We start from the raw sequence: 113875 nt of genomic DNA, 5'->3' as shown, positions 1-113875 counted from the left end.
AAAGTAGATCGACTAGAGGCAGGGGAGTAAGTAATGGCACGCGGTGATTTGATCCTAACCGTACTAGCGTCGGATTTAACCGCCGACATTCAAGCGCAGGTAGATGCTCTCATTACCCAGTTTAATCTGAACGTGGAGAGTACCCAGCGGCTTGCCGATGTCTCATTTCAGTCAGGTGAAGGCATCGACTGTATTGAATACTGCTTGTCTGGTGACGCAGATAGCAAAGCAGTGCGCGACGCCGCGCTTTTGCTGAGTGAAACGCTGGGTATTGATATCGTTGCCCAACCTGATACTCGCGATCACGTGCAGCCCCGTTTGGTCTGTTTCGATATGGACTCCACGTTGATTAAAGCTGAGGTGATTGATGAGCTGGCTCGCCGCCATGGCGTGGGTGAAGAAGTCGCCGAAGTCACCGAGCGTGCCATGCGTGGGGAGCTTGATTTCAAGGCGAGCTTTCGCGAGCGGATGAGCAAACTGGTCGGTTTGGATGAGTCGGTGCTGGCGGAAATCGCTGAGGAGCTGCCGCTGATGGAGGGCGTTGAACGCCTGATGGTCAATCTAAAGCGGTTAGGCTATCGCACCGCCATACTCTCCGGCGGCTTTACCTACTTTGCTCTCCACTTACAAAAGAAGCTTGGCTTTGACGAGATCCATGCCAATGAGCTGATCATCGAAAATGGCAAAGTGACCGGCGAAGTAAGCGAACCAATCGTGGATGCTGATCGCAAAGCTGAACTGCTCGAAGTCATCGCACTACGGCAGGGTTTTACCCTCGATCAGACGATAGCCGTGGGTGACGGTGCCAACGATCTTAAGATGCTTGCCAAAGCGGGGATGGGCATTGCGTTTCGGGCCAAGCCGTTGGTGCGTGCCCAAGCGTGTCAGGCGATCTCGACATCGGGTCTTGACGGTGTGCTCTACCTGCTCGGCTATCAGCAGCAGGATTTAACACCGTAGAGCAGTATAAAAGTAGGAAGTATAAGAGTGGGCAGTAAAAAAGCGGGTGGTGCTTTCCAGCACCACCCGCTTTTTATTTTATGCCGATTCAGCCATGGCCCTTATCGGGGTGCGGTACCGGTTTGTCGCCGACTTCTTCAGCCCTTAACTCGACCGGATGCCCCTGAGTCTTGACCGCATGCTTCAATCGCAGGTGTAAGCCAGATTTGGCCAGCAGGTGGGCGCTGACGGGGGCGGTAATAAACAGGAAAAGCGTAATCAGCAGTTCTTGGATATCCGGTTTGCCGTCCACGCTCCAGAAATACAGCATCGAAGCGATGAGCATGCAGCCGATGCCCAAGGTGGTGGCCTTGGTGGGGCCATGCAGGCGCATATAGAAATCGCGCAGGTGCGCCATCCCCAGCGAACCGATAAAGACAAAGATCCCGCCAGCGATCAGCAGCAGTGAAATAAGTGCTTCAACGATTACTGACATAGATCCCCCTGGCTGATATTCATCGTTCGATAGCTCCTGTTAATCATTCAATGATGTCTCCGCGCAGAATATATTTGCACACCGCTACGGTGCTGATAAAACCTAACATCGCGATCAACAGCGCTGACTCGAAATACGTTTTGCTGTTCAGCCACAGTCCCAGCAGTACGATAAGCGCAATGGAGTTAACGTACATGGTGTCTAACGCGAGTACGCGATCAGGCAAGCTGGGCCCAATGGTCAGGCGGTAAAGGTTCATCAACAGCGCCATCACGACCAGCGCTAAGGTGATATAGAGTGCAGTGCTTAACATTCGTAGATCTCCTTAAGTGGGCGTTCATAGCGCTCGCGAATCTGGTTAATCAGCGCTTCCTCATCGTCCACGTTCAAGGCGTGAATTAGCAGTGATTTACCATCCATGCGCAGATTGGCCGACACGGTGCCCGGTGTCAGGCTGATCGTGCTGGCGAGCAGCGTGATGGTGAACCGCTCCTCTAGCATTAGCGGGTATTCAATAAAATGGGGTTTAAGCTTGCGCCATGGGTTGGCAATTAGATAAGCCACTTCAAAGTTCGCGGTGATGATGTCGCCCAGCACACGGAAGATAAAACGCAGCAAGGCAAAGGGTTTGGCGATAAGAGGCCGTGCATCCCAAAACCGATGGGTCAGTAGGGGAATCAAAATAGCTAATGAGCCGCCTAACACGAACTGACCAAACGCGTAGCTGCGTACTAACAACAGCCACACAACGAGTAGCAGTATCGATAATACAGGCGTGGGTAGCCAGGAGCGCGGGGCGATCATTGGGCATCTCCAGCAGCATTGGGTAGTAGCGTGCGAATCAGCACCTGAGGGTTGGCTAATTGGTCAGCGGTCGCTTGAGTGTAGCTGCTCACCGGCCCAGCCAGTGCAACTAACAGCGGCGCTGCGCTAAGCAGCCAGATAACGCCAAACCACTGGCGACGTGGCAATGGTGAACCACTCACGTTGCCACGATGGCTACGCCAAAACAGCGTAGAGCCAGCACGGGAAAGCGCAACCAGCGAGGCTAGGCTGGTCAACAGCAGTAACGGCCAAAGCCAAAGACGCTGCGTGCCTTCGGCAGCATTAAGCATTAATGCCTTGCCGATAGCGCCTGAAAACGGCGGAACGCCAGCGACGGCGATGGCGCCTACAAAAAATAGCATGGCGAGCCCCGCGCCCTGAACCATCGGACGGCCCTTTACCAGGCGCGTCCCCGCTTTACCACGTTGCAGGCCGATCATTTCCGCCAACAGGAACAAACCACCGGTAACCAGCGTGGTGTGGATCAGGTAATAGAGCAGGGCCGAGACAGCCTGAGGTGAGCGCATGCCGATACCCGCCAGCAGCGTGCCAACGGATACCAACACCAAATAAGCCACCAGCAAGCGCAAATCTCGTGCGGCCATTACGCCGACACCAGCGGCCGCCAAAGTGGCAAGCGAGAGCCACCAAATCCAAGGTTGCTCCAGTGCTTCCAGCCCGCCAGCGGTGTCGCCAAACAGCAGTGAATAGACACGCAGAATAGCGTAGATACCTACCTTGGTCATGATGGCAAACAGCGCTGCTACCGGCGCAGGCGCGGATGCGTAGGCTTTGGGTAGCCAGAAATAGAGAGGCAGGATGGCGGCTTTTAACCCAAACACCACCAGTAGCATTAATGCGCCGGCGGTGACTAAGCCTTCACGCTCTGCGGGCAGTTCAGCCACGCGGATTGCCATATCGGCCATATTAAGTGTGCCCGTGGCACCATACAGAATCCCCACCGCGATGAGGAACAGCGACGAGCCTGCCAGGTTGAGAACCACGTAGTGGACGCTGGCTTGAATGCGCGCTTTTCCTCCGCCGTGCAAAAGCAGCGCGTAAGAGGCCAGTAGCAGTACTTCAAAAAAGACGAACAGGTTAAACAAATCACCGGTTAAAAAGGCGCCGTTGATGCCCAACAGCTGCCACTGAAAAAGGCCATGAAAGTTACTGCCTTTTTCATCATCCCCCGCGCAGGCAAACACAACGGCGCCAACCGCTAAAACAGCGGTGACCAGCAGCATCAGTGCTGACAGGCGATCCAGTACTAGCACAATGCCGAACGGTGCTTGCCAATCGCCCAGGGCATAATAAGTCACCTGATCACTGGCGGCTTGGCGCAAAAGGCCTATTGCAACCAGCAGTAATAACACGGTGGCGGCAACGCTGACGGCACGCTTATAGCGCACTAAGCCTTGCCGTTGATAGAGCAGTAATATACCCGCCACTAGCGGTAAAACGACAGGAAAAACAATCAGGTGCTGCATCATTCTCGGTCTTCCTTTTTACCGTCGACGTGGTCGTTACCCACTTCACTGCGCGCCCGCATGGCTAGAATCACCACGAATGCGGTCATCGCAAACCCGATAACAATGGCCGTGAGCACTAGCGCCTGGGGGAGTGGGTCGGCATAGCTCGTTCCTTCAGACACGATGGCGGGCCCATCAGTGGTGAGCCCCCCCATCGAAAACAGAAACAAATTCACTGCGTATGAGAGCAGCGTTAGGCCGACCACCACCGGAAAAGTGCGGCCTCGCAAGGTCAAGTAGAGACCGCAGGCGGTCAAGACGCCGGTGGTCATTGCATAGAGCAGTTCCATTAGCGAGGCTCCTTAGCAGAAGAGGTTGCAGCAGCGGCATCGGTGTCTTTTTCTGAGGCTTCGGTCACCGGTCGGTGCGCCGTAGTGACTTTGCCAAGGTTGGCCAAAATCATCAGCGTGGCGCCTACCACTGCTAAGTACACGCCCAGATCAAAGAGCAGTGCGGTGGCCAATTCAAAGGTACCGATCAGCGGTAGGCTGAAGTAGCCAAAGGCAGAGGTGAGGAACGGATGACCAAACAGCCAGCTACCCAGCCCCGTGAGCGTAGCAACGGCGACCCCGATAACGGCTACCGGTTGGAAAGGGAAATCCAGACGCTCTTGCGCCCACTCCACGCCACGCGCCATATACAACAGAATGAGGGCGACTGCGGTAATCAGGCCGGCAATAAACCCACCGCCCGGCTGATTGTGGCCACGCAGGAAGATAAATGCAGAGACCAGGAGCGCCAGCGGCAGCAGTGTCATTGAAATCGACGTTAGCACCGCCGGATAGCGGTCGGGTGACCATACCCGTCCCTCACCGTCACTGTGTGGCATAAACAGGCGTAAGCGGTTGAGCAGCTTAAAGATCGCTAGACCCGCGATAGCCAATACGGTGATCTCCCCTAAAGTATCGAAACCACGGAAGTCGACTAGAATGACGTTGACGACGTTGTAGCCCCCACCACCGGGCTTACTGTTTTCCACAAAGAAACTGGAAATCGACAGTGTATCGCGCGTCATAACGGCGTAGTTAAGGCTGGCAATCACTAAGCCAAGCGAGCCAGCCAGCAGCATGTCGCGAACGTTGCGTAGTGGGCTGGATTCACGCGGCGTTTTTTGTGGTAAGAAAAATAGCGCTAGCATCAGCAGAATCATGGTCACAACTTCCACAGAAAGCTGTGTCAGCGCTAGATCGGGTGCCGAGAAACGGGCAAAGGTCAGTGCAACGAATAGCCCCACTACCGACAGCATCAATAGCGAAATCAACCGGTAGCGATGGGTGGCGGCGGTCGCCACGCCACCAAACATCAGCATCACAGCACCTAGAATAAGAATGCCGTCCAGCGGCTGATTTCCTGCTGCGCCGGTCAAGTCGGTGATTTGAACAAGGCCAAGACCCCCCATTATCAGCGCTGCTAGCCATAGCCAGCCCACATAGCGTTGAAGCGAATTGCCTTCCAGAGCCGCAATCAGTTGCTCAGCGCGATAGCCGATCGAGATAAGAATGCGCTCAAAAACGCGTCGGGCGTCAATGCCTGCAAATTGTTGCGTAAATCGGCGCACATCACCATGGCGCCAATACAGCGCAATCCCGACGACAAAGGCCAGCAAGCTCATGATGAGCGGTAGATTAACGCCGTGCCAGATAGCCAGATGAAAATCGAGCGGACTTCCAATCACCGCTTCGCTGGCAAGGTCTAACAACCCTGTGGCCATAAATGCCGGGAAAAGGCCGACCACCACACAAAGCACCACTAATATTTCAACCGGCAGGCGCATCAAATGGGGCGGTTCATGGGGCGTTTTGGGCGGTTCTTCACGGGCAGGTTTGAAAAAGACGGCGTGTACTAAACGCAGCGAATAAGCGACCGAGAGAATGCCGCCAAGGGCCGCTAGCGCGGGTAATAGCCAGCTCACCCCACCCAAAACGGGCGTTGCTAGCGACTCGGTAAAGAACATCTCTTTGGATAAAAAGCCATTGAATAGCGGCACGCCCGCCATGGCGGCAGCCGCCAGCGTGGTCAAGAGCGCCGTGACAGGCATGGCTTTTTTCAGGCTACCCAGCTGCTTTAGCTCCCGGGTGCCGGTTTCATGATCGATAATGCCTGCACTCATAAACAGAGCGGCTTTGAAAGTAGCGTGATTGAGGATATGGAACAGTGCAGCCAGGATCGCCATGGGGCTGCCAATGCCTAACAGTACCGTGATCAAACCTAAATGACTGACCGTGGAGAACGCTAAAATGCCCTTCAGGTCGGTCTTCATCAAAGCAAACCAAGCGCCGTACAGCATGGTGACGATGCCGACGAGTGAAACGACCACGCTCCACAGTTCACTGCCAGCGATGGCAGGGTGCAGCCGCGCCATCAGGAAAATGCCCGCTTTAACCATCGTCGCCGAGTGGAGATATGCCGATACTGGCGTGGGCGCCGCCATCGCATGGGGTAACCAAAAATGGAAAGGAAACTGTGCGGATTTGGTAAAGGCCCCCAGCAGAACCAAACCGAGCATGAGCGGGTAGCGCGGATCGGCAAGAATGACGTCTCCGCTGGCTAACACATCGCCCATATTGAAGCTGCCCGCCATATCGCCTAGCAGCAGTAAACCAGCCAGTAGAGCAAGGCCGCCCGCGCCGGTTACCGTTAGCGCCATACGGGCACCTTTGCGCGCATCACTGCGGTAGGACCAGTAACCGATCAGTAAAAACGAGGAAAGGCTGGTTAACTCCCAGAATAGCCATAGCAGAATCAGGTTGTCCGACATTGAAATACCGACCATTGACGCCATAAAAAGCATCAGGAAGGCGTAGAATCGGCCAAAGGGTTCATCTTTTGCTAAGTAGTAGTGGGCATACAGAATAATCAGTAGGCCAATGCCCAGTATCAGCAAATTAAACAGTAGCGATAGCCCATCGAGGCGGAACGCTAAGTCCAGCGCCAACTCAGGCATCCAAGTAGCCGAAAAACGTAGTTGCTCACCGTCTAGCAGAGCTGGCACGTTGAGTAGCGTCATTACTAAAGCGGTCGCTGGCAGCACTGCCGTCGCAAGTGAACAGAAGCTGCGACCACGCTGTGCGGTAAGTACCGGTACCAGCACGCCTAGCAGAGGCAATAAGGCTATCCAAAGCAGTGTCATGGGCGTCCATCCAGCGCTAAAATAAAAGTCAAAAGAGTACCAGCAGGGCGCTTTAAAGGCGTTCTGATGGCTTAGGATACTTCAAGTGAAACAAGAGCATATCACTTGTGTAGCATGTGTGTAGTTTTAGTATAAAGTTTGCTGGTTAACCTATGAGAGATCTGTCGTTCCATGAGTGAGTCCTTTACTACCTGGCAAGTCCGTTTTGAAAAGCTGCGATCTAATAAAATTTTCGAGGCGGTCGTCATTTCCATCATCGTTATTTCCGCCCTGGTGATAGGGGCCAAGACTTATGAGGAAACGACTAAAATTGAACAGTGGCTGCTCTATCTTGATATCGCAGTAACGATTTTTTTCCTGGTGGAAATTTTAATCAGGATGGCGGCTGAACGCACGCTTCTTAGTTTTTTTAAAAAAGGTTGGAATGTTTTTGACTTCCTTATCGTGACGGCCAGCTTAATTCCCATGGATGATTCTGAAATGGTGCTGCTGGCTAGACTGCTGCGTATTTTCAGGGTGCTGCGTTTAGTGTCGATGATTCCCGAGTTGCAGATGCTGCTTGGGGCGTTGGTGAAGTCGGTTCCTCGTATGGGCTATGTCGTGCTGCTGATGTTCATCATTTTTTATATCTACGCCGCCCTAGGTAGCTTTCTCTTTCATAATGTCGATGACTTTTTATGGGGCAATATTTCTGTTTCGATGCTCACGCTGTTCCGTATTGCCACGTTTGAGGATTGGACCGATGTCATGTACGCCACGCAAGAGGTGTATGCGTGGAGCTGGATCTATTATTTAACGTTTATATTTCTGACCGCGTTTATTTTTCTCAATATGATGATTGGTATCGTGCTGGATGTGATGCAAAAAGAGAGCGCCTTACTCGATTTGAGTAACGACGAGGGCGATGCCGCTCAGGTGCAGGGGCTGCGCGCCGACGTGCGTGATTTGCGTGCCCAGCTTGACCGCATGGAGGCAGCACTCGCGCAGCCACACTCGTCCCGTGCGCCATCCCATCAAGCTATGGGCAGTAACCACATCGAAAAGCCCACAAACGATTAATGCTAGGAGAGCCGCCATGATGTTGTCTGACCCCGCCAAAAAGTACCGCCCCTTTGTGGCCGTTGATCTACCTGACCGCCAGTGGCCGAGCCAGCGCATTGAAGCGCCTGTCTGGTGTAGCGTGGATCTGCGTGACGGTAATCAATCGCTGATTGATCCGATGGATCAGGAGCGTAAGCAGCGCTTGTTCGACATGCTGTTGAATGTTGGCTTTAAGCAGATTGAAGTCGGCTTTCCCTCGGCCTCACAAACCGATTTTGATTTTGTACGTTCGTTGATTGAGCAGGATAAAATCCCTGAGGATGTAACCATTCAAGTGCTCACCCAGGCGCGCCCGCACTTGATTGAGCGCACCTTTGAGGCACTTCAAGGCGCTAAAAACGCTATCGTCCACGTTTATAACGCCACTGACCCGATGTTTCGCCGGGTGGTGTTTAACGTCGACAAGGCCGAGTGTGTGCAAATCGCCGTAGAGGCTACCCAACAGATTCGCGCGCAGATGGAAGCAGCACCGCAAACCAATTGGACGTTTCAGTACTCCCCAGAGCTCTTCACCACCACCGAGATGGATTTCGCCGTTGAGATCGTTGAAGCGGTCATGGAAGCCTATGGCACCAGTGGTGATAAGCCGATGATCGTGAACCTGCCTGCCACGGTAGAAGTCGCTACACCCAATAACTATGCCGACCAAATTGAGTGGTTCTGTCGCAACGTCAAAAATCGTGATCATCTGATTGTTAGCGTTCACCCGCATAACGACCGCGGCACCGGCGTGGCGGCAGCAGAATTGACGCTAATGGCGGGAGCTGACCGCGTCGAGGGCACCCTGTTTGGTAACGGCGAACGTACTGGCAACGTCGATATCGTCACGCTTGCCATGAACATGTATACCCAGGGTGTTCATCCGCAGCTCGATTTTTCCAATATCACCCCGATCATGCGTGAAGTGGAGTACTGCAACCAACTGCCCGTGCATCCGCGCCACCCTTATGTGGGCGATCTGGTGTTCACGGCTTTTTCTGGTTCGCATCAGGACGCTATTAAGAAAGGCATGGCCGATCGCCGTGCGAATCCTGACGCCGTGTGGGATGTGCCTTATCTGCCCATCGATCCGCTCGACGTGGGCCGTAGTTACGAAGCCGTTATCCGGGTGAACAGCCAATCGGGTAAAGGCGGTATTTCTTACCTGCTTGAGCAGGAGCATGGCATTGAGTTGCCGCGTCGCCTCTCTATTGAGTTCAGCCAGGTGGTGCAGGAAGTGGCTGAACGCACCGGGCGCGAGATCACTTCTCAGATGATCTACCAAGCGTTCGCCGATGAGTATCTGGAGCAGCGAGCCCCCTTTGGGTTGGTGAGTCATCGGCTCTCATCCGAACCTGACAGCCCCAAAGTGACGCTGGAGGCCATCGTTGAGACTGAGGGTAGTCGCCAGACGCTCAGCGGTGAAGGCAATGGCCCGCTAGCCGCCTTTGTTAAAGCGCTGGCTGCCGCCGGGCACGATGTGGAAATCATTGACTACCACGAGCACTCCCGCGGCCAAGGCGCCGATGCCGAGGCAATCGCTTACGTAGAAGTACGTATCGATGGTAAAGCAGTGTTCGGCGTGGGCACTGACGAAAGCATCACCAGTGCTTCCATGAAAGGGGTGCTTAGTGCGATCAATCGCCATCACTCCACCCAACCCGCGGCGGCCAACGTGACGGCTGAGACACTGGGGTAACGCCCGGGTTATCCCTTTAGTGAGGCAAAAGCGATGCGGCCCTGGCAGCTCATAGTGATGACGGCGATGGTAGTCGCAGGGCTTGCCACCGCGGTGGCTTCCCACGAACCCTTTGACGCCAAATTGGTGCGCTTAGAAGCACAGCGAGCGCTGCCTACGTTAAAGGACTCGCTTCAACAGGAAGCGCCAGCGATCAATGCGCTTTTTCTCAACTATGCCGACGATCAAGCGTTATGGATGAGTGCTTCGCTGGCAATGTTGCGTCATGGCGACGTGGCACGTGATGTATTGGTCGAGTACGGTTTACTGCCCCAGTTTCAGCAAGTGCTGGTGCGCTTCGGTGCAGATGCGGTGCTACCCATTAGCTACTTTCGTGATCACGATATCGCCACTCTGCGAGCGCAGCACTGGGTGGGGGAGCGCTATCAGCAGCTTAGCCGCTGGTGGAATGAGGAGGATGGCGCGGATTCAGCGTTCACCCCTTATCGCCGTGGCCAGATGGGTATTGCCTTGCTGGATGACAATGGTCATGCGCTGCTTAATCAGTTCGTGGTTAGCGAACAGGGCGAAGTGGCGTGGCTGCAGGGTGAGCGATTAGTGGCGGGCGTGGGCGATTTTTTTACCAGCGGCTTGCGTGATTTGGAAAGCCAGTGGCGGCGAGGCGATGACATTGGCGCCAGTGATGTAGGTTGGGCCGGAGTGGATCTGCTGGTGATGGCCAGTACCGTCAAGGTACTCCGGGCGGGCAGGGCTGCTCGTGCTGCGCGGGTGGGTAGTGTTGAAGCGCAGGGTGCTCGCGCTGGTTGGCGCCAAGGTATTGTGGCCACCAGCGGTCGCTTCGCAACCTTGCCCCGGATGGCCAAAGTAGCCGCCGTGGCAGGCACCGCTTATATCGTGGTTCGTCACCCCAGTTTAGTCAGTGCTCTGGGCGCCAATCTTTCCACATGGCTGGGTTGGCCAGCATGGGTGGGACAGTTTGTTATTTGGCTAGTGGTACTACTGCCGGTTCTGTTCATGGCAAGGTTCATCTATCGCTGGTTACTCACGCCCCTGCTGTGGCTGATGATGCCGTTAATGCGACGCTTGGCGAAGGCGGCGAGCAAAGCGATAGCCAGCCGCGCGACTAGGCCCGCTGCAAACCTCGAATGAGCGCTTCCCAAGCACCCATAATGCAAACGGGGCGGCCAATAAGGCCGCCCCGTTTGTTTACTATCGATCAAGCATGCCTTTACTCCGGCAATGCATAAACAGCGACTTGATCGCCTACCTGGTTTTTCAAAATGGTATTTCCGCCGGATACAAAGGCAACGTATTGCCGACCCTCATACTCATAAACGGCGGGGTTGGAGACGGACGGCGCCTCGCTCTGATCCGACCACAGCTCTTCACCGCTCTCAAGAGAGTAAGCACGTACTTTGGCATCCATGGAGGCACCGATAAAGATCACGTTACCCGCGGTGACCGCTGGGCCACCAATGGTAGGGGAGCCCCAGCTTTCCGGCATGTAGAAGCCATACTGCTGTGAAGCACCCAATGGGCGGCGCCATTTGATATCACCAGTGGTCATGTCGAGCGCCACGAGCTCCCCAAACGGCGGTTCCCAGCAAGGCATACCCAGTCGATTGAGAGCAACCTCCAAGCGCATGCCGTAGGGCGCCCCTTCCTGAGAGGCAAAGCCGCTCTCGTTGCCCGATGCCCTATTGGCTGACTCGTAAGCCTCGCGATCATAAAGCCTGATGTGCTGCACGATATGCGATGTATTGACTACCGCCGTCTGACTCTCTGGGTCGAAGGCTACGCCGCCCCACTGCACGCCACCTGCACTGATGGGGAAGCCCAGCGTTCCTTCCCCCTCGGTAGTGGGCGGGGTGTACATGCCTTCATAGCGAAGGTCTTCCCACAGGGCCGAACACTGCCCAAAGCTAACTGCGTCTGCCAGGGCCCACACCTTGGGCTTCTCTGACTGATCCATCAATGGAGCTGGCTTCGTCGGGAACGGCTGAGTGGGCGCGTAGATTTCCCCCTCTACGGCGCCATCACCGCCTGGCACTGGCCGCTCTTCAATCGGCCAAACGTCTTCACCGGTTTCGCGATTGACCACAAATAGGAAGCCCATCTTGGTCGCCTGGATCAGAGCCGGTATCTCTTCACCATCTACCGTAATGTCCATGAGCGTGGGCGCAGAGTTGATATCGTAATCCCAGATGTCGTGATGAACCCACTGACGGGACCAGACCACTTCGCCTGTTTCAATATCCAAGGCAGTGGTTGACGTACCGAGAGGGACTTCTTCCGTACGATTACCGCCCCAATAGTTGGGCGAGGGAGAAGACACTGGAAGGTAGACCAGGCCAAGCTCTTCGTCGGCAGACATGTGTGTCCACACATTGGCGGTGCCGCTCTGCTCGCGCATCTGATCGCTCAGTGCCTGGAAGGTCCATTCAAGTTCGCCGGTGCGAGCATTGATGGAAAAGACGGTGCCAGGGGGAGCCTCTTCATAGGCCCAATCCATGCCTGCCCAACCCAGAATCAGACGATCTCCCACCACGGTAGGCGGCTGCAGCAGCGACAATGGCCACTTATCGTTGGTGTCGTTCCACTGATTGGCATTGAGAACGCCGTTATCGGCAAACCCTTGGCACGGCTCGCCGCTGTCGGCATCGACCGCAAACAGTCGCGCATCCATGGTGCCCATGTAGATGATTTTCTGGCAGGACTCGCCAGCCACCGGATCATCGGCCTCCCAGTAAGCCACGCCACGATTCTTCAAAGCAGGCTGGGTGAGGGCTTCAAGAGAGGACTGGGTATCGAAGCTCCATTTCTCTTCGCCACTTGCTGGGTCTAGCGCGATAATCCGGTAGAACGGTGTGCCGATGTAGAGCGTGTCGTTGGCAAAGACGGGGGTCGCTGACCACACCGTCGCCGGTAAATCGCCCGAACCATCGGCGACATCGCCGGTATGGATTTCCCACACCTTCTCTAACTCGCCGACATTATCGGCGTTAATCTGATCCAGCGGGCTATACTTTTGCGCGTTGAGCTGGCCATGAAAGCTATCCCAGATGGGCTCGCCAGGCACCAGCGGAATAGGGGCAGTGTTGGTTGCCTCTGCCTCACTGTTTGCCGGACTACTTGCCGGTTCATCTGGCGAGTCTTGTGCCAATAACGGCATGGGAGACAAGCAAAGCACCAGCGCAGTGGCCGTGCGCCAACCCAATGTGGCAGGCGTAAAACGAGGGCGTTTAGTAACTGAAAAAGTGGGCATCGTCGGCTCCTCAGGCATGGGCAGGTTGGGCATGGTGCGAAGGACGAACCATATCAAGTATCAGGCCGATGAAACCGACCCCCATCGCCGCGCAGATCCACCACTGATGCAGCAGCATACCTGCGAAGAACGTACCCAAGAGCCCCAGTAGGATGAGAACGCGTAATAGGATGGCCGCTTTTTTATGTTTGACGGCTGCAAGAAGGAGCGCCAACACCCCCAGCGCGAGACAGGCCAAAATGGCTACCAGGGCGCCGAGTGTACCCGTCACGCCAGTGAGAGGTACAAAATAAGCATAGAGAGCGATGGCAAGCCCAGCGAGCGAGGCAATCAATAGCACTATTGCCCCCAGCCGGGTCGGACGTAATGTCGACATAGCGTTATTTCCTCCTTGAAAAGTTTCAGAATAGTAAGGCGAGCGCCTCACCACAAAGTAATTAGCACTATAACGTTAGCAGATAACGAAGTATTTTTGGTACGCAAACGGCAATCGAAAAAACAAAACCCACTTTGGGCGTCATTTAGCACCAGGACGCCCGGAGTGGGTTTTTTGAAATGTTGTCGCCCTCAAAAGCGGTATCAATGTTACGGCACGCTATGAGTGGTAATGCTTGTGGGTTTGGAAAAGTACAGTGTCTTAACGGATATTAGTTTGCCTGGCTGTTTAGCCACGCCTTCCAGCTTCCGTATTCGGTAATATCCTCGGCTTCGCCACTATCGTTGAGTGCACCGGCGGTACAAATAAAACCACACTTCCAACTACCATCGGCAAGCTCCACCTGGCCGAGGCCCAGCGGAGCAGGGATGCCTGCTAGGAAACTGCCCAGAGTCTCGATCGGCAGTCGCCATACTTCTACTTCAATAGCTTGGCCATTTGCGTCCGGTAGCATCGCGGGGCGTTTGGGCGGCCCGCCTGCCAGAGCAAACAGTTTATAGCGTGGTGCGCTTTGAGTAGCAGTGATCAGCACACCACCGCGATCAGTGAGCTGATGGTTGAGCGGCAAGCCTTCAAGGTGAGCGCCACACACCACTAGTTCTATGGTGCCGTCTTGTGCGGGTGTGGTGAGTGCGGAAAGTGGCGAATGCGGGATGCCTGTCGCGCCTAACGGCAGCATCAAGCGAGCTTCAAGCCCACGCGCTAGTGAGAGCAGCGATAAATCGGCAAATGCAGGCCCGAATAGCGTGACACCCACGGGAAGGGCTCGCTCACTAAAACCCACCGGTACGGCTAGCGCGCTGTAGTCCAACAGATTCATAAAGTTGGTCCAGGTGCCTAGGCGGGAATTGACGCCAATCGGGTCCGCGGCTACTTCGGCCTTGCTGGGGTGGGTGACCGTTGTAGGCGAGAGTACTACATCCACTTGGCTGATGAGCATATCGGCTTGGCGCTTATACTCTGCCAGTTTATAGCGCGCATCGAAGGCGTCTACCGCGAGCGGCGTGGCGCCCCCTTGGGTGATTTGAAAGGTCACTGGATGCACCGAATCCGGGTGGCTTTTCATCAAATCACGAATCACATGGTAGCGCTCGGCCACCCATGGGCCTTCATAAAGCAACCTTGCCGCGGCCAGCAGAGGCGTACAGTCCAGTTCGACTTTCTCGCCGCCCAGCGCCTCGAGTTCATTAATCGCTAGCTGCATCCCTTTAGTGTAGGCCGCATCGGTGTGCCATTGGGATTCCAAAGGCACGCCAAAGCTAAAGGCCGCGGGCGCCTTACCGTAGCGCTTTCCGTGTACGGCAAAATCATGCTGGCGTGACCAGGCGCACTGGTCGTCATACACGGCCGTGACTGCCAGCAGTTTAGCGGCATCGTCTGCGGTGAGGCTGAACAGGCTGATGGTATCCAGCGTGGCGCAAGCCGGTACCACTCCCCGCGTACTGAGCAGCCCAAGGCTTGGTTTCACGCCGTAAAGGTTATGGAAACAGGCCGGTACGCGCCCAGAGCCTGCGGTATCGGTGCCTAGCGCGAAGCTGACCATGCCCGTCGCCGTGACCACCGCCGATCCACTGCTAGAACCGCCCGGTATTAGCGTCGGATCAAAGGCGTTGGCCGGTGTGCCATACAATTCCAGTGCCCGCTCGCCAACTAGCCCTGTCGCAAACTGATCTAGATTGGTTTTCCCCATAGGAATCGCGCCTGCATCGATCAGTTGCTGCACTACAAAAGCATTTTCTGTGGGGGTATAAGCGTAGGCTGGGCTGCCAGCGGTAGTGGGTATTCCCGCGAGGTCGATATTGTCCTTTATCGCAAATGGAATACCGTAAAGTGGCAGCGTTTTTGGTGACTCTCCCTCCAAGCGCTGTAGATACGGGGTCAGCTGTTCACGGTTCAGGCGCGTTATCCAGGCAGAGTCTTTGCCGTGGCTATCGGCCTGCGCGAGTAGCTCGTCGATTAATGCAGTGGGCGTCAGATTACCCTGTTGGTAGGCGGCGTGAAGACTTGCAATATCCAGTGACATTGAGAGTGCCATGGTTGGCTCCTTTAAAATTGTATCATCGCAGCGTTGTCTGGAGAGTGGTTGGCTCCGTTTAGGAAGCGCCCCCGCCGCCAGGGCTGTGTAGAAAGCTCGATTCGCCAGCCTTCTTGATTGCGTTGGCAGTAGTCGAAACAGAGACTGACTTGCCAGCGAAGGTCGTCGATGGTGGCATGGCTTGGCAGGGTGAACGGGCGTTGGAGCGTGGCTGACGATTGGCGAGGGGTAATCGCAATGGCGTGATCCCCCAGCGCTAGCCAGCGCAGGCGACCAAGCTCATCGATGCGAGTCGTCTCTTTTGCATGTGGGGCAGTGAACCGCTGCCAGTGCTCGACGTAATGCCCAGCCGGGTGCTGCTCTTCAACCGTGTGGTCATTCAGCCAGCGCAGCAGACCAACATCTTTTTCCAGGCTGGGGCAGAGGTCCTGAAAGCGGTGCCAGGTGCATACACCGCCTTCAATCTGGGTCAAGCCCGCAAAGGCGGTAAGGCTTGCCAGCCACTCAAGCTGCGGTCGGCTGCACGCCTCAAGGGTTTGGATGCCGCTGAAGTCGGGTGCGTCAGCGGGGATGCGCAGGTCGGCATGCCACTGCTGGCCCTGCAGCCATACCACTTGGGTGGTGGTATCGGTTACGCGGTAGGGCGGTGTATTGGGCTCTGCATAGAGCGTACGTTGCCAACCCCCTTGGTACTGCTCTGGCACGCCAGGAAGCGGTATCGTCATCGATTTGCCTCCTCGTTGCCCGATCCTTTTTTCTTGCCGTGCTGACCCAGGCTGCCTACTTCACGGGCACCGTCAGGCAGCTCGATTTCTCCCCGCGCTAGTCGATCACGCAGGTAGCGAAAGGTTTGGATGGTTTGGGCGTAGAGGTGGTCGCCTGCTTTCAGCGCTGAGTAATGGGCTTGTCCGTGACGAGCGACCAGCTCGGGGAGTGGTTCGACCACGGTGTGGTAGTCACAGGCAAAGAACAGCGGAAACGAGTAGCGCTCCTCTTTCACTTTGCGTACTCGGTGAGAGGTGGCGACAAACTCGCCGTTGCTCCAGATCTCTAGCATATCGCCAATGTTGACGATCAAAGCGCCCTCCTTGAACGGCACATCGATCCACTCACCTTTGCCATTCATGACTTCAAGCCCAGGCGCGGTAGGCAGCAGCAGGGTAAAGCACTCGTAGTCAGTGTGGGCGCCGATGCCTTGAGCATCCTCGGCATCTGGGTTGAACGGATAGTGAATCAGGCGTAGTTGGCTGGGCGGCTTGTTGATGTGTTGAAGCAGTTGCTGGGGAGACAGACCCAGCGCCATGGCAAAGCCACTCAGTAGTGCGCGCCCAACGTGGTAGGCGGCGTCGTAGTAAGCGGCTACTGGCGCTTTGAAACCAGCCAGGTCAGGCCAAGGGTTAGGGCCGAGCAGCGGTGTTCCGGCCAGCACGTCCGGGTCATCGCTAGGTAGCTCGAAAGCGAGGTCGAAAGCCTCTTTCATGTCGGGCTTGGCTGGGTCTGGAGACTCTTCACCGGGCGGCACATAGCCGCGATGGTGGTGGTAGTGGCCGATGTAGCGCTCCATTTTGGTCGCTTCAGGCTGTGCAAAGAAACGCTTGGCCTGATTAATCAGCGCTTCGCGCAGGGAGCCATCAATGCCGTGGCCCACCATTTGGAAGAAACCGACTTCACGGGCAGCGCGGCCCAGCTCAGCGGCGACCTCGCGGCGTGCCTGGTCATCCCCGTGCAGCAGGGGATGAATGTCGATAACGGGGATCTCCTGAAAGTTTGCTAGGCGTTCGTCTGCCGCAGGCGTGTTCATGCGTCAGCCTCCTCTTCTTGGGTGAGTACTACCAGAGGCTGGCCGGGGCCAATGGCTGCCCCTTCGGCAAGCGGCAATCTGGCAACGCGCCCTGCGCAGTGAGCCGTGACCTCTACCTCCATTTTCATCGACTCCACCAGCGCCACGGGCTGACCTGCGGCGACCTGTTCGCCCTTTTTGACCAGCAGTTTCCATAGGCTGCCGGTCACCGGGCTTTCGATACCAAGTTCATCCTCTCCCAGCGTTTCGACCTCTGCGCTAGCCGGTGCCTGGTCTTCAAAGGTGAACTGGCCGTTGGCGCGCCAGGCGGCCATTTCAGCCTGGAAGGCTGCTTCTCGCTTGGTGCGAAACGCCTCAATCGCTTCGGCGTTCTTATCGATATCGGCTTGGTAGTCGGCCAGTTTGAAGCGTGCCGTTTCAATGGGCAGCTCGAAGCGCCCGTGGGGAAAGTCACGGCGAGTTTGCTGTAGTTCTTCGTGGCTGACTTCATAAAAGCTAAGTTGATCAAAAAAGCGCAGCAGCCAAGGGTTATTGAAGTGCTGGGTGGTGCGGTAACGGTTCCACATCTGCAGCGTGCGACCAACGAACTGGTAGCCGCCGGGGCCTTCCATGCCATAAACGCATAAATAGGCGCCGCCAATACCCACCGAGTTTTCCGCTGTCCAGGTACGGGCGGGGTTATATTTGGTGGTGACCAGGCGTTGGCGCGGGTCGAGGGGTGTCGCGACGGGCGCCCCCAGATACACATCCCCTAAGCCCATCACGAGATAACGAGCGTTGAAGACGATATCGCGCACTTGCTGTTCACTTTCGAGGGCGTTGATGCGGCGAATAAAATCCAGGTTGCTGGGGCACCAGGGGGCGTCGGGTCGTACGCTGCGCTGATACTTGTCGATGGCTTCCTGGCAGGCGGGGTCATCCCAGGAGAGCGGTAGATGCACGACACGCGACTCTACTTCCAACGACTCGACATCGATTAGCGCCTGCTCGGCTTTGTGAAGGTGCGAAAGCAACTCATCAAGGCTAAGTTCCAGCGGCTCATAGTGAACCTGCAGCGAGCGAATGCCGGGGGTTAGTTCCCGTAGGCCGGGCAGCGAATGTTCCTGTAACCACAGCATCCAGGCGTGTACGCGAAAGCGTAGCGCGATATCCAGCTCCATCGCACCGAACTCAATGAGCAGGAAATCATCCCCGGCGCGGCGGTATACGATTCGCTCCCCGGCCTGCTCGGCTGGGATGTTGCGCAGGATCGGGGTGTCTCGTTCTGGCTGAATATCTTCAACAGGGTTCGCTGTGAGGGTTTCCAGCTGGGCGAGCTGGCGCTCTTCGAGTGTGCGAGCGTTGGCGAGACTCACCGGTACAAAGCGGACCTTGTCACCAGCGGTAAGTTGACCCAGCTTCCAGCGTTCAGCGCGCACCACAGTTGCCGGGCAAACAAAGCCACCCAATGACGGGCCGTCCGGGCCAAGAATGACCGGCATATCGCCGGTAAAATCGATGGTGCCAAAGGCGTAGGCGTTATCGTGAATGTTGGAAGGGTGGAGTCCTGCTTCACCGCCATCCGCCCGTGCCCACTCTGGGCGTGGGCCAATCAGCCGTACACCGGTGCGGCTGGAGTTGTAGTGCACTTCCCACTCGTGGTCGAAGAAGCGTTCGATATCACTATCGGTGAAAAAGTCTGGCGCGCCGTGGGGGCCATAAAGCACGGCAATTTCCGTCACGCTTTCGGAATCGTTGCCAATGGCGGGGGCTAGCGCGCTATCCAGCGTGCGTGAGGGCGCAGGCATCAGCGTGGGCAGCTCCAGCATATCGCCGCTGCGCAGTGCCCGCCCGCCATGGCCGCCAAACTGGCCTAGCGTGAAGGTGCTGCGAGAGCCCAGATAGCGAGGGCATTCAATGCCGCCGCGCACTAGAAAATAAGCGCGTGCCCCAGCGGTGGCTTTGCCTAACGTAAGAGTGGCACCGACCGGAACATCAATGACTTCCCAGTGATTAATGGGGTTGCCATCCAGCGAGGCGGGCAACTTGGCGCCTGCTAGCACGACCTGTGTGGCCCGGTGAAAGCGCAGCGTGGGGCCCTGGAGGGTAATTTCTAGGCCAGCGGCATCCGTGGGATTGTCGAGCAGGCGATTGCCAAGGCGAAACGACCAGTCGTCAAACGGGCCGGAAGGCGGCACACCCACATCCCAGTGACCCTGGCGACCGGGAAAATCCTGAATTGTGGTGAGCGTGCCAGGGGCGATCACTTCCATGGCGGGAGGTGCCCACGCCAGGGTGGTAAGCCAGTGGGTGTCGATATCCGCCTGCTGAAAGCGTTCGGCACGCAGAACGTGGGCAAGCCAGCTACGGTTGGTGGCAATGCCATACACGCTAGCGCTGTCCAGCGTATCCGCCAGCTGTGCCGTCGCCTGCTTGCGGCTTTCGGCATGCACCATCACTTTGGCTAGCATGGGGTCAAATAGCGGTGACACTTCCAGGCCTGCCTCAATGGCGTGGTCGATGCGCAGGCCGCTGGCTTCAGGAAAGATGACTTCCGTTAGGAGCCCGGCGCTGGGGCGAAAATCGTGAGCGGGGTCTTCGGCGTACAGGCGTGCCTGGATGGCGTGACCAGTGGGGGAGAGTGTCTGGGCAAGTGTTTCCAGGTGGGGGAGTTCACCCGCGCCGAGTTTCACCATCCATTCGACGATATCGACGCCGTAGACCAGCTCGGTGACGCCGTGCTCCACCTGTAGGCGAGTATTAACCTCCAGAAAATAGAAAGCTTCACGCTCGGCGTCGTAAATGAACTCAACGGTTCCCGCGCTGCGGTAGTTGACCGCTTTGCCTAGTTGCACCGCCGTGGCGTGCAGTGATTGGCGCACGGCTTCGGGGAGGTTCGGGGCCGGGCACTCTTCCAGTACTTTTTGATGGCGGCGCTGTGTAGAGCAGTCGCGCTCACCGAGGGCGATGACACTGCCCTGGCCGTCGCCAAACAGCTGTACTTCCAGATGACGGGCACGTGCGATATAGGCTTCTAGGAAGACACCGCCATCACCAAAGTTGCGCTCGCCAAGGCCTTTCACCGACTCAAAGGCGCGTGCCAGCTCCGTCTGAGAGTGGCAGACCTGCATGCCGATACCACCGCCACCAGCAGTGGATTTCAGCATGACCGGGTAGCCGATTCGTTCGGCGGCCTGTTGGGCCTCTTCGAGAGTCTCCAGCAGCTGTGATCCTGGCACCAGCGGTACGCCTGCCTTTTCGGCGAGTGCGCGGGCTTCGTGCTTGAGGCCAAACTGCTGTATCTGCTCGGCGGTGGGGCCTAGAAAGACGAGCCCGGCGGCATCGCAGGCGGTAATAAAGCGAGTGTTTTCCGAGAGGAAACCGTAGCCAGGATGGATGGCCTGGGCGCCGCTTTGTTGGGCGATAGCGATCAGCTTGCCGATGTTCAGGTAGGTATCGCTGGCCGCCCCCTCACCGAGTGAGTAGGCCTCATCGGCTTGATGCACATAAGGGGCGTCGCGGTCGGCATCGGCGTACACCACCACGCTCCCCACGCCTAAAGCTTTAAGCGTGCGTAGAATACGGGCGGCAATCGCGCCGCGATTGGCAATCAGGACTTTGCTAAACGTTTTATGGATGGACATGGCACTGCCTGCAAACAAAGGCGGGTCGTCCCGCAGGTTGTTTGGCCTTCTAGGGTCGTCCCTAGGGCGAATTACTTAACCCCAAATCAGTAGCTCGATGGGTGTGGGGTTGTAGCCGTTGCAGGGGTTGTTGAGCTGAGGGCAGTTGGAGATCAGCACGATGACATCCATTTCTGCGACCATTTCCACATACTTGCCCGGTGCGGAGATACCGTCTTCAAACGTCAGCCCGCCGTCAGCGGTCACCGGTACGTTCATGAAGAAGTTGATGTTGTGGGTGATGTCCCGCTTGCTCAGGCCATACTCTGGGTGGTTGGCGATGGCCTGCATCCAGTTATCCCGGCAGGAGTGCATGTGGCGCTTTTCCAGGTCGTAGCGCACGGTGTTGCTTTCGCTGGCGCAGGCACCGCCTAGGGTGTCGTGGCGGCCGCAGGTGTCGGCGGTGAGGGTAAGCATCGTGCGGCCTTCGCTGGAGATCAGCTTGGAGCCCGCCGTGAGATAGACCGCTCCCTGTTCGCGAACGGTATCCATGGCGCTGTAGCGCTCGGCGGTGTCGTCGGCGCTGAAGAACAGCGTGTCAGCCGCTTGGTTGCCTTCCAGGTCTAAAATCCGCAAGGTTTGGCCCTGCTTCACGGTGCCAATATAGTGATCGCCCGCATTAACGGTAGTGCGGCTAAGTGCGTTTTCGGGGCGTAAGGTACTCTCGATAATCATGGTTTTCCCCTTAAAGGCCGAGGTGATAGAGACGGTTATTGGCAAAGCCACGGGCGTTTTCTGGCCGTGAGCGGTAGCAAGGATCGTCCTCTGTCGGTGGCTCAGCAGTACCTAACGCGATATCGACGCCACGGCGCGGGTAGTCAGTGGCAGGGTCCAGCGGGTGAGGGCAGGTATGCAACAACACGAGGGTATCCATCTCGAAGCGCAGCGTGACGCTGTTGCCCGGCTGGCAGTGGTTGCTGACATAGTGCAGCTTGCCTTCGTCATCGCTCTCGACGCGGGAGAAAAGGTTGAGATTGGCAGCCATGTCTCGGCGGCCAAGCCCATACTTGGCGAGTTCGACCAGGAAGGCGTCGAAGCCGGTGCGCGTCCAGTCATTGTGGGCCTGCTGGTAGCTCACTGGCTGCCAGCCTTTGGACAGCAGGTGCTGGGGCAGCAGGTTGCCGCCAACGCTGTCGTGCCAGCCAAGGTCATCATGAGTGATCGAGGCAAAGATGCGACCCATATCCGAGTAAAGGCAGTGGCCTTGAGTCAGCTTGAACGTGTGCTGGCACTTCAAGGTGTCCGGCAGGTTCAAGCGCTCCAACAGGTTTTCTGGATTGTAGCAGAGTAGTCCTACGTTGCTGTTGGCCTCCTGGGCGGTCAGGGTCAGTGTTGTGCCGCGACGTAGTCGAAGTGACCAGTGGTGCCCGCCGGGTAAATGAGTGGTGTAGGATGGTTCGCTTTTCATAGCAGCGTCTCCTGGGTGTGGGTTTTCAGACCGCCCTGATGAAGTGCTTCCGTTAAGGCTGGCGTTGGACGGTCTCTCGAAATGGGCAGGTCGTAGGTAATGGTGGCGCCATAGGCTTCCGGGGCTTGAGGGTCGTGGCGGGTTTTGTCAAACACCCATAGCCGTGTGCCCAGCTCAAAGGCCTCTTTTAGGTCGTGGGTGATCATGAAGATGGTGAGCTGCTGCTCTTGCCAAAGTCGTGTGATCAATTCGTGCATGTCCTGGCGAATGCCGGGGTCCAGGGCACCAAATGGCTCATCCAGCAACAGCATGCGTGGCCGCATCATGAGCGCCTGGGCGATGGCTAGACGTTGCTGCATGCCGCCGGACAGCTCATGGGGATACTTATTAAGCGCATGACTTAGGCCAACTTCTTCAATACGTGCTTGGGCTTTCTCAATCGCGTGCCGTTTGGCAGTGCCAAAACTTTTTCCAAGCAGCTTGGCACTATGCAGCTCATCGGCAATCATCACGTTGCCCAGCACAGTCAGGTGTGGAAAGACGGAATACTTCTGAAATACCACCCCTCGATCCGGGCCGGGTTCGTTAGGAATGGGCTTACCATCTAGCAGAAGGTTGCCTTTTGAAATGGCTTCAGTGCCCAGCAACATCTTTAAAAACGTAGTTTTGCCGCAACCAGAGGCACCGACCAGCGTGACAAATTCTCCCTGCTCGACGCTGAAATTAAGGTTCTCAAGCACGACGTGATGGCCGTAATGCTTTTCTAGGCGTTTGGCGGACAGTAGGCTCATGATTTGTCTCCTTCGCCCGAGTGGTACCAGGGAAAGGCAAGGCGCGATGTCCAGGCGAGAATCTGGTCAAGAAGGAACGCCAGCAGCGTAATCCACGCCACGTAGGGCAGAATCACGTCCATCGACAGGTAGCGGCGAACCAGAAAAATGCGGTAGCCAAGCCCTTCCTGAGCGGCAATGGCTTCGGCAGCAATCAGAAACAGCCACGCGGTGCCAAGCGCCAAGCGGGTGGCGTTTAATAGCCGTGGCGTTAACTGTGGCAGCAACACTCTTAACAACACCTGCCAGGAACTGGCGCCTAAAGTTTGCGCTTTGATTAATTGCTCATCGGGAAGCCGCAGTGCGTGGCCCTGCAGGTCACGAATCAGAAAGGGGGTGACGCCAATAACAATCAGCGCAATCTTGGCCGCCTCACCAGTGCCAAAGGCAATAAATAGAATTGGTAGGATCGCCATGGGCGGAATAAGCGAGGCTACCGTCACCAGCGGCGAAAGCTTGGCGCGAATAATCGGGATGCCGCCACTTACAATACCCACCACTAGGCCAATCAGAGCACTGATACCTACCCCAATTACGATGCGCTCCAGACTTGCGAAGGTGTCTGTCCACAGCACAACCTCGCCCGTACGCACGTTCTCGGCGGTGGCCAAGTGGTAAAACGAGTTTGCCATGGTCGAGGGTATGGGCAGCAGGCGGTCATTAGGGTTTTCCGCCAGTCGTGCATTAGAGAGGCTTAAATAGAGCATCGCCAGTAGCAAGAAAGGCAGCAAACCCAGGAGCCAACGGCCGCCCCGAGAGGGCGCTAAATTAATCAATCGCTTCATAGCGGTTGTCCATAGAAGATGAGAGCTGAGGGAGTGGCAGATGCCACTCCCATGGCGCTAGTTACTGAGCGTCGAGATAAGCTTGCGTAAAGCTTGGGTCGAAGCGCAGCTGTACATTGCTCTCATCGCCAAACACACCGTTGGGGGTTTCAATGCCTACCACGCCAGCATTAGGTGCCATATCGCCCAGTAGGCCGTGCTCAAAGCTGAACTCTGCTACTCGTTCCATGGTGGCGAGCAGGTCTGGGCTTTCCATCAACTCAATTGCTTCTGTTGGGTCGGTATATAGGTAGGTGGCGTCCAACTGGTTCTTGTAGCCTTCCAGATCCGTGCCTGCAGCATCGGCCATAATGGTCAGTGCGTTTTCGTCACCGGCTTCGACCAAACCCATCACTTCATACCAGGCACCCACCAGGGCATGGCCAAGTGCGGGGTTATCCGCCAGGGTCTGGGTATTGACGACCATCATGTCGAGAATTTCACCTGGGATTTCCGCTGAGGTGTACACCACGTTGCCAGCAGGCATGTCGGCAATGGCGCTTAGCTGCGGGTTCCAGGCGGCTACAGCTTCAGTGGTGTCACTGGTGAACAGGCCGACTATATCCGCATCGGAGGTGTTGACCGTTTCGATATCACGCTCTGTCAAACCGACGCTCTCGAGTGCGCGGGCCAGAAAGTAGTGGGAGACGCTGAATTGAACGAGATTGACCTGACGGCCCGCTATATCGGCCAAATCATCGCTGCCTTTTAGCACGATGCCGTCGTTGCCATTGGAATAATCATTGATAATCAGTGCGGTGGAATCGACGCCGCTTGCCGCCGGAATTGTGAGGGCATCCATATTGGTCATGGCACAGCCATCCACGTTGCCGGAAGTGAACTGGTTGATCGACTCCACGTAATCGTTCACCTGCACGACATCGATACTAATCCCGTACTCGTCGGCCCACTTATCGACCACGCCTTCTACGTCGGCATAAGCCCAAGGCATCCAGCCGGCATAAATCGACCAGCAGACACTAAAGTCGCTGCGTTCTTGCGCTTGGGTAGGTGTGATCGTCAATGATGATGCTAGTAGCGCCGCAGTCAACGGAGCGAGGGGCAGGCTTTTTAGAGCAGAGCGGTTGGAACGGGTCATGAGAGCCTCCAGCGGCTAAGAAAAAAACTCAGGGGCATCGGCGCATCACTGTGCCTTATCCTCCCGGGCTTTTATCCCGCCGTGTAACCCTGCGATTGCAAGGTCGATTGCTCTCGGACCAGCCACGACCATCAGGGGCATATCGTTGATGGCGTCGGAACCCTAGCGATCTATTGGAAACTCAATTGTGTGGCAGCGAAGGCAGCCAATACCCCATGTGTAACGTTTATCTACACAGCAAAATATTGGCCGCCATATATAAAATATATTATTTTTAATAAGTTAGATTGATTTTAGAGGTGTGCCTAAAGAGTCAATGCTTAGATGATGCATCGTCGTGGTGCGTAGTTTGGGCGCTACGCACCATGATGAAACAGAGAATTTGGGGAGGGTCGAAAGTCACAAAGGCGTTTTGCTCATTTTGCCAGGCACTTCGCGGACTAGCCGGGGCATAAGAAAGCCTGGTAGGTGTTCCAGTAACTCTTTTACCAGTGCTTGCGCCACTGCATCGGGTACATCAAAGTGGGCGGCACCCTGAACCGGGTCAAGCACGTGCAGGTAGTAAGGCAGCACGCCTGCTTCAAATAGCCGTTCAGAGAGAGTTGCCAGCGTAGGCACGCTGTCGTTGACACCTTTTAGAAGAACGCTCTGGTTCAGCAGCGTCACGCCTGCTTGCTTGAGGCGGGTACAGGCATCTACCACGGCCTGATCAATTTCATTGGCGTGGTTGATATGCAGCACCACCACTTTTTGCAGGCGGCTTTTGTTTAACCAGCCGAGCAGTGCGTCATCAATCCGGTCAGGAATCACCACGGGCAAGCGGGTATGTATGCGCAGCCGCTTGAGGTGAGGGATGCTTTCAAGCTGTTCGACCAGCCAGGCAAGCTGCCGGTCGCTTGCTGCTAGAGGGTCGCCGCCGGAAAGTATCGCCTCGTGAATGGAGGGGTCGGCACGCAAGTACTCTAGCGTTCCCTGCCACTGCGCCCGGGAAGGCGAGTTCTCGCTATACGGGAAGTGGCGGCGAAAACAGTAGCGGCAGTTGATTGCACAGGCTGGGCTTGCAATTAGTAGCACGCGGTTAGCGTATTTATGAATCAGTCCTTTAGCGGGCTGATGATCGGCTTCTTCCAGCGGGTCAGCGACGTAGCCTGGAGTCGTTGAGGCTTCCTTGCCCAAGGGCAGCACCTGAAGAAGCAGGGGGTCGCTCAAATCCGCATGGGCTATTTTAGCCAGATAGGCTTCAGGCACACATACCTCAAACAGCTCATGACCTAGCTGAGCGCCTGCCAGCAGGTCGCTGTCTAGCCCGAGCCGTTCGCACAATACCTGCGGGTCGCGGATGGCCTGTGAGAGTTGCTGTTGCCAATTGGAACGGACCATCGTGTGGCACTGTTGTTGCGTTTCAGAGGCTGAAATAATGATGTTCTCCTGCAAAAAAGCCCTCCTTCGGGTTATCATGCGCGCACTTATTGAATGACGCTATCAACGACGAAGCAGGGCTTCGTGCATCACGTTACTGACATAAAACATTGAGAGGCATTATGGCGAACTATTCTACCAATGAATTCAAAGGCGGTTTGAAAGTAATGCTCGACGGCGATCCTTGTTCGATTGTCGAAAACGAGCTGGTCAAGCCTGGCAAGGGGCAGGCGTTTAACCGCGTTAAGCTGCGTAACTTGATGACGGGCCGTGTGGGTGAGAAGACTTTCAAATCTGGTGATTCGCTGGAAGGCGCTGATGTCATGGATTTGGAGATGGAGTACCTCTACACCGATGGTGATATGTGGCATTTCATGAAGACCGATGGCTCCTTTGAGCAGTACGCCGTGGAAAAGAAAGCCTTGGGTGATACTGCTAAATGGCTGAAAGAGCAGGTGCCCTATATCATTACGCTTTGGAATGATAAGGCCATTTCTGTGACGCCGCCCAACTTCATTGAGCTGGAAGTGGTTGAAACTGATCCAGGTTTGAAAGGCGATACGGCGCAAGGTGGCTCTAAGCCTGCTACGCTATCATCTGGCGCTGTAGTGCGCGTGCCGTTGTTTATCAATCAGGGCGAAGTGTTGAAAATTGATACGCGCAGCGGGGAATACGTCTCTCGCGCTTAATCACTTTTCGCGATGTTTTTCGGTTTGGTAATGATGATGGCCACGCTTTTTGCGTGGCCATTTTTTGCTAAAAATAGCTTGTCTATAGCTTATCTAAGGAGAAGTGATGGCCATTGATTGGCAACCCTCGGCGTCGATTGAAACGCTCCGCGAGCGTGCACGGTTAATGGCCAAAGTGCGGGCATTTTTTGACCAGCGTGACGTGCTGGAAGTGGAAACGCCGGTCTTGGGGCAGGGGGGGAGCACGGATGTGCATCTGGTATCGCTTCATGCCCTGGCTCGCACCGATAGAGGGCAGCGCCGTTTATGGCTGCAAACTTCGCCTGAATTCCATATGAAGCGGTTATTGGCGGCCGGTAGCGGACCGATATTTCAGCTCGCCAAAAGTTTTCGCGATGGTGAAGTCGGGGCTCGCCACAATATCGAGTTCACCATGCTGGAGTGGTATCGGCCGCAGTTTACGCTGGATAAACTAATTGATGAGACGGCTACCCTGGTCATGTCACTGCTACCCAGTTTCCCCGGTCCGGTCGTGCATTATCGCTATCGGGAGCTTTTCCATACCCACCTAGAGGTGGACCCCTTTACCACGTCGCTGGAAAAGTTGCGTTTGGTTGCCGCGGAGCGGGCGCAAATGTCTGCGCAATCCTTGGCCGGTGAAGATCGCGAGACCTGCCTTGACCTGCTTATGAGCGTAGTGATCGAGCCACAGTTAGGCCAGCATGAGCTAAGTGTTGTGGTTGATTATCCCGCTAGCCAGGCCGCTCTGGCGCAACGTCACCAGGATGTAGATGGTGAGTGGGTGGCTTCCCGCTTCGAGCTCTACCTGAAAGGTGTTGAGTTGGCCAATGGTTACCAAGAGTTGACCGATGCCTCGGAACAGAGAGTGCGGTTTACGGATGATAACGCTGAGCGCCGCCGCTTGGGCTTGCCGGAAGTGGATGTGGATGAGCGTCTGCTGGCCGCTCTAGAGCACGGCATGCCAACTGGTGCGGGTGTCGCGCTGGGGATTGATCGCCTCATTCAACTGGCGCTAGGCAAAGCACGCCTGGAAGACGTGCTCGCCTTTTCTACGCCTCGCTGCTAAACCATCGGCTCGCTAGTAGGGGGCGCATCGCTATCATGAGTCGGTTTATCAATGTGGCCCAGCGCTTGCCCCATGCTGACCATGACACCCGTAGGATAGTCATCAAAGACAACCGGTTTAGTGAAGCACATCACTACCGTGGAGCCGAGTTTGAAACGGCCCATTTCAGCGCCTTTTTCCAACGTGATAGGTTGCCCAAACTGCATGCGCTGAGGCTGGCCTGCAAGCGGTGTTACCTGGCCTGACCAGACGGTCTCGATGGCCGCTACAATCATTGCACCTACTAACACCATTGCCATGGGGCCGTGCTCGGTATCAAAGATGCACACTAGGCGTTCGTTACGGGCAAACAAGCCCGGCACATAGTTGGCGGTTGCCTGGTTGACCGAGAAGAGTCGTCCGGGTACGTAAATCATTTCTCTTAATGTACCGGTCACCGGCATATGCACGCGGTGGTAGTCTCGTGGAGAGAGGTAGACAGTGGCAAAGCTGCCGCCGAGAAACTCTTCCGCCAGGGCTGTGTCGCCGCCCAGCAGGGTCTGCGCAGAGTAGGTGTGGCCCTTGGCTTGCACCAGTTGGCCGGCCTGTAGGCGCCCGTATTGGGAGAGCGTGCCATCGGCAGGGCTCAATATTCCTTCGCCTAATGGGCGCGCATCGGCTTTTAACGCCCGGGTAAAAAAGTCATTGAACGTTGCATAGGCGCTAGGATCGGGTTCCAACGCTTGGCTCATGTCGACATTAAAGCGTTTGATAAAGGCCTTGATCAGGGTGCTTTTCACCCAAGGGTTGTCGCACTGGCCGAATTTGCCGGATAGACGCGAAAGAGCGTGCTGAGGCAGTGGGTACTGAAGTAGCGAAAAGGCTTTTTGGGAAAGAGTCACAGTAATATTTTCACTTCTCAATCGGGGTGTCGTCGCGGTTGCCCCATTCACCCCAGGACCCCGCGTAGCCACGCATATTAAAGCCTAGTGCCTTGCCCACCAGCCAGGTAAAGCTGCTGCGGTGGTGGCTCTGGCAGTGGGTAGCGATTTCCATATCGGGGGTCAGGCCCAGGGCGCCAAGTTCGGTGATCAGCTCGGCGTAATCGCGAATGCGCAGTGCGCGCTGTCGGTCCATGGCGTGGAGCCAGTCCATATTAACGGCACCGGGAATGTGCCCCAGGTGCTTGTTGTTACCTCGGACGCCATCGTACTCATCTTTGGAGCGCGCATCCCACACCGCGAAGTGTTTATCGCTGAGCTTCTCTTTGATCTCTTCAAACGTGATCAAGGCGTTAGGGTTGAGAATTTCAGCGTGATACTCACTTTGGGTGGGGGCGGTAGGCTCGGTGCTCTCTTCCATGCCTGCATCGCGCCAGGCGTGTATGCCGCCATTCAAATAGGAGTAACGCGTATGGCCGATGAGCTCTAATGACCACAAAAGACGTGCCGCCCAGCCACCGCCTTCGTCATCGTAGGCCACCACGTGGGTGTCGCGGGTTAGACCTAATGCGCTGAACAGACGTGAAAGCGCCTCAACGCTAGGAACGTCACTCGGTACCGGCCCTTCACCGCGCATTAAATAGCGAAAGTCGAGGAAGATGGCGCCGGGCACATGGCCCTGACGATAGCTGTCGCCATTGGCTGGCACATCAATGATCAGCAGCTGTGGGTCATCTAAATGCGCCTGCAGCTGTTCCGGTTCAATAATCAGCGGCAGAAGGTTAGCTTCCGACGATTGGCTTTCAATACTCATGGGTAACTCCTATCAACGTTAGCTATCCAAACTATCAAGAATCCGTCGATAGCTGGCAAAGCGTGCTGGATGAATCTTGCCTGCCTCGACCGCTGCGAGTAAAGCGCAACCGGGCTCATTACGGTGACGACAATCACGAAAACGGCAGTAACCAATATAGTCGTGAAACTCAATGAAACCGTCGGTGACTTCCTGCTCGTTGAGGTGCACCAAGCCAAACTCGCGAATACCCGGTGAGTCGATGACATCGCCATCGGCCACGTCAGCTCGGCTCATGGTATAGAGGCGTGCCGTGGTGGTGGTATGGGTGCCCTTGCGGGAGTCTTCCGAGAGCGCGCCAATACGCAGGTTTTCATCCGGTAGCAACAGGTCGATTAGCGAGGATTTGCCCACGCCGCTTTGACCCACGAATACGGAGGTGCGCCCTTCAAGCTGACTGCGCAGCTCATCCAGCCCGGTGTCTGTAGCAGTGGTGGTGCGCACGACGGGGTAGCCTAAATCGCGATAGCGTTCAAGCAGTTTACCGAGTTCGCCGCCATCTTCTGGTAGCAAGTCGGTTTTATTGAGCACCAGTACTGGCGCAATGCCGGTAGCTTCGGCGGCGACCAAATAGCGGTCAATAAGGTTGGCGTGAGGTGCAGGCTCTACCGCAAACACGATCAACAGCTGATCAATGTTGGCGGCCACCGGTTTGAGCAGGCCGCGAGCATCCGGGCGCTTTAACACGCTGTCGCGCTCTTCCCGAGCTACTACCACGCCAGAGCCTTCCTGACCTGCACGCCATATCACGCGGTCGCCAGTGACCAAACCATCCAGGTTGGCGCGTAAATGACAGCGCACCGGTTCATTATCGCTATTGCGTACCTCTAGGGTACGACCAAAGTGAGCAACGACGCGGCCCGGCTGTTCAGCACCGTATTCGCCAGCGGCGAGTTTTTCAGCATCTTGCACATCACGCTTTTCCGCACGCTGGGCACGTTCCGCCTGGACTTTCTCGACTCGCCACTGCTGCTGACGACTTAATTTACGTTTGCTCATGACCACCTGATGATCGCTACAATAAATGTCATTGTACCTATCAACGATGGCATTGTACTTATCAAAGATGCCATCAAACAGCCAGGCGGTTCTATATGGGCTGCTTGATGTTGTCATTTAAGGCACACTGGCACGATATTAATGACCATTTAGGCAAAGGGATAACGGTAATGAGCAACGAAACAACGGATTCAGCGGCGCCACGCAATGATCTGCTGGTATGGATTGACCTAGAGATGACCGGTTTAGATCCAAATAAAGAGCGCATCATTGAAGTAGCCACACTCATTACTGATGCCGATCTGAATGTGGTAGCGGAAGGGCCGGTCATTGCGGTGAAACAGCCCGATAGCCTGCTGGCGCAGATGGACGATTGGAACCAGAAAACCCACGGCGAGTCGGGATTAGTCGCCCGGGTGAAAGCAAGCCAAGTGGAAACTGCCGAAGCTGAGCAGCAAACGCTGGCGTTTCTGCAGCAGTACGCAGTGGCCGGATCGTCACCCATGTGTGGCAACAGCATCCACCAGGATCGGCGTTTTCTTGAGCGTGAAATGCCTGCGCTGCTCAACTTTTTCCACTACCGCAATCTTGATGTGTCTACCATAAAAGAAGTGGCCAAACGCTGGAATCCAGGCGCCTTGGCGGGCTTTAGTAAACAGAATGTTCACCTGGCGATGGATGATATTAAAGAGTCGATTGCTGAGCTGGCTCACTACCGTAATACGTTTTTGCGCGTTGAGCAGCGCAGCGACGAAGAAGAGTAAAGCGGTTAAGACATATCGGTGGCAATGCGCCTGCCGCGCTTGAGGCGCTGTTCCTCAAGCGCCCAGGCGACGTGTTCACGCACCAGTTCGCTTGGGTAGGCTCGGCGCGCCCATAGCGCGGCTTCCACGGCCTCGCTCCAAGGGGCGTTTCCTAGGCCTACGGCGATATTGCGCAGCCAGCGCTCGTAGCCAATGCGCCGAATAGGGCTGCCAGCGGTTTTATCCAGGAACTCCACCTCGCCCCAGGCAAACAGGCTGATTAGCGTAGCGCGATCTAAATCATGGCGCGGCGCAAAGTCATCTTCCTGGGTCATGCGGGTAAAGCGGGTAAAAGGGCATACCAGTTGGCAATCGTCGCAGCCGTAAATACGGTTGCCCATGGCGCGGCGAAACTCAACCGGTATGGCGCCGTGTAGTTCGATAGTGAGATACGAAATGCACTTGCGCGAGTCGACCACCTTATCATCAACAATAGCGCCGGTGGGGCAGGCGGTGCGGCAAGCGCTGCAGCTGCCGCAGTGCTCTTGCTCAAATGGCGCATCGATAGGTAGGGGAAGATCCGTATAGAGTTCGCCCAGAAAAAACAGCGAGCCTGCTTTGGGGTTAAGCAGCATGGCATTTTTGCCGAACCAGCCAAGCCCGGCTTTTTGGGCCAGCGCGCGCTCCATTACCGGTGCTGAGTCGACAAAAGCGCGGTAACCAAATTCGCCTACTTCTTGCTCAATCTTTTTTGCTAATTGGGCTAACCGTTTACGCATTAGCTTGTGATAATCGCGCCCTAGGGCGTAACGCGATACATAGGCGCGGTTGGGCTGACCCAGGACCTTTGTGCTTTCCACTTCAGCGGGCAGATAATCCATGCGTACGCTGATAATGCGCTGAGTGCCGGGTTCAAGCTCTGCGGGGCGAGTGCGCTTGCTGCCATGCTTGGCCATAAAGCCCATCTCGCCGTGGTAGTCATTTTCCAGCCACGCGTCGAGATGGCTTTCATGGGCCGACAATTCAGTGTCAGTAATGCCGACTTGCTGAAAGCCCAGCTCTCGCCCCCAGGTTTTAATCAGGTCGGCAAGACGAGCAAGTTTCTGGTCAGTCATTGCACTATCAGAACGTGCAAAGGCAGTGGAATTAGACATAGTCAATCAACAGCAAGGCATTAAGCGCGCTATGCTAACGCATCAGCAGCCATCAAAACATGTGAAAGGAGTGATCGTGACGATCCCGAATACTTCCATGCTACGCCCTCTATATAAAGCCGCCCAGGTGCGCGAGCTCGATCGGCGCACCATTGCCGGTGGTATCGATGGTTTTGCATTGATGCAGCGTGCCGCCTCAAGCGCTTGGCACAGCTTTCGTTCACGCTGGCCTCAGGTGCGCAGCTTAACCGTAATGTGTGGAAGTGGTAATAACGGAGGCGACGGTCATGTGCTGGCAGCGCTGGCCATGCAGTCTGGCCTCAAAGTGCAGCGAGTGACGCTGAAGCCTCTTGATGAGCTAAACGGAGACGCAGCCCGCGCTGCACAATTGGCAACCTCCGCGGGCGTAGGTTGCGAAGAGTGGGAACCCAGCACTGTATTGACGGGCGAAGTCAATATTGATGCCTTGTTAGGCACCGGTTTGACGGGAGAGGTAGAGGGCCGGTTTCGGCTTGCCATCGAAATGATCAATGCTGCTCAGAGGCCGGTACTGGCAATTGATATTCCCTCGGGATTGGTTGCTGATACCGGCGCAGCGACAGGGGGTGCCGTTAAGGCTGCCTGCACGGTGACTTTTATCGGCGATAAGATCGGTTTGTATACTGGTGATGCACCCGCTTATACCGGTGAGATCGATTTTCGCCCGCTGGGTGTTAAAGCCCAGGCATATTTTGATATTCCAGCCACCGCTTGGCGGCTGGATGATTCGCTCTTAGCGGATGCCTTTGCTCCCCGGCTGCGCACGAGCCATAAAGGGGATATGGGACATGTACTAGTGATGGGCGGCGCTCCCGGCTTTGGCGGTGCGGCGCTACTGGCCAGCCAGGCCGCTGCGCGGATGGGGGCGGGTAAGGTGAGCTTGGCGACGGCCCCTGAGCATATCACCGCTAGTTTGGTACGCTGCCCGGAAGTAATGGCCCACAGCGTGCGCGGTGGCGCCGAAGCGGCTGAGCTGACTGCGATGGCCGACGTTGTCGTGGTAGGGCCGGGGCTTGGTCAGGCGGCCTGGGGGCAGGCTGTATTACAGAGTGCGCTTAAGTCAGACGCGCCGTTGGTAGTAGATGCTGATGGGCTGAATCTTTTAGCACGCCAGTGGCCAGATATTCGGCGCGATAATTGGATATTAACCCCGCATCCCGGTGAAGCGGCGCGGCTATTGGGCTGTTCCGTGGCGGAGGTTCAGGCCGACCGACCCGCCGCTGCCCAGGCCCTGCAGCGGGCACGTGGCGGCGTGGTGGTGTTGAAGGGCGCTGGTAGTTTGATTGCTGGCCCCACTGGTTTAGTGGTGTGCCCCTACGGAAACCCAGGCATGGCTAGCGGTGGCATGGGCGATGTGCTCAGTGGCATGCTGGGTGCATTGATGGCGCAGCGCGGAGATGTGGAGTTCAGTGCCTGGCTAGCCACGATGGTGCACGCGTTAGCGGCTGATCGAGCAGCACAGCAAGAAGGCGAGCGTGGCCTGCTGGCGAGCGATCTGGCATCCTATGCGCGAAAATTGATTAATCCGTGAAGGCAGCCCACATGCAGGTGCAATTAGACAACGAAGAGGCTCAGGTCGCGTTTGGCGAAGCGCTAGGGCAGGTATTACAAGGTCGTGGGTTGATCTACCTGGAAGGTGAGTTAGGCGCCGGTAAAACCACGTTAACACGGGGTATTCTACGGGCGTACGGCCATCAAGGGGCGGTGAAAAGCCCCACCTATACGCTGATAGAGCCCTACGAGCTGGGCTCTCAGCGAGTGTATCATTTAGATCTGTATCGCTTATCCGACCCTGAGGAGCTTGAGTTTATCGGTGGTCGCGATGTATTGGCCGACGAGGCAGTGTGTATTATTGAGTGGCCCAGCCGGGGAGAAGGGTGGTTACCCACACCTGACCTGCGCCTTGCTTTGGCAGTGGCTGAACAAGGCCGTTTGATCACTTTAACGGTTTGCAGTGATTTGGGCGCGCGTATCCTGTCATTGCTAGAGCGCCAAGCCCATGAAGTAAGCCAGGCCAGTGCAACAAGTAAGGTAAGCGACGATCAGTTGGAGAATGGTGTGATTCAATGGAAATGAAGGCCGCCACGGCTCGTGTATTTCGTTTATTAGCCGTTAGTTTTTTTGCTCTTGCGGCGGTTAGCGTACAAGCGTCGAGCGTAGAAAGCATGCGCTTGTGGGCGGCGCCTGATCATGCGCGTCTGGTATTTGACCTGTCTGCGGCCACGAACGCCAATGTGTTTTCGTTGCAGAATCCTGCGCGTTTAGTGATTGATTTAGACGATACGCAAATGGACACCGACCCTAGCACGTTGCCGCTGCATGACAGTGCCATTACCTCAGTGCGAACAGGTAAGCGGGAGGGCGGCGGTTTACGCGTAGTGCTGGAGCTTAATCGAGCTATAGAGCCGCGCCATTTTACCCTGACGCCTAATGATCAGTATGGGCATCGCCTGGTGGTTGATCTCGAGTATCCGGGTGAAAGTGCCGTTGAGAATCCCATTGACCCTATCGAGGCGATGATTCGTGAGCAGGAGATTCAGGCGCAGCGTGCCTCGACTCAAGCTCAACTGCCCGGCAGTGTAGAGCCACCCCGTAATGAAGCGCCGGCGGCCGTGCAGGAAGCCAAGCCACATCCGCGTAGAGATATTATTATTGCGGTTGATGCTGGGCACGGCGGGGAGGACCCAGGCGCCATTGGCCCTTCAGGCACGCGTGAAAAAGATGTGGTGCTGGAAATCGCCCGCCGTTTAGCCTCGGAGGTGAACGGCACCGAAGGTTTCAAAGCCGTGCTGGTCCGTGACGGTGACTACTACCTGGGCCTTCGCCAACGTACTGCCCTGGCACGCGAGCAGAAAGCTGACTTTTTCGTCTCGATCCACGCCGACGCCTTTACCAGCCCCCGCCCTCAAGGCAGTTCGGTTTATGCGCTCTCTCAGCGTGGCGCTACCTCGGAAACCGCTCAGTGGCTGGCAGATAGCGAAAACCGCTCTGACCTGATCGGCGGCGTCGATGGAAGTTTATCGCTACGCGATAAGGATCAGGTGCTGCGTGGTGTACTGTTAGATCTCACCATGACCGCGACGTTGAATGATTCGCTCTCTATCGGCGGACAAGTGCTAGAACAATTAGGACGGGTGAATCGGTTGCATAAATCGCGAGTGGAACAGGCTGGGTTTATGGTGCTGAAGTCTCCTGATATTCCTTCTCTATTGATTGAGGTGGGCTTTATATCCAACCCTGACGAAGAGCGTCGCCTGCGCGACCCGGTCCATCAGGGGGGGCTCTCCCAGGCTATTTTCAGTGGCTTGCGCGAGCACTTCCAGCGTTATCCTCCGCCCGCCAGTTTGCTTGCCTGGCAGCGCGATAATCAAGGTAGTCCTGCGGGTAATGAATACCGTATCCAATCAGGCGATACCTTGTCGGCGATTGCTGTACGTCACGGAGTGCCGGTGAATCAATTAAAGCAGGCCAATGATATTAATGGTGATGTGATACGGGTTGGCCAAGTGTTACAAATTCCCCGTTCATGAAAAATCGTTCTTGAGGTGTCGTGTTGACTGAGATAACCGCAACTGCGCCGCGAATTCATGTGCTCGACCCACGGTTGGCCAACCAGATTGCCGCTGGCGAGGTGGTTGAGCGCCCCTCGTCGGTGACAAAAGAGCTGATTGAAAACGCCATTGATGCGGGTAGCCAGCGCATTGAAGTAGAAATTGAGCAGGGCGGAACGCGGCTTATTAAGGTGCGTGATGATGGCATTGGTATTGGCGAAGAGGATTTGCCGCTCGCTTTGGCACGTCATGCCACCAGTAAGATTGGCAGCCTCGAAGACCTGGAAGGCGTTAGCTCGTTAGGTTTTAGGGGGGAGGCGCTGGCCTCAATTAGCTCTGTTTCCCGGCTTGAGCTGATCTCCAACGCTGAGGAAGATCCTCGTCATGGCTGGCGGGTGGTCGCGGAAGGGCGAGGAATGGATGCACGAGTGACGCCTGCGCCGCACCCCCGCGGGACTAGCGTTGGCGTGCGCGATCTATTTTTTAACACTCCCGCACGGCGCAAGTTTCTGCGTACCGAAAAGACCGAATTTGCGCATGTTGAAGAGGCCTTTCGCCGTCAGGCACTATCGCGCTACGACATCGCCTGGGTATTGCGCCACAACCAGAAAGTGATTCATCAACTTCCTCCTGGGCACTCGGCGGCAGCTCGCGAGCGGCGAATTGCCTCGCTGCTAGGTAAAAACTTTATCGAGCACGCCCGCTATATCGAACGCGAAGCGGGTGGTTTGCGACTAAGTGGTTGGGTGGGGCTGCCGACTCACTCCCGCTCTCAGGCTGATCAGCAATACTTTTTCGTTAATGGCCGTGTGGTGCGTGACCGTTTGGTGGCCCATGCGGTGCGTCAGGCGTATCGCGATGTGCTGTTTAACGGTCGGCATCCGGTGTTTGTGCTCTACCTGGAGCTTGATCCGGATGTAGTGGACGTCAATGTTCACCCTACCAAGCATGAAGTCCGTTTTCGTGATGGCCGTATGGTGCACGATTTTCTGTACTCCAGCCTGCATCACTGCTTGGCGTCCTCTAAGCCTGCAGAAAGCGGTGACGAAAATAGCGACGAAGAGGCGAATGGTGTCGTTGCTTCTCAGCAGCAAGAGCGTGGGCAGCCGCCCCAGGTAGGTGCGGGGGCAGGTGAAAACGCCGAGCAACCTCGCTGGCAGCAGCAGGGCATTGCGCTGACTCACTCTTCGGATCGCCACCCTGGTGCTGAGCGTGTGCGCCGCTTTATGCAAGGCTATCAGGCGCTTCACCCCAACCATGAAGAGACGCTGTTAACGCCGCAGGTTGACGTTGCGAGTGAAGGCGAAAACGAAGTGCGTGAAGCGCCTCTGGCGATGCCTGATAACGACCCCACGGTGGCACCGCCGCTTGGGTTTGCGCTGGGGCAACTGCACGGTATTTATATTCTGGCCCAGAACGCTCAGGGTTTGGTGGTGGTGGATATGCATGCCGCCCATGAACGAATTGTCTATGAGCGTATGAAAACACAGCTAGCGGCTGCTAAAGGATTAGATGCCCAGCCGCTGCTAGTGCCGGTTTCTATCGCCGCTAGTCGGGCAGAAGTGGCGACGGCTGAGAGCGAGCAAGAGGCCATTGCCAAGCTGGGCATTGAACTGGATGTTGCCGGACCGGAAACACTGCTGGTGCGCCAGTTGCCAGCGTTGCTCTCCCAGGCGGATCCAGAAGCCCTGGTACGCCAGATGTTGGAGGAGCTGGCGCGTTACGGGCGGACCCATCAAGTCGAGGCGCGGCTTCATGAATTGCTCTCCACCATGGCTTGCCACGGTAGCGTGCGCGCCAATCGGCGGCTCACCATTGATGAAATGAATGCGCTGCTGCGCGACATGGAGCGCACGGAGCGCAGTGATCAGTGCAATCACGGCCGACCCACCTGGACGCAGATGGGACTAAAAGCGCTTGATCGGCTGTTCTTAAGAGGCCAATAGCAGCACGATCGAAAATTTAATTTCTGTTAAATATTGGAGCACTACCCGCGCATGGCTGATACGCGCCCTTGGGCAATTTTTTTGATGGGCCCGACAGCGGCCGGGAAAACCGATACCGCGATGGCGTTGCATGAGCGCTTAGGGCATGAGCTGATCAGCGTTGATTCAGCGATGGTGTATCGCGGTATGGATATTGGCAGCGCCAAACCTAGTACCGCTGAACTTGCCCGTGCACCCCATCACTTGATTGATATCCGCGACCCTGCTGAGCCTTATTCAGCGGCTGACTTCCGTGAAGATGCGATAAAACTGATGCGACAAATCAGCGCGGCAGGCCGGGTTCCTCTGTTGGTCGGCGGTACCATGCTTTATTACAAGCGGCTGATAGAAGGTGTGGCCAATTTACCTTCGGCTGACCCGGTCATTCGCCAACAGCTTGAAACGCAATGGCAATATGAGGGGCTGGAGTCTCTGCATAAACGATTGGCTGAAGTGGATGCGGTTTCCGCTCAACGTATCCATCCCAATGATCCTCAACGCTTAATACGTGCGCTAGAAGTGTATTATGCCAGCGGGCGGCCAATGAGTGAGTTATGGGCGGAGCAACAGCCTGAAACCTTTCCATGGCGCGTGTTGTCGATAGCGTTGGCGCCTAGTGATCGTGCCCTTTTGCATCAACGTATCGCTAAGCGCTTTGAACTAATGATGGATGAGGGCTTGATAAATGAAGTTACTGCCCTCAAAAAGCGTAATGACTTGCATTTAGGCCTACCGGCGATGAAGAGTGTTGGTTATCGTCAAGTGTGGGAGTACCTGGAAGGTGAATATGATTACGCCACGCTTGTTGAGCGGGGCATAATCGCGACTCGCCAGCTCGCAAAGCGTCAGCTAACGTGGTTAAGAAGCTGGCCATCGCTTGAATGGGTAGATTCGCAGCGCCCTGACGCGCTTGATAAGGTATTGAAACTCGTGCGTGAAAGCGGTGCTTAGCGTAAGATAGTTCTTCAAGATAGTGATTTAGTAAGCGTATGTCTTCGAATGGCCACTTGGCTTTTTCGACAACATTAGGCCTTTCGGGCAAAAAGATTGCGGCGTAGCACTAGTAGGGCACGCCATTTGATAATTAACCCCCAACGACAGTTTTAGGGAGAGCAACATGTCCAAAGGGCAGTCCCTTCAAGACCCGTACTTGAACATTCTGCGCAAAGAGCGCATTCCGGTCTCCATCTTTTTGGTCAATGGCATTAAGCTTCAGGGCCAGATCGAATCGTTTGACCAGTTTGTTATCTTGTTGCGCAACACCGTCAGTCAGATGGTTTATAAACACGCTATTTCTACGGTTGTTCCGTCTCGTAACGTACGCTTGCCTGCGCAAGACCCGGCAGAGCAAGACGCCGAGATTTAACACCACTGGATAAGCAAGAGATTCCACGAGGTATTGATTGTTTTTCGAACGCCCAGACGCCGGTGAAACGGCAGTTCTTGTTCATGTCGATTTCTATGATGAGCAAAAACGTGAAGACCCGGGTGAGTTTCTAGAGCTCGTACGCTCTGCGGGTGCAGAGCCTGCGACTCTACTCACTGCCAGCCGCCACCGGCCTGACTCACGCACATTTATTGGGTCAGGAAAGCTGGAAGAGTTGCGGGCAATGCTCGCGGCTCACGCGGCAGAATTGGTGATCTTCAATCACAGCTTAAGTCCCTCTCAAGAGCGCAATGTTGAGCAAGAGCTCAAGTGCCGAGTGCTTGACCGTACCGGTCTTATTCTCGATATTTTTGCGCAGCGGGCAAGAACGCATGAAGGTAAGCTGCAAGTAGAGCTTGCACAGCTTGAATATATGTCGACTCGCCTAGTACGCGGGTGGACACACCTTGAGCGCCAAAAAGGCGGGATTGGCCTGCGCGGCCCAGGTGAAACTCAGCTTGAAACTGACCGACGCCTGCTGCGTGGACGGATTAAATCGATTCACAAGCGGCTTGATAAAGTGCGTAGCCAGCGCGATCAGAATCGTCGCGCCCGTGCTCGTGCTGAAATCCACAGTGTATCGCTGGTGGGCTATACCAACGCGGGTAAATCGACGTTGTTCAACGCGTTAACTAACTCTGATGTTTACGCCGCTGATCAGCTGTTTGCCACACTAGACCCAACGTTGCGTCGGCTTGAAATTGAAGACGTCGGACCTGTGGTAATGGCTGACACCGTCGGGTTTATCCGTCATTTACCGCACAAGCTGGTCGAGGCGTTTCAAGCGACGCTTCAAGAAGCTTCAGAAGCGTCGTTGCTGGTACACGTGATTGATGCAGCAGACCCTGACCGCGAGTTAAATGTGGAGCAGGTGGAGCTAGTGCTAAAAGAGATTGGTGCAGATGATGTGCCAGTGCTCAAAGTCATGAATAAAATCGATAAGCTCGACAGCGCGCCGCGTATTGAACGTGATGGTCATGGTGTGCCAGAGGTGGTTTGGCTCTCAGCGCAGCAGGGCCAGGGGCTTGAATTGCTTCATGAAGCACTGACCGAACGCTTAGCAAACGATGTGATTGGCTTCTCGCTGACACTTAACCCTGAGCAAGGTAAGCTGCGTGCTGGTCTTCACGAACTAAATGCAGTTCGTGAGGAAGCTTTTGATGAGCAGGGGCATTCGGTGCTAGATGTGCGCTTGCCGCGGCGCGATTTTAATCAGTTGATGGCTCAGTTAGGCGAGCGTGCCAATACTTATTTACCGGTAGCGTTACAAGAATCCGATGAGTGGTAGGCTACTCATTACGAATCTTAAAGCACTGCTTGTATTCTGCTTTGTATAAAAATGGTACAAGGTTTATAGAGCAATAATATCAAAACGCAATGCTATCGTTTAAAACGCTGGCATTTGCGTTAGCGAATACCTTAGTGGAGACGAAGTATGGCCTGGAATGAGCCTGGTGGTGGCAACCAGCACGACCCTTGGAGTAGTGGCGGCCGACGCGGTGGAAATGATAACGATGGAAACCGTGGTAGTAATAATGGTGGCAACAACGGCAATAAAGGAGGCGGTAACCAAGGTCCTCCTGATCTGGATGAAGCGCTGAAAAAATTTCAGGATAAGCTCAACAGTATGCTGGGTGGCGGTAAAAAAGGGGGCAGCAAAAAAAGCGATGGTGGTGGCGGTGGCGGTAAAAGCCGTAACCCTTTCGCTTTGCCTGGCTTACTGATTATTGTTGCGCTGGCGATTTGGGCCGCGATGGGCTTTTACTTAGTCGACCAATCCGAGCGTGGTGTTGTGCTTCGTTTTGGCGAATTCCAGGGCATTGTAGAACCTGGCCTGCAGTGGAATCCGCCTTTGATTGATGATGTGCGGATGGTGAATGTGACGCGCGTGCGGTCATTGACTCAAACGCAGTCCATGCTGACCCGCGATGAAAACATCGTTGAAGTGGAAATTTCAGCACAGTACCAAGTCGCTAATCCTCGTGATTTCGTTTTAAACGTACGTGATCCCGCTATCTCTATTGAGAATGCGTTGGATTCGGCACTGCGTCACGTGGTTGGCGGTACTGATATGATCGATATTCTGACCTCGGGTCGTGAGATTCTGGGCAGCTCTGTCTCTAGCCGTCTGCAGTCCTATCTCGATAACTATGGTGCTGGTATTCGTTTACAAACCATCAACATTGAGTCGACGTCTGCTCCTGCACCGGTAATTGATGCCTTTGATGACGTTATCCGTGCCCGTGAAGATCGTCAGCGTACGATCAACGAAGGGATGGCGTACGCTAATGCGATCATTCCTGCTGCTCAGGGCCAGGCGCAGCGTATAGTTGAGCAGGGCCAAGGGTATCGTGAGTCGGTGGTAGCTGAAGCGCAGGGTCAAGCCAACCGCTTTAACTCGCTACTCTCGGAGTACGGTAATGCGCCGGATATCATGCGCGAGCGTATGTATCTAGACACAATGGAAGAAGTGTTCAGTAATTCGCCGAAAGTGCTGCTGGATGTGAGCGAAAACGCCCCATTAATGTACCTCCCGCTGGATCAAATGCGCGGCGGTACTGGTGGCAATCGCAACGATTCATCGTCTGGCAATAGCGAGAATAGCAGTAATGAGCAGTTGGACGCCGATGTGCTTGAGCGGCTACGCAGTACCCAGAGTAGCTCATCAACGAATACCAATAGTAGTAACTCCATCCGCAGGGAGGGCCGGTAAATGATTAATAATCGATCCCTGCTGATTGTTGGTGGTCTGGCTGCCGTTGCGTGGCTGGCGAGCAACACTCTGTACGTGGTAGACGAAACTGAACGTGCCGTTAAGTTGCGTTTTGGTGAAGTCATCGAAGAGAATATTCAGCCTGGTTTGCACGCAAAAGTGCCGATCGCGCAAACGATTCGTAAGTTTGATACGCGTTTGCTGACGCTGGATACAGACACTAGTCGCTATCTGACGCTTGAGCAGAAAGCAGTTATCGTCGATTCCTACGTTAAGTGGCAGGTGGTTAATCCAACACGCTACTACGAAGCGACGGCAGGCGATGAGCTAATGGCTATTCGACTGATTCAGCCGCGTGTGGATGAAAGCCTGCGTAACGAGTTTGGCCGTTTGAATCTTCAGGAAATCATCGCTGAACGACGTGATGACCTGATGACCGGCCCTACCGCAGAGCTCGATGAGCTAATGCGTGAAGAGCTAGGTGTAGCTATCCGCGATATTCGTATTAAGCGAATCGACTTGCCCGAAGACGTCTCGGCAGCGGTGTTTGAGCGTATGCGCTCCGAGCGTGAGCGTGAAGCTCGCGAATGGCGTGCTCAAGGTCAGGAAGAGGCTGAGCGTATTCGGGCCAACGCAGATCGTCGCCGTCAGGTGTTGCTTGCTCAAGCCAATGAGCGCTCAGAAACACTGCGTGGTGAAGGTGATGCCCAGGCTGCTGCGATCTTCTCTGAAGCGTATGGTCAGAACGAGGAGTTCTTCTCCTTCTGGCGTAGTCTAGAAGCTTATCGCGAAAGCTTTGCTGATGATGGCAATCTAATGGTGCTGGAGCCGAATAGCGATTTCTTCCGCTATTTGCGTAACCCAGAGCCGGAAGGTAGCGAAAGCGACAGCGAGTAAGTCGCTTTTGGCCGGTACACCTCGTCACGTCATTCCTAGGGCCTGGCGGGGTTTATCCGGCCAATAAACGTGATAGAATTTATCAACCGGGCGTCGCCCGGTTTTTTTGTGGCCCTCATTTAACGCTGGCGTCGGCAATCATATTGCTTCGTTACTGCTTGATTTTGTTGGGCCTTCATCGTCTTGCAGGATTGTTCACATGACCATCGCTGACCGCTGGCTACTGCCCGACGGCATGGATGAGGTGCTTCCGCCTCAGGCAAGCCGCATGGAAGAGCTGCGCCGCGCGCTGCTCGATCTTTACCATTGCTGGGGCTATGACCAAGTAATGCCGCCGCCGGTGGAGTTTTTGGACTCCTTGTTAACAGGTACGGGGACAGATCTCGATCTGCAGACCTTTAAGCTGACCGACCAGCTCACCGGCCGCATGATGGGCGCCTCGGCTGACGTAACGCCGCAAGTAGCGCGTATGGACGCCCATTCGCTTAAGCGACAGGGGCCAGTGCGCCTTTGTTATTGCACCAACGTATTACGTGCAAAGGCGGATCAGCACCAAGGCGGGCGCAGTCCCGTGCAGGTAGGCGCTGAACTGTTTGGCCATGCTGGGCTTGAGGCTGACAGTGAAATTATTCACTTGGCGCTGGCGAGTATGAAAGCGGCCGGCGCTCAGGAGATCCACTTAGCGCTTGGGCACATCGGTATTTACCGTAGCCTAGTTGAAGCAGCTGCGCTCAGTGATGAGCAAGAGAGCGCGCTATTTGAAGCGCTGGCGCTAAAATCGCCTACGCAATTAGCACAGCTTGTAGACGCTAGTGTTAGTGACCCGGCATTAGCGGATATGTTGCTGGCGCTTGGTGAGCTGCATGGCGGAGCGGATATTTTAAGCCAAGCGCGCGAGCGTTTTGCTGGCGCTCCTGCCTCGGTCACGGCGGCATTGGATCAGTTGGATGCGCTCTATCAAGGCGTATTGGCGCGCTTTGATGTGTCGCTCTACTTTGACTTGGCTGAGTTGCGTGGCTATCAGTACCATACCGGTATGATGTTTGCCGCCTACGTGCCGGGCTATGGGCATGCGCTTGCTAAAGGCGGGCGTTATGACGACACAGGGCGAGCCTTTGGTCGCGCTCGCCCCGCTACCGGTTTCTCGATGGATCTTAAGCAGCTGGCGTCGTTGGCTCTGGCTGCCCCGAGTCGCGGTAGTATTTGGGCACCCGCCCAGCAGGATGAGTCGCTCAACGCTGCCATTGTTGCACTGCGTGAGCAAGGGGAACGCGTGATTCAAGCGCTGCCTGGGCAGCGTACTGGGCCGGCGGAGCATGAATGTGACCGCCGTCTTGAGCTTATCAATGGTCGTTGGCAGCCAACGGCCCTGACACAAGAGACGAGTGCATCATAATGGGTAAGAATGTCGTAGTGCTGGGCACCCAATGGGGTGACGAGGGCAAAGGTAAGATTGTTGACCTGTTGACTGAATCAGCATCCGCCGTGGTGCGTTTCCAAGGTGGTCACAATGCTGGCCATACGCTGGTCATCGACGGTGAAAAAACCGTTCTTCACCTGATTCCTTCCGGCGTTTTGCGTCCAGGCAAAACCTGCGTGATTGGTAATGGCGTGGTGCTTTCACCTGAAGCGCTGATCAAAGAGATCCGTGAGCTGGAAGCCAAAGGCGTACCGGTACGTGAGCGCCTGCGTCTTTCACCCGCTTGTCCGCTGATCCTGCCTTACCATGTGCGCCTGGATCAGGCCCGTGAAAAGGCCCGGGGCATCGCTAAAATTGGCACCACCGGCCGTGGCATTGGTCCCGCTTACGAAGATAAAGTGGCCCGACGTGGCCTGCGCTTAGGCGATATGCTTCATCGCGAGCGCTTTGCTTCCAAGCTGGGCGAAGTGCTCGACTACCACAACTTCGTGTTGGTGAATTACCACGGCGAACCGGCGGTCGACTTCCAGGAAGTGCTGGATACTGCAATGCAGATGGCTGAAGAGCTGCGCCCAATGGTCTGCGACACCGTCAGCATGGTGCACGACCTCCGTAAAGCTGGTGAGAATATCCTGTTTGAAGGTGCTCAAGGCTCGCTGCTGGATATCGACCACGGTACCTACCCGTACGTAACCAGCTCAAACACCACTGCAGGTGGCACGGCCACAGGCTCTGGCGTCGGCCCGCTTTATTTGGATTACGTGCTGGGCATTACTAAGGCATATACCACTCGCGTTGGCTCAGGCCCATTCCCCACTGAGCTATTTGACGTTGATGGCCGCCACCTTGCCGAGCGTGGTCATGAGTTTGGTGCCACGACTGGCCGTGCACGCCGCTGCGGTTGGTTTGACGCCGTGGCCCTGCGTCACGCGGTGCAGATCAACTCGGTCTCTGGCATCTGCCTGACCAAGCTGGATGTACTGGATGGGTTGGAAAATATCCGCGTCTGCGTTGGCTATCGCAGTAAAGATGGCGACGTGCTGGATAATCCTGTGGATTCGGAAGGCTACGAAGCCGTCGAACCGCTTTATCAGGATTTACCTGGCTGGAAAGAGTCCACGTTGGGCGCTAAACGGGTCGAAGATTTGCCTGCCAATGCCCGCGCCTACATCAGCTTCCTTGAAGAGCAGGTGGGTACAAGTATTGATATCATTTCTACTGGTCCAGACCGTATGGAAACCATCGTGCTGCGTAACCCGTTCGATAGTTAATAACGGTTCAAGTTGGCTATTGATAAGCAGATGAGCAAAAGGGGCAACTGAGTTGCCCCTTTTCTGTATGTATCAGCTTATATTTAAAAGTCGATGCCACGGCGCGCTTGTAAGCCGTTATTGAAGGCATGACGAACTTCCTGCATTTCAGTCACCGTATCGGCCATGGCGACTAGCTCGCGATGGGCATTTCTTCCCGTAATAATCACCGTCTGTTCCGTCGGGCGTTTCTCCAGCGCTTGTTTAACGGTTTCAATGTCCAAGTAACCAAACTTGAGCATATAGGTAATTTCATCAAGCACCACCAAATAGATCTCCGGGTCCGCTAGCATACGCTCGGCGTCTTTCCATACCGCGTGGCACGCCTCTGTGTCCGCTTGGCGATTCTGGGTATCCCAGGTAAAGCCGGTGGCCATTATCGCTACCTCAAGATTGGTGTCTTCCTCCAATCGGTTACGTTCGCCGCACTCCCAGAGACCTTTAATAAACTGCACCACGCCAACTTTATAGCCATAACCCAAGGCACGGGTGACCGTCCCCCAGGCTGCGGTGGTTTTGCCTTTGCCGTTACCGGTATTAACAATGATTAGGCCGCGCTGTTCGTCGGCACTGGCGACCTTCTCATCTACGCGTGCTTTCAACTTCTGCATGGAGGCTTTATGGCGGGTATCGCGGTCACTCATGATGTCTCCTGGGGGTAGCGTTTTTAAGATAGCAAGAAGGCTATCGCGCTAGCCTAAGTCATCTAACAGGGGTTGAACATCTTTTTGAAGAGCTTGATGGATAACTTTTGTATAGATTTAGGTGGGTAATAATCAAGTTTTGGTTCAATAAAACATGCTTCAAAACCGAAAAGGACAAGAGATAAACAACAGAATTGGCCCCTAGGGGGCTGGCTGCTCTAGAATAGGTGGTCATGTCTTGTCAGGAATTACATCATGCCTTCATTTGATATTGTCTCAGAGTTCGATAAGCACGAAGGTGCTAACGCCGTTGATCAAGCCAACCGCGAAGTGCAGTCGCGTTTTGATTTTAAAGGCGTCGACGCCAGCTTCACTTTGGAAGGCGATAAAGTGCAGCTAGAGGCGGAAGTTGATTTCCAGCTTAAGCAAATGCTTGATGTGCTGCGAGCCCGTCTTATCGCCCGTGGCATTGATGCCCGCTGTATGGACGTTCAAGACCCGGTGCTTTCCGGTGTAAAAGCCCGCCAGGAAGTTGCTTTAAAGGAAGGGCTTGATGCGGCGGAAGCCAAAGATGTGGTTAAGCGCATCAAAGCCAGTAAGCTCAAAGTACAGGCACAAATTCAGGGTGAGAAGGTGCGGGTAACGGGTAAAAAGCGCGACGATTTACAAGCTGTTATGGCGTTGCTGCGGGGCGAAGAGGGGCCGGATTTGCCGCTCCAGTTTGATAACTTCCGCGACTAACTAGCAGGGCAGCGCCACTCGCCGCCGTCACCTGGTATTAACTATATAAATATTCGTTTTATACAGGAGTCACGCATTATGTCTGATCCGCAGCCGGTTTATTTAAGCGACTACCAGCCACCCGCTTACCGGGTAACTCATACCGAGCTGACGTTTGATCTTGACCCCGCCGCGACCCGTGTGAAAGCGCGACTGTTGATAGAGCGACATGCGAAGGCTGACGCGAATGCGCCGCTGGTGTTAAACGGCGAACATTTAAAGCTCATCTCCCTGTCGATCGATGCAACGCCGCTGAATGAATCCGCGTATCAAGTAGATGCAGAGACCCTAAGTATTGCCAATGTTCCAGAGCGGTTTGTGTTGGAGAGTGAGGTAGAGATCGCACCGCAAGAGAACACGGCGTTAGAAGGGCTTTATCAGTCCAACGGCATGTACTGTACTCAGTGCGAAGCCGAGGGTTTTCGACGTATTACCTTTTACCCCGACCGCCCAGATGTCATGGCGACCTTCAAGGTCACGGTGATCGGCGATCAGCAGCGTGAACCAGTATTACTGGCTAACGGTAACCCGTTAGAGCGCGGCGAGCTGGAAGGTGGTCGTCATTTCGTCACCTGGGAAGATCCGCATCCCAAGCCCTGTTACCTATTCGCTCTAGTGGCAGGCAACCTGCATCGCGTAGAAGACCACTTCACCACCATGAGCGGTCGCGAGGTCACGCTGCAAATTTGGGTGGAGCAAGAGAACCTGGATAAGACCGAACATGCTATGGCCTCGTTGAAACGCGCCATGGTGTGGGATGAGCAGGCGTATGGCCGTGAATACGACCTGGATCTATTTATGATCGTGGCCGTCAATGATTTCAATATGGGGGCGATGGAGAATAAAGGCCTTAATATCTTTAACTCCGCCGCGGTGCTGACGCATCCCCATACCGCTACCGATGCCGCCTTTCAGAATGTTGAAGGCATCGTCGCCCACGAATACTTTCATAACTGGTCAGGCAATCGTGTCACCTGTCGCGACTGGTTCCAGCTTTCGCTGAAAGAGGGCTTTACGGTCTTCCGTGATCAGTGCTTCTCGGCGGATACCAATTCAGCACCGGTTAAGCGCATCCAGGATGTCTCCTTTTTCCGCACGGCACAGTTTGCCGAAGATGCTGGTCCTACGGCGCATCCGATTCGCCCTGACCACTTTATTGAAATTACCAACTTCTACACCCTGACGATTTATGAGAAGGGAGCAGAAGTCGTACGCATGCTGCGTAATTTAGTGGGGGAGGAGAATTTCCGTCGCGGCTCAGACCTTTACTTTGAGCGATTCGATGGCCAAGCGGTGACGATTGAAGACTTTGTAGGCTGCATGGCGGAAACCTCCGGCGAGGATTTAAGCCAGTTTATGCGTTGGTACTCCCAGGCAGGTACGCCGGATATTGATGCTCACGGCGAGTATGACTATGTGCATGGTGAATATCATTTAACGTTGCGTCAGCGCACGCCCGCGACACCAGGCCAGCCCGATAAACTGCCGCTGCATATTCCCGTACGTATGGGGTTAGTCGGTACAAAATCAGGTCAAGACTTAACGTTAACCCTCAATGGCGAAAAAATAGGCAAAGATGCCGTTATTCACCTTCGTGATGATGAGCAGACATTTGTCTTTACTGATGTCGCTGAAGCGCCGGTGCCGTCTTTACTACGTGAATTTTCAGCGCCCGTTAAGTTGCACTTCCCCTATTCACGAGAAGATCTGGCCTTTCTGTTGACCCATGACAGCGATGGCTTCAACCGCTGGGATGCTGGCCAGCGCTTGGCGCTGTTGGCGTTGGATGACCTAATTGCTGCTCACCGCAATAGTGTCGAGAAGGTGATGGACAGCCGTGTTGTTGATGCCTTTAAAACACTTCTGAACGGCCCAATGAGCGATAAGGCGGTATTAGCTGAAATGCTGACACTTCCTTCAGAAGCGTATATAGCGGAGCAGCAGCCAATTGTGGATGTCGACGCCATTCATGCGGCACGTGAATTTGTGCGCCAGTCGTTAGCCGTTGCTCTGCGCGATGAATTTATTGCCATCTACGAAGCCAATGTGACGGAAGAGACTTACGCGCCAACGCCAGAGCAAATTGCCCAGCGAAGCCTTAAAAACGTGGCGCTCTCCTATCTCATGTCGATCGAGGATGAGCAGGGCTTAGCGCTGTGCGAAAAGCAATTTGCCGCCGACCACAATATGACCGATGTACGTCAGGCTCTCACTTTACTGGTGCACAGCGATCGCGATGATTTGGCCTCACCAGCATTGAAATCATTTGGCGAAAAATGGGCGCATGACCCCTTAGTGATGGATCAGTGGTTCACCATTCAGGTCTCACGCCCGCAGGGAGATGTGCTTGAGCGCGTGAAGTACTTGATGCAACACCCCGCTTTTTCACTTAAGAATCCCAACAAAGTGCGTGCCCTCATTGGGGCGTTTGCCCAGAACCGAGTCAATTTCCACCGCTTAGATGGTCAGGGCTACCAGCTGTTGGCCGATGTGGTGATTGAACTCAACCAGCTGAATCCAGAAATTGCCGCGCGGCTTATCACGCCGCTAACGCGATGGCAGCGTTTTGATGAAACCCGCCAAGTATTAATGCGGTCTCAGCTAGAACGTATTAGGCAACAGCCGCTGTCTTCAAATGTGTATGAGGTGGTCGAGAAAGCATTGGCATAGGTACAGGCATGGTGGGCAAAAGCAGTTAACCAAGGAAAGGAACAACAACGGTGACAGATTCGCAGCAACACTATTTACTTATTATTAATGGTAAATCTGCCGGTAACCCGGCATTGCGTGAGGCAGTCAATGAACAACGCCAAGCAGGGATGCAAATTACTGTTCGAGCTACCTGGGAAGGGGGCGACGCTGCTGATATTGCTGAGCTATCTGACACCATGGGTATTACGCATGTGATTGCCTGCGGTGGCGATGGCACGGTTAGCGAAGTCATGAACGGGTTGATGCGTTTGCCCCATGACCGTCGGCCGGTATTAGGTATCGTGCCATTGGGCAGTGCTAATGATTTTGCCACCTCAGTTGGTTTGCCATTAGAGCCAGGCCCTGCTTTAGCCGCCGCAAGAGCGCTAAGTGCTTACCCCATTGATGTTGTACGTGTGACAGCTGGTGCGGGTGGTGAGTCCGCAACCAGCTACTATATCAATATGACGACCGGGGGATTTGGCGCTGAAATTACCTCATCAACGCCGAAAACCCTAAAGAGGCTATTGGGAGGCGGCGCGTATTCATTGATGGGCGCGCTCAAAGCATGGCGACACCGCAGCTATCGCGGCACGCTACATTGGGATGAAAAAGAGGAGAGTGCATCGCTACTGTTGCTAGCACTAGGCAATGGCCGCCAATCAGGCGGAGGGCAGGTGCTGGGGCCACGGGCCAAGCTTGATGATGGTCGTCTGGATGTGCTTCTGGTCAAGGACTTTAGTTCGGTGACAGAGCTGAGCAAGTTGATTAGCGAGCTGCAAAGCTTTCCCTCTGAGGGGCGATTTGTGCGCTATTTCACCACGACTCAACTAACGCTGACGACACAGGCGGGTGATCCGCCCTGGCCATTAACGCTGGATGGTGAGGCGCGCTGTTATGACCATTTCTGTGCCGAAGTAGTACCTCTAGCGTTGCGTGTGCTGTTACCAGAGGAGTGCCCCTTACTCTCTTCCAGCAACCGGCCTTAACTGGTTTCACTCAGATTTTAAACGTTATAAAGGAGAAGTATCTAATGGCCAATCGCGTGTGGATACCTGTAGTTGCCGCAATGGCTCTACTGCTGAGTGCCTGCGGTGACTCCCAGGAAGATCCCACCGTAACACCAGATGATAATTCTGAGGTGACGGATGATGAAGCAGTGCGCGAAGAGGAGTCGCCAGCAGCGGCTGAAAACGCGGCAGAAATGTCTAGCCCCGAAGAAGTAGAGGATGATATCGAGGCACAGCAAGCCGCTGAAGAACTTGAGCAAGCGGAAACTCTACGTGAAGGTAGTGACAGCCAAAATGGTGATAGTTCTGCTGATGCTGCGACGGTAGAGGCCGAAGAAGATACGCTGGCAGCCGACCCTGATGATGTGCTCGATGAGGAAAGCGCAATGCCGGGAGAAGCAACCCGTTCTGATGTCGATGAGATGATTGCCGAAACTGAACGCCGCTTTGAAGAAGCGGAAAAGCGACTTGAAGAGCAGTTTCAAGAAGTAGAGCAGCAGGCACCCACGTTAGAGCCAATGGAAAATGAAGATTTCTCGTCTAGCTGGGATGAAGATAGCAGCTTGCCAGAGCGAACGCCGTTGGAAGATAACCGCGAAGCTACCGACGTTGAGGCTTTGATCGAGGATACAGAGCGTCGCTTTGAAGAAGCGCAGCAGCGTCTTGAAGAGCAGTTTCAGGAATTGGAGAGTCGAGAGGCCGAGACTGGCCCAGCGATCGAGTCAGACGCGAGTGATAGTGATATAGGCGCTAGTGAGATGGATGAGCTTGATACCAGTGCAGATAGCCAAGCAGCTAACCGTAATCGTGAGGAATAAACAGTTGTGGCTAAGCTGAGCCTTAAAAATCAGCCATAAAAAAGGCCCGCGTTAGCGGGCCTTTGTCCATCCGGTAGCAATTAAGCTGGGCGGATGTTGGAAGCCTGAAGGCCTTTTTTACCCTGAGTCACTTCAAAGCTGACTTTTTGACCGTCTTGCAGGGTCTTGAAGCCTTCAGCTTGAATTTCGGAGAAGTGGGCGAACAGATCGTCTCCGCCGTCATCAGGAGAGATGAAGCCGAAGCCTTTAGTATCGTTGAACCACTTAACTGTGCCAGTTGCCATTTTCTATTTCCTTAACATGCTTAATATTCAAACGGGCAACTCAATTGTCCACCCGCTACAATTACTCTAGATGCAAACGCGGCTGTCGTCCAGCCACATACCTAAGATTTTTTATTTCTTTGCGAGCAAGCACAAATGATGCAGTTGGGTTTTGTTGATGCGCAGTTTATTTCCTTCCTGGTGGCTATCACGCTGCTTACGATTAGCCCTGGCGTCGACACGCTGCTAGTCATCCGTAACACGGCTCGTGGAGGCATTCGCGATGGTGTGACTACCAGTGTAGCTATCTGCTGTGGGCTGTTTATCCATGCCACTATCTCTGCGTTAGGCATCTCGCTTATTCTGCTGCAATCGGCCTGGGCATTTCATATGTTGAAGCTGGTAGGGGCGGGATACTTGATTTGGCTGGGGATCACCAGTTTATTGGCAGCGAGGCGAGGGCAGCCGCTGCCCGTTAATGGCGTACTAAAAGATACGCCTGCTGTTTCTCGCTGGCAGCCAGTCAAAGAGGGCTTTTTGTCCAATGTGTTGAACCCCAAAACGGTGGTCTTCTACATGGCGTTTTTGCCTCAGTTTATCGCCCCCGGCGATCCTGCTTTGCTGAAATCCCTTTGGCTGGCTGGCGTGCATTTCATTATCGCCAATATTTGGCAGATCAGCGTGGTAATGATGGTGGGGAGTGCCGGTAAGTGGCTCGCCAACGCGCGTTTTGCGCAAACCTTGAACGCCGCTACGGGAACCGTGTTGGTTATCTTTGGTATCCGGCTTGCACTCACTCAGCGCCCGGTTTAGACCGGGCGCCAAGGCTAGTGGGTAGCTAGCCTAACGACGGGCGAGCAACGCCCGGTCGTAGCGTACCTGCTGTTCGTTATCGCTCAGCAGCGAAACGCCTTCGCTGTTGCCACCGTTAGCAAGGCTTTCAAAAATCACACGATAGCTCAGGACGGCTTGTACGTAGTCGCGGGTTTCGCGGAAGGGGATGCTTTCCACAAATAGGTCAAACGCCTCCACGCCATCACCTAGCCATTGGTCAACTCGACCAGGGCCAGCGTTATAAGCCGCAGCGGCTGCTAAGCGATTGCCCTGGTAGCGTTGCAGCTTGTCACGCAAGTAGGTGCTTCCCAAACGGATATTTAGCTCTGGGTCCAGCACGCCGTAGGGGCCTGGATCGTTAATGCCCAGCTCGCGGCTGACTTGGCTAGCAGTGCCTGGCATTAGTTGCATTAAGCCTCGCGCGCCTGCAGGCGAAAGGGCGTTTGGATTATAAGCACTTTCGCGGCGGGTAATGGCCATCAGTAGGTAGGGATCAACGCCGGTGAGCCGGCCCCAGTGCTGAAAGCTATCGTGGTAGGCCTGGGGAAAACGCCAATCCAAGGCGTCCCACATCTCGGCTGCAATGGTGGTTTGCACCAAGCGAGCATGCCACTGCTGCTGGGCAGCATAATCGGCTAATGCGCGTGCCTGCTGTGGAGAGCCAGTTTGTACCGCATGCAGCCACTCGCTATTGGCAAGCCCATCTTCACCAATACGAAGCAATGCCTCGGTACGCTGAACGGCAGGTAGTTGCGCTATACGCTGCCGCGACGCGTCGTCAAAATGATTGCGTTCCATATTTAACTGATAGGGCTGTCCGAGTTTTTCGGCGGCTGCAAAGCCGTAAAAACTGCGATCTGTCGCCGCGCGTTGGTAACGTTCCTGGGCGGCTGTATGGTTGCCAAGCTGGGCGTTGGCACGGCCCAGCCAGTACTGCCAGCGACTGTTTTCCTGTTGGTCTACCGGCATTTCGGTAACCCAGTGAAGCACGCCGTTCCAGTCACGGTTAGCCAATGCATGGCGAACACGCAGCTCTAAGACACGCTCGCTCTCAAGGGTTGGTAGTACGCTGTCGACCCAGCTAAGTGTACCCGGCACATCGCGGACCAAAGCGTAAAAAGCCAGCTCTTCCTCAATGGCTGCACGGTCGCTGGGCAGCAGGTTTAGGCGTGGTGATAGCGCTTGCCAAGCAGCAAACGCTGCGGGGGTATCTTCTCGTGTAAATCGCTGCATGGCCGCCTGATAAAAGCTAGCGGTAGCCGCACACTCCGGGCCTAGGCACGAAGGCGCCTGAGTGATTGCGTGACTGCTGGTGGTGACACTGTCGATGGTGTCCAGCGCGGTTTGCCACTGGCCATTTAATAGCCCGCCCAGATAATTTGAAAGGCGCGTTTCTCCGGCTTGCCAAGCCAACATTTTGCGTTCCCAGATGGCCGCGGCATCAATAGTGCCGTTAGCGCGCAGGCGGTTAAACAATGGATCGCAAGCCTCAGGCTGTGAACTGCCCGTACGCCACAGTTTAAGGCCTGCTTCGCTGGCCTGCTGGGGCTGAGTAGCCAGTAGCGCCGTGTAGTAATAGCATTGCCGCGCTGTACCTGCTGGCTCGCCATCAGCGACCGCTAGTAAGTCGTTGTAACGTCCTGCATGGCCATACTTAGCAATCGCTTGGCCACGCATCCAGACCGCTAGTGGTGAATCAGCATACTGGTTGATAAAACCTTGCACGCTGTCAGGCGATAGATGGGGCAGTTGCCCCCTCAGCCGGTGATATTCCACATAGCCTTTTAAGGGATGGCTTTCTATTGAGCGGCTATCAACCTGCTCCCACTGCTGCTCTCTTGCGGCAGCGAGGGCATCGCGTAACTCACTGTCTGAGGCGGCCCACGAAAACGCGGGTAGCCCCACCAGCAGGGTTGTGCATAGTGCGCGAGCGGTATGGCGAAATGGTGAAGCCAACATGGTGCTCTCTCTCTATCAATTTAACTCTGTTTAAGCTCGGTGGAGGTAGTCCACAGGTATTATCGAGCAACCGCTATACTGAACGAATGTAAATAACCATGATCTGACTGCCCAGATACTAGGAGGATTTAATTACGATGGCCCCATTATCCACTTGGTGGTTCCTGCGTCGACTCAAATCCCGCGTTTGGGCGGCAAAACGTATTGTGCGTGCGCTAAAACTGTTTGTACCAATGTCACGTGACGTGATCCGTGGTGATTTTCGCCCCATCCCCTGGTCGGCATTTGGCATGATGGCATTAGCCTTGGGTTACTTGGTACTGCCGTTTGATCTGATACCCGATTTTCTCATGCTGATCGGTGTGGTGGACGATGTGCTGATTGTCGGCTGGTTGCTCAACCGGATCGACCAGCGCTTAGAGGGCTATCGTGCTTGGAAATACGGTGACCCCGACCTAACGCCTTCTTAAGCTCTGCTGTTTCTTACCCTCAGCTGCTTGAAAAAGCGCTGCTTATCCCCATATTTGATCCACGAAACCTTTTTATGCTCCTGCTGAATAGCGCAGGGGCAATTGACCAACGTGATCCAGAAGGGATAAGCGCATGACTACTGCTACCCACGAACAAGCGACTGATAAGTCGGCTAACCACGAAGAAACGCTAGGCTTTCAGACGGAAGTTAAGCAACTGCTGAATTTGATGATCCACTCTCTGTACTCTAACCGGGAGATTTTCTTACGCGAGCTTATCTCAAATGGCGCCGACGCCTGCGATAAGCTTCGCTACGCGGCCCTTGATAACGATGCGCTCTATGAAGGCGACAGTGAGTTGCGTATCGAAATCGAGCACGACCACGAAGCCAACACTATCACCCTGCGTGATAACGGTGTAGGCATGAATCGCGAAGATGTGATTGCTAACTTAGGCACCATCGCGCGTTCAGGTACCGCTGAATTTCTCAAGCAACTTTCCGGTGAGCAGCAGAAAGACGCCAAGTTGATTGGTCAGTTCGGCGTTGGTTTCTACTCTGGCTTTATTGTTGCTGATGAAATCGCGGTGCGTACCCGTAAAGCAGGTACCGATGCCAGCGCAGGTGTCGAGTGGCGTTCCAAAGGGGAAGGCGAGTTTACCGTTGCTGATATCGAGCGAGCCCAGCACGGGACCGAAATTACCCTGCACCTGAAAGAGGATGCCAAAGAGTTCGCCGATGATTACCGGCTACAAAGTCTGGTACGTAAATATTCGGATCATATCGAAGTGCCCGTGCGTATGCCGAAGACTGAAACGGCGAAGGACGACGAAGGCAACAGCATTGAGGGTAGTGAAGTAACGACCTGGGAAACCATTAATGAGGCCACGGCGTTATGGTCGCGTCCTAAGAGCGAGGTTTCCGACGATGAGTACAAGGCGTTCTACAAGCACGTTGCCCACGATTTTTCCGACCCGCTGACCTGGAGTCACAATAAAGTCGAAGGCAAGCTTGAATATACCAGCCTGCTGTATGTGCCAGGGCGTGCCCCGTTTGATATGTTCGACCGTGATGGGGCACGAGGGGTGAAACTCTACGTTCAGCGTGTCTTTATCATGGACGATGCTGAACAGTTCCTACCGCTTTATCTGCGCTTTATCAAAGGTGTGCTGGATACCCGCGAGCTGTCGCTCAACGTTTCTCGTGAATTGCTCCAGCAAGACCCCAATGTCGATAAAATCAAGTCGGCGCTTACCAAGCGTGGCTTGGACATGCTCAAGAAACTCGCCAAGGACAAAGAGCAGTATCAAACCTTCTGGAATACCTTTGGTAGCGTATTGAAAGAAGGGCCGGGCGAAGATCCGTCTAACCGTGAAAAAATCGCTGGTTTGTTGCGCTTTGCTTCAACCCACACCGATACCGCTACCCAGGAACATGCGCTGGCTGATTATGTGGAGCGCATGAAAGAAGGCCAGAAGAAGATTTATTACGTGGTGGCGGATAGCTTTAATGCAGCGAAAAATAGCCCGCATCTGGAAATCTTCCGTAAAAAAGGCATCGAAGTACTGCTGTTGTCGGATCGTATTGATGATTGGTTGATGAGCCATCTGACTGAGTTCGATGGCAACACCTTTGCCGATGTCGCTAAGGGCGAGCTTGATCTTGGTGATGTAGAAGATGAAGCAGAGAAGAAAGCCCAGGAAGAGACCGCTAAAGCGAAAGAGGATCTGGTTAAGCGCGTCAAAGAAGCGCTAGGCGACGGCGTGCAGGAAGTGAAAATCACGCATCGCCTGACCGACTCGCCCGCCTGTGTAGTGTTACCTGAGCATGAGATGGGCTATCAGATGCGCCGCATTATGGAAGCGGCAGGGCAGCCGCTGCCCGAGGTGAAGCCTATTCTTGAGCTGAACCCCAGCCATGCGCTAGTGGCCCGCTTGGAAGGGGCTGAAGGTGATTTGTTCACGCAGCTTTCCTACATCCTGCTGGATCAAGCCATCATTGCTGAAGGCGGTCATTTGGATGATCCTGCCGCCTACGTGAAACGCCTTAACAGTGTGCTGACCGCCTAGAAGGTTCTTACACCAAGGCGCTATGGCTTAGGCGTTAGTAACTAACGCTCATATTTATCAGCGCCCAAAACGGCCCGTTTGGTTACCCAAGCGGGCCGTCTGTTTTAGTAGGCTAGTTTTGATAAAGTGGGCGTGTACGTTCTGCGAGACTTATTAGGACACCATCATGGCTGAGCAGCAAATTAAGGTCGCCGTACTCGGAGGCGGTAGTTTCGGTACGGCATTAGCAAGTATTGCCGCCGATAATGGCGCCCACGTCCGTCAGTGGATGCGTGACGAAACGCTGGTCGCGCAAATAAATAACGAACACCGTAACGGGCGCTATCTGCCGCATTACGCAATGAATCCAGCCGTAGAAGCCTCAACCGATATGCAGGCTGTATTAGCTGATGCCTCCCTGGTACTGATTGCGATTCCCTCAAAGGCCTTTCGCAGCGTGGTGCAAGCAGCAAAAGCGTGGCTGAGGCCTGAGCAAATTCTGGTAAGTACCACCAAAGGGATTGAGCAGGACGGCTTCTTGCTCATGAGCCAGGTGCTTGAACAGGAGACAGGCTTTAGCCACATTGGTGTGATTGCAGGGCCTAACTTGGCATCTGAAATTGCCGATAAACAGTTAACCGCTACGGTCATTGCTAGCGCTGACCCGTTAACCCGCACGCGGGTTCAGCAAGCGCTGGGCTGCCGTTATTTCCGCGTTTACGCCAGCGATGATCGCCACGGTGTTGAGTTAGGTGGCGCACTAAAAAATATTTACGCCATTGCGGCGGGCATGGCGGCGGCGCTGGGTATGGGTGAAAACACCCGCAGTATGTTGATGACCCGCGCGCTGGCTGAAATGAGCCGCTTTGCGGTTGCCCAGGGCGCTAACCCGATGACTTTTTTAGGCTTGGCAGGCGTAGGAGACTTGATCGTTACCTGCTCGTCTAATTTATCGCGTAACTACCGGGTTGGCTATGCCATGGGAGAGGGGCGGACGCTTGAAGAAGCCGTTGATGCACTTGGCCAAGTGGCGGAAGGCGTTAATACAGTGAAGCTGGTATGCGCCAAAGCGAGCGAGATGGGTGTTTATATGCCGTTGGCGGAAGGGCTTCATCACGTACTGTTTGACGGCGTGCCTGCTCAAGAGATGGCGCGCACCCTGATGATGGGCGAGCAGAGTAGTGATGTAGAGTTTATTCTGCCCCGTGAGGCTGTTCAGCAGGCTCATCGCGACCAAGCCCATCATGACCAGGCTCCTCCCTCTCAAAAAAACGGAGGCTCGAATGCCTGATATGTTGATCATGCGCCATGGCGAGGCTGGGCCAGGGTATCCCGATCACGCGCGCCGCTTAACATCGCGCGGTGAGCGTGAGGTCGAAAAAATGGCGCGCTGGCTGGCCGAGCGTGTGGCTGCTGGTGAATTGCCAATGCCAACGCTTTATGCCAGCCCCTACGCACGAGCGCAGCAAACCGCGCAAGCGCTGTGCGACGCGCTGGGTACTCCCCTTGAGACGCTAGATTTTATCACCCCAGAGGACTCACCCAGCGCTGTGAGCGACTGGCTGCTTGAACAGCCTGAGGGCACGCCGATTATGCTGGTGAGTCATATGCCGCTGGTGGGCGATTTGGCGGGGCTGTTGGTCGAGGGGAGTCCAGCCCAAGGCATTGGTTTTCCTACCGCCGCCATCGCTGAGTTTGAAGCCGAGGTCTGGGCGGCAGGCTGCGCGCAGCTGAAGCGTTTTACCCAGCCCAGCCAGCTTTGATGGCCATAAAGACCAAAAAGCGGCTGCCGGGGCAGCCGCTAGTTGTTCGAAAATTTCAGTTCCGAATCAACTCGTAGCGGGGGTCTTTCGCCAAGGATGGCGAAAGTAGCGCCCAGGGAGGGGTTTACAGCGCCCCCGCCAAGAGTTGTTCGGATTGTCCAAAACTGCCGTTACAACAGCGCGTCGAGCTTCTCTTTTAGCAAGCCATTCACCTGCTGCGGGTTGGCGGTGCCACGCGATGCTTTCATTACCTGACCGACAAAGTAGCCGATCATCTTGCCGCGTTTTTCCGGCTCCGAATCACGATACTGGGCAACCTGGGCGGGACTGTCGGCGATCACTTGATCAATCATCGCTTCAATCGCGCCGGTATCCGTTACTTGTTTGAGCCCTTTGGCATCAATAATATCGTCGGCGGATTCGCCCTGGCCATTCCACAGCGCCTGAAAAACCTCTTTTGCCGCTTTACCGTTGATGGTGTTGTCCAGCACGCGACTGATCAGCTGGCCTAGCTGGCGCGCCGAAATCGGGCTGTTGGCAATGCTTAGGTTTTCGCGATTAAGGGCGCCGGAAAGCTCACCCTGTACCCAGTTAGCCGACTGCTTAGCGTCGCCGCACTCGTTATGCACGGCCTCAAAGAACTCGGCCATATCGCGGCTGGCTGAAATGACATTGGCGTCATAGGCAGATAGCCCCAGCTCGTTTTGGAACCGTTCGCGCTTATCGGCAGGCAGTTCAGGCAACTGGCTGCGTAAGTGATCCAAGTAGGCTTGATCAAGAACTACTGGCAGCAGGTCGGGGCAGGGGAAGTAGCGATAGTCGTTGGCTTCTTCCTTGGTACGCATGCTGCGGGTTTCATCGCGATCCGGGTCGAATAGGCGCGTTTCTTGAACCACGCTGCCGCCATCTTCGATCAACTCAATTTGACGCTCAACTTCAAATGCAATCGCACGTTCGACGAAGCGGAAAGAGTTAACGTTTTTAATCTCTGCGCGCGTACCAAAGGCCTCCTGACCCGTGGGACGCACTGAAACGTTAACGTCGCAGCGCATGGAGCCTTCCGCCATGTTGCCGTCAGAAATGCCCAGGTAGGTGACGATCGAGTGAATCGCCTTGAGATACGCCGCGGCCTCTTTCGCGCTACGCATATCGGGCTCTGAAACGATTTCCAGCAGCGGTGTGCCAGCCCGGTTCAGGTCAATCCCGGTCATACCATGAAAATCTTCATGCAGCGACTTGCCAGCATCCTCTTCAAGGTGAGCATGGTGAATGCGGATACACTTGGTGCTGCCATCTTCCAGGGTAATCTCAATGTCGCCAGGCCCCACGATGGGGTGATACATCTGACTAGTCTGATAGCCCTTGGGCAGGTCGGGGTAAAAGTAATTCTTACGGTCAAACACCGACACTTCAGCGATATCCGCATGCACCGCCAAGCCGAACTGAACGGCCATCGCCACCGCCTGTTCATTAAGCACCGGCAATGTGCCGGGCAGGCCTAAATCGACCGCGCACGCTTGGGTGTTGGGCTCAGCGCCAAACGCCGTTGAGGCACCGGAGAAAATTTTTGAACGCGTTGCGAGCTGAACGTGGACTTCAAGCCCAATCACGGTTTCCCATTGCATTAGGCGTACTCCTCGGCAAAGGCAGGACGTTGTAGGTGCCAATCGGTCGCTTGTTGAAACTGGTGAGCGACATTTAGCAACTGCGCTTCGGCGAAGTGGGTGCCGAGAATTTGCAGGCCCACCGGCCGACCATTGGAAAAGCCAGCCGGTACGCTGATGCCGGGGATGCCCGCCAGGTTAACCGCGATGGTGTAGATGTCCTGTAAGTACATTGATACGGGATCTTTTTTAGCGCCTAGGTCGAAAGCAGGCGTGGGGGAGGCCGGTCCCATCAGCACATCCACATCTTCAAAGGCGTCTAGGAAGTCCTGGCGGATCAGGCGACGTACTTTTTGAGCCTTGGTGTAGTAGGCGTCAAAGAAACCTTCCGACAGCGTATGAGTGCCGATCAGGATGCGCCGCTTGACCTCTTCACCGAAGCCCTCAGCCCGTGAGCGGGTATACAGATCAATCAAATCGCTGGGATTGTCGCAGCGATAACCAAAGCGCACACCGTCGTAGCGTGACAGGTTCGAAGAGGCTTCGGCGGGGGCGATAACATAGTAAGCCGGAATCGCATAGTGGGTGTGCGGTAGGCTGACTTCGCGCACGGTCGCGCCCAGAGATTCGTACACTTTCACTGCTTCGCGTACGGCCTTTTCAACATCGGGATCTAAGCCATCGCCAAAATACTCTTTAGGCAGGCCAATCTTTAAGCCTGAGAGCGGAGCATTAAGGCTTTCCACATAGTCCGGCACGCCGCGGGTGACGCTGGTGGAGTCGCGTCCATCGTGACCGGCAATAACGCCCAACAGGTGTGCGCAATCTTCGGCGCTACGTGCCATGGGGCCTGCCTGATCAAGACTTGAAGCGTAGGCAATAATGCCAAAGCGAGATACACGGCCATAAGTGGGCTTCAAACCAGTGATGCCGCAAAACGCCGCCGGTTGGCGGATGGAGCCGCCGGTATCGGTGCCCATGGCGGCAGGCACCAAGCCAGCCGCGACCGCTGCGGCACTGCCGCCGGAGCTGCCGCCCGGTACTGCGTTCAAATCCCAAGGGTTTTTAACCGGACCGTAGTAGCTGTTTTCGTTGGAAGAGCCCATGGCGAACTCATCCATATTGGTTTTGCCCAGACTAATCGTGCCCGCTGCGTTCAGCTTTTCAACGACGGTGGCATTGTAGGGGGCGATAAAGCTATCCAGCATTTTTGAGCCGCAGCTGGTTTTTACATCGCGAGTACAAAAAATATCTTTAAGCGCCAGGGGGATGCCCGCCAGCGTGCCAGCGGTGCCCGCCGCCCGCGCGTTATCAGCAACTTCGGCTTGCTTCAGCGCTTGCTCAGCGGTCACGCTGATAAAACTGTTCAGTTTGCCGTCAGCTTTTTCAATGCGCTGCAAATAGTGAGCGGTCAGCTCTCGGCTTGAGAACTCGCCGCTTTTTAAGGCAGCAGCGAGTTGCGTTAATGTTTTCTCATACATGACCCGGAAGCTCCGTTCAGGGGCGAAAAAAAGAGGCGGTGTGGTTGGCTCGGGTTAGCTCGACGACGCGGTTATTCAACGACGCGAGGCACCAGATACAAGCCGTTTTCCACTGCCGGAGCACAGCGCTGAAAGGTATCACGCTGGTTAGATTCGGTGACTTCATCGGCGCGCAGTCGCTGAGTCGCATCTAACGGATGAGCGAGCGGCTTAACACCTTCAGTATCAAGGCTTTGTAGCTGATCGACCATGTCCAGAATCCGGCTTAGGTCTTCTACAAAGCCGCTGGCTTGGTCATCGCTGACGGCGAGTCGGGCCAAGTGAGCGGCCCGGCGCACATGAGATTCTTCAAGCGCCATGATCGATATTCCTCGTAAACGTAATTGAACAATATCCGCTTTAAGCGGTATACATACCGATATCAAAAAAACGTCTTGTGTAGCAGACGTGGAAAATAGCCGCAAAAGGTACCACATATTGGCCTTAACGGGCAGTATTAGGCACGACTCGTGCTTGCTGCCAGGGGGTTGCGGTGATACCGTTTGCATCCGCACAGGGTTCCCGGTCTGCACTAGGTAACAACATCCATGTTTAAACGTTTAAGGGGGCTGTTTTCCAGCGATCTATCGATTGATCTGGGTACAGCCAACACACTGATTTATGTACGCGGTCGCGGCATCGTGCTTGATGAGCCGTCCGTGGTTGCTATCCGCCAGTCAGGCAATATGCGTAGCGTCGCGGCAGTCGGTACTGATGCCAAGCGAATGCTGGGGCGTACGCCTGGCAACATTACGGCAATTCGGCCGATGAAAGATGGTGTCATTGCCGACTTCACCGTCACCGAGCAGATGCTTCAGCACTTTATCCGTAAAGTTCACCAAAGCACTTTCCTAACCCCCAGCCCACGAGTGCTGGTGTGCGTTCCTTGCATGTCAACGCAAGTCGAGCGTCGGGCGATTCGCGAGTCAGCGGAAGGTGCTGGTGCTCGCGAGGTGTTCTTGATTGAAGAGCCCATGGCAGCGGCTATTGGTGCGGGTCTTCCGGTTGATGAAGCGCAAGGGTCGATGGTGGTCGATATCGGTGGTGGTACCACTGAAATCGCGATTATTTCTCTCAATGGCGTGGTCTATTCCGAGTCTATCCGGGTGGGCGGCGACCGCTTTGATGAAGCGATCACTGCTTACGTGCGTCGTCACTACGGCAGCTTGATTGGTGAAGCGACGGCTGAGCGCATCAAAGAAGAGATCGGCTGCGCCTACCCAGGTGGCGAGCTACGTGAAATTGATGTGCGTGGCCGTAATCTGGCTGAAGGTATCCCGCGCAGCTTTACGCTCAATTCCCACGAAATCCTGGAAGCATTGCAGGAAACGCTGGGTTCCATTGTAGCAGCGATCAAAAGCGCGCTTGAACAATCTCCCCCTGAATTGGCGTCCGATATCGCCGAGCGTGGCTTGGTGTTAACGGGTGGCGGTGCTTTGTTGCGCGATTTGGATAAGCTCATTGCTGAAGAGACAGGTTTGCCGGTGATTGTGGCTGAAGATCCGTTGACCTGTGTTGCTCGTGGCGGTGGTAAAGCGCTGGAAATGATTGATCAGCACACCTTTGAGTTGCTGTCGAGCGACTAATCGCAGCGGTTAATTGCGGGGGATTGCCTATTAAGCCGCTGTTTTCGCACGGGCCACTGCCGGGCTATCGGCTGTTTTTTTGCGTATTGGCTGCCAGTGCTTTGATGTTTGTCGACCAGCGTTTCACGCGTATGGAACAAGTGCGTGCGCAACTGTCGACAGTTGTTGCCCCTATCCAATGGGTGGTTAGCGTGCCTAGTGACCTGTTGAATTGGGGGTCGCTGGCACTTTCTGATCAACAGGCCCTGGTGGATGAAAACCGTCGCCTGCGTGAGCAGATTCTTACCCTTTCCCATCGTGGTCAGCGAATGGCGAATTTAACAGCGGAAAACAGCGAGCTGCGCGAATTGCTAAGGGCCGCTGAACGTCGTGAGATTCCCTATATCACGGCGGAGCTTTTATCGCTGGATAATGACCCTTTTAGTCATCAAATGGTAGTCAATCGTGGGCACCGTAACGGCGCCTACGTGGGGCAGCCGGTTATCGACGCCTCTGGCTTGGTGGGCCAAATTACTGCTGTCTCTGCCTATTCCAGTCGCGTTTTGCTATTAGCGGATGCCAGTCATGCCTTGCCGGTCCAGCTAAACCGTAATGGGTTACGCTTTATTGTTCAGGGGGCCGGGCGTTACAGCAGTGTTAATGTGATGCATGTCCCCGATACAGCGGATATTCGTGAGGGTGACTTGCTAACCACTTCAGGGTTAGCGGGGCGTTTCCCGCCGGGGTATCCCGTCGCACGCGTAACAGAGGTTTTCCACGACCCTGGTAAGCCCTTTGCGCGTGTAACGGCCGAGCCCATGGCGCAGTTACAACGCTCGCGCCACTTTTTGCTGCTTTTCCCGCCTCCGCGTGTGGAAGTGGAAGAGCATGCGTGGGATGAAACGCTGGATATCTCGGCAGAGGCGTTACGCTCCTCGCTACGGCTTGCTAATCCCGATCAAGAGGTGCCCTGATGGCGCGTGCACCGGTTGTGCCTATTTTAGCTATTTGGCTAAGCCTGCTATTGGCGTTATGTTTGCAAGTCATGCCGCTGGCCGATGGCTGGCAGGTATATCGGCCTGAATGGCTGGGGCTTATGCTAATTTACTGGTGTATGCGAGCTCCCGACAGAGTCGGCGTTTTTCATGGCTTTGTACTAGGCATTTTGATGGATTTAATCGAAGGCACCGCGCTTGGGCAGCATGCTCTCATCTATTCGCTCTTAGCGTTCCTTTGTGCATTGGTGTACCCACGCTTCCGGGCTTATTCACTGGTACAACAGTCGGCTCTCGTGTTGGTGTTGCTCGGCTTAGTGCAGCTCGTCGCGCAGTGGCTGCGCACCATCGTGGGTGATTTTTCAATTCACCTGGCCTTTTTAATTCCCTCGCTGATCAGTGCATTTTTATGGCCGTGGTTGTCTACCATGTTCCAAGCATTCGAGCGCCGGTTGGCCGCTTCATGACCGCACCTGTTTTATGCTTAGCGTCTGCCTCACCACGCCGTCGGGCCTTGCTGGAATCTATTGGTGTGTCGGTCACGGTTAACCCCTGTGATATTGATGAGACACCACTGGTTGGTGAGTCGGCCCAAGCGTATGTACAGCGCTTAGCGATTGCCAAAGCCAAGGCGGCAGCCCCCCTAACTGACTTACCTACGTTAGGTTCAGATACCGCTGTCGTCGTTGATGGGCGAATTCTAGGTAAACCGGTGGATGCCGAGCAGGGGGCTGATATGCTGCGGCTGCTTTCCGGGAGGCAGCATGAAGTGCTGACCGCCGTGGCGGTGAGTGGGCCTGAAGGTATGCTCTCCTGCTGCGTGATCACCCAGGTGACCATGCGAGAAATAGAAGCACATGAGATTGCTGCCTACTGGCGTACCGGCGAGCCCGCTGATAAGGCAGGTGGGTACGCCATACAGGGATTAGCAGCGATCTTTGTAAAACAGATTCATGGCAGTCATTCGGCGGTGGTAGGGCTACCACTGTTTGAGACGGCACACTTGCTACGTCGACAGGGAGTCCCCATCTGGCAGCGCGTTTAACTCCCCTTGGATGAGAGCGCCGCCTAGATCGCTGGCAAGGAATACGTCAACCAACAAGGAATTTTGCATGAGCGGTGAAGTTCTCATCAATTTAACGCCAATGGAAACCCGCGTCGCGCTGGTTGAAAATGGTGTTTTGCAAGAGGCACTGATCGAGCGTTCCCGTCGGCGTGGCATCGTGGGCAATATCTACAAAGGCAAAGTAGTGCGTGTGCTGCCTGGAATGCAGGCTGCCTTTGTTGATATTGGCCTGGAGCGGGCAGCGTTTATTCATGCCCATGAAGTAATGCCGCCAGGCACGCCTCCTGATGAACAGCAAACTATCGGGCAGTTGCTTCACGAGGGGCAGGCGCTGGTGGTACAGGCCACTAAAGATCCTATTGGAAGCAAAGGGGCACGCTTAACCACTCATCTTTCGATCCCTTCCCGTTATTTGGTTTACATGCCGGACTCGCCACACCATGGCGTATCGCAGCGCATTGAAGATGAGCGTGAACGCGAGCGCTTAAAGGCATTGCTGGATAGCAGCGTGGCAGAGCAAACGCTGGAAGTAACGGGTGGCTTTATTGTTCGCACCGCCGCTGAAGGGGTGGGCGATGAAGAACTGAAAGGTGATATGTATTTCTTGCTGCGTCTATGGCGCAAGGTGAGTGAGCGTAAAGTTACCGCGACACCACAGAGCGTGATTTATGATGATTTACCGCTCTTTATGCGTACGCTACGCGACGTTATGCGCGACGATATCGAAAAAGTGCGTATCGATTCACGGGAAAACTTCGTCAAGCTGGTGGAGTTCGCTGAAGAGTTTATGCCAGATGCGGTCGAGCGTATTGAGTACTACCCCGGCGAGCGCCCTATCTTTGATCTCTATAGCGTCGAAGATGAGATCCAGAAAGCGTTAGGCCGTAAGGTACAGCTTAAGTCTGGCGGCTATTTGGTTATTGACCCCACTGAGGCTATGACCACCATCGATGTGAATACCGGTGGTTATGTGGGGCACCGCAATCTTGAAGAGACTATTTTCAAGACCAATCTTGAAGCAGCGACGGCGATTGCCCGCCAGCTTCGGCTGCGTAATCTGGGCGGCATTATCATTATCGACTTTATCGATATGATTGACGTTGAGCATCAGCGGCAGGTATTGCGGGTGCTGGAAAAAGCCTTAGAGCGCGATCACGCCAAAACCAAGTGTACCGGCGTCACTGAACTAGGCCTTGTTCAACTTACTCGTAAGCGTACCCGGGAAAGTTTGGAGCAGACGCTCTGTGAAGCCTGCCCCACCTGCAGCGGCCGTGGAACACTGAAAACCCCGGAAACGGTCTGTTATGAAATCTTTCGCGAGATTCTCCGAGAGGAGCGCGCCTACAGTGCCGAAACTTACATGGTGCTTGCCTCGCAGTCCGTCGTTGATCGTCTATTGGATGAGGAGTCAGCTGCGGTAGCAGACCTGGAGACATTTATTAATAAAACGATCCGCTTCCAGGTTGAACAGCACTACTCCCAAGAGCAGTACGATATCGTACTGATGTAATCATGCAGACTCGTTCGCTGGTGCGTTGGAGTTTAGTGATAGCGGCCTGGCTGCTAGGCAGCACCGCTATGTTGCTGCTATTGCTCCGCTTGGCCTTCAGTCAATCCGACGCTCTTACCCCTCGCATTGAAGCGCTGCTTGAAGCGCGTATTGGTGTGCCGGTCACTATTGAGCGGTTATCGCTTTCCTTTGCCCGGAGCGACCTGCTGTTAACCCTTGATGGGTTGAGCGCAGAAACGCCCGATGGCCAAGCACTGTTTTCCCTGGACCATGCAGGGCTGCGTTTGGATACCTGGGCGTCGCTTGTCAATAGGGCGCCGATTTTTAGCGACGCACGCATAAGCGGAACTGAGTTTCATCTCTATCAAGGCACGGGAGCTTCTTGGCAATGGCCTGAGCCTGCCGAGTTGCCGCTATTAATGGCGTCTGAACCGGATGTCGATCTGGCCGCTATTGATGACTGGGCCGGACTCATATTGCGCCAGCGGCTATGGGTAGACGACACCCGCGTGGTGCTGCATGGTAGGCACGACACCGTGATGTTACATGCCGAGACACTGCTGCTGACTGGCGATGAGCGGCGCACACGGCTGGAAGGCGCGATCAATATTGCGGAATCTTTACAGCAAGCGCGCAAGGTTGCCCTTCCCGCGGCTGAAATGAAGGTTGAGATGCAGCCCGGTCAACATGGCTTTAGCGACTTTTCTGCAGCACTACAGCTGGATATTCAGCTTGATCAATTGGTAGTGTTGGCCGCTATGTTCCGTCCTGATCATGCCGCCTATTTAGAGCAGGCTGGGGGGAGTGCGCGGCTATGGGGCCGCTGGAGCGCTGGGCGTCTTGAGGAGGCCCGTGTTGCCGTCGATGTGCCCCAGTTAACCCTTCGCCATAATGTTCAGTACGCGGTGCTAAGGGATATTGAAGCGAATGGCTTATGGCAGCGTGACGGCGACGGAGGCGAGGCATGGCTGAGTGGTGACGCTGATAGCGTCGAGTGGGCGCAACCCCCCGGGGGCAGCGTTGGCCCGGCCTTGCCGCGATACTGGCACGCCACCCATCAACCAGGGAGGTGGGAAGTTCGCACCAGTGCCTTTGAACTCGCCTCGCTGACAGCCTGGCGCGATTATGTATTGCTACCTGAGTCAGTAACGCGAGTATTGCAAACCCTTGCCCCCCGCGGGCAAGTCCAGGGATTGCACGTTGGGCAGCAAGAAGGTCGCTGGGGAGTCGATGCGGCCCTAACCGGTGTCGAGGTCTCGCCTTGGCAGCAGGCCCCTGGCGGCGGCCCGTTGGATGCCTGGGTGCAGGCGCGGGATTTTCGTGGCCGTGTACTGTTTAGTAGCGACGGCGACAGTACCCTCTATTTCCCCGAGTTTTTTACCGCTCCCATGCAGTTAAGACGTGCCGAAGGCGAAGTGGAGTGGGTATACGATGGCCCCAATACCATGGTGAGTGGCAAGAACCTCAGCGTTGACTGGGATGGCGCTCAGGTGTCGGGTGGTTTTGGTTTAGTCACCGGTAATCAGCGCGGCCATTTTGGCTTAGATCTAGATTTTAGTGAGGTGGACGCGCTAGACCGACCGCTGGCTCAGTGGCTGCCGCTTAGCGTGATGGATAAAGGACTACGCGATTGGCTGCTCAACGATATCGGTGGCTATGTCACCGAGGGGTCGTTACAGCTAAGCCAACCCTTAGGAGAAACGGTAACCGCTGAGGATTTTACCGCCACACTTGCGCTGGCAATTACACAAGGCCATTTACCGATTGCGCCAGGCTGGCCACGTCTTGATGACGTTGAAGGCCGTCTAAAATGGCAAAATAAGGTGTTAGAGGCTGAAGTTGAACATGCCCAAAGCCATGGTGTGACTGCTTCAGAGGGTGAAGTGGTGATGGAGAATGAGATACTTAATTTATCGGGCCAGCTGCAGGCGGATGGTTCAGCGTTAACGACCTTTTTACAGGCGATGCCCGATATTGATCTTTCCCCACTGAGTGATTTGCGCGTAACGGGCGATGTTAATGGCGATATTGCCTTGTCGCTGCCGCTGGAAACGCCTGATGCGCTGCAGCTGGAAATTAATGCCTTGCCAAGCTTCTCCGAAGTGGTTTATCAGCCGTTGGATTTACGGCTTCAGTCGGTCGAGGGTGACCTCGCTTGGCTGCAGGACGGAGAGAGCAGCGGGCTGGTGGGTGACGCCAGTGGCCAATTGCTAGGCGGGCAAATAGCCGCAGATTTTCACACCCAAGACGACAGAATAGAGCTGCAGGGTAATGTAGCGACCTCGGCACTTTTTGAGCTCGCTGGGTTGGATGACAGCCAGGGGCGCCTGCCGCTAGAAGGGCAGCTACAGTGGCAAGGCAATGTCAGCTTAATGCCCACGCCAACCCTGCGCCTGGAAAGCCGTCTACTCGGTGTCACCAGCCATTTACCGGCACCGTTTGCCAAGTCGGCCCAGCAGCCATGGCCCTGGAGTGTGACGGCTGACATTGAAGCTGGACGGATCCAAAGCCGTTTGGCTGATATTGCTTCCGCACGACTTCAGCAGCGTAACGGCTCTCTTGCCGGGTCGCTATATCTAGGCAATGAGGCAGCGCGCACGCACGCTTGGCCTACGAAGGCTGGGTTAAGCATTGATGCCGATGTGCCACGTATTGACCCGCTGGCTTGGCAGCAGGCGATTGCACCGTTAATGGCAGAAGGCGCGTCTACGCCCAGCAATGGTAACGGCCAGGTGCCCTTAACAGTAGCGTTATCGACACCCTGCGTGGTTTATCAAGATGAGTGTTTAGGCAGCCTTAGTGCCACCGGTGGCATGAACGGTGACCTCATCGATATGGATTTAAGCGGTAATCTTGTGACCGGGCGCTTACAGTACAATGCGCAATCGCCGCAGCCCTTGGATATGACGATTGAAGCGTTGTCACTTGATCGTTTGCTGGCGTTAGCTAACAAGCAACATGACAGTGATGCGCCTACGCCAGACTCCTGGATGCAAGCGGTTAAAACCCAGCGCGAGGCGCCAGCCGCCATTCCCGATTGGCTGGCCGATGTGCCTAATGGGCGATTGCGATTAGCCGAAATTTCCATGGGGCCACGCCGTTTCGGTCCGTTGACGGCCTACTGGCAAACCGATGGAGAGCGCTTTTCGCTCACTCCGGTTGGGTTGACCCTTGGCCAGCTCTCAGCGCGAGGCGAGTTGTACTGGGAGGGTAGTGCCTCTTCCAGCCACACCCGTGCGGATATCTCAATTCAAGGTGGGGATATCGGCACCGCCCTTGAGCGCCTAGACCAGCCTGTGGCCATGCGCAGCCGCAGCACCGATGTGGTGGCCTCGCTGGATTGGCCAGGCGCCCCCTGGCAACTGGCGTTAAGGCATGCCGATGGCTATATCAGCACCGACATTCGTGACGGCAGCTTTGTCACCCTGGAATCGGCACCGGCGCGTTTAATCGGCTTGCTCAATTTCGATAACATCTTAAGACGGCTGCGCTTGGATTTTTCTGACGTTACCGGCCAGGGCACTGCATTTGACCGTGTCAACGGTACCGCCGATGTGACCGGTGGACTGCTAACCCTTCGCGGCCCATTGCAAATTGACGCCCCGGCCACCACCCTAACGCTAACAGGCAACGTCGATCTTGTAACGCGTGAACTTGACCAGCGGCTTGGCGTCACACTGCCAGTGACGCAAAGTTTGCCGATTGCGGCCATTGCCGTTGGTGCGCCCATCGTCGGCGGCGCGCTATTCCTCGCCGATCAACTGTTTGGCGACGCCCTAGATCGCGCCACAACGCTTCATTATCGCGTGCGAGGCCCTTGGACCTCGCCGCAGGTTACTTTAGAAGGCCCCCAATGACCGCATATAAAAGTGATGTAGATACCGCTGCAGCCATCCTGTTGACTCCCGGAGGGTTGGATTTAGACGCTCTGGAAACAGGGTTGGGCTACGCCATGGGCGCGGGTATTGACTACGCCGACCTTTATTTTCAGCGGACTTGGCAAGAGGGCTGGGTGCTGGAAGATAGCGAGGTAAAAGAGGCCAGTTATAATATCGATGGCGGTGTCGGCGTGCGTTCGCTGGCAGGTGAAAAGACCGGTTTTGCCTACTCCAACCAAATTACCGCCGATGCATTAATGGATACCGGCCGCACCGCGGCTGGCATTGTGCGCAGTGGTAAGCGCTTGCCTGGGCAACTGGTTAGTCCGGTGTCCGCCATGTCGCGCTATGCAGGGATTGATCCCTTGGCCGGCCTGAGTGCTGAAGAAAAAGTCGCCATGCTGAAACAGGCTGACCGTGTGGCGCGTGCTGCCGACCCCAGTATTAGCCAGGTAAGTGCCTCCTTATCGGGCACTTATGAAGTGGTGTTGGTACGGGCTAGTGATGGCACGTTGGCGGCCGATATCCGCCCGCTGGTGCGCTTCAATGTCAGCGTGATTGCAGTTAAGAATGGGCGTCGCGAACGCGGCAGCGCCGGTGGTGGCGGTCGTTACTCCATGGCTAAACTGCGCGATGATCAAGTGGCGGAGCAGTACGCCAAAGAGGCGGTGCGTCAGGCATTGGTCAACCTGGAAGCCATCGATGCACCCGCAGGGCAAATGCCTGTGGTGTTGGCATCCGGCTGGCCGGGGATCTTGCTGCATGAAGCGGTAGGGCACGGCCTGGAAGGTGATTTCAATCGTAAAGGCAGTTCCGCCTTTGCCGGCAAGATGGGCGAGCGCGTGGCCGCTAAAGGCGTCACCATTGTCGATGATGCGACGATATCGGATAGCCGTGGCTCAATGAGCGTGGATGACGAAGGGACACCGGGTCAGTATACGCCGCTTATTGAAGACGGCATTTTAACGGGCTATATGCAGGATAAACTCAATGCCCGATTAATGGGCATGGCGCCCACAGGAAACGCGCGACGTGAATCCTTCGCCCACTTGCCGATGCCACGCATGACCAATACGGTCATGCTGGCTGGTCAGGATGAGCCTAGCGATATTATCAAAAGCGTTAAGCGTGGCATTTATGCGGTCAGCTTTGGCGGCGGCCAGGTGGATATTACCTCGGGTAAATTCGTGTTCTCCGCCAGCGAAGCCTACCTCATTGAAGATGGCAAGGTGACGGCGCCTGTTAAAGGGGCCACTTTAATCGGCAATGGTCCGGAAGCCATGCAGCGCGTTTCCATGATTGGCCACGACATGGCGTTGGACACCGGGATTGGTGTGTGTGGTAAAGAGGGGCAGGGCGTGCCGGTCGGTGTCGGCCAGCCCACCCTGAAATTGGATGAGCTGACCGTTGGCGGCACGCAGTCTTAAAAAGCTTTTTTCAAGAACTGTTTTTAAAGCGCCTGTTTTAAAGCGCTAAGGTTTCGCGAAGGTGTTTGAAGAGCTTACGCGAGCTGGTCGGTGGTTTGCCCTGCTCGCGTTCCCGCTGGGCGTTGCGAATTAATTGACGCAGCGTTTGGCGGTCCGCGTCGGGATGCTCCGCCATGAACAGGTCAACAGCATCATCGCCTTCATCAATTAAGCGTTCACGCCATTTTTCCAGCCGGTGAAACGCATGGTCGCGCTGCTCCTGCTCTTGTTCGATGGAGTCGAACACGCCTTGGATGGCGGCGAGATCCTCTTTACGGATAAGTTTGCCGACGTACTGCATATGGCGGCGGCGGCCTTCATGAGAACGAATGCGCGAGGTTTCCTCGATAGCACGCAGCATATCGTCAGAAAGGGGGAAGCGGGCGCGCTCTGCCGGTCGCATGGCGATTAACGTTTCCCCAAGTGCCTGTAAGGCATGCATTTCGCGTTTGAGTTGCGACTTGCTTGGGCGTTCTTCCTGCTCTTCAACTTCAACGGGGTCGGGACGTTGCTTACGCATAGTGTGGCTCACAGATAAAATTCGTTGCGGCATTATACCAGCTGCGAGTACAACATTGATTCGCCGAAGACATTCTCTTGGAGACATTCGGTTGAGATAGGAGGCCATATGGCACAGGCATTTGATGCATCCGCGCAGCAGTCGTTACTGACCGCGCGGGCCGAAGAGGCGCTAGCGTTGGCAAAGCGCTTGGGCGCGGATGCTGCCGAAGTAGGCGCAAGCGTCGATCAGGGAATAGGTGTTAGCGTACGCCAGGGTGAAGTTGAAACGGTTGAGTTATCCCGTGATCAGGGCATCGCCGTGACGCTTTACGTAGGCCAGCGTAAAGGTAGTGCTTCATCAACGGATGCTAGCAGTGCCTCGATCCAGGCTGCGGTAGAAAAAGCGCTGGCGATTGCCCGCTATACCGGAGAAGATCCGGCCGCCGGGTTGGCCGATGCATCGTTGATGGCCACCGAGTTACCCGATCTGGAAGTGCATTATCCCTGGGCGCTTACAACCGATGAAGCAATTGAGCTCGCGCTTGCCTGTGAGCAGGCGGGTCGTGACGTTGAAGGCATCTCCCAATCGGACGGTGCATCACTCTCGAGTGGCGAAGGCGTGCGCGTTTATGCTAATAGCCACGGCTTCTTAGGCACCCAAAAGGGCAGTAGTCACTCTCTTTCATGCATGCTGATTGCCCAGGATGCGAGCGGTATGCAGCGCGACTACGACTACACTTCCGCACGCGATCCCAAGGCACTGCGCGACCCCGCCGAGGTGGGCCGTGAGGCCGCCGAGCGTACGCTGCGCAGGCTCGGCGCAAAACGTCCGCCCACGGGTACCTTTCCAGTGCTATTTGACCCGTCGCTGTCCAGTGGCTTGATTGGTCATTTACTGAGTGGTATAGCCGGTGGTGCTTTATATCGCCAAGCCTCGTTTCTGTGTGATCGGCTTGGCACGCCGCTGTTTCCCGATTGGTTCAGCCTTGAAGAACGTCCAATGGAAATCGGTGCCACAGCGAGTTCGCCGTTTGATGGTGAGGGCGTGCAAACCCGTAACAATCGTTTTATCGATCAGGGCAGCATTGCCAGCTATATGCTCTCTTCCTACAGTGCTCGTCGGCTGGGTATGCAAACCACGGGCAATGCCGGTGGGGCACGTAATGTGCGTTTAGTGGCACCACTGCAATCCCGTGACAGCCTATTAAAAGAGATGGGGCGGGGTATTTGGGTAACTGAGCTGATGGGGCAGGGCGTTAACGGCGTGACCGGTGATTACTCACGTGGCGCAGCAGGGTTTTGGGTAGAAGACGGAAAAGTACAGTACCCGATCGAGGAGTTTACGATTGCCGGGAACCTGGATCGGATGTTTGCCGGGTTAGTGGGAGTTGGCGATGACACCGATACCCGTGGCAGTGTTCACACGGGTAGCTGGTTAATTGATGCCATGACCGTAGCGGGAGATTAAAAGCTACTGATCTTCCTCAAAACGAGCATCGAACAGCGCTTGAATAGCATCAAGCGCCTGTTCTGCGTCAGCGCCTTCAGCGCTGATAGTTAGCTCGGTACCACACGGTGCGGCGAGCATCAGCAGTGACATGATATTGGCGGCGTCAGCGACTTGTTGCTGTTTTTGAACACGTATTGTCGCCGTGAACTGTTGGCCGCATTTTACTAGTTTGGTCGCCGCGCGTGCATGCAGGCCGCGTTGATTGGTAAGTGTGAGTATTCTTTCTGGCACCCTGGTTCCTTTTCGCCGAGTGGTGTCATTAATGGATAGAAGCGCTTAAGACGTTGCTTGCTGCTCGTCGGTTTGGGATGTGCTGGCAGGCGGAGCAGCTAGCTGTTCATTTAATGTGTACTGCAAGCCTAACTCGCGATGACGTAATTGAATTTCGCCCATACTGTGTACTAATCGCTCTGCTAGCTGTTCGACCATATAGACCGAGCGGTGTTGCCCACCGGTGCAGCCAATCGCGATAGTCATGTAGCTACGCTGGCTATCTTGGTAAGCGGGCAGCCAGCGCTCAAGCCAAGCCTGAATATCGTTAGTCATGGCGTCTACGATGGGATAACCGCTTAAGAAGGCCACTATGTTCGCATCGCGGCCTGTGAATTGGCGTAGCGTTGGGTCCCAATATGGGTTTGGCAGGCAGCGCACGTCGAAAACCAAATCAGCATCCAACGGCACACCGCGCTTATAACCAAACGACTCAAGCGTCAGCGTGAGCTTGTCGCGCCGCTGATGGGCGACTTGGTCGGTAATGCGACGACGCAAATCGTGAACTGATAGCCGCGAGGTATCGATCAATAAATCGGCTAGATCACGAATGTCGAGCAGCGTTTCTTCTTCTTTATTGATAGCCTCTTCAAGCGTCATTTCGCTATCGCGCGTCAGCGGGTGACGCCGCCGTGTTGCGGAGTAACGCTCAAGTAAGATGCGCGCATCAGTGGTCAGATAGATCACTTGAAAATCAATTTTACGTTGCCGCAAATCCTCTAATAAAGAGGGCAGTCGTGCCAGGGCGCCAGGCAAGTTACGGGCATCAATACTGACCGCCAAATGGGCGCGGTCGCCCTGGTCGCGTAATTCGTCCACCAACGACCCCAGCAACATGGCAGGGAGGTTATCAATCGCATAGTAGCCAAGATCTTCAAGCGCTTGTAAGGCGATAGATTTACCTGACCCAGAGCGGCCGCTAATGATCACAAGTTGCATAGAGTCTCTCTTTGCTTTGATCAAGCTGCGTTAAGGGTGGTGAGCGCAAATCAACCTGCCGTTGAGTACCGCTTGGCAGGTTTAGGCTTTCAGGAAGTTGTTTGCTCACGAATTTTAGCGGTAAGCAACTCAAGTAGTTCGCGCTGGCTGCCTGCTTTACGCAGTTTCTGACGCGCATCCGCATCGTTCATGATGGTCGCTACCTGGCCGAGCAGAGAGAGATGTGTGTCATCAGCCTCTTCTGGAACTAGCAATACAAACACCAGATCCACCGGGTCGCCGTCGATAGCATCAAAATCAATCGCTTCTGCGAGTTTTAAAAAACCAGCAATTGGGGCCGAGCAGTGAGGACTACGCGCATGGGGAATAGCCACGCCGTTACCAATCCCGGTACTGCCTAAGCGCTCACGGCCAATTAAACGGCTAAACACTTCTTGGCTGTCCAGACTGGGGATATTTTGGGCAATAAAGGTGCTGAAAAATTCCAGCACCCTTTTTTTGCTGCCCCCGGGTACGTCAAAGAGAACACGTTCCGGGGGGAGTATGGTTTCCAACGTCATTGAATTAACGCACGCCTGCGCCTTGGGCGCGAGCTTGTGCTTTTTCCTTATGTTTAACGAGTTGCCGATCAATTTTGTCCGCTAATGCGTCAATAGCGGCGTACATATCACTGTCTAGGGCTTCCGCATGTAAATCAGCACCTGCTGCGTGCAGTGTACAGGCGGCCTGCTGGCGCTCTTTCTCCACAGATAAGGTGACTTGCACCGTGGTTATGTTGTCGTAATGGCGCTCTACACGTTCAAGCTTTTCGTTGACATAGTCACGCAAGGCGTCAGTCAGTTCTACGTGATGACCAGTGATATTAACTTGCATTGACGTACTCCTTATCCATCGGACTGTACTTCGATTGTAACCCTTTTTGCCGCGTTGCAAAGCCCTTGTCGAGAGTTTCCCTAAAACGTTGATTTGTGCTAGCGCAAACGACGTCGCTCGCTAGAGGAGGGAATGCCCATGGCTTCACGGTATTTAGCCACCGTTCGACGCGCTACTTGAATTCCCCCCTCCCCTAATAGCGTGACTAAGCGGCTATCAGAAAGCGGCTTGCCTGGCGGCTCCTCTTGAACCAATTTCTTCAGCCGAGCGCGGATAGCGGTGCTTGAATGGCTGTCACCATCCTGGCCGCTGACTTGGCTTGAGAAAAAGTATTTGAGTTCAAATACGCCGCGAGGCGTATGAATAAATTTCTGAGTGGTTACCCGGGAAATAGTCGATTCGTGCATTTCCACGGCCTCGGCGATATCGGCCAATATGAGCGGCTTCATGGCTTCTTCGCCGTGTTCTAAAAAGCCAATTTGCCGGGTGATAATCTCGCGGCCAACGCGCAGTAGCGTATCGTTGCGGCTAGAGAGGCTCTTGATCAGCCAGCGTGCTTCCTGCAGGTGTTCTTTTAAAAACTGATTGTCCTGACTTTTATCCGCACGCTTTATTAAGCTTGCGTAGTCGGGCTGAATGCGAAGCCTTGGCAATGCCTCAGGATTGAGCTCTAAGTGCCAGCCTTCGTGGTCATGGCGTACGACCAGGTCGGGCGTTACATAACTATCATCGGTATCGCCATAGGCGCTGCCCGGGCGTGGATCAAGGCTACGAATGAGGAGAATGACATCAGCCAGCTGGTCATCATCGAGTCCCAGGCGGCGTTTTAGTAAGCGCATGTCATCTTTGCCGAGCGCTTCCAGAAACTGCCGTACTAAGCGGCGGGCAGGAACCAGCAACGGCGTATCATCGGGAAGAGTGGCCAGCTGCAGCATCAGGCACTCCCGCAGGTCGCGGGCGAATATTCCTGTTGGCTCAAATTGCTGAAGCTTAAGCAGAATGGTTTCTACTTCGCGCTGGCTAAGCCCATCGACACCTTGGGCGCGAAGCCCTTCACGTATGTCGTTGAGCGGCTGAGTTAAGTAGCCATTAGCATCTAACGCGTCGATAAGACTTTCTGCGACAAGTTGCTCTCGCGCGCCAAAATCAGTCATGGCTAGCTGCCACAGCAAGTGCCCATGAAGACTCTGGCCAGCAGCCTGGCGCTCAAAATCAGGTCCTTCGCTGCTGGAGCCACCGTGACTGCCCATATCTTGGTAGGTGTCAGACCAATCACTATCTACCGAGAGCTCGGTGGGAATGCTCTCTGACCACTCTTCCTCTTTGGGCTCGCTGGCAGCCTGTTCGCCAAATTCATCCTCTTGTTCCAGCATGGGGTTGGCATCTAGGGCCTGCTGAATTTCTTGACGTAAGTCCAGCGTTGATAGCTGTAACAGAGCAATGGCCTGCTGCAGCTGAGGTGTCATGGTCAGCTGTGTGCCCATGCGCAGTTGAAGAGAAGCTTTCATGACCATCTGAGAACCACTCGTTAATCAGAATGCTCCACCCTAGTGTGAGTAGGTCTCCGGTGCAAGTGCAATAAGCATGCCATTGGTAGTAAAGTTGTTGTAGAGCGCTAATTAGAAGTGAAAAATAGGCTAGAGGCGGAAATCAGCGCCTAGATAAACCTCCCTCACTTTCTGGTTAGTGAGTATCGAGGCTGGAGAGCCGCTGGCGATGATTTGACCATCGCCCACGATGTAGGCGATATCACAAATATCCAGGGTTTCGCGAACGTTGTGGTCGGTAATCAGTACGCCGATGTGGCGCTGCTTTAATGCCCGAATAATGGTTTTGATCTCGCCCACCGAAATGGGGTCTACGCCAGCAAAGGGCTCGTCCAGAAGAATGAATGCGGGTTCTGTCGCCAGTGAGCGAGCAATCTCCACCCGCCTGCGTTCACCGCCTGAAAGGCTCATGCCCAGGTTGTCGCGAATATGGGTAATGTGAAAATCTTCAAGTAGCGCTTCCAGGCGCTGCTCGCGGTCGCGACGGCTGAGCTCTTTGCGCGTTTCGAGTATCGCCATAATATTATCGGCAACCGATAATTTACGAAAAATAGACGCTTCTTGCGGAAGGTAGCCGATACCCGCCGCAGCGCGTTCATGCATTGGCGCGCGGGTTAGATCTACATCGTCGATACCCACTTTGCCAGCATCGGATTTCACCAGCCCCACAATCATATAAAACGAGGTGGTTTTGCCCGCGCCGTTAGGGCCCAGTAAGCCCACAATGCTGCCTTGGGAGATCTCTAAATTGATGTCTTTAACGACTCGGCGTCGCTTATAGCTTTTGGCCAAGTGGTGGGCATATAGGGTTTTGATTGGCGCAGTGTCTGTAGTTGCCAAGGCTTGGCTCCCTATTGTTCAGGCTGAAGCGTCATACGTATGCGCTGGGTTTCGCTGCCGTCAACGTCAGAGCGGGCCTGAATCACTTCACGGTCAATGAAATATTCAAGGCGACCGCCGGTGAAGGTGTCTTCTTGTTGCGTTAATTCGGCTTGGTCGATCAGCTCAACGCGGCGTTCAGCGACATGATAAATAATGCGCCTTGCCCAACCTTCTGTAGGGCCTTCTTGCCCTTCAGCTTGATGACGTAAGTAAGCGCGCTCACCGGTGGAGGTCGCGCGGGAGAGCTCGCCTGCCTCGTTGCGTTCGATCTCTACTCGCTCGCCACGTAATTGCATTCCGCCTTGGCGAATATCGACATTGCCTGTATAGACAGCGGTTCCCGCTCGCTGGTCAAGGTCTAAACGGTCGGCTTCAACTTCTACCGGGGCCTGGCTGTTTTGGGCCAGTGCCGAGAGTGGTACCGCAAGGGCAAAAAGGGCGGTATATAGCAGTGATTTCATGGCAAATCCTGTTAGCGTTGCGTGGCCGGAGGGTGCGTGCCACGCACATTATCAGTTAAGCGCACTTGGCTTTCGTTAAGCCAGACGTCCATGCGCGACGCGTTCATTTGCTGGGGCGGCTGTTGTAGCACTACCGGTGTTTCACTCCACGCATGCTGTTTTAGCCCGTCATAGTGCAATAATTCAGTGTCTAACTGCCAACCTTCATCCGGTGCGATCAGGCGAGCCGCGCCTGACATCAGCAAGGCCTGAGTGGACGTGTTAAGCGTGCCTACATCAGCGCTAGCTAGCCACTGGCGGTTTTCGCTATCGTATAAAATAGCTTCGGGCTCTTCCGTCCAGGTTTCACTACGCTGCGGCGTATGGATCAGGCGTGGGGTTTTAAGCGCCTGTAATACGCTGCCATTTTCACCGAAAAGGGTGATCTCAGCGTTTTCCAGTACGTGGCCTGGCTCCTGGGCCTGCGCTTCAGGGTCAATGGCCGTGTCTTGAGGCCCACGTGGGTCAAGCCACACCAGTAGAGCCCCCAGGGCTACGACCAGCCCGGCTAACCAAATGCGTACTTTTACCTGCTTCACCATTAGGTGCGACCGTGAAGATAGGTGTCTAGCACCGCGCCCCAGTGCCCTTGAGATTCAAGCAGTGTGTCACAGATTTCACGTACGGCGCCGTGGCCACCTAGACGTTCCGTGGTCCAGTCGGCGTGGGTATGCATGTAATCTGGCGCATTAGGGACGGTAATGCCGACGCCGCAACGCTTAATAGCGGCCAAGTCAGGCAGGTCGTCACCACAGTAGGCCACCTGCTCTAACTCTATATCGAGACGCTGGCAAAGCCCGCGCAGGGTGGCAAGCTTGTCTTCACAGCCTTGATGGACCAGGTCGATGCCCAGTGATGCGGCGCGCTGGCTCACCATGGGAGAGTCGCGGCCCGTCACCAGCGCTACATGTATACCCACTCGCTTGAGAAGCTTCAGCCCATGACCATCCTGAGTATGAAATGCTTTGATTTCGATACCGTCAGCCTGGAAGTAGAGGCGGCCGTCGGTCAGTACGCCGTCAACATCCAATGCTAATAGGCGCACGCGGCGGAGTCGATCAAGTAGCGCATTAGGTAAGGTCATAGAACCTCCTTATCATTAAATTCGTAAAGCGGGTCGGTAATATTGCTGAATGACGCCGCTGTCTTAAATAACGCCGCTGGCAAGCAGGTCATGCATATGTAGCGCCCCGATAGGACGCTGTTGTTCATCAACCACTGCTAGCGCCGTAATGCGGCTCTCTTCCATGATACGTACCGCTTCCGCCGCCAGGATGTCGGGGGCGATGCGCTTGCCCGGCCGGGTCATTACATCGTCAACGATGACATCGCGCAGGTTGTGAAACTGGTCGAGCGTGCGTCGAAGGTCACCGTCAGTGTATACCCCGGCTAGGCGGCCATCGCTATCTACCACGCAGGTAAAGCCTAGCCCTTGACGGGTGATTTCCAATAACGCGTCGCGCAGCGGGCTTCCCAGGGGGACTTGGGGCAGTCGCTCACCGTCGTGCATAAGATCTCTAACGCGCAGCAGCAAGCGTTTGCCTAAGCTGCCACCGGGGTGGGAAAGGGCAAAATCTTCAGCGGTAAAACCGCGCGCTTCCAGCAGCGCCACAGCGAGGGCGTCGCCCAGGGCGAGCGCTGCCGTTGTTGAGCTGGTGGGGGCCAAGTCGAGCGGGCATGCCTCACGCTCTACGCCGCTGTTCAGGTGCGCATCAGCGTGTTTAGCCAGCGTGGAGTTGGGGCGGCCTGTCATACTGACTAGCGGCGTACCCAGGCGTTTAAGCAGCGGTAAGAGCGCAGTGACTTCGGCGGTTTCACCCGAGTTAGACAGCGCCAATACCACATCGGAACGGGTAATCATGCCTAAATCGCCGTGGCTGGCTTCACCAGGGTGAACGAAAAAAGCTGGTGTGCCTGTGCTGGCAAGTGTGGCCGCCAGCTTACCAGCGATATGCCCCGACTTGCCCATGCCGGTCACCACCACGCGGCCTTGGCAGGCGAGAATTAGCTCGCAGGCACGGTCAAAACTTTCGTCTAGTTTGGCTTGAAGGCCGCCAATGGCTGCCTGCTCAATTTGCAGCGTACGCAATGCACTTTCGCGTAGTAGGCTGGGTGGAGCGAGAGGCTGGCGCATAGCGTTTTCTCTTAATCATTGAACATATAAAAAGTAGTAACCGCCAAGAATAACATCTTGACGCCCTTTATAGGCAGTCGTTCAGCTAGTACTTAAGACCGTTAGCCCGGATGCGTTTTGACAATAAGGCGGCCTGCTACCGATTCGCTAACAATAAATGGTTAGACCAGTAGAAATACTCAAGCGTGCCGTCGTGTTTTGTAGCGTTATAGTACAATGTTTGATAATGTTTTAGAAACACTGTTTTATAACCGCGATAGCCGCAAATAGGGTATGATGGCTAACCCAAGTGCGCCTCGTTAAGAGTCAACTGATCCATGACAGATGCTCCATTTATTGAAATTGAAGACCTCCATTTTTCACGTGGCGATCACGAGATTTTTCGCGGCATAAATATGACGATTCCGCGCGGCAAAGTAACCGCGATTATGGGGCCAAGCGGTACTGGTAAAACCACGCTGCTTAAGCTAATCGGCGGGCAGTTGACTCCAGAGCGTGGGCGGATAGTGATTGATGGGCAGGATGTTCATCGGCTGTCTCGTAAGGCGCTATTTACGCTACGCAAGCGGATGGGGATGCTATTTCAAAGTGGCGCACTGTTTTCCGATTTAGATGTATTTGAAAACGTTGCTTTTCCGTTACGCGTACATACTGATTTGCCCGATACCATGGTGCGCGATCTAGTGCTGCTGAAGCTGCAGGCGGTCGGGTTGCGGGGGGCGCGTCACTTGACGCCCGCAGAGCTGTCGGGAGGCATGGCGCGGCGGGTCGCTCTGGCTCGTGCCGTGGCGCTGGACCCGGAGTTGATCCTGTATGACGAACCTTTCGTTGGTCAGGACCCCATCTCGATGGGCGTTTTAGTGCAGCTTATTAAGCGCCTTAATCAAGCGCTGCAACTCACCTCTGTGGTGGTGTCTCACGATATTAAGGAGACGCTGAGCATTGCAGACTATCTCTATTTAATTGCTGATGGTCAGGTGGTTGCCCATGGTACGCCGCAAACCTTAGATACGAATCAAGACCCCAGGGTTAGCCAGTTTATTCATGGCGAGCCTGATGGCCCAGTGCCGTTTCACTATCCCGCTGAGGCATTTTATCGCGATATTTTGGGCGAGCCCCCGATGACAAAGACAGGCTAATGGCTTCAATGCAGGGTAAATACAGGGCAGGGACACATGCAGTCAAAATTTTCTAACGGCACCGCGCGTATTACCCGATTGGGGCGTCGAGGGTGCGATTTAATGGAAGCATTAGGCCGCGCGGGGGTGTTTCTCTTCCAATCCGCTATCGGTGTGCCATCCCGTGAGGGTTGGCGCTTATGGTTGCATCAGATGCATTTTGTCGGTGTGCTCTCACTCGCCATCGTGTTGGTGTCTGGGCTGTTTATCGGCATGGTGCTGGCACTGCAGGGCTATACCATTCTGGTCGATTTCGGCGCTGAGCAGGCGCTTGGGCAGATGGTGGCGCTGTCACTGCTGCGTGAGCTGGCGCCTGTGGTGGCTGCGTTGCTGTTTGCTGGCCGTGCGGGCTCGGCATTGACCGCTGAGATTGGCTTAATGAAAGCCACCGAGCAGCTCACCAGTATGGAGATGATCGGTGTTGATCCGCTGCGCCGGGTGGTCGCTCCGCGGCTATGGGCGGGCTTTGTGTCGCTACCCATTCTAACAGTAGGTTTTAGTGTGGTGGGTATCTGGGGTGGCTACTTGGTGGGCGTGGAGTGGTTGGGCGTTTTCGAGGGCTCTTACTGGAGCAACATGCAGGCCAATGTGGCTTTTGTCAGTGATATTGGCAATGGGATGATCAAAAGCGCTGTGTTTGCGCTGGTGGTGACCTGGATTGCTGTCTTTCAGGGCTACGACCTGGTGCCGACCTCAGAAGGCATATCTCGTGCTACCACACGCACGGTAGTGTATTCGTCGCTTGCAGTTCTGGGGCTTGATTTTGTGTTGACTGCCGTCATGTTTGGCGGCCTTTAATGGGTGGAGCAGTTTCATGAGACGCAGTAAAACCATGGAGTTCGGTGTTGGCCTGTTTATGATTGCTGGCATTTTGGGACTTGTATTCCTCGGCTTGCGTGTTAGTGGACTGACACTCTCCGCGCCCGCTCAGTCGTTTCAGTTGGAGGCCAATTTTGCCAATATTGGTAGCTTAAAACCTCGCGCTCGGGTCACTATGGCTGGGGTGACGGTGGGGCGCGTTGAATCTATTGAGTTGGATACGCAGTGGTTCGATGCACGGGTGGTGCTAAGCCTGGACAGCGAGTTGGAAGGCCAGCTCTCCAGAGACACGATAGCGTCTATTCTTACTGCCGGCTTGTTAGGCGAGCAGTATATCGGCCTTAGCGCAGGCGGTGACCCTGAGATGCTGGAGGAGGGTGACACGATTCGTGATACTCAGTCGGCGCTGGTGCTGGAAGAACTTATCCAGCAATTTGTGTCCAACATGGCAAGTAATTAATGTTTCAACTAATGAGGCACGAACCCAGTGCATTAACGGGTCGGGAGATAATGGTTATGAAGGGAGTAAACGGGATGGTAAGTCGTTGGTTGCTGGTGGGTATGATCATGGTGGGGTTAGTGTTGCCGCTACAGGCCCTAGCACAGAGCCAGTCCCCTGAAGCATTGGTTCGCGATAATGTTGAATCACTAATGGAAGACCTTGATGGTCGCCAAGATTATTACGCTAATAATCTGGGTGAGCTTGAGGCGTTAGTGGATAGAAATCTCGACCAAGTGGCTGATTTTCGCTATATCGGTGCCAGTGTGATGGGTAACTATTTCCGCAACGCCACCCCAGAACAGCGCAGCCGTTTTGCCGATGTGTTTCGTCAAACGCTGATTGATACCTATACCCGTGGGCTGGTGACATTTGATTATGACGAGCTACGAGTGCTGGATGCCCAGCAAGCGCAGCGCTATGACGATCAAGCTAGTGTCGCGATGGAAGTGGTGGCGAATAATGGTCAAGTGTACCCCGTGAACTATAGCTTAAGGCTTTCTAATGGCGAGTGGCGGGTGGTCAATGTGATTGTAAATGGCATTAACCTGGGTTTGACGTTCCGCAATCAGTTCGACCAGGCCATGCGCGATAATAATCGCGATTATGATGCTGTCATCGACGGCTGGTCGCCTGAGGTGGGTGTTGAAGAGCTTGAACAGGGAGGCGATGCGTGACAACGCTTTTTTCACGCCCCGGTATCACGGTGGATGCTGAAGACGCTACCCTGCAAGTAGTCGGTGATGTGGATGTGACGTTGGCGGCTGATTTGGCCGCCAGCGGTGTTACGTGGCTCAAGCAAGCCGACTTAACCTCACTAACACTGGATTTTAGCCGCGTTGAAAAAGCCAGCAGTGCTGCCATCAGCGTGCTGTTTGAATGGTTGCGCACGTGTCGGCAGCGCGAAATCCAGGTTCAGACTATCCGCTTTTCAGATCCTCTACGCCGACTTGCCTCATTAGCTGAACTGGATGCATTGATTGATCATCCATCAGCGACCTTGGCTGTTTAAAGCTAGGCCATTTAAAACTACGCCATCGCCAAGCGCGCTGCTTTTCTTTATTATGTCGCCCCAATTACGTTTATTAATATTGACGACCCCAAAGGAGTTTTTTGCGCCATGCAACCCAACGAGGTAAAAGCACTGCTTGAATCCCGTATTGACGGATGTCAGTTCCATATTCAGGGTGAAGGCTGTAATTTTCAGGTGATTGCGGTTGGTGATGCCTTTGAAGGTCTCTCTCCGGTCAAACGTCAGCAGCTCGTCTATGCTGCTCTCAGTGATGAGATCGCCTCTGGCGCGCTCCACGCCATTAGTATCAAAACGTTTACTCCGGCGCAGTGGCAAACTGCACCGGAAAACGTCCAGTAACGGTCGCTCCATGGATAAATTAATCATTACCGGCAATGGTTCGGTAGACGGTGAAGTGTGGGTGAGCGGTGCCAAAAATGCAGCGTTACCCATCTTGTGTGCCAGCCTGTTGGCCGACGGCCCCGTAGTGATTGGTAATTTGCCGCACCTGCAGGATATTACCACCACCTTAGAGCTGCTGGGTCGTATGGGGGTTGAGCCGGTAATGGGTGAGAAGCTGAGTATCCAGTTAGATGGTTCTCAGGTGACCCAATGCCACGCACCTTATGAGCTGGTTAAGAAGATGCGTGCTTCCATCCTGGTGTTAGGGCCGCTGCTTGCCCACTTCGGTAAAGCTGATGTGTCGTTGCCCGGTGGCTGCGCGATTGGTTCGCGCCCGGTGGATTTGCACATCCGTGGTTTAGAGGCCATGGGGGCTGAGATTCGTGTTGAAGCGGGCTACATCCGTGCGCGGGTCGATGGCCGCCTGAAAGGCGCGACGATTTACTTTGATACCGTGACGGTAACCGGTACCGAAAACCTGCTGATGGCGGCGACGTTGGCCGATGGCAAAACCGTTCTGGAGAACGCTGCCCGCGAGCCAGAAATCGTCGACTTGGCAGAGTGTTTGATCAAGATGGGCGCTAAAATCAGCGGCCAAGGTACTGACACTATTACCATTGAGGGCGTTGAGAAACTCCACGGCTGCGAACACGATGTCATGCCTGACCGTATTGAAACGGGCACGTTTCTGGTAGCTGCTGCCATGACAGGCGGGCGAGTGAAGGTAAGGCGTACCCGGGCGGATATCCTGGATGCGGTCATCGCCAAGCTGGAAGAGGCAGGCGCTGAGATTACCAGCGGTGACGATTGGATTGCTTTGGATATGCACGGCAAGCGCCCCAAGGCGGTGAATATACGCACGGCGCCTTATCCAGCGTTCCCCACCGATATGCAGGCTCAGTTCGTGGCTATGAATGCGGTGGCTGTGGGGCATTCACGGGTAGTCGAGACCATTTTTGAAAACCGCTTTATGCATGTTCAAGAGCTTAACCGCATGGGCGCCAATATTGTGCTGGAAGGTAATACCGCTTTGATTGAAGGGGTTGAGAAGCTATCCGGCGCGCCTGTCATGGCGACCGATCTACGCGCTTCCGCTTCGCTGGTGATTGCAGCGATGATGGCCGAAGGGGAAACCCTGGTCGATCGTATTTATCACATTGACCGTGGCTACGAGTGCATCGAAGAAAAATTGCAGTTACTGGGCGCGCGCATTCGCCGTATTCCTGGCTAAACCATGCGACCAAACTCGCTTGCTACGAATTCTGCATGCTACCGGCGGTGCATGCTATTAACCACTGGCCTAAACGATGAGTAAGCAACTGATTTTAGCCCTCTCGAAGGGCCGCATTCTGGAAGAGACGCTGCCACTGCTGGCCGATGCGGGCATCACGCCCGCCGAGGATCTGAGCAAAAGCCGTAAGCTGCTGTTTGACACCAACCTGCCAGACGTCAAGCTGGTGATTATCCGCGCAACCGACGTGCCCACCTACGTTCAGTTGGGTGCCGCGGATGTGGGTATCGCTGGGAAAGATGTACTGCTTGAGCACGGCGCTGAAGGGCTTTACGAGCCGCTGGATTTGGAGATTGCTCGCTGTAAGTTGATGACGGCGGGCGTTACCGGCCAGTTGCCAGCGCGCGCCCGGCGTCGGGTGGCCACCAAGTTTGTTAACGTGGCCCGCCGTTACTACGCCGAGCAGGGGATCCAGGCCGAAGTGATCAAGCTTTATGGCGCCATGGAGCTTGCGCCCCTGATGAACCTAGCGGACGAAATTGTCGATATCGTTGATACCGGCAATACACTGCGGGCGAATGGTATGGAACCGCGTGAGTTAATCGCCCATATTAGCACCCGACTAGTGGTGAATAAGGCAGCCATGACCATGAAGCATGAGCGCATTAAGCCGTTACTGGCCCGCCTAGACAGCGCGGTCAAAAAGCGTCAGGCACAGCTTGCCGAATGACATGAGGTGACCCATGAGCGATCCCAATAGCGAACTACGTAATGCCACCATTTCACGCCTGTCTACAAGCGATGCAGACTTTAACCATCAGCTTGATGCGCTGTTAGATTGGGAAGGGGTGTCAGACAAAGCAGTTCAGGCACGCGTAGAAGAAATTCTTGCCAGTGTTAAAAAGCGAGGCGACGCCGCAGTAATTGAAGCTACCAACCGCTTTGATCGGCTTACTGTTAGCTCAATGGACGAATTGCAACTTACGCCTGAACAGTTGAAGCAGGCATTTGATCACCTGCCTTCTGAGCAGCGTGAGGCGCTCTCCAGTGCCGCCGAGCGCATCAAGCAGTACCACGAGCGCCAAAAGCCCGGCTCCTGGCAATACGAAGAGGCTGACGGCACGGTGCTGGGGCAGAAAGTCTCCCCACTGGATCGCGCCGGTATCTATGTGCCGGGTGGAAAGGCGGCTTACCCCTCTTCGGTGCTGATGAATGCGATTCCTGCCCATGTGGCCGGTGTACGTGAAATTGTCATGGTAGTGCCTACGCCGGATGGCGTGCTCAATGAGTTGGTATTGGCTGCGGCCCACCTGGCTGGGGTCGATTATGTATTCACCATCGGTGGGGCTCAGGCGGTGGCTGCGCTTGCTTATGGCACAGAAACGGTGCCTCGCGTCGACAAGATAGTTGGCCCAGGCAATATTTATGTGGCCACGGCTAAGCGCGCGGTGTTTGGGCAGGTGGGTATTGATATGATTGCCGGCCCTTCGGAAATCATGGTGGTGTCCGATGGGCTGACCGATCCAGACTGGTTGGCCATGGATCTTTTCTCTCAAGCCGAACACGATGAGGATGCTCAGGCGATCTTGGTTAGCTGGGATAAAGCGCACTTAGCTGCTGTTGAGGCCGCGGTTGAACGCCTACTGCCAACTTTAGAGCGCGAAGAGATTGTGCGTGAATCGCTACGCCGGCGTGGAGCGCTAGTACACTGTCAGGACGCCCAAGAAGCGATTACACTGATTAACCGGATCGCCCCTGAGCATCTGGAGCTTTCGGTGGCTGAGCCAGGCACTTGGTTGGATGATATCCGTCACGCCGGGGCGATCTTTATGGGGCGTTACACTGCCGAAGCGCTGGGAGATTATTGCGCGGGCCCCAATCACGTGCTGCCTACTTCTGGAACAGCACGTTTCTCGTCACCGCTGGGTGTCTATGATTTTCAGAAACGCTCTTCGATTATTCACTGCTCGGCAGGCGGTGCGTCTGAGCTGGGTAAAATCGCCTCGGTATTGGCTCGGGGCGAGTCATTAACCGCCCACGCCCGCTCAGCTGAGTACCGTATTCGCGATTGATGCCCCTTAGCATCGTGTCAACGCGCTCAAGCTGTTACCGCTATGAGTCGCGTTGGCCGGGTGCCTCTTCATTAATCGGAATCGCGGGAAGCGGGCGTTCGCCCACTTCTAGCGTCATTTCCATACGTTCGCCGCTGCGCACAATGGTTAGTGGCAGCGACGTGCCGGGGGGGATTGAGGCGATTTCGCTCATCGTGGAGCGAGCATCCAGAATGGGCTCTCCGTCCACGGCGAGTAGTACATCGCCAGGCTCTAGACCTGCTTGCGCAGCCGGACCACCGCTGACGACACCGGCAACAATGACGCCTTGAGGTGTTTGCAGCCCAAAGGAGGCCGCGAGTTCGCGTGATAGCGCTTGTGCCTCTATACCCAGCCAGCCACGAATCACACGTCCTTGAGTAACCAGTTCATCTAGGATGCTGTGGGCAAGGTTGGCGGGGATCGCAAAGCCAATACCCTGGGAACCCCCTGAGCGTGAGAAAATGGCGGTATTAATACCCACCATGGCACCGTCAGGGTTGACCAGCGCGCCGCCAGAATTACCTGGATTGATCGCAGCATCTGTCTGAATAAAATCTTCATAGGCGTTGAGCCCTAGGTGATTACGTCCCGTGGCGCTAATAATGCCCATGGTGACGGTCTGGCCCACCCCAAAAGGGTTACCAATGGCTAGCGCTACGTCGCCCACTGCTACGTCGGCAGAATCGGTCAGTTCAATAACCGGCAAGTCGTCCAAATTAATGCGCAGCACGGCTAAATCACTTTCAGGGTCGGTGCCAATCACTTCGGCCAACGTTTCGCGCCCATCACGTAACGCCACCTGAATTTCGTCGGCGCCATTGATAACGTGGTGATTGGTTAATACGTAGCCGTCTTCACTCACAATAACCCCAGAGCCTAGGCTGGAAAGCATCCGCTGGTGAGTCGTCGCATCGTCGCCCTGGCTATCAAAAAATTGCTGGAAGAAGGGGTCCGACATCAGTGGGTGCTGATCGCGTTCCACAATACGTGATGAATAAATGTTAACCACGGCCGGCGCTGCTTGTTCGACTGCTCGTGAATAGCTCACCGGGCCCTTATTGCGGGATAGAGGTGCAGCCTGGTGTATTTCTGGAGCTGGGCGATTAGGGTTGGGTTCCACTGCCGCTGGGACCGTAGAGATCACCGGGGCCGGAGATTGAGGCGCCTGTGGCGGTGAATCACGAAATGGGTTGGGAAGTTGCTCGGGGAGCGCAAACAGGATCACCACAGCGAGCAGTACGCCAGTAACAACAGGCCATAGGTAAGGCAGCACATAGCGTCGCATGTAATAAATTCCTTAACGAGTCAGTCTCACTGTTCGCGATAAAAAGCAGCGAGTTTTACAATGGTTTAATGGTAACACTTTCTTAGCAAGTTCCTCACGGGTGCATTTAAATCAATAAAAGGACGCAATATGATTCATCGTGACCAATTAGTGGCAGCCTGTGACCATCAGCTGCGGGCTGCTCAGTTTAAAGATTATACGATTAATGGTTTGCAGGTAGCGGGTAGTGAGCACGTTAAACGCGTTATAACGGGAGTGACAGCCTGTCAGGCTTTGCTGGATGAAGCCGTTGCTTGGCAGGCGGATTTGGTGTTGGTGCATCATGGCTATTTCTGGAAAAACGAGCCCGTTGCGATCACCGGCATGAAGCAGAAGCGGATTAAAACACTGCTTGATAACGATATCAGCCTGCTGGCGTACCACCTACCGTTGGATGCTCACGCCGAAATGGGCAATAACGCCGAATTGGCTAGGCGTCTAGGCTGGAAAGTGGAGGGGTGTATTGATGGCGAGCTAGGAGAAGGGCTTTTATGGTCAGGACGTTTAGCGCAGCCACTTTCTGTACAGGATCTCGCAGTGCAAATTGCGCACACCCTTCAGCGTGAGCCTTTGGTCATTGAAGCCCCGCAGGTGGGCGATATTGAGCGCATTGCCTGGTGCACCGGTGGGGCGCAAGACATGATTACGGCAGCCTTTGAGGCGGGGGCGCAGGCCTTCGTATCGGGTGAAATATCCGAGCGAACTACCCACTTGGCGCGCGAAATGGGGATCCATTATATCGCCGCTGGCCATCACGCTACAGAGCGTTATGGAATCCAGGCCATGGGTGAGTGGTTAAGCGATGAGTATGATGTTGAGCATCGCTTTGTGGATATTGATAATCCTGCTTAACACATTAAGCGCCCCGAAAGATCGTTGACGAGAATCGGGGCAGCTTACTGTGGTTTGGTTACTTAATGTTGTCGTTTAGTTACTTAATAGCGAGGTGGTTGAGGCGTTGCCACCTCATTACTTTTCAAGCCAAAATCCTCAGATAGCGTGCCGCCTTTACCGTCGGCATAGTCGCGCGGGGTAGCGGGAGCCGCTGTATCAGCCTGTGCCTGCTGTTCAGAGGTAGAATTGATGCCAGAAAGATCAAGGCTTGGCTGAATCGCCGCATCGCGAATGTCCCATTCCTCAGCATCCTCTTTTAGCTGAAGTTCTAGTTGGTTGGCTTCATCGCGAATATTGCTGAGCCGCTGATAGATCCCGGTCAAATGGCTGCCCACGCTGTTCTTCATTTCAGCGATTTGATGTTCGCGTTCGAGTAGCTTTTGACGCATGGAAGCAGCCTCACGCTGGCTTTTGCTGAAGAGGCGGTAACTGCCCAATCCAACGATTAAGCCGACGATAAAACCGATAATGGCAAAGGTTAATGGTGAGCTTGCGTCCACAGTGTTCTCCCTGGCGCCTTGAATATAACCGCAGACTGCATTAGCCAGCAGCTTTTGAATTAAACAGGCTGCCATTATAGGCGTCAGTCTGCCGGTTGGGTCAATCCACTCATGCGCTTAGACGTCTCTACGGGTATAATCACAGCCTTTCTTAGGGTTGCCAGTCGTTGTGCTGGCTACTGCCTTACATGCTGAGGGAGGCGATTGCATGTCATCAACATCTGCGGATAGGGCAATGTCTAAAACACGCCCAGCATCGCCTATTGAGCGCTACCGCGCGGATTTAGAGCGTGAGGATTTTCAATATGATGCGGCGCAGGAATCAGCAGTAAAACATTTGCAGCGGCTTTATGATGAGCTTGTAGCTGCACCGACGACCGTGCCGAAGACCTTGGTTGCCCATAAGGGCTTGAAAGCCAAAATGGCCGGCTTAATGGGTAAAAAATCTTCCTCTGCCGATAAACCGGTCTTGCCTCAGGTAAAAGGGCTCTATTTTTGGGGAGGGGTAGGACGTGGCAAAACCTATTTAGTTGACACGTTTTACGAATCCCTTCCTTTTCCTGACAAAATGCGTACCCATTTCCATCGCTTTATGCAGCGCGTCCATAACGAGCTGACACACTACAAGGGTGAAAAAAATCCCCTCACGCTAATTGCGGGTAAATTTGCCACTGAGGCGCGTGTGATTTGCTTTGATGAATTTTTTGTCAAAGATATTACCGATGCCATGATACTTGCCAACCTGCTGGAGGCGCTTTTTGAGCGCGGGGTGGTGCTAGTGGCAACCTCAAATATCGTGCCTGATGACCTGTATAAAGAGGGTCTGCAGCGGGCCCGTTTTCTGCCTGCCATTGAGCTTGTCAACCGGCATTGCAGCGTGGTGAACGTCGATTCAGGCGTTGATTATCGTCTGCGCGCACTTGAGCGGGCTGCTATTTTTCACTCACCGCTGGAAGAAGCGGCTGAGCATGAACTTTCGCGTAGCTTTCGTGAAATAGCGGGGCAGGCGGGCGAAGTAGATGCGTCGCTAGAAATTAACCATCGTGTGCTCAAAGCCCGCCGTTTGCATGATGATATTGCTTGGTTTGAATTTCTTGAGTTGTGTGACGGTCCGCGTAGTCAAAATGACTATATTGAGCTGGCCCGTGAGTTTCACACCGTGTTGGTCTCCAATGTAATGCGAATGGATGCCAAAAAAGACGATCAGGCGCGACGTTTCATCAATATGGTCGATGAATTTTATGACCGCGGTGTGAAGCTGCTAATGTCGGCAGAAGTGCCGATTGAGCAACTTTACAGCGATGGCAAGCTGACGTTTGAGTTCCAGCGTACGCTTTCCCGGCTACAGGAAATGCAGTCAAAAGAATACTTGGCGTTGGCGCATAAACCCTAGAAGGCAAAGAGTCTATCGGGCAAGTAAAAAAGTCACGATACGGCTTAACTTGTCGCTGTCCTTACTGTAGAATGCCGCCTCGCTACATGTTGCTTGCGTAAGCTGGCAACCAAAAAGAATAGGGATGGTGCTTCGCCGTATAGCGGTGTGAGTCACCCAATACATTTAATCTGGTGATTTTATCCATGAAGACGTTCAGTGCTAAGCCGCAGTCCGTCCAGCGCGACTGGTATGTTGTCGACGCTAAGGACAAAACGCTCGGTCGCCTGGCAACCGAGATTGCTCGTCGCCTACGCGGCAAGCATAAGCCCGAATTTACCCCTCACGTTGATACTGGCGACTACATCGTTGTTATCAACGCAGAGAAAGTCCATGTGACCGGCAACAAGGCGAAGGCTAAAACCTACTACCGCCACACTGGTTACCCGGGCGGTCTGCGCTCTATGACATTCGACAAGATGCTTGATCATGCGCCTGAGCGCATCATTGAGTCTGCCGTTAAAGGCATGTTGCCGAAAGGTCCTTTGGGTCGCGCCATGTACACTAAGTTAAAAGTGTACGCCGGTGCCGAGCATCCGCATGCTGCCCAACAGCCGCTTGAACTAGACATCTGAGGAAATCTTCGCCATGACACAGCAGTATTACGGTACCGGGCGCCGCAAGACTTCCACCGCTCGCGTGTTTATGAAGCCAGGCTCTGGCAAAATTACTGTCAATAACCAAGACCTAGACCTTTACTTTGGTCGCGTTACTGGTCGTATGGTTGTTCGTCAGCCGCTTGAGTTGACCGAAACGCTAAGTCAGTTTGACATCTTCGTGACTGTCGCTGGCGGCGGTGGTTCATCTCAAGCAGGTGCTATTCGTCACGGCATTACACGTGCCCTGATGAACTACAATGAAGACCTGCGTCCTTCGCTACGTGCCGCTGGCTACGTAACGCGTGATGCACGTCAAGTTGAACGTAAGAAAGTCGGCCTGCGCAAAGCACGTCGTCGTCCGCAGTTCTCTAAGCGTTAATTCTTTACGCTATGCGGCAAAACGCCCAGGTCATCGACCTGGGCGTTTTTTATTGAAATATCATAAAATTATATTGCTCGTACCACTATGGTCACGGGCGGTTGTTCTTGTGCATAGCGCTTTGTTTTTTTACCATAGAGCGTATTTGATATTCGTCGCCGCAAGACGCCTTTGCGGCGAAGCGGGTAAGCTGATGGGAGAAACCTGAAATGGCAGATAACGGCGTAAACAAAGGCCGACGCCGTTTCCTCGTAGGCGCCACCTCCGTTGTGGGTGCGGTAGGTGCTGTCGGGGTTGCGGTACCCTTTGTGGCTTCTTGGCAGCCTAGTGCCAGGGCAAGAGCGGCGGGTGCTCCTGTTCAAGCGGATATATCGAGGCTTGAACCAGGACAGCGTATGACCGTTGAGTGGCGTGGTCGTCCTATATGGATTATCAATCGTACACCAGAGATGATTGAGCGCACTGAATCGCTGGGTAGTGACCAGTTAGCTGATCCTGATTCGGAAGTGCCGCAACAACCTGCGTACATTGATGGTGGGTTGCGGTCGATTCGACCTGAGATTGGGGTGCTGATTGGTATCTGTACGCACTTAGGTTGCTCGCCACTTTTTCGCCCTGAGCCTGATGCAGAGGGCGTAGGCGTCGATAATTGGCCGGGTGGTTTCTTCTGTCCTTGCCATGGTTCTCGCTTTGACTTAGCTGGTCGTGTGTTCAGTAACGTTCCTGCGCCGACTAACCTCGAGGTTCCACCCTACCGCTTTGAGAATGACGACATCATTGTCATCGGCGAAGATGAGGAGAGTGCCTAATGGGTAACCCGAATAAAGCCAAAGCGGAAAAGGGCGTCATGCGGTGGGTAGATGATCGCTTTCCTGCGACTCAAATGTGGCAAGAGCATCTATCTAAATATTACGCGCCAAAAAACTTCAACTTCTGGTACTTCTTTGGCTCGTTAGCGCTGCTGGCGCTAGTTAACCAAATCCTAACCGGGGTTTGGCTGACGATGAGCTTTAATCCCTCGGCTGAAGGTGCGTTCGATTCTGTCGAATACATCATGCGAGATGTGGAGTGGGGCTGGTTGATTCGCTATATGCACACCACCGGCGCCTCTGCTTTCTTCCTCGTTGTTTACCTGCATATGTTCCGTGGCCTGTTATACGGTTCTTACAAAGCCCCCCGCGAGTTAGTGTGGGTCTTTGGCATGACGATTTACCTGGTGCTAATGGCGGAAGCCTTTATGGGCTACCTGCTTCCTTGGGGCCAAATGTCCTATTGGGGCGCGCAGGTTATCATTTCGCTATTCTCTGCCATTCCCGCTATTGGCCCTGATTTAGCGCAGTGGGTGCGCGGTGACTTCCTGATCTCAGGGATTACCCTTAACCGTTTCTTTGCGCTGCACGTGGTGGCCCTGCCCATCGTTATTTTGGCGCTTGTAGTGCTGCATATCATTGCCCTGCATGAAGTCGGTTCAAATAACCCCGACGGTATTGATATCAAGCAGAAGAAGGATGAGGCCGGTGTTCCGTTGGACGGGATTCCTTTCCATCCCTACTACACGGTTAAAGACTTGGTAGGTGTTGCGGTATTCCTGTTTGTTTTCTGTGTGGTGGTGTTCTACTTCCCAGAAGGCGGAGGTTACTTCATTGAACGGCCTAACTTTGATCAGGCTAACCCACTGCAAACACCTGATCACATTGCGCCCGTTTGGTACATGACGCCGTTCTACGCCATTCTTCGCGCTATAACTTTCTCGGTGTTTGGCTTAGACGCTAAGTTCCTGGGCGTTATCTTTATGGGCGCGGCGATAGCAATATTGTTTGTTCTGCCCTGGCTGGATCGTAGTCCGGTGCGCTCTATGCGTTATAAAGGCTGGATGTCGAAAGTGATGTTGCTGCTGTTTGCCATCAGCTTCGTTATTCTCGGTATTTTAGGTGTGTTGCCATCAACGACAGGGCGAACCATTCTGGCGCAAACATGCACCGTGATTTATTTCGCCTTCTTTGTCTTGATGCCTGTCTACACCAAGCTTGAGAAGACTAAACCCGTTCCAGAAAGGGTGACTGGCTAATGAAAAAGCATCTATTAGGACTCCTTTTCGCCTTAGTGCCAGTAACCGCGATGGCTGCAGGAGGCGCAAGTGTGCCTCATTCGATGGAGCCTGATCTTCACGATCAAGCCTCGCTGCAAAACGGCATGAAGCTCTACGTTAACTACTGCATGGGTTGCCACTCGCTTCAGTACCAGCGTTTTGCCCGTGCGGCTGACGACTTGGGGATGCCTCAGGATCTGGTGGAAGAGAATCTGATTTTCTCACCTGAGTTGGCCTATAACGACCAAATGCACATTGCTATGGACAGTGGCGATGCAGAGGGTTGGTTTGGTGCGCCGCCGCCTGATCTATCGCTGAAAACACGTGTGCGAGGAACCGATTGGATCTACTCCTATCTGCTCGGTTTTTATAAAGATCCCAGCCGTCCAACCGGCGTCAACAATACGGTATTCGATTTGGTAGCAATGCCTAACGTGTTGGAGCCTCTGCAGGGCGTGCAAGAGCTGGTGTGCGCTGAAACGGATCATCCGGTAGAAGGGCAAGAGCCGGATGCGCTATCAGGTAAGTATCAGTCTTGTGACGTGCTGCAAGTCACAGAGCCTGGTGAACTCGAGCCTGCTGAGTTTGAGGAAGCGGTGTATGATCTTACTAACTTCCTGGCTTATGTAGGCGAGCCCTCCAAGCTTCAGGCCCAGGCACTGGCGCCTAAGGTGCTGATCTTTATTTTCATTTTTGGTGTGATTGCTTACCTGCTCAAGCGTGAGTATTGGCGAGATATCCACTAATTAGTAGTAGCTGATCGTCAGTAGGGCGCACGGCGTGAGCTGTGCGCCTTTTTCTTGTCAGCATGACAATAAAGCAAAGCAAGCTAGCTTCCCCTAAGGGTGTGCTGGCGTGTTATTATCCAAGATTGTTTTGAAGTGAGGATGCTTTCATGGGTGTTGTGGCCAAGCGGTCGTCGATGATCTTTTACTCAGGTGGTGATGATCATTTCAGTCATCGTGTGCGCATTGTGCTGGCCGAGAAGGGGGTCGCCGTTGATATCGTCGATGTTCTCGACGAAAAACCACCAGAAGAGCTGGCAGACCTCAATCCGTACAACAGTGTACCGACACTGTTAGATCGTGACCTGGTGCTTTATGAGTCCAAAGTCATGATGGAGTATCTGGATGAGCGTTTCCCGCATCCTCCGTTGTTGCCTGTTTACCCAGTGGCTCGGGCGCAAAGTCGTCTATGGATGCACCGCATTGAGCGTGAGTGGTGTCCAATGGTTGATCAGATTCGCAGCGGTGGAAAGAAAGAAGCGGATAAAGCGCGTAAAGAGTTACGCGAAAGCTTAATTGGTATATCGCCAATTTTTGAAGATATGCCGTATTTCATGAGCGAAGAGTTTACGCTGGTGGATTGCTGTTTAGCGCCTGTGTTGTGGCGTTTGCCGGATCTCAATATTGAACTGCCTGAAAAACAGGTTAAGCCGTTGCTGGCATATATGTCACGTGTATTTGAGCGTGAAGCGTTTAAGGCATCTTTAAGTGAGCGTGAAAAAGAGATGCGCGCTTGAATTCATTCGGCTCCCGTTCGCTTGTTTAGAGGCAGGGAGCCTTACTTGTAAGGAGGAGGGAGTCTAGATGAAATCGAGTCGCCCCTATCTCGCCAGAGCGCTTTATGAGTGGCTGCTGGATAATGAGCTAACGCCTTATCTAGTAGTGGATGCTACTTTGCCAGGCGTCGAGGTGCCTCGCCAGTTTGTTCAGAATGGCCAGATTGTTTTGAACGTGGCACCTACTGCCGTGCGCGATCTTTTTATGGAGAATCAGGCAATAGGCTTTAATGCCCGCTTTGGTGGGCAGCCGATGCAGGTGATGATTCCGACGCCGGCTTTGATTGCTATTTATGCCCGGGAAAATGGCGCTGGAATGGTTTTTGGCCATGAGCCTGAGCTGGGTGAAGACACCGAATCTTTTGGGGATATTGAGGACGACGAGAAAGCCTCTGGTAAGCCTGAGCTTTCGGTCACTGAGCCAGTTCATGATGAACATGGCGATCCCAAAACCTCAGACGAAACCTCTGATAAAGCTTCTAAAGCTAAGAAAAAACCAACGCTACGGGTTGTTAAATAACGTGAGTTAAATAACGCCAGTGGAGTGGATTAAAAAGCCTCGCTTTTATCAAGCGAGGCTTTTTTATGCGAGTTGGCAATAAAAGCACGTACAGATTAGTCGATGTAGTCAAACACCTTGACGATTCGCTGTACGCCGCCAACTGCGGAGGCTGCATTGACGATGCGGTCGGATTCTTCACGCGTCACGCTGCCCATCAGGTAAACGCTGGCGTTTTCTGTAGTCACTTTTAGTTTAGAGGAATCAATGTGATCATTAGTTGCCAGGTGGCTGATGACGTTGGTGGTTAGCCATGTGTCCGTCAGGCGCTGGCTGGCCGGTAGGCGAGCGGCAATGGTGAGTTCGTTATGAACTTCATTGACCCCACGTAAACTGCTGGTGACTTCGCCTGCCATCGCGCGTAACTCTTCACTAGGCACTTGTCCCACCAATAGCACCACACCGTTATAGGCATGGGCGCGGATGCGGGCGTCGCCTAGTCGCGCATCGGCACGCTCAAGTGCGTCGTCAACTTCACGCTCTATGGTGGCATCAATGGCTTCAACGTCGTCGCTACGTTGGGCATAGTTTGACTGATTGGAAGCGGAGTTATTGGCACAGCCGCTGATAAACATTACCGCGCAAAGCGCAGCAGCGATAAAACCGCGAGAGGAGAGGTGCTGGGGCATCGGTATGGCTCCTTGGTGCTAGCTAGCTGTTAAAAAATTAATCAAAGTCCGTTTATGTTAACGCTATAAACAAGGACTGCTGGTGTTTAAGCGCTGCCAAACAGTTGTTCGTCGATAAGATCGCATAGGCAGTGAATTACCAAAAGATGAACCTCTTGGATGCGCGCCGTCGAGGTGGCAGGAACGCGGATTTCACAATCATCCTGGCCTAGCAGCGAGGCCATATCACCGCCATCGCGACCGGTAAGGGCGACGACGGTCATATCACGATCATGCGCCGCCTGAATAGCTTGCACAATATTGCCTGAATTGCCGCTAGTTGAGATAGCCAGCAGCACGTCACCCGGTTGGCCCAGTGCGCGGATCTGCTTTGAAAATACCTCATTATAGCTATAGTCGTTAGCGATAGACGTTAGCGTGGATGTGTCGGTGGTGAGCGCTAACGCAGGCAGGCTTGGCCGTTCACGTTCGAAGCGGTTGAGCAGTTCAGAGGAGAAGTGCTGGCTGTCGCCTGCACTGCCGCCATTGCCACAGCTAAGTATTTTTCCTTCGCTAACAAGGCACTGCACCATCATTTGGCTTGCCACTTCAATAAAGGGCGGAAGCACTTCGCTGGCATACGTTTTAGTGTCGATGCTGGCGTTAAAGTGGCCGAGTATCCGAGATTGAAAGTCCATCAGGGCTTCCTGGTTAAATTAAAGTGTAAAGACCGTTTTAAAGACAGTTAATTTAAAAACAGTCAAAAGGCATCAAAAGCAGCTTTCACCCAGTGAAACTCAAGATCGGGGGACTTGCCGGTAATCGCCAGGATATCAAAGCGGGATGGCGATGAAAGTCCACCGCGAGCGATATATAACCTAGCTGCACGAACCAATCGCTGCTGTTTCTGGTGGGTGACCGTTTCTAGAGGATGTCCATAGCGCGTCGTCGTGCGATGTTTAACTTCGACAAAGACGAGAATATCGCCATCTCGCATTACCAAGTCAAGCTCACCCCCTTTCACGTGATGATTTTGCGTGACGAGGGTGAGTCCCTGTTGGCGCAGCCATTGAGCAGCTATCTGCTCAATGGCTGCGCCGCGGGCACGAGCGGTATGGGCGTTATTCGTCACTGACGTTACGGTTAGGGATCAAAATAGGCGATGGAACACCGTTTTGGAATTTTGCCCAAGGCAGCTCACGGTAAATGCGGCCGTCGTCGTTTAAGTAAAGCATGCCGGTACTGCCGTTCAAGCCGTTGAGCTCGTTAAGATTTGAGAAGCGAATTGCCAGCTCGTAAGCATCAACACCCATGGCCATTAGGCGGAACATAGACGCATCCGATTCATCGCGTAGGCTCTGATAGGTGGATGCAAAAGGAAGCGCTTCTTCACCACCAACCGCAGCATCGGGAATTTGCCAAGGGATATCCATAAACATGACATCGTTTAAATCTTGATCAAGGCGCGTTTGCAGGCGGCCTTCATGTAAATGTGATGTGGCATAAATTGGCAGGTCGGGGGCGTAATAGTAATCCATGGTGGGCGGCACTTGGCGCGCATATTCCGGTAACGCGAGTAGGAAAAGTGCGTCAATATTGCTTAGGCGGGCGCGTTCGCCGCTGACATTGAGAGCGGTTTGTACCGCATTAGAGACTGAGCTATCAGGGTTATAGCGTACGGCGTTGGCAACTTCACCGCCTTGGCTATGCCACTCATTCCAAAAGGCTTCACCTACGCGGCGCCCCCAATCGTTATCAGGCACCATCATGGACATTTGGCGGTGGCCATCCTGCCACGCACGGCGAGCCGCTTGGCGTGCTTCATCTTCAGCGGAGAGGCCGTACTGGAATAGCCGCTGTGCTTGGTTGTTATCGCCACTGCCATAGTTGAGCGCCAGCGTAGGAAGGGGAACACTATCGCGTTGCTCTAGCTGGGTGACTTGGCTTTTATCTAATGGGCCAATCATTAGCTGCGCGTTCATTTGCTGGGCGCGGTCATAGAGCTCATCAAGTGAGTAGCGCGACGCGTCGAGAAAGCTGAGTTCGGTATTGCCCCCTTTAACATCATGGTGCTGGCGCATGGCGGTAGCGATGGTGTTAGCGACGCTGCTAAGTGGGCCAGATTCGGGCAGTGCCACCACGATACGGCGTATTGCCTGACCTTCAAGCTCAGGCAGTGCGACCGTTACCGCGCCAGTTTGGTCAAGCGCTTCACGAGCCCAGCGCTGACGCTCTGCAAGCCGCTCTTGCTGGCTAGCCTGCATTGGCAGTTCGTCGTCGAGTACTTGTGTGGCGCGTAACACGGCGCTTGGTTCGTCCAGTGCGCGGGCAAGTTCGGAAAATAGCAACGCCCAGCGCACACGATCAGGCTCTGATAGCAGGCTTTCATCGATTCCGTCGGCGGTTTCAAAGGCTCTTTTGCGCTCACCCTGTCTCGCAAGAATGTTGGCTGCTTCCAGGCGCGTTTTAGCTGCTTGTTCGGGTGCCTGCTGTTCCGCTTGGTTGAGTAATTGACCTGGGTCTTCAACAGGCACGCGGTCTACCACGCTTGGTGACTGCATCGCACAGCCAGCAACGAGAAATGCCACAAGGGCTGCGGCGAGTAAGCCACGTAATGACTGTTTCATGTATCCTTCCTTAAGTTTCCATTTGCGCTGTCGCTGCTTGCCAACGATTGCCGAGGCTACGGCACAAGCATAGCGCACCGATAGAGCAAGCCATCAACGAATTGAGAGTCAACAATGCCAGACCATAATCCGGGTACATTGTACGTGGTTGCCACGCCAATTGGGAATTTGGACGACTTAACCGCACGTGCCGCTCGGGTATTAGGGCAAGTCGCGCGGGTTGCAGCTGAAGATACCCGCCATAGCGGCCGCCTGTTGGCGCACTTAGGCTTGAATAAGCCGATGGTCTCCTTACACGAACACAATGAAGCGCGTCGTGTGGATACCTTGGATAGCTATCTCGCCGCAGGAGAAGATATTGCCTTAATCAGCGATGCAGGAACACCGTTGATTAGCGATCCAGGTTTTGTGTTGGTTCGTGAGTTGCGGGCGCGAAACCGCCATATCGTGCCGATTCCTGGCCCCTGTGCGCTGATCACCGCGCTGTCAGGAGCCGGGCTGCCCACCGACCGATTCGTATTTGCTGGTTTTTTGCCCGCTAAGCCAGGCGCTCGACGTCAATCGCTAGAGGGCTGGAAAACCCGTGAAGAGACGTTGGTGTTTTACGAGTCGCCTCATCGCATCGTGCACACCCTTGAGGCGCTGCAGGAGCAAATGGCCGGGCGGGATGTGGTATTAGCGCGTGAGCTAACCAAAACGTTTGAGACATTTTTGCACGGAACGCCTGAGAGTTTACTTGAGCAGTTGGCGGCTGACCCTAATCAAGCTCGCGGCGAATTCGTCATTATTGTGGCTGGCGCTCCGCCGGTTGAGCAGAGTGAACATCAGGATATATCCGCGGAGGCCTTGCTAGAGGCACTGCTGGCAGAGGGCGTGGGCGTTAAGCAGGGCGCTGCGATTGCCGCGCGAATGCTCGGTGGCCGCAAGCAAGTTTGGTATGCTCGTTTGCAAGCAATTAAAGGCGAGCATTGAGGCAAGTCGAGGGCGCTGGTATGCTTGCCGCCGGAGTTGGCCAGACAGTCGCCGCTAATACCCCTCAAAAGGTGTTGGGGGAGGAAAGTCCGGGCTCCATAGGGCAGAGTGCCAGGTAACGCCTGGGCGGTGTGAGCCGACGGAAAGTGCAGCAGAGAGTAGACCGCCTAAGCCCCAGAAATAAACCGCTGGGGCCGGTAAGGGTGAAAGGGTGCGGTAAGAGCGCACCGCGCGCCTGGTAACAGTGCGTGGCATGGTAAACCCCACTCGGAGCAAGACCAAATAGGGACCCAATGGCGTGGCCCGCGCTGGGTCCGGGTAGGTTGCTTGAGCGCTGTGGTAACGCAGCGCCTAGAGGAATGGCTGTCCACGACAGAACCCGGCTTATCGGCCGACTCCCCCATTTCCACATCAGGGCGTGCATGCACGCTCTTTATTACGTTGTCTCTAACATCTTGTGTGAGAAAAAAATGCCTTCTCCTGACGCTGAACAGGTTGCTTCCCGCTTTCGCCATACCAGCGTACTACTGGAAGGTGCTATTGATGCCCTGGTGCATGACGATCAAGGCGTCTATTTAGACGGTACTTTCGGGAGAGGCGGTCACTCACGGGTAATTCTTGACCGTCTGAGCGAGCAAGGTCAGCTGCTCGCCATGGATCGCGACCCCCAAGCCATTGCCGCAGCGGCTGACATTGATGATTCGCGTTTCCAGATTACCCAGCGTGAGTTTGCCCAGCTTGCCGAATTTGCTCGTGAGCAAGGCGTGTTCGGTAAGCTTTCAGGGGTGCTGCTTGATGTAGGCGTTTCCTCCCCTCAGCTTGATGATCCCGAGCGCGGTTTTAGTTTTATGCGTGATGGCCCGCTGGATATGCGCATGGATCCTACCCAGGGACAAAGTGTTGCTGAATTCTTGGCGCGTGCCAGTGAGGCTGATATTGCCTACGTGTTTAAAACCTATGGTGAAGAGCGTTATGCCAAGCGTTTAGCCCGGGCGGTGGTCACTCGTCGAGTCGAGAAGCCATTCACCCATACGGTGGATTTGGCTGAAGTACTTAAAGTTGCTCACCCCGCCTGGGAAAAAGGGCGTCACCCAGCCACCAAAGCGTTCCAAGGGCTGCGTATATTCGTCAACGGCGAGCTTGAGCAGTTAGACAGTGCGCTTGATGCGGCGCTTGAGGCGCTTGCCCCCGGCGGTCACTTAGTGGTTATCAGTTTTCACTCGCTGGAAGATCGCCGCGTGAAGCGCTTTATCCGTCATCATGTGCGCGGTGACACTGACCTTCCGCGTGGAGTGCCTATTCGCGACGATCAATTGAATCGGCGTCTTGAGGCGTTAGGCAAAGGCGTGCGGCCAAGTGAGGAAGAAGTGGATGCTAATCCTCGCGCACGAAGTGCCGTCATGCGGGCTGCACGCAAACGGATGTAATCACGGATGTAATCATGAGCATGGATCGGATTGAGCAGTGGGCAACCACGCTACGCACCGAATGGCCTTTCAAGCTACGCCTGCGCGCCTGGCCAGTGGTTATTAGCCTGTTATTTTTACTCTGCATGGCCTCTGGGTTAGCTGTTGTCATTACTACGCATATGACGCGGGTGCAATTTGCTCAGCTGCAACAGCTAGAGCAAGAAGAAAACCAACTGCAAACAGAGTGGGGGCAGCTGCTACTTGAAGAGGGCGCATGGTCAACCCCAGCCCGCATTGAGCAAATTGCCACTGAGCGCCTGGGCATGCGAATCCCCGATGTCCATGATGTTGAGGTGATTAGGCCATGAGAAGCGAACGTCGCGGCGGTACCTCCCGCCAAGCGCCAATTGCGCCCCCTTTGGGTGGTGGTCGGTTCCTGTTTATCTTGTTTGCGATTGGCCTAGCATCCGCTATTTTAATCGGCCGCATTACGCTGCTTCAGGTAATTGACCGCCCCTTTCTGCAAAGCCAGGGGGATGCACGTACCCTCCGCCATGAAGCGATTCCCGCCCACCGCGGTATGATTACCGATCGTAATGGAGAGCCACTGGCTATTTCTACGCCAGTCGTCACACTCTGGGCGAATCCCCAGGAGTTGCCCGAGGATGCCATACAGCGCGTTATGCTAGCTCAGGCGTTAGGGATGACGCTGGATGACTTTGAGTCGCGTGTAGCACGCTTTAGCGAGCGTGAATTTATGTATTTACGCCGCCAAATGACACCCGCCGCCGCTCAGCAGATCCTTAATCTACGGACCCCCGGTGTTTATCCCCAGCGTGAATACAAGCGTTACTATCCTGCTGGCGAAGTGGCGGCGCAATTATTGGGCGTCACCAACGTTGATGACATTGGGCAAGAAGGTTTAGAGCTCTCCTATCAGCCCTATTTGGCCGGCCACCCTGGGCAACGGCGAGTGATTAAAGATCGCCGTGGGCGTTTGGTGCGTGAGCTTGGCGTGATTAACGAAGCCCAGCCGGGTGGCGAGCTCACCTTGGCTATTGATCAGCGTATTCAGTATATGGCGTACCGAGAGCTGCGTGCGGCGGTCGCTGAGAATGAGGCTGATGGTGGCGTGCTGGTAATGATGGATGCGCGCACGGGAGAAGTGTTGGCAATGGCGAACTTGCCCTCCTATAACCCTAATAACCGGGCAGGACTCGATCCGCGTGGGTTGCGTAACCAAGCACTGGTGGATGTATTTGAGCCTGGTTCGGTCATGAAGCCTCTGGCCATGGCAGCTATTTTGGAAAGCGGGGTGGTAGACCGCGATGTCATAGTGGATACATCGCCCGGTTGGATGCGGCTGGACCAATTTACAATTCGCGATTTTCGTAACTATGGTGAGTTGGATCTGGCCGGTATCCTGGAGAAATCATCGAATATCGGTATGTCACGTTTAGCGTTGCAACTGAGCGATACCGCTATTTGGGAAAAATATAACCAGTTAGGATTAGGGCAAGCGCCCGGTACAGGTTTTCCTGGTGAGTCAACGGGTAGTTTGCCCGCACCGGTGCGCTGGTCGCGCAGTGAGCGAGCAGCGCTCTCTTATGGTTATGGACTCTCTGTTTCCGCGGTGCAGCTAGCGAGTGCTTACACGGCGTTAGCTAATGATGGTGTTCGTTTGCAGCCCTCTCTTTTACGCCTTTCTGAGCCCCCTCAGGGCATTCCTGCTATATCGCCCACGGTTGCGAATGATCTGCTCAATATCTTGGAAACCTCGGTAGCCGCTTATACCGGTGGTCGGCGAGCCCGGGTGGAAGGTTATCGCGTGGGAGGGAAAACGGGCACCGTACGTAAGACCGGACAGCAAGGCTATACCACCGATGCTTATCGCAGTGTGTTTGCGGGGATTGCGCCTATTTCTGATCCGCGTATTGTCACTGTAGTCATGATTGATCACCCCAAGGCTGGCGAATTTTATGGTGGTGCTGTCGCCGCCCCGGTTTTTTCCAGCGTAACGGGTAATGCTTTGCGCTTGTTGGATGTTCCGCCGGATCACGATGCTGAGTAGTTTTTCTAAGGAGTTTGCATGACGCTGAGTTCAGTCGATGTGGTGTCGGCGCTTGCGCACGTATGGCCTAATTCACCACTGCCCGTCGATTTGCCTGAGCTGCCGGATCTAGTACGCATAGAAATGGATTCCCGCAAACTACAAACGGGCGATGTTTTTGTGGCAGTGCCGGGCAGTCAGCGTGATGGCCGCGATTTTATTGAGCAAGCGCTCAATGCGGGTGCTGCGCTTGTGTTAGCGCAAGGCGAGCCCGGTCAGGTGCTGCTTGAAGGCCGCGTGCTGAAACTGCCGCATCTTTCGGTGCGCTTGGGTGAGTTAGGGCGCGCCATGTTTAAAGTGCCTAATGATCTTGAAGTGATTGGCGTGACCGGTACCAACGGTAAAAGCTCCGTCACTAATTATATCGCTGCACTTAGCGAGACATTAGGAACGCCCACCGGACTGATTGGTACGTTGGGTGTAGGGCGTCCCGGTGAGTTGCGCGATAGCGGCTTAACCACGCCTGGCGCCTTAGCGCTGCAGGCGACACTGGGTGAGCTTGCCAGTCAGGGTGTGCGGCGTGTGGCGCTTGAGGCCTCTTCCCATGCGCTGGATCAGTACCGCTTAGAAACGGTAAACGTAAGCGTAGGCGTGTTTACCAATCTGACGCGCGACCATTTGGATTATCATGGCAGCATGGCCGCCTATGCAGCATCCAAAGCGAAGCTTTTTCGGCGCTCGGAGCTCCGTCTAGCGGTAGTCAATGGCGATGACCCCTTAGCACGCTTAATGCTGGCAGGTTGCAACAGTAATGTACGGGTGCTGGCGACGGGTAAAGATGAAGCCGTTACCTTGCGCGTGCTGGACTGGCAGCCCTCTGAGCAGGGGCAGCAGGCAATGATTGCGACTCCCGAGGGCGAGAAAATGCTTAGCTTAGGTTTAATGGGGCGTTTTAATTTAGATAACGTGCTGTTAGCGATGGCTGTGTTGTACGGATTAGGCGAATCACTCGACGACCTCTTCTCAGCCGCGTCTTCGCTGACGCCGGTGCCGGGCAGGATGGAGCGCTATGGTGGTGACGGCACGCCTACCGTGGTGGTGGATTATGCGCACACGCCGGATGCGCTTCATAGCGCGTTACAAGCGCTGCGTGCCCATCTGGGTGATGCTGGCAAATTGTGGTGTGTATTCGGCTGCGGGGGAGAGCGCGATACAGGTAAGCGAGCCGAAATGGCTAAAGCTGCCGAGGCGCTGGCAGACCACATTATCGTTACCGATGATAATCCTAGGCACGAGTCCGCTGAGCAAATCCGCCAACAGATTTTGTCTGGGTTCTCTGACACCGCGAACCCTATTGAAATCGGGGATCGTCGTGAGGCTGTGGCCACCGCTATTAAGCAGGCGGCTTTACAGGATGTCGTGCTTATCGCCGGAAAAGGCCATGAGGCGTATCAGGATATCCAGGGAGTGCGCCATGCCTATGCCGATAGCGAAGAGATCCAGCGTGCCTTTGCTGGGCGGAGAAGTCACTAATGCAGTGGACACTTGGCCAGCTCGCCTCTGTGCTGGGTATTGAGGCGCCTGTTGATAAAGCGCAGCTGTTAGTCAGTTCAGTCGTTACCGATAGCCGCAAGATCGAGTCTGGCTGCCTGTTTGTTGCCCTTAAAGGCCCTCGCTTTGACGGTCATGATTTTGTTGCGCTTGCCAGCGAGCTCGGTGCCGTAGCGGCATTGGTCGACGCCCCCGTTTCTGTCGACCTTCCCCAGCTGGTGTGTCCCGATACACGTTTGGCCCTGGGGCTGATTGCTGGTGTGCACCGGCGTGCATGGCATGGTCCCGTGGTAGCCGTCACCGGCAATAGCGGAAAGACGACCGTTAAAGAGATGTGTGCTGCTCTGCTAGCGCCTTTAGGCGACGTATTAGCCACTCAAGGTAATCTGAATAACGACTTTGGCGCGCCGCTGACCTTATTACGATTGCGGCCGCATCATCAAGCCGCGGTGATTGAGCTGGGCGCTAATCATTTAGGTGAAATCGCCTGGACAGCCCCGCTGACCAAGCCCGATGTGGCGATTATCACCAATGTCACCGGTGCCCATGTGGGCGAGTTCGGTGGCATGGGGCAGATTGCCCAGGCGAAAAGTGAATTACTGGTCGGGCTGGGCGAGCAGGGTACTGCTGTTCTGAATAGGGATGATCACTATTTTACGTTTTGGGCTGCTTGTGCGGCTCCGCGGCGGGTGGTGAGCTTTGGTTTTCACCCCGAGGCGGATGTGAGCGCCGCAGCGCTTTCCTGTGATTCGCAAGGGCGGTATGCTTTCACGCTATTTCAGCATGGTCGAGCGCTGGGCCAGGTGCGTTTGCCGTTACTGGGCAAGCACAATGTCAGTAATGCGTTGGCTGCTGCAGCTGCAGCATTAACGCTAGGCGTGCCGGAAGAGCAAGTGATATCACGCTTGGAATCGCTGCAAGCGCTTGCCGGTAGGTTGGCCGTGGTATCCGGATGGCGCGGTGTCACTGTGCTGGATGACACTTACAATGCCAATCCTGGCGCGGTCAAAGCGGCCCTGGATACCTTGGCCAGCTTTCCTCCGCCACGCTGGTGTGCGTTAGGGGCGATGGGCGAACTGGGGGAAGCATCGGCTGCGCTGCACGCCGATATCGGCCGCTATGCCGCCGAGCTTGGTATTGATGAGCTGTTAACGCTGGGCGAGGCCGCACGTGCCGCCAGCGAAGCCTTTGGTCGTGGGCTGCACTTTAACGATCACGAGACGCTAACGCGTTATGTCACTCATACTTTGCCGCCTGACACTACGTTGCTGGTGAAAGGGTCGCGCAGTGCGGGCATGGAACATGTCGTTAATGCACTGCGTTCGGATAAATAAGGTAAACGCCGTTCATGTTACTTCACTTGGCGAATTTTCTGTCGCAGTACCAATCTGATTTTCAGGTCGTTAACTATTTAACCCTTCGCGTAATTTTAGGCGCTCTCACGTCGTTAATGCTCTGTTTATGGCTGGGGCCATGGATGATTCGGCGCCTCGTGGAAGGCCAGATCGGGCAATCCGTGCGTGACGATGGGCCGCAATCCCACCTCTCAAAAGCGGGCACCCCCACCATGGGGGGGGCAATGATTTTGCTGGCCATTGCCATCAGCACCTTGTTATGGGGTGACTTAACCAATCTCTATATCTGGGTGGTGCTGGGTGTCACGCTCGGCTTCGGCGCCATCGGCTGGGTCGATGATTACCGCAAAGTAGTGGAAAAAAATCCACGCGGTTTACCCGCTCGCTGGAAGTATTTCTGGCAGTCGGTGGTGGGTTTGGGGGCGGCGCTGTTGCTCTATTTAACCGCCTCCACGCCGGTCGAGACCAGCCTGCTGGTGCCGCTGTTCAAAGAGGTGGCTCTGCCGCTCGGTGTCTTCTATATCGTGCTTACCTATTTTGTGATTGTAGGGAGCTCCAACGCCGTCAATCTAACTGATGGCTTAGATGGCCTGGCTATTATGCCGACGGTGCTCGTGGCCATGGGCTTATCGGTATTCGCTTATGCCAGTGGCAACACCGTTTTCGCCGAATATCTGCATATTCCGTTTATTGCCGGAACCGGTGAATTAGCCGTGTTCTGCGCAACGATTGCTGGCGCTGGGCTGGGGTTTTTATGGTTTAACACTTATCCCGCCCAGGTCTTTATGGGCGACGTAGGTGCCTTGGCGTTAGGGGCTGCGCTGGGGGTGGTAGCCGTGATCGTACGCCAGGAGATTGTGCTGTTTATCATGGGCGGTGTTTTTGTCATGGAAACAGTGTCGGTCATCCTTCAGGTGGGATCCTACAAGCTCACCGGGCGTCGCATCTTCCGAATGGCGCCTTTGCATCATCACTATGAATTGAAAGGCTGGCCTGAGCCGCGGGTCATTGTCCGCTTTTGGATTATTACCGTGGTGCTGGTGCTGCTTGGCCTCGCAACGCTCAAAGTTCGTTAATGCATCTGACCATGAGTGCATCGACGGATCGTTGGCATGATGCGAGAGGGAGCTTGTAATGGTTCAAGTAGCTAAGGGAGTAACGCTGGTTGTCGGGCTGGGGCTTTCCGGTCGGGCTATCTGCCGTCATTTAAGTCGCTTAGATGTACCTTACATGGTAGCGGACACGCGGGCCGAACCGCCGGGGCTTGATGATTTTCGCACTGCGCATCCCGGGGTGGAAATTCACTGCGGCTCGCTTGCCGCGCTGGATCTGCGCGATGTGGAAGAGGTGGTGGTAAGCCCTGGGCTTGACCCGAGAATGCCGGGCTTGAAAGAGCTGGCGGATCAGTTAAATCCTCGCACTGGGGAGCCGATGGTGGTGGGTGAAATGGCTCTATTCGTGCGTGCCGCGAAGGCGCCCATTGCAGCGATTACCGGTTCTAATGCGAAGTCGACGGTGACCACGCTGCTCGGTGAAATGGCAGCGGAGGCAGGCGTGAATGCGGCAGTGGGTGGTAATTTGGGCACCCCCGCGTTGGACTTGTTGGCCAGCCACCCGGATGCCGCGCTCTATATCCTTGAACTCTCGAGCTTTCAGCTGGAGACGACACCTTGTCTGGGGGCGAGCTGTGCCGCGTTCCTGAACCTGTCCGAAGATCACCTTGATCGTCACGGTGATATGCACGGTTATCGAACTGCAAAACAACGTATCTTTATCGGTGCCCAGCACGCGGTGGTGAATGGGGATGACCCTCTGTCATGGCCTGACTATCCCGTTGACCAAGTGGCCTACTTTTCCCATGACGCTCCGGTGGAGGGCCAGTGGGGGCTGGCGCGTGATCAAGGTAAATTAATGCTGATGCAGGGCGACACCCCCTGGTTGTCCATTGATGAGTTAAGCATGACTGGGCAGCACAATTACCTTAATGCACTGGCTGCGCTAGCGATGGGGCAGGCGTTAGGGTTTGCAGCGGCGCCCATGTGTCGCGCACTGCGTGACTTTAAAGGGCTGGCACATCGCAGCGAAATGATAGCGCGTATCAACGATGTCACCTGGGTTAACGACACCAAGGGCACCAATGTGGGCGCTACTCTGGCAGCCATCAATGGCATTGGCGCTACGCTGGAAGGACGTTTGATTTTATTGGCAGGCGGGGTTGGTAAGGGCGCGGATTTTACCCCGCTGGCCGAGCCTTTGAAGAAGTGTGCGCGTCATGTGCTGCTGTTTGGGTTGGATGCTCCGCGATTGGCGGAGGCGTTGGATGGTCACGTGACGACTCAGCAAGTAGACGATCTAACTCAGGCCATGCAAGCAGCGTTTAAAATCGCTCAGCCTGGAGACTGTGTGCTGCTATCACCTGCCTGTGCAAGCCTGGATCAGTTTGCTAATTACCAAGAACGTGGCGAGGTATTTCGCCGTTGGGTGCATCAACAGGCAGCGTCCACTACTGGGGGAGCGTCATGAGCCGGCTTCAGCGTCTGCGTACTGTTCTTACCACGCGTGATTTGCCTTGTGATATCTGGCTGGTGATGGCGGCAGTAGCCTTAGCGGGTTTGGGCTGGGTAATGGTGAGTTCCGCTTCAATTGGCTTACTGGAAGATACTTACCACTACTCCCGCCAGCACGGCATTTTCCTAGTACTCGCTATCATGGCATGTGTATTTATGCTCTGTGTGCCGCTGGAAGCCTGGCGCCAGAATGCTGCGCTTATTCTGCTCGCCTCTATCTTTCTGTTGTTTCTAGTACTGATTATTGGCCAGGAGATCAACGGCAGTAAGCGCTGGATAGCGTTGCCGGGGCCATTGCCTAGTTTGCAGGTCTCTGAATTTGCCAAAATTGGGCTGATTTTTTATATGGCGGCATTTATGTCGCGTTTTACCTACGATTTGCGACGGCGCGCATTCAGCATGTGGCGCCCATTAGCCGTGCTGGCGGTTCCTGCCGGGCTGCTGTTTCTAGCCCCGGATTTTGGCGGCATGGTGGTCTTTACCGTTTGCGTCATCGGTATGCTGATGATGAGTGGCGCATCGCTAGTACTGCTTGTGGGCAGTGGCGCGCTGCTTGGCTCAGGGGCGGTTATGATGGTGGTGATAGAGCCCTATCGACTGGCGCGTTGGACTAGTTTTCTTGACCCCTGGGCAGATCAATTTGCGACAGGTTACCAATTAACCCAGGCGCTGATTGCCTTCGGGCGAGGGCACGTGACTGGCACCGGCCTGGGCAACAGTGTGCAAAAACTACACTACCTGCCGGAAGCGCATACCGATTTTATCTTTGCGGTGATCGCCGAGGAGCTCGGAATGATCGGCGCGATTATTGTCGTGCTGCTGTTTACGCTATTTATTGCGCGCGCTATGTGGGTAGGGCGCAAAGCGGAGATGGCCGGGCATCTTTTTGGCGCTTATGTAAGTTACGGCATCGGGTTTATTGTGGCTGCGCAGGCGTTTATTAATATGGCGGTAAGTTCCGGGCTGTTGCCAACCAAGGGTTTAACATTGCCGCTAATGAGCTATGGCGGTTCAAGTCTATTGGTGACTGGCGTGATGGTGGGGCTGCTGCTGCGCACGGATGCCGAAACGCGTCACCGCCCCCGACGTGCGTCCACCCCGTATAAATCGCGCCATGAACCGCGTTTATCGTAACGTTATGCCGCTTGGTGCTATCAGGAGTTTGATGTGATGACTAATGTTAGGCGACGAGTGCTGATAATGGCAGGTGGCACCGGCGGCCATGTGTTCCCGGCGCTTTCCCTCGCCAACGCACTGCAGAAGCAGCAGGTGGATGTTGAGTGGCTGGGCAGCCCCAGGGGGATTGAGAACCGTCTGGTGCCTGAGGCGGGTATTAGATTGCATACTATTGCCATCAGCGGTCTGCGTGGCAATGGCATAACCGGCTGGCTAAAGGCGCCGTTGAATCTCTCCCGTGCAGTCTTAGAGGCGCGTACGGTGATTCGAGAGTTCAAGCCGCATGTTGTGGTAGGCCTGGGTGGCTTTGCCAGTGGCCCTGGCGGGTTGGCAGCTTGGTTGACACGCATTCCTCTGGTTATCCATGAGCAGAACGCGGTCGCAGGGCTGACAAATCGCGTTTTATCGCGACTGGCTAAACGTACCTATGCCGCTTTCCCAGAAGCATTTGGCTCACGCGCCGAAGTGATTGGTAATCCCGTGCGTGACGATATCGCCGCCTTGGGTAGCACGCCACGAAGTGCCGACGCGCTCACTGCTCGGCCACTGCGTCTGCTAGTGGTGGGGGGCTCGCTTGGCGCAGTGGCGCTAAACGAACGCTTGGCGCCAGCGCTTGCTGAACTGCCTGTTGAGCAGCGACCCGAGGTCCGCCATCAGGCGGGTAAGGATCGTGATGTTGCGACTGCC

General features: G+C 54.8%; 109 protein-coding genes, 1 other RNA gene and 1 riboswitch (2 of these 111 cut by a window edge). Of the genes, 65 read left to right on the top strand and 45 right to left on the bottom strand.

Annotated features, from left to right (window positions below):
• Together parC and serB are read left to right on the top strand one after the other, a co-directional pair.
• A protein-coding gene (gene parC / locus V8L71_RS01355; protein WP_336272985.1) for a DNA topoisomerase IV subunit A crosses the window boundary here: on the top strand, nt 1-30 show its 3' portion. It extends 2226 nt beyond the left edge of the window; the window shows 30 of its 2256 coding nt (coding positions 2227-2256); the start codon falls outside the window, past its left edge; it ends in the stop codon at nt 28-30.
• Nucleotides 31-33: 3 nt separating this feature from the next.
• Nucleotides 34-960 (top strand): phosphoserine phosphatase SerB, encoded by a 927-nt coding sequence (gene serB / locus V8L71_RS01350; RefSeq protein ID WP_336272983.1) that lies wholly within the window; start codon nt 34-36, stop codon nt 958-960.
• 88 nt (nt 961-1048) lie between these two features.
• Here serB and V8L71_RS01345 read toward each other — a convergent pair whose 3' ends face one another.
• Genes V8L71_RS01345 through V8L71_RS01320 form a run of 6 tightly spaced genes read right to left on the bottom strand, consistent with a single transcriptional unit; the run spans nt 1049 to nt 6919 of the window.
• Nucleotides 1049-1435, bottom strand: coding sequence for a Na+/H+ antiporter subunit G (locus V8L71_RS01345; protein ID WP_008958593.1), 387 nt, complete (start codon nt 1433-1435; stop codon nt 1049-1051).
• A gap of 43 nt (nt 1436-1478) precedes the next feature.
• Nucleotides 1479-1748 carry a K+/H+ antiporter subunit F gene (locus tag V8L71_RS01340; protein WP_336272981.1) on the bottom strand — a complete coding sequence of 90 codons (270 nt, stop codon included), beginning with the start codon at nt 1746-1748 and terminating at the stop codon, nt 1479-1481.
• On the bottom strand, nt 1742-2239 hold the full coding sequence (locus V8L71_RS01335) for a Na+/H+ antiporter subunit E (protein WP_008958595.1): 498 nt from the start codon (nt 2237-2239) through the stop codon (nt 1742-1744). The genes V8L71_RS01340 and V8L71_RS01335 overlap by 7 nt, the downstream gene beginning before the upstream one ends.
• On the bottom strand, nt 2236-3750 hold the full coding sequence (locus tag V8L71_RS01330) for a monovalent cation/H+ antiporter subunit D (RefSeq protein WP_336272980.1): 1515 nt from the start codon (nt 3748-3750) through the stop codon (nt 2236-2238). The genes V8L71_RS01335 and V8L71_RS01330 overlap by 4 nt, the downstream gene beginning before the upstream one ends.
• Nucleotides 3747-4079 carry a Na+/H+ antiporter subunit C gene (locus V8L71_RS01325; RefSeq protein ID WP_101146281.1) on the bottom strand — a complete coding sequence of 111 codons (333 nt, stop codon included), beginning with the start codon at nt 4077-4079 and terminating at the stop codon, nt 3747-3749. Before V8L71_RS01325 ends, V8L71_RS01330 begins: the two co-directional genes overlap by 4 nt.
• Complete coding sequence (locus V8L71_RS01320; protein WP_336272979.1) at nt 4079-6919, bottom strand: monovalent cation/H+ antiporter subunit A; 2841 nt, start codon at nt 6917-6919, stop codon at nt 4079-4081. The genes V8L71_RS01325 and V8L71_RS01320 overlap by 1 nt, the downstream gene beginning before the upstream one ends.
• Before the next feature lie 171 nt (nt 6920-7090).
• Between V8L71_RS01320 and V8L71_RS01315 the strand changes: the two genes are divergently transcribed.
• Genes V8L71_RS01315 through V8L71_RS01305 form a run of 3 tightly spaced genes read left to right on the top strand, consistent with a single transcriptional unit; the run spans nt 7091 to nt 10847 of the window.
• Nucleotides 7091-7978 (top strand): ion transporter, encoded by an 888-nt coding sequence (locus V8L71_RS01315; protein ID WP_336272978.1) that lies wholly within the window; start codon nt 7091-7093, stop codon nt 7976-7978.
• A gap of 16 nt (nt 7979-7994) precedes the next feature.
• A complete protein-coding gene (leuA, locus tag V8L71_RS01310; protein ID WP_336272977.1) occupies nt 7995-9698 on the top strand; it encodes a 2-isopropylmalate synthase in 1704 nt (567 codons plus the stop codon).
• 33 nt (nt 9699-9731) lie between these two features.
• On the top strand, nt 9732-10847 hold the full coding sequence (locus tag V8L71_RS01305) for a hypothetical protein (RefSeq protein ID WP_336272976.1): 1116 nt from the start codon (nt 9732-9734) through the stop codon (nt 10845-10847).
• 79 nt (nt 10848-10926) lie between these two features.
• On the opposite strand, the gene V8L71_RS01300 is transcribed toward V8L71_RS01305, so the two are convergent.
• From V8L71_RS01300 to epmB, 12 genes are all read right to left on the bottom strand, one after another.
• On the bottom strand, nt 10927-12963 hold the full coding sequence (locus tag V8L71_RS01300; protein ID WP_336272975.1) for a pyrroloquinoline quinone-dependent dehydrogenase: 2037 nt from the start codon (nt 12961-12963) through the stop codon (nt 10927-10929).
• A gap of 10 nt (nt 12964-12973) precedes the next feature.
• Nucleotides 12974-13339 (bottom strand): hypothetical protein, encoded by a 366-nt coding sequence (locus tag V8L71_RS01295; RefSeq protein WP_336272974.1) that lies wholly within the window; start codon nt 13337-13339, stop codon nt 12974-12976.
• 271 nt (nt 13340-13610) lie between these two features.
• A complete protein-coding gene (gene atzF, locus V8L71_RS01290) occupies nt 13611-15434 on the bottom strand; it encodes an allophanate hydrolase (protein ID WP_336272973.1) in 1824 nt (607 codons plus the stop codon).
• 11 nt (nt 15435-15445) lie between these two features.
• Nucleotides 15446-16159, bottom strand: coding sequence for a hypothetical protein (locus V8L71_RS01285; RefSeq protein WP_336272972.1), 714 nt, complete (start codon nt 16157-16159; stop codon nt 15446-15448).
• A complete protein-coding gene (locus V8L71_RS01280) occupies nt 16156-17235 on the bottom strand; it encodes an isopenicillin N synthase family dioxygenase (RefSeq protein ID WP_336272971.1) in 1080 nt (359 codons plus the stop codon). Before V8L71_RS01280 ends, V8L71_RS01285 begins: the two co-directional genes overlap by 4 nt.
• Nucleotides 17232-20858, bottom strand: a complete 3627-nt coding sequence (gene uca, locus V8L71_RS01275) for an urea carboxylase (RefSeq protein WP_336272970.1) — start codon at nt 20856-20858, stop codon at nt 17232-17234. The genes V8L71_RS01280 and uca overlap by 4 nt, the downstream gene beginning before the upstream one ends.
• Nucleotides 20859-20933: 75 nt before the next feature.
• On the bottom strand, nt 20934-21572 hold the full coding sequence (locus V8L71_RS01270) for an urea amidolyase associated protein UAAP2 (RefSeq protein ID WP_336272969.1): 639 nt from the start codon (nt 21570-21572) through the stop codon (nt 20934-20936).
• Nucleotides 21573-21582: 10 nt separating this feature from the next.
• Nucleotides 21583-22305, bottom strand: a complete 723-nt coding sequence (locus V8L71_RS01265; protein ID WP_336272968.1) for an urea amidolyase associated protein UAAP1 — start codon at nt 22303-22305, stop codon at nt 21583-21585.
• Nucleotides 22302-23096, bottom strand: coding sequence for an ABC transporter ATP-binding protein (locus V8L71_RS01260; RefSeq protein ID WP_336272967.1), 795 nt, complete (start codon nt 23094-23096; stop codon nt 22302-22304). The genes V8L71_RS01265 and V8L71_RS01260 overlap by 4 nt, the downstream gene beginning before the upstream one ends.
• On the bottom strand, nt 23093-23920 hold the full coding sequence (locus tag V8L71_RS01255) for an ABC transporter permease (RefSeq protein ID WP_336272966.1): 828 nt from the start codon (nt 23918-23920) through the stop codon (nt 23093-23095). The genes V8L71_RS01260 and V8L71_RS01255 overlap by 4 nt, the downstream gene beginning before the upstream one ends.
• A 61-nt stretch (nt 23921-23981) precedes the next feature.
• A complete protein-coding gene (locus V8L71_RS01250) occupies nt 23982-25058 on the bottom strand; it encodes a putative urea ABC transporter substrate-binding protein (RefSeq protein ID WP_336272965.1) in 1077 nt (358 codons plus the stop codon).
• A gap of 58 nt (nt 25059-25116) precedes the next feature.
• A riboswitch (guanidine-I (ykkC/yxkD leader) is annotated at nt 25117-25235 on the bottom strand.
• Nucleotides 25236-25457: 222 nt separating this feature from the next.
• A complete protein-coding gene (gene epmB / locus V8L71_RS01245) occupies nt 25458-26492 on the bottom strand; it encodes an EF-P beta-lysylation protein EpmB (RefSeq protein WP_336272964.1) in 1035 nt (344 codons plus the stop codon).
• Between the two features lie 107 nt (nt 26493-26599).
• On the opposite strand from epmB, the gene efp reads away from it, so the two are divergent.
• Together efp and epmA are read left to right on the top strand one after the other, a co-directional pair.
• Nucleotides 26600-27166, top strand: a complete 567-nt coding sequence (gene efp, locus V8L71_RS01240; RefSeq protein WP_176304143.1) for an elongation factor P — start codon at nt 26600-26602, stop codon at nt 27164-27166.
• Between the two features lie 106 nt (nt 27167-27272).
• Nucleotides 27273-28253 carry an EF-P lysine aminoacylase EpmA gene (gene epmA / locus V8L71_RS01235; RefSeq protein WP_176304142.1) on the top strand — a complete coding sequence of 327 codons (981 nt, stop codon included), beginning with the start codon at nt 27273-27275 and terminating at the stop codon, nt 28251-28253.
• Here the strand turns inward: epmA and asd are convergent.
• From asd to rsgA, 3 genes are read right to left on the bottom strand one after another with little or no spacing between them, the layout of a single operon-like run.
• The gene (asd, locus tag V8L71_RS01230) at nt 28250-29134 is read right to left on the bottom strand and encodes an archaetidylserine decarboxylase (RefSeq protein WP_176304141.1); all 885 of its coding nucleotides are present in this window, start codon (nt 29132-29134) and stop codon (nt 28250-28252) included. The genes epmA and asd overlap by 4 nt on opposite strands.
• A 10-nt stretch (nt 29135-29144) precedes the next feature.
• A complete protein-coding gene (locus V8L71_RS01225; protein WP_176304140.1) occupies nt 29145-29987 on the bottom strand; it encodes a sulfurtransferase in 843 nt (280 codons plus the stop codon).
• Nucleotides 29988-30005: 18 nt separating this feature from the next.
• Nucleotides 30006-31025, bottom strand: coding sequence for a small ribosomal subunit biogenesis GTPase RsgA (gene rsgA, locus V8L71_RS01220; RefSeq protein ID WP_101146270.1), 1020 nt, complete (start codon nt 31023-31025; stop codon nt 30006-30008).
• Nucleotides 31026-31195: 170 nt separating this feature from the next.
• Between rsgA and orn the strand changes: the two genes are divergently transcribed.
• On the top strand, nt 31196-31789 hold the full coding sequence (gene orn / locus V8L71_RS01215) for an oligoribonuclease (RefSeq protein ID WP_008958612.1): 594 nt from the start codon (nt 31196-31198) through the stop codon (nt 31787-31789).
• 5 nt (nt 31790-31794) lie between these two features.
• On the opposite strand, the gene queG is transcribed toward orn, so the two are convergent.
• The gene (queG, locus tag V8L71_RS01210) at nt 31795-32922 is read right to left on the bottom strand and encodes a tRNA epoxyqueuosine(34) reductase QueG (protein WP_423841437.1); all 1128 of its coding nucleotides are present in this window, start codon (nt 32920-32922) and stop codon (nt 31795-31797) included.
• Nucleotides 32923-33019: 97 nt separating this feature from the next.
• Here queG and V8L71_RS01205 point away from each other — a divergent pair, with 97 nt between their 5' ends.
• The 11 genes from V8L71_RS01205 (at nt 33020) to V8L71_RS01155 (ending at nt 46224) form a co-directional block, all read left to right on the top strand.
• On the top strand, nt 33020-34492 hold the full coding sequence (locus V8L71_RS01205; RefSeq protein WP_336273035.1) for an NAD(P)H-hydrate dehydratase: 1473 nt from the start codon (nt 33020-33022) through the stop codon (nt 34490-34492).
• Nucleotides 34493-34503: 11 nt separating this feature from the next.
• Nucleotides 34504-35037: a tRNA (adenosine(37)-N6)-threonylcarbamoyltransferase complex ATPase subunit type 1 TsaE gene (tsaE, locus tag V8L71_RS01200; RefSeq protein ID WP_336272963.1), complete on the top strand. Its 534-nt coding sequence runs from the start codon at nt 34504-34506 to the stop codon at nt 35035-35037.
• On the top strand, nt 35028-36491 hold the full coding sequence (locus V8L71_RS01195) for an N-acetylmuramoyl-L-alanine amidase (protein ID WP_336272962.1): 1464 nt from the start codon (nt 35028-35030) through the stop codon (nt 36489-36491). The genes tsaE and V8L71_RS01195 overlap by 10 nt, the downstream gene beginning before the upstream one ends.
• A 32-nt stretch (nt 36492-36523) precedes the next feature.
• The gene (gene mutL, locus V8L71_RS01190) at nt 36524-38458 is read left to right on the top strand and encodes a DNA mismatch repair endonuclease MutL (RefSeq protein ID WP_336273034.1); all 1935 of its coding nucleotides are present in this window, start codon (nt 36524-36526) and stop codon (nt 38456-38458) included.
• A 51-nt stretch (nt 38459-38509) separates the two neighbouring features.
• Complete coding sequence (gene miaA / locus V8L71_RS01185) at nt 38510-39448, top strand: tRNA (adenosine(37)-N6)-dimethylallyltransferase MiaA (RefSeq protein WP_176304136.1); 939 nt, start codon at nt 38510-38512, stop codon at nt 39446-39448.
• 166 nt (nt 39449-39614) lie between these two features.
• Nucleotides 39615-39863, top strand: coding sequence for an RNA chaperone Hfq (gene hfq, locus V8L71_RS01180; protein WP_007114649.1), 249 nt, complete (start codon nt 39615-39617; stop codon nt 39861-39863).
• A gap of 37 nt (nt 39864-39900) precedes the next feature.
• Nucleotides 39901-41211 carry a ribosome rescue GTPase HflX gene (gene hflX, locus V8L71_RS01175; RefSeq protein WP_176304135.1) on the top strand — a complete coding sequence of 437 codons (1311 nt, stop codon included), beginning with the start codon at nt 39901-39903 and terminating at the stop codon, nt 41209-41211.
• 147 nt (nt 41212-41358) lie between these two features.
• On the top strand, nt 41359-42636 hold the full coding sequence (gene hflK, locus V8L71_RS01170; RefSeq protein ID WP_176304134.1) for an FtsH protease activity modulator HflK: 1278 nt from the start codon (nt 41359-41361) through the stop codon (nt 42634-42636).
• Entirely contained in the window at nt 42637-43533 is an 897-nt protein-coding gene (hflC, locus tag V8L71_RS01165) for a protease modulator HflC (RefSeq protein WP_336272961.1), read from the top strand.
• Between the two features lie 199 nt (nt 43534-43732).
• A complete protein-coding gene (locus V8L71_RS01160; RefSeq protein WP_008958622.1) occupies nt 43733-44929 on the top strand; it encodes an ATP phosphoribosyltransferase regulatory subunit in 1197 nt (398 codons plus the stop codon).
• The gene (locus V8L71_RS01155; protein ID WP_008958623.1) at nt 44929-46224 is read left to right on the top strand and encodes an adenylosuccinate synthase; all 1296 of its coding nucleotides are present in this window, start codon (nt 44929-44931) and stop codon (nt 46222-46224) included. Before V8L71_RS01160 ends, V8L71_RS01155 begins: the two co-directional genes overlap by 1 nt.
• An 83-nt stretch (nt 46225-46307) precedes the next feature.
• Here V8L71_RS01155 and cobO read toward each other — a convergent pair whose 3' ends face one another.
• Complete coding sequence (cobO, locus tag V8L71_RS01150) at nt 46308-46907, bottom strand: cob(I)yrinic acid a,c-diamide adenosyltransferase (protein WP_336272960.1); 600 nt, start codon at nt 46905-46907, stop codon at nt 46308-46310.
• Between the two features lie 255 nt (nt 46908-47162).
• Here cobO and V8L71_RS01145 point away from each other — a divergent pair, with 255 nt between their 5' ends.
• The 4 genes from V8L71_RS01145 to V8L71_RS01130 all read left to right on the top strand — a co-directional run bounded on the left by V8L71_RS01145 (nt 47163) and on the right by V8L71_RS01130 (nt 52206).
• Nucleotides 47163-47648 (top strand): YajQ family cyclic di-GMP-binding protein, encoded by a 486-nt coding sequence (locus V8L71_RS01145; RefSeq protein WP_007114656.1) that lies wholly within the window; start codon nt 47163-47165, stop codon nt 47646-47648.
• A 78-nt stretch (nt 47649-47726) separates the two neighbouring features.
• On the top strand, nt 47727-50357 hold the full coding sequence (gene pepN / locus V8L71_RS01140; RefSeq protein WP_336272959.1) for an aminopeptidase N: 2631 nt from the start codon (nt 47727-47729) through the stop codon (nt 50355-50357).
• 50 nt (nt 50358-50407) lie between these two features.
• Nucleotides 50408-51367, top strand: a complete 960-nt coding sequence (yegS, locus tag V8L71_RS01135) for a lipid kinase YegS (RefSeq protein WP_101146257.1) — start codon at nt 50408-50410, stop codon at nt 51365-51367.
• 44 nt (nt 51368-51411) lie between these two features.
• Entirely contained in the window at nt 51412-52206 is a 795-nt protein-coding gene (locus V8L71_RS01130; RefSeq protein ID WP_101146256.1) for a putative sodium/potassium/calcium exchanger, read from the top strand.
• An 80-nt stretch (nt 52207-52286) separates the two neighbouring features.
• Here the strand turns inward: V8L71_RS01130 and V8L71_RS01125 are convergent, their stop codons facing one another.
• On the bottom strand, nt 52287-52490 hold the full coding sequence (locus V8L71_RS01125; RefSeq protein WP_007114660.1) for a cold-shock protein: 204 nt from the start codon (nt 52488-52490) through the stop codon (nt 52287-52289).
• A gap of 135 nt (nt 52491-52625) precedes the next feature.
• On the opposite strand from V8L71_RS01125, the gene V8L71_RS01120 reads away from it, so the two are divergent.
• Nucleotides 52626-53282, top strand: coding sequence for a LysE family translocator (locus tag V8L71_RS01120; protein ID WP_101146255.1), 657 nt, complete (start codon nt 52626-52628; stop codon nt 53280-53282).
• Between the two features lie 30 nt (nt 53283-53312).
• Here the strand turns inward: V8L71_RS01120 and V8L71_RS01115 are convergent, their stop codons facing one another.
• The gene (locus V8L71_RS01115; protein ID WP_101146254.1) at nt 53313-55262 is read right to left on the bottom strand and encodes a transglycosylase SLT domain-containing protein; all 1950 of its coding nucleotides are present in this window, start codon (nt 55260-55262) and stop codon (nt 53313-53315) included.
• A gap of 137 nt (nt 55263-55399) precedes the next feature.
• On the opposite strand from V8L71_RS01115, the gene V8L71_RS01110 reads away from it, so the two are divergent.
• From V8L71_RS01110 to sixA, 4 genes are all read left to right on the top strand, one after another.
• A complete protein-coding gene (locus V8L71_RS01110; RefSeq protein WP_101146253.1) occupies nt 55400-55732 on the top strand; it encodes a YkvA family protein in 333 nt (110 codons plus the stop codon).
• Between the two features lie 133 nt (nt 55733-55865).
• Nucleotides 55866-57800: a molecular chaperone HtpG gene (gene htpG, locus V8L71_RS01105; RefSeq protein WP_101146252.1), complete on the top strand. Its 1935-nt coding sequence runs from the start codon at nt 55866-55868 to the stop codon at nt 57798-57800.
• A 166-nt stretch (nt 57801-57966) separates the two neighbouring features.
• Nucleotides 57967-59070 (top strand): NAD(P)H-dependent glycerol-3-phosphate dehydrogenase, encoded by a 1104-nt coding sequence (locus V8L71_RS01100; RefSeq protein ID WP_101146251.1) that lies wholly within the window; start codon nt 57967-57969, stop codon nt 59068-59070.
• Nucleotides 59063-59542: a phosphohistidine phosphatase SixA gene (gene sixA, locus V8L71_RS01095; RefSeq protein WP_101146250.1), complete on the top strand. Its 480-nt coding sequence runs from the start codon at nt 59063-59065 to the stop codon at nt 59540-59542. Before V8L71_RS01100 ends, sixA begins: the two co-directional genes overlap by 8 nt.
• A 170-nt stretch (nt 59543-59712) precedes the next feature.
• On the opposite strand, the gene gatB is transcribed toward sixA, so the two are convergent.
• From gatB to gatC, 3 genes are all read right to left on the bottom strand, one after another.
• The gene (gene gatB / locus V8L71_RS01090) at nt 59713-61167 is read right to left on the bottom strand and encodes an Asp-tRNA(Asn)/Glu-tRNA(Gln) amidotransferase subunit GatB (protein ID WP_101146249.1); all 1455 of its coding nucleotides are present in this window, start codon (nt 61165-61167) and stop codon (nt 59713-59715) included.
• Nucleotides 61167-62627, bottom strand: coding sequence for an Asp-tRNA(Asn)/Glu-tRNA(Gln) amidotransferase subunit GatA (gatA, locus tag V8L71_RS01085; RefSeq protein WP_101146248.1), 1461 nt, complete (start codon nt 62625-62627; stop codon nt 61167-61169). The genes gatB and gatA overlap by 1 nt, the downstream gene beginning before the upstream one ends.
• A 71-nt stretch (nt 62628-62698) precedes the next feature.
• Nucleotides 62699-62986: an Asp-tRNA(Asn)/Glu-tRNA(Gln) amidotransferase subunit GatC gene (gene gatC / locus V8L71_RS01080; RefSeq protein WP_008958637.1), complete on the bottom strand. Its 288-nt coding sequence runs from the start codon at nt 62984-62986 to the stop codon at nt 62699-62701.
• A gap of 228 nt (nt 62987-63214) precedes the next feature.
• On the opposite strand from gatC, the gene V8L71_RS01075 reads away from it, so the two are divergent.
• The 7 genes from V8L71_RS01075 to tldD all read left to right on the top strand — a co-directional run bounded on the left by V8L71_RS01075 (nt 63215) and on the right by tldD (nt 73107).
• Nucleotides 63215-64252, top strand: coding sequence for a rod shape-determining protein (locus V8L71_RS01075; RefSeq protein WP_008958638.1), 1038 nt, complete (start codon nt 63215-63217; stop codon nt 64250-64252).
• A 23-nt stretch (nt 64253-64275) separates the two neighbouring features.
• On the top strand, nt 64276-65205 hold the full coding sequence (gene mreC / locus V8L71_RS01070) for a rod shape-determining protein MreC (protein WP_101146247.1): 930 nt from the start codon (nt 64276-64278) through the stop codon (nt 65203-65205).
• Nucleotides 65205-65693: a rod shape-determining protein MreD gene (gene mreD, locus V8L71_RS01065; RefSeq protein ID WP_008958640.1), complete on the top strand. Its 489-nt coding sequence runs from the start codon at nt 65205-65207 to the stop codon at nt 65691-65693. Before mreC ends, mreD begins: the two co-directional genes overlap by 1 nt.
• Complete coding sequence (locus V8L71_RS01060) at nt 65690-66271, top strand: Maf family protein (RefSeq protein WP_101146246.1); 582 nt, start codon at nt 65690-65692, stop codon at nt 66269-66271. The genes mreD and V8L71_RS01060 overlap by 4 nt, the downstream gene beginning before the upstream one ends.
• Before the next feature lie 67 nt (nt 66272-66338).
• Nucleotides 66339-67802: a ribonuclease G gene (gene rng / locus V8L71_RS01055; protein ID WP_176303076.1), complete on the top strand. Its 1464-nt coding sequence runs from the start codon at nt 66339-66341 to the stop codon at nt 67800-67802.
• A 2-nt stretch (nt 67803-67804) separates the two neighbouring features.
• Nucleotides 67805-71659 (top strand): YhdP family phospholipid transporter, encoded by a 3855-nt coding sequence (locus tag V8L71_RS01050; protein ID WP_336272958.1) that lies wholly within the window; start codon nt 67805-67807, stop codon nt 71657-71659.
• Nucleotides 71656-73107, top strand: a complete 1452-nt coding sequence (tldD, locus tag V8L71_RS01045; protein WP_176303078.1) for a metalloprotease TldD — start codon at nt 71656-71658, stop codon at nt 73105-73107. Before V8L71_RS01050 ends, tldD begins: the two co-directional genes overlap by 4 nt.
• A gap of 37 nt (nt 73108-73144) precedes the next feature.
• Here tldD and yjgA read toward each other — a convergent pair whose 3' ends face one another.
• The gene (gene yjgA, locus V8L71_RS01040) at nt 73145-73666 is read right to left on the bottom strand and encodes a ribosome biogenesis factor YjgA (protein ID WP_336272957.1); all 522 of its coding nucleotides are present in this window, start codon (nt 73664-73666) and stop codon (nt 73145-73147) included.
• Nucleotides 73667-73774: 108 nt separating this feature from the next.
• Between yjgA and pmbA the strand changes: the two genes are divergently transcribed.
• Nucleotides 73775-75115, top strand: a complete 1341-nt coding sequence (pmbA, locus tag V8L71_RS01035; protein WP_336272956.1) for a metalloprotease PmbA — start codon at nt 73775-73777, stop codon at nt 75113-75115.
• 3 nt (nt 75116-75118) lie between these two features.
• Here the strand turns inward: pmbA and V8L71_RS01030 are convergent, their stop codons facing one another.
• The 10 genes from V8L71_RS01030 to V8L71_RS00985 all read right to left on the bottom strand — a co-directional run bounded on the left by V8L71_RS01030 (nt 75119) and on the right by V8L71_RS00985 (nt 82302).
• On the bottom strand, nt 75119-75388 hold the full coding sequence (locus V8L71_RS01030; protein ID WP_336272955.1) for an HPr family phosphocarrier protein: 270 nt from the start codon (nt 75386-75388) through the stop codon (nt 75119-75121).
• Between the two features lie 45 nt (nt 75389-75433).
• Complete coding sequence (rapZ, locus tag V8L71_RS01025; RefSeq protein WP_008958648.1) at nt 75434-76366, bottom strand: RNase adapter RapZ; 933 nt, start codon at nt 76364-76366, stop codon at nt 75434-75436.
• Between the two features lie 89 nt (nt 76367-76455).
• The gene (locus V8L71_RS01020; RefSeq protein ID WP_336272954.1) at nt 76456-76926 is read right to left on the bottom strand and encodes a PTS sugar transporter subunit IIA; all 471 of its coding nucleotides are present in this window, start codon (nt 76924-76926) and stop codon (nt 76456-76458) included.
• A gap of 4 nt (nt 76927-76930) precedes the next feature.
• Nucleotides 76931-77239, bottom strand: coding sequence for a ribosome hibernation-promoting factor, HPF/YfiA family (gene hpf, locus V8L71_RS01015; RefSeq protein ID WP_007114683.1), 309 nt, complete (start codon nt 77237-77239; stop codon nt 76931-76933).
• A 98-nt stretch (nt 77240-77337) separates the two neighbouring features.
• The gene (locus V8L71_RS01010) at nt 77338-78753 is read right to left on the bottom strand and encodes an RNA polymerase factor sigma-54 (protein ID WP_336272953.1); all 1416 of its coding nucleotides are present in this window, start codon (nt 78751-78753) and stop codon (nt 77338-77340) included.
• Between the two features lie 123 nt (nt 78754-78876).
• On the bottom strand, nt 78877-79626 hold the full coding sequence (gene lptB, locus V8L71_RS01005; RefSeq protein WP_336272952.1) for an LPS export ABC transporter ATP-binding protein: 750 nt from the start codon (nt 79624-79626) through the stop codon (nt 78877-78879).
• 11 nt (nt 79627-79637) lie between these two features.
• Nucleotides 79638-80129 carry a lipopolysaccharide transport periplasmic protein LptA gene (lptA, locus tag V8L71_RS01000; RefSeq protein ID WP_335597201.1) on the bottom strand — a complete coding sequence of 164 codons (492 nt, stop codon included), beginning with the start codon at nt 80127-80129 and terminating at the stop codon, nt 79638-79640.
• Nucleotides 80130-80140: 11 nt separating this feature from the next.
• Complete coding sequence (gene lptC, locus V8L71_RS00995) at nt 80141-80710, bottom strand: LPS export ABC transporter periplasmic protein LptC (protein ID WP_336272951.1); 570 nt, start codon at nt 80708-80710, stop codon at nt 80141-80143.
• Nucleotides 80710-81252 (bottom strand): KdsC family phosphatase, encoded by a 543-nt coding sequence (locus V8L71_RS00990; protein WP_336272950.1) that lies wholly within the window; start codon nt 81250-81252, stop codon nt 80710-80712. The genes lptC and V8L71_RS00990 overlap by 1 nt, the downstream gene beginning before the upstream one ends.
• 63 nt (nt 81253-81315) lie before the next feature.
• Entirely contained in the window at nt 81316-82302 is a 987-nt protein-coding gene (locus V8L71_RS00985) for a KpsF/GutQ family sugar-phosphate isomerase (protein ID WP_179914817.1), read from the bottom strand.
• Between the two features lie 317 nt (nt 82303-82619).
• On the opposite strand from V8L71_RS00985, the gene V8L71_RS00980 reads away from it, so the two are divergent.
• The 9 genes from V8L71_RS00980 (at nt 82620) to hisD (ending at nt 89515) form a co-directional block, all read left to right on the top strand.
• Complete coding sequence (locus tag V8L71_RS00980) at nt 82620-83441, top strand: ABC transporter ATP-binding protein (protein ID WP_336272949.1); 822 nt, start codon at nt 82620-82622, stop codon at nt 83439-83441.
• A gap of 36 nt (nt 83442-83477) precedes the next feature.
• A complete protein-coding gene (gene mlaE / locus V8L71_RS00975; RefSeq protein ID WP_336272948.1) occupies nt 83478-84278 on the top strand; it encodes a lipid asymmetry maintenance ABC transporter permease subunit MlaE in 801 nt (266 codons plus the stop codon).
• 16 nt (nt 84279-84294) lie between these two features.
• Complete coding sequence (gene mlaD / locus V8L71_RS00970) at nt 84295-84759, top strand: outer membrane lipid asymmetry maintenance protein MlaD (RefSeq protein ID WP_179914819.1); 465 nt, start codon at nt 84295-84297, stop codon at nt 84757-84759.
• 74 nt (nt 84760-84833) lie between these two features.
• Complete coding sequence (locus tag V8L71_RS00965) at nt 84834-85475, top strand: MlaC/ttg2D family ABC transporter substrate-binding protein (protein ID WP_246361629.1); 642 nt, start codon at nt 84834-84836, stop codon at nt 85473-85475.
• Complete coding sequence (locus V8L71_RS00960) at nt 85472-85810, top strand: STAS domain-containing protein (protein WP_179914821.1); 339 nt, start codon at nt 85472-85474, stop codon at nt 85808-85810. The genes V8L71_RS00965 and V8L71_RS00960 overlap by 4 nt, the downstream gene beginning before the upstream one ends.
• 108 nt (nt 85811-85918) lie before the next feature.
• Nucleotides 85919-86170: a BolA family protein gene (locus V8L71_RS00955; protein ID WP_007114696.1), complete on the top strand. Its 252-nt coding sequence runs from the start codon at nt 85919-85921 to the stop codon at nt 86168-86170.
• A 10-nt stretch (nt 86171-86180) separates the two neighbouring features.
• Entirely contained in the window at nt 86181-87443 is a 1263-nt protein-coding gene (gene murA / locus V8L71_RS00950; protein ID WP_179914822.1) for a UDP-N-acetylglucosamine 1-carboxyvinyltransferase, read from the top strand.
• A gap of 76 nt (nt 87444-87519) precedes the next feature.
• Nucleotides 87520-88173, top strand: coding sequence for an ATP phosphoribosyltransferase (hisG, locus tag V8L71_RS00945; RefSeq protein ID WP_035566316.1), 654 nt, complete (start codon nt 87520-87522; stop codon nt 88171-88173).
• Between the two features lie 13 nt (nt 88174-88186).
• On the top strand, nt 88187-89515 hold the full coding sequence (hisD, locus tag V8L71_RS00940) for a histidinol dehydrogenase (protein ID WP_336272947.1): 1329 nt from the start codon (nt 88187-88189) through the stop codon (nt 89513-89515).
• 40 nt (nt 89516-89555) lie between these two features.
• On the opposite strand, the gene V8L71_RS00935 is transcribed toward hisD, so the two are convergent.
• On the bottom strand, nt 89556-90821 hold the full coding sequence (locus V8L71_RS00935) for a Do family serine endopeptidase (RefSeq protein ID WP_336272946.1): 1266 nt from the start codon (nt 90819-90821) through the stop codon (nt 89556-89558).
• A 129-nt stretch (nt 90822-90950) separates the two neighbouring features.
• Between V8L71_RS00935 and V8L71_RS00930 the strand changes: the two genes are divergently transcribed.
• Nucleotides 90951-91712 carry a Nif3-like dinuclear metal center hexameric protein gene (locus V8L71_RS00930; RefSeq protein ID WP_336272945.1) on the top strand — a complete coding sequence of 254 codons (762 nt, stop codon included), beginning with the start codon at nt 90951-90953 and terminating at the stop codon, nt 91710-91712.
• An 83-nt stretch (nt 91713-91795) separates the two neighbouring features.
• Here the strand turns inward: V8L71_RS00930 and V8L71_RS00925 are convergent, their stop codons facing one another.
• Nucleotides 91796-92254, bottom strand: a complete 459-nt coding sequence (locus tag V8L71_RS00925; RefSeq protein WP_035587068.1) for a ZapG family protein — start codon at nt 92252-92254, stop codon at nt 91796-91798.
• 208 nt (nt 92255-92462) lie between these two features.
• On the opposite strand from V8L71_RS00925, the gene zapE reads away from it, so the two are divergent.
• The 8 genes from zapE to V8L71_RS00885 all read left to right on the top strand — a co-directional run bounded on the left by zapE (nt 92463) and on the right by V8L71_RS00885 (nt 98834).
• Nucleotides 92463-93647, top strand: a complete 1185-nt coding sequence (gene zapE / locus V8L71_RS00920) for a cell division protein ZapE (RefSeq protein ID WP_336272944.1) — start codon at nt 92463-92465, stop codon at nt 93645-93647.
• A 185-nt stretch (nt 93648-93832) separates the two neighbouring features.
• On the top strand, nt 93833-94261 hold the full coding sequence (gene rplM / locus V8L71_RS00915) for a 50S ribosomal protein L13 (RefSeq protein WP_008958668.1): 429 nt from the start codon (nt 93833-93835) through the stop codon (nt 94259-94261).
• A gap of 13 nt (nt 94262-94274) precedes the next feature.
• Nucleotides 94275-94664, top strand: coding sequence for a 30S ribosomal protein S9 (rpsI, locus tag V8L71_RS00910; protein WP_008958669.1), 390 nt, complete (start codon nt 94275-94277; stop codon nt 94662-94664).
• A 209-nt stretch (nt 94665-94873) separates the two neighbouring features.
• Nucleotides 94874-95473, top strand: coding sequence for a ubiquinol-cytochrome c reductase iron-sulfur subunit (petA, locus tag V8L71_RS00905; RefSeq protein ID WP_008958670.1), 600 nt, complete (start codon nt 94874-94876; stop codon nt 95471-95473).
• Complete coding sequence (locus V8L71_RS00900; RefSeq protein ID WP_176303097.1) at nt 95473-96732, top strand: cytochrome b; 1260 nt, start codon at nt 95473-95475, stop codon at nt 96730-96732. The genes petA and V8L71_RS00900 overlap by 1 nt, the downstream gene beginning before the upstream one ends.
• Nucleotides 96732-97499 (top strand): cytochrome c1, encoded by a 768-nt coding sequence (locus tag V8L71_RS00895; protein WP_008958672.1) that lies wholly within the window; start codon nt 96732-96734, stop codon nt 97497-97499. The genes V8L71_RS00900 and V8L71_RS00895 overlap by 1 nt, the downstream gene beginning before the upstream one ends.
• 149 nt (nt 97500-97648) lie before the next feature.
• Nucleotides 97649-98275, top strand: a complete 627-nt coding sequence (sspA, locus tag V8L71_RS00890; RefSeq protein WP_008958673.1) for a stringent starvation protein SspA — start codon at nt 97649-97651, stop codon at nt 98273-98275.
• Nucleotides 98276-98342: 67 nt separating this feature from the next.
• Complete coding sequence (locus V8L71_RS00885; protein ID WP_336272943.1) at nt 98343-98834, top strand: ClpXP protease specificity-enhancing factor; 492 nt, start codon at nt 98343-98345, stop codon at nt 98832-98834.
• A gap of 95 nt (nt 98835-98929) precedes the next feature.
• Here the strand turns inward: V8L71_RS00885 and V8L71_RS00880 are convergent, their stop codons facing one another.
• The 4 genes from V8L71_RS00880 to V8L71_RS00865 form a co-directional block, all read right to left on the bottom strand.
• On the bottom strand, nt 98930-99502 hold the full coding sequence (locus V8L71_RS00880) for a BON domain-containing protein (RefSeq protein ID WP_336272942.1): 573 nt from the start codon (nt 99500-99502) through the stop codon (nt 98930-98932).
• 86 nt (nt 99503-99588) lie between these two features.
• Nucleotides 99589-100179 carry a phosphoheptose isomerase gene (locus tag V8L71_RS00875; protein ID WP_008958676.1) on the bottom strand — a complete coding sequence of 197 codons (591 nt, stop codon included), beginning with the start codon at nt 100177-100179 and terminating at the stop codon, nt 99589-99591.
• Between the two features lie 62 nt (nt 100180-100241).
• On the bottom strand, nt 100242-100613 hold the full coding sequence (locus V8L71_RS00870) for a YraN family protein (RefSeq protein WP_336269317.1): 372 nt from the start codon (nt 100611-100613) through the stop codon (nt 100242-100244).
• Complete coding sequence (locus V8L71_RS00865; RefSeq protein WP_336272941.1) at nt 100603-102108, bottom strand: penicillin-binding protein activator; 1506 nt, start codon at nt 102106-102108, stop codon at nt 100603-100605. The genes V8L71_RS00870 and V8L71_RS00865 overlap by 11 nt, the downstream gene beginning before the upstream one ends.
• A 114-nt stretch (nt 102109-102222) precedes the next feature.
• Here V8L71_RS00865 and rsmI point away from each other — a divergent pair, with 114 nt between their 5' ends.
• From rsmI to murG, 11 genes are all read left to right on the top strand, one after another.
• Nucleotides 102223-103080 (top strand): 16S rRNA (cytidine(1402)-2'-O)-methyltransferase, encoded by an 858-nt coding sequence (gene rsmI / locus V8L71_RS00860; RefSeq protein ID WP_336272940.1) that lies wholly within the window; start codon nt 102223-102225, stop codon nt 103078-103080.
• Between the two features lie 32 nt (nt 103081-103112).
• Nucleotides 103113-103483, top strand: an RNA gene (rnpB, locus tag V8L71_RS00855) — RNase P RNA component class A.
• Nucleotides 103484-103550: 67 nt separating this feature from the next.
• A complete protein-coding gene (gene rsmH / locus V8L71_RS00850) occupies nt 103551-104507 on the top strand; it encodes a 16S rRNA (cytosine(1402)-N(4))-methyltransferase RsmH (protein WP_336272939.1) in 957 nt (318 codons plus the stop codon).
• Nucleotides 104508-104521: 14 nt separating this feature from the next.
• Nucleotides 104522-104857 carry a cell division protein FtsL gene (gene ftsL, locus V8L71_RS00845; RefSeq protein WP_101146228.1) on the top strand — a complete coding sequence of 112 codons (336 nt, stop codon included), beginning with the start codon at nt 104522-104524 and terminating at the stop codon, nt 104855-104857.
• The gene (locus V8L71_RS00840; RefSeq protein ID WP_336272938.1) at nt 104854-106560 is read left to right on the top strand and encodes a peptidoglycan D,D-transpeptidase FtsI family protein; all 1707 of its coding nucleotides are present in this window, start codon (nt 104854-104856) and stop codon (nt 106558-106560) included. The genes ftsL and V8L71_RS00840 overlap by 4 nt, the downstream gene beginning before the upstream one ends.
• Before the next feature lie 18 nt (nt 106561-106578).
• Nucleotides 106579-108072 carry a UDP-N-acetylmuramoyl-L-alanyl-D-glutamate--2,6-diaminopimelate ligase gene (locus tag V8L71_RS00835; RefSeq protein ID WP_336272937.1) on the top strand — a complete coding sequence of 498 codons (1494 nt, stop codon included), beginning with the start codon at nt 106579-106581 and terminating at the stop codon, nt 108070-108072.
• Nucleotides 108072-109424, top strand: a complete 1353-nt coding sequence (locus tag V8L71_RS00830) for a UDP-N-acetylmuramoyl-tripeptide--D-alanyl-D-alanine ligase (RefSeq protein WP_336272936.1) — start codon at nt 108072-108074, stop codon at nt 109422-109424. The genes V8L71_RS00835 and V8L71_RS00830 overlap by 1 nt, the downstream gene beginning before the upstream one ends.
• Nucleotides 109425-109438: 14 nt before the next feature.
• A complete protein-coding gene (gene mraY, locus V8L71_RS00825) occupies nt 109439-110521 on the top strand; it encodes a phospho-N-acetylmuramoyl-pentapeptide-transferase (protein ID WP_008958685.1) in 1083 nt (360 codons plus the stop codon).
• 58 nt (nt 110522-110579) lie between these two features.
• Nucleotides 110580-111968 (top strand): UDP-N-acetylmuramoyl-L-alanine--D-glutamate ligase, encoded by a 1389-nt coding sequence (murD, locus tag V8L71_RS00820; RefSeq protein ID WP_179914834.1) that lies wholly within the window; start codon nt 110580-110582, stop codon nt 111966-111968.
• Nucleotides 111965-113146: a putative lipid II flippase FtsW gene (gene ftsW / locus V8L71_RS00815; RefSeq protein ID WP_281662129.1), complete on the top strand. Its 1182-nt coding sequence runs from the start codon at nt 111965-111967 to the stop codon at nt 113144-113146. Before murD ends, ftsW begins: the two co-directional genes overlap by 4 nt.
• Before the next feature lie 36 nt (nt 113147-113182).
• Nucleotides 113183-113875: the 5' portion of an undecaprenyldiphospho-muramoylpentapeptide beta-N-acetylglucosaminyltransferase gene (murG, locus tag V8L71_RS00810; RefSeq protein ID WP_336273033.1), read on the top strand. The gene runs 402 nt beyond the window's last position; the window shows 693 of its 1095 coding nt (coding positions 1-693); the start codon lies at nt 113183-113185; its stop codon lies off the right edge, out of view.

This window comes from Vreelandella indica (assembly GCF_037070225.1).
Classification (GTDB): Bacteria; Pseudomonadota; Gammaproteobacteria; order Pseudomonadales; family Halomonadaceae; genus Vreelandella; species Vreelandella arctica.
The sequence above is the reverse complement of the archived record's forward strand: the minus strand, read 5'-3'. Positions and strand labels throughout refer to the sequence as shown.

Bases quoted from the DNA above. Each gene is read 5' to 3' on its own strand.
- petA (WP_008958670.1), top strand. From the start codon at position 94,874: ATGGCAGATAACGGCGTAAACAAAGGCCGACGCCGTTTCCTCGTAGGC.
- V8L71_RS01100 (WP_101146251.1), top strand. From the start codon at position 57,967: ATGGCTGAGCAGCAAATTAAGGTCGCCGTACTCGGAGGCGGTAGTTTC.
- gatA (WP_101146248.1), bottom strand. From the start codon at position 62,627: ATGTATGAGAAAACATTAACGCAACTCGCTGCTGCCTTAAAAAGCGGC.
- serB (WP_336272983.1), top strand. From the start codon at position 34: ATGGCACGCGGTGATTTGATCCTAACCGTACTAGCGTCGGATTTAACC.
- V8L71_RS01285 (WP_336272972.1), bottom strand. From the start codon at position 16,159: ATGACGATACCGCTTCCTGGCGTGCCAGAGCAGTACCAAGGGGGTTGG.
- V8L71_RS00990 (WP_336272950.1), bottom strand. From the start codon at position 81,252: ATGACCTTACCTAATGCGCTACTTGATCGACTCCGCCGCGTGCGCCTA.
- V8L71_RS01145 (WP_007114656.1), top strand. From the start codon at position 47,163: ATGCCTTCATTTGATATTGTCTCAGAGTTCGATAAGCACGAAGGTGCT.
- queG (WP_423841437.1), bottom strand. From the start codon at position 32,922: ATGTCTAATTCCACTGCCTTTGCACGTTCTGATAGTGCAATGACTGAC.
- V8L71_RS01270 (WP_336272969.1), bottom strand. From the start codon at position 21,572: ATGATTATCGAGAGTACCTTACGCCCCGAAAACGCACTTAGCCGCACT.
- mraY (WP_008958685.1), top strand. From the start codon at position 109,439: ATGTTACTTCACTTGGCGAATTTTCTGTCGCAGTACCAATCTGATTTT.
- ftsL (WP_101146228.1), top strand. From the start codon at position 104,522: ATGAGCATGGATCGGATTGAGCAGTGGGCAACCACGCTACGCACCGAA.
- hisG (WP_035566316.1), top strand. From the start codon at position 87,520: ATGAGTAAGCAACTGATTTTAGCCCTCTCGAAGGGCCGCATTCTGGAA.
- tldD (WP_176303078.1), top strand. From the start codon at position 71,656: ATGACCGCATATAAAAGTGATGTAGATACCGCTGCAGCCATCCTGTTG.
- V8L71_RS01260 (WP_336272967.1), bottom strand. From the start codon at position 23,096: ATGAGCCTACTGTCCGCCAAACGCCTAGAAAAGCATTACGGCCATCAC.
- gatB (WP_101146249.1), bottom strand. From the start codon at position 61,167: ATGCAATGGGAAACCGTGATTGGGCTTGAAGTCCACGTTCAGCTCGCA.
- V8L71_RS01335 (WP_008958595.1), bottom strand. From the start codon at position 2,239: ATGATCGCCCCGCGCTCCTGGCTACCCACGCCTGTATTATCGATACTG.
- V8L71_RS01305 (WP_336272976.1), top strand. From the start codon at position 9,732: ATGCGGCCCTGGCAGCTCATAGTGATGACGGCGATGGTAGTCGCAGGG.
- yjgA (WP_336272957.1), bottom strand. From the start codon at position 73,666: ATGCGTAAGCAACGTCCCGACCCCGTTGAAGTTGAAGAGCAGGAAGAA.
- V8L71_RS01255 (WP_336272966.1), bottom strand. From the start codon at position 23,920: ATGAAGCGATTGATTAATTTAGCGCCCTCTCGGGGCGGCCGTTGGCTC.
- V8L71_RS01050 (WP_336272958.1), top strand. From the start codon at position 67,805: ATGCAGACTCGTTCGCTGGTGCGTTGGAGTTTAGTGATAGCGGCCTGG.
- rplM (WP_008958668.1), top strand. From the start codon at position 93,833: ATGAAGACGTTCAGTGCTAAGCCGCAGTCCGTCCAGCGCGACTGGTAT.
- V8L71_RS00985 (WP_179914817.1), bottom strand. From the start codon at position 82,302: ATGCGCCAGCCTCTCGCTCCACCCAGCCTACTACGCGAAAGTGCATTG.
- V8L71_RS01060 (WP_101146246.1), top strand. From the start codon at position 65,690: ATGACCGCACCTGTTTTATGCTTAGCGTCTGCCTCACCACGCCGTCGG.
- V8L71_RS00965 (WP_246361629.1), top strand. From the start codon at position 84,834: ATGGTAAGTCGTTGGTTGCTGGTGGGTATGATCATGGTGGGGTTAGTG.
- tsaE (WP_336272963.1), top strand. From the start codon at position 34,504: ATGCAGGTGCAATTAGACAACGAAGAGGCTCAGGTCGCGTTTGGCGAA.
- V8L71_RS01075 (WP_008958638.1), top strand. From the start codon at position 63,215: ATGTTTAAACGTTTAAGGGGGCTGTTTTCCAGCGATCTATCGATTGAT.
- mlaD (WP_179914819.1), top strand. From the start codon at position 84,295: ATGAGACGCAGTAAAACCATGGAGTTCGGTGTTGGCCTGTTTATGATT.
- V8L71_RS01160 (WP_008958622.1), top strand. From the start codon at position 43,733: ATGACCATCGCTGACCGCTGGCTACTGCCCGACGGCATGGATGAGGTG.
- V8L71_RS01325 (WP_101146281.1), bottom strand. From the start codon at position 4,079: ATGGAACTGCTCTATGCAATGACCACCGGCGTCTTGACCGCCTGCGGT.
- efp (WP_176304143.1), top strand. From the start codon at position 26,600: ATGGCGAACTATTCTACCAATGAATTCAAAGGCGGTTTGAAAGTAATG.
- pepN (WP_336272959.1), top strand. From the start codon at position 47,727: ATGTCTGATCCGCAGCCGGTTTATTTAAGCGACTACCAGCCACCCGCT.
- murD (WP_179914834.1), top strand. From the start codon at position 110,580: ATGGTTCAAGTAGCTAAGGGAGTAACGCTGGTTGTCGGGCTGGGGCTT.
- V8L71_RS01280 (WP_336272971.1), bottom strand. From the start codon at position 17,235: ATGAACACGCCTGCGGCAGACGAACGCCTAGCAAACTTTCAGGAGATC.
- uca (WP_336272970.1), bottom strand. From the start codon at position 20,858: ATGTCCATCCATAAAACGTTTAGCAAAGTCCTGATTGCCAATCGCGGC.
- V8L71_RS01205 (WP_336273035.1), top strand. From the start codon at position 33,020: ATGCTACGCCCTCTATATAAAGCCGCCCAGGTGCGCGAGCTCGATCGG.
- sixA (WP_101146250.1), top strand. From the start codon at position 59,063: ATGCCTGATATGTTGATCATGCGCCATGGCGAGGCTGGGCCAGGGTAT.
- rsmH (WP_336272939.1), top strand. From the start codon at position 103,551: ATGCCTTCTCCTGACGCTGAACAGGTTGCTTCCCGCTTTCGCCATACC.
- hflC (WP_336272961.1), top strand. From the start codon at position 42,637: ATGATTAATAATCGATCCCTGCTGATTGTTGGTGGTCTGGCTGCCGTT.
- V8L71_RS01330 (WP_336272980.1), bottom strand. From the start codon at position 3,750: ATGATGCAGCACCTGATTGTTTTTCCTGTCGTTTTACCGCTAGTGGCG.
- leuA (WP_336272977.1), top strand. From the start codon at position 7,995: ATGATGTTGTCTGACCCCGCCAAAAAGTACCGCCCCTTTGTGGCCGTT.
- hisD (WP_336272947.1), top strand. From the start codon at position 88,187: ATGAGCGATCCCAATAGCGAACTACGTAATGCCACCATTTCACGCCTG.
- lptA (WP_335597201.1), bottom strand. From the start codon at position 80,129: ATGAAATCACTGCTATATACCGCCCTTTTTGCCCTTGCGGTACCACTC.
- V8L71_RS01340 (WP_336272981.1), bottom strand. From the start codon at position 1,748: ATGTTAAGCACTGCACTCTATATCACCTTAGCGCTGGTCGTGATGGCG.
- rpsI (WP_008958669.1), top strand. From the start codon at position 94,275: ATGACACAGCAGTATTACGGTACCGGGCGCCGCAAGACTTCCACCGCT.
- hfq (WP_007114649.1), top strand. From the start codon at position 39,615: ATGTCCAAAGGGCAGTCCCTTCAAGACCCGTACTTGAACATTCTGCGC.
- epmA (WP_176304142.1), top strand. From the start codon at position 27,273: ATGGCCATTGATTGGCAACCCTCGGCGTCGATTGAAACGCTCCGCGAG.
- sspA (WP_008958673.1), top strand. From the start codon at position 97,649: ATGGGTGTTGTGGCCAAGCGGTCGTCGATGATCTTTTACTCAGGTGGT.
- V8L71_RS00865 (WP_336272941.1), bottom strand. From the start codon at position 102,108: ATGAAACAGTCATTACGTGGCTTACTCGCCGCAGCCCTTGTGGCATTT.
- V8L71_RS01115 (WP_101146254.1), bottom strand. From the start codon at position 55,262: ATGTTGGCTTCACCATTTCGCCATACCGCTCGCGCACTATGCACAACC.
- V8L71_RS01315 (WP_336272978.1), top strand. From the start codon at position 7,091: ATGAGTGAGTCCTTTACTACCTGGCAAGTCCGTTTTGAAAAGCTGCGA.
- ftsW (WP_281662129.1), top strand. From the start codon at position 111,965: ATGAGCCGGCTTCAGCGTCTGCGTACTGTTCTTACCACGCGTGATTTG.
- V8L71_RS01125 (WP_007114660.1), bottom strand. From the start codon at position 52,490: ATGGCAACTGGCACAGTTAAGTGGTTCAACGATACTAAAGGCTTCGGC.
- orn (WP_008958612.1), top strand. From the start codon at position 31,196: ATGAGCAACGAAACAACGGATTCAGCGGCGCCACGCAATGATCTGCTG.
- lptC (WP_336272951.1), bottom strand. From the start codon at position 80,710: ATGGTGAAGCAGGTAAAAGTACGCATTTGGTTAGCCGGGCTGGTCGTA.
- murA (WP_179914822.1), top strand. From the start codon at position 86,181: ATGGATAAATTAATCATTACCGGCAATGGTTCGGTAGACGGTGAAGTG.
- V8L71_RS01130 (WP_101146256.1), top strand. From the start codon at position 51,412: ATGGCCAATCGCGTGTGGATACCTGTAGTTGCCGCAATGGCTCTACTG.
- zapE (WP_336272944.1), top strand. From the start codon at position 92,463: ATGTCATCAACATCTGCGGATAGGGCAATGTCTAAAACACGCCCAGCA.
- rapZ (WP_008958648.1), bottom strand. From the start codon at position 76,366: ATGCAACTTGTGATCATTAGCGGCCGCTCTGGGTCAGGTAAATCTATC.
- V8L71_RS01195 (WP_336272962.1), top strand. From the start codon at position 35,028: ATGGAAATGAAGGCCGCCACGGCTCGTGTATTTCGTTTATTAGCCGTT.
- pmbA (WP_336272956.1), top strand. From the start codon at position 73,775: ATGGCACAGGCATTTGATGCATCCGCGCAGCAGTCGTTACTGACCGCG.
- V8L71_RS00840 (WP_336272938.1), top strand. From the start codon at position 104,854: ATGAGAAGCGAACGTCGCGGCGGTACCTCCCGCCAAGCGCCAATTGCG.
- V8L71_RS01155 (WP_008958623.1), top strand. From the start codon at position 44,929: ATGGGTAAGAATGTCGTAGTGCTGGGCACCCAATGGGGTGACGAGGGC.
- mlaE (WP_336272948.1), top strand. From the start codon at position 83,478: ATGCAGTCAAAATTTTCTAACGGCACCGCGCGTATTACCCGATTGGGG.
- V8L71_RS00830 (WP_336272936.1), top strand. From the start codon at position 108,072: ATGCAGTGGACACTTGGCCAGCTCGCCTCTGTGCTGGGTATTGAGGCG.
- atzF (WP_336272973.1), bottom strand. From the start codon at position 15,434: ATGGCACTCTCAATGTCACTGGATATTGCAAGTCTTCACGCCGCCTAC.
- V8L71_RS01225 (WP_176304140.1), bottom strand. From the start codon at position 29,987: ATGAGTATTGAAAGCCAATCGTCGGAAGCTAACCTTCTGCCGCTGATT.
- V8L71_RS01020 (WP_336272954.1), bottom strand. From the start codon at position 76,926: ATGACGTTGGAAACCATACTCCCCCCGGAACGTGTTCTCTTTGACGTA.
- V8L71_RS01345 (WP_008958593.1), bottom strand. From the start codon at position 1,435: ATGTCAGTAATCGTTGAAGCACTTATTTCACTGCTGCTGATCGCTGGC.
- V8L71_RS01300 (WP_336272975.1), bottom strand. From the start codon at position 12,963: ATGCCCACTTTTTCAGTTACTAAACGCCCTCGTTTTACGCCTGCCACA.
- rsgA (WP_101146270.1), bottom strand. From the start codon at position 31,025: ATGAGCAAACGTAAATTAAGTCGTCAGCAGCAGTGGCGAGTCGAGAAA.
- V8L71_RS01010 (WP_336272953.1), bottom strand. From the start codon at position 78,753: ATGGTCATGAAAGCTTCTCTTCAACTGCGCATGGGCACACAGCTGACC.
- V8L71_RS00900 (WP_176303097.1), top strand. From the start codon at position 95,473: ATGGGTAACCCGAATAAAGCCAAAGCGGAAAAGGGCGTCATGCGGTGG.
- V8L71_RS00955 (WP_007114696.1), top strand. From the start codon at position 85,919: ATGCAACCCAACGAGGTAAAAGCACTGCTTGAATCCCGTATTGACGGA.
- V8L71_RS00935 (WP_336272946.1), bottom strand. From the start codon at position 90,821: ATGCGACGCTATGTGCTGCCTTACCTATGGCCTGTTGTTACTGGCGTA.
- V8L71_RS01110 (WP_101146253.1), top strand. From the start codon at position 55,400: ATGGCCCCATTATCCACTTGGTGGTTCCTGCGTCGACTCAAATCCCGC.
- cobO (WP_336272960.1), bottom strand. From the start codon at position 46,907: ATGAGTGACCGCGATACCCGCCATAAAGCCTCCATGCAGAAGTTGAAA.
- hflK (WP_176304134.1), top strand. From the start codon at position 41,359: ATGGCCTGGAATGAGCCTGGTGGTGGCAACCAGCACGACCCTTGGAGT.
- V8L71_RS00930 (WP_336272945.1), top strand. From the start codon at position 90,951: ATGATTCATCGTGACCAATTAGTGGCAGCCTGTGACCATCAGCTGCGG.
- mreD (WP_008958640.1), top strand. From the start codon at position 65,205: ATGGCGCGTGCACCGGTTGTGCCTATTTTAGCTATTTGGCTAAGCCTG.
- gatC (WP_008958637.1), bottom strand. From the start codon at position 62,986: ATGGCGCTTGAAGAATCTCATGTGCGCCGGGCCGCTCACTTGGCCCGA.
- V8L71_RS01265 (WP_336272968.1), bottom strand. From the start codon at position 22,305: ATGAAAAGCGAACCATCCTACACCACTCATTTACCCGGCGGGCACCAC.
- rsmI (WP_336272940.1), top strand. From the start codon at position 102,223: ATGCCAGACCATAATCCGGGTACATTGTACGTGGTTGCCACGCCAATT.
- V8L71_RS01295 (WP_336272974.1), bottom strand. From the start codon at position 13,339: ATGTCGACATTACGTCCGACCCGGCTGGGGGCAATAGTGCTATTGATT.
- V8L71_RS00980 (WP_336272949.1), top strand. From the start codon at position 82,620: ATGACAGATGCTCCATTTATTGAAATTGAAGACCTCCATTTTTCACGT.
- V8L71_RS01250 (WP_336272965.1), bottom strand. From the start codon at position 25,058: ATGACCCGTTCCAACCGCTCTGCTCTAAAAAGCCTGCCCCTCGCTCCG.
- V8L71_RS00835 (WP_336272937.1), top strand. From the start codon at position 106,579: ATGACGCTGAGTTCAGTCGATGTGGTGTCGGCGCTTGCGCACGTATGG.
- htpG (WP_101146252.1), top strand. From the start codon at position 55,866: ATGACTACTGCTACCCACGAACAAGCGACTGATAAGTCGGCTAACCAC.
- V8L71_RS00895 (WP_008958672.1), top strand. From the start codon at position 96,732: ATGAAAAAGCATCTATTAGGACTCCTTTTCGCCTTAGTGCCAGTAACC.
- miaA (WP_176304136.1), top strand. From the start codon at position 38,510: ATGGCTGATACGCGCCCTTGGGCAATTTTTTTGATGGGCCCGACAGCG.
- hpf (WP_007114683.1), bottom strand. From the start codon at position 77,239: ATGCAAGTTAATATCACTGGTCATCACGTAGAACTGACTGACGCCTTG.
- V8L71_RS00875 (WP_008958676.1), bottom strand. From the start codon at position 100,179: ATGGACTTTCAATCTCGGATACTCGGCCACTTTAACGCCAGCATCGAC.
- V8L71_RS01120 (WP_101146255.1), top strand. From the start codon at position 52,626: ATGATGCAGTTGGGTTTTGTTGATGCGCAGTTTATTTCCTTCCTGGTG.
- V8L71_RS01320 (WP_336272979.1), bottom strand. From the start codon at position 6,919: ATGACACTGCTTTGGATAGCCTTATTGCCTCTGCTAGGCGTGCTGGTA.
- V8L71_RS00880 (WP_336272942.1), bottom strand. From the start codon at position 99,502: ATGCCCCAGCACCTCTCCTCTCGCGGTTTTATCGCTGCTGCGCTTTGC.
- rng (WP_176303076.1), top strand. From the start codon at position 66,339: ATGAGCGGTGAAGTTCTCATCAATTTAACGCCAATGGAAACCCGCGTC.
- V8L71_RS00885 (WP_336272943.1), top strand. From the start codon at position 98,343: ATGAAATCGAGTCGCCCCTATCTCGCCAGAGCGCTTTATGAGTGGCTG.